General features: G+C 60.3%; 107 protein-coding genes and 4 pseudogenes (1 of these 111 running past the window's edge). 42 read left to right on the top strand and 69 right to left on the bottom strand.

The annotated features are described in order from the left end of the window. The 7 genes from HX898_RS19540 to HX898_RS19510 all read right to left on the bottom strand — a co-directional run. Positions 1-346: the start of a glycerol-3-phosphate dehydrogenase/oxidase gene (locus tag HX898_RS19540; protein ID WP_180195447.1), read on the bottom strand. It extends 1,400 nt beyond the left edge of the window; the window shows 346 of its 1,746 coding nt (coding positions 1-346); its start codon is at positions 344-346; the stop codon falls past the left edge of the window. A 43-nt stretch (positions 347-389) separates the two neighbouring features. Continuing rightward, a complete protein-coding gene (locus tag HX898_RS19535; protein ID WP_171597945.1) occupies positions 390-1,919 on the bottom strand; it encodes an FGGY-family carbohydrate kinase in 1,530 nt (509 codons plus the stop codon). A gap of 38 nt (positions 1,920-1,957) precedes the next feature. Next, a complete protein-coding gene (locus HX898_RS19530; RefSeq protein ID WP_138332981.1) occupies positions 1,958-2,800 on the bottom strand; it encodes a DeoR/GlpR family DNA-binding transcription regulator in 843 nt (280 codons plus the stop codon). Between the two features lie 148 nt (positions 2,801-2,948). Next, a complete protein-coding gene (locus HX898_RS19525) occupies positions 2,949-3,896 on the bottom strand; it encodes a D-ribose ABC transporter substrate-binding protein (protein ID WP_003550839.1) in 948 nt (315 codons plus the stop codon). A gap of 112 nt (positions 3,897-4,008) precedes the next feature. Next, positions 4,009-5,061 (bottom strand): ABC transporter permease, encoded by a 1,053-nt coding sequence (locus tag HX898_RS19520; protein ID WP_138388934.1) that lies wholly within the window; start codon positions 5,059-5,061, stop codon positions 4,009-4,011. A 22-nt stretch (positions 5,062-5,083) separates the two neighbouring features. Then, positions 5,084-6,628 (bottom strand): sugar ABC transporter ATP-binding protein, encoded by a 1,545-nt coding sequence (locus HX898_RS19515; protein ID WP_180195446.1) that lies wholly within the window; start codon positions 6,626-6,628, stop codon positions 5,084-5,086. Then, positions 6,625-7,281, bottom strand: coding sequence for a DUF2291 domain-containing protein (locus HX898_RS19510; RefSeq protein ID WP_138332986.1), 657 nt, complete (start codon positions 7,279-7,281; stop codon positions 6,625-6,627). Before HX898_RS19510 ends, HX898_RS19515 begins: the two co-directional genes overlap by 4 nt. A 312-nt stretch (positions 7,282-7,593) precedes the next feature. On the opposite strand from HX898_RS19510, the gene HX898_RS19505 reads away from it, so the two are divergent. The 9 genes from HX898_RS19505 to ligD (HX898_RS19465) all read left to right on the top strand — a co-directional run bounded on the left by HX898_RS19505 (position 7,594) and on the right by ligD (HX898_RS19465) (position 16,601). After that, positions 7,594-8,016, top strand: coding sequence for a hypothetical protein (locus HX898_RS19505; protein ID WP_180195445.1), 423 nt, complete (start codon positions 7,594-7,596; stop codon positions 8,014-8,016). 57 nt (positions 8,017-8,073) lie between these two features. After that, positions 8,074-9,648 (top strand): FGGY-family carbohydrate kinase, encoded by a 1,575-nt coding sequence (locus HX898_RS19500; protein ID WP_246413284.1) that lies wholly within the window; start codon positions 8,074-8,076, stop codon positions 9,646-9,648. 32 nt (positions 9,649-9,680) lie between these two features. After that, a complete protein-coding gene (locus tag HX898_RS19495) occupies positions 9,681-11,192 on the top strand; it encodes a glycerol-3-phosphate dehydrogenase (protein WP_180195444.1) in 1,512 nt (503 codons plus the stop codon). A gap of 11 nt (positions 11,193-11,203) precedes the next feature. Continuing rightward, the gene (locus HX898_RS19490; RefSeq protein WP_180195443.1) at positions 11,204-12,136 is read left to right on the top strand and encodes a TIM barrel protein; all 933 of its coding nucleotides are present in this window, start codon (positions 11,204-11,206) and stop codon (positions 12,134-12,136) included. Positions 12,137-12,206: 70 nt separating this feature from the next. Next, the gene (locus HX898_RS19485; protein ID WP_065282691.1) at positions 12,207-13,142 is read left to right on the top strand and encodes a sugar-binding transcriptional regulator; all 936 of its coding nucleotides are present in this window, start codon (positions 12,207-12,209) and stop codon (positions 13,140-13,142) included. Positions 13,143-13,242: 100 nt separating this feature from the next. After that, the gene (locus HX898_RS19480; RefSeq protein WP_017991649.1) at positions 13,243-14,019 is read left to right on the top strand and encodes a DeoR/GlpR family DNA-binding transcription regulator; all 777 of its coding nucleotides are present in this window, start codon (positions 13,243-13,245) and stop codon (positions 14,017-14,019) included. After that, entirely contained in the window at positions 14,016-14,786 is a 771-nt protein-coding gene (locus tag HX898_RS19475; protein ID WP_171597942.1) for a triose-phosphate isomerase, read from the top strand. Before HX898_RS19480 ends, HX898_RS19475 begins: the two co-directional genes overlap by 4 nt. 11 nt (positions 14,787-14,797) lie before the next feature. Next, positions 14,798-15,253, top strand: coding sequence for an RpiB/LacA/LacB family sugar-phosphate isomerase (locus HX898_RS19470; protein ID WP_017996196.1), 456 nt, complete (start codon positions 14,798-14,800; stop codon positions 15,251-15,253). 298 nt (positions 15,254-15,551) lie between these two features. Then, positions 15,552-16,601 (top strand): non-homologous end-joining DNA ligase, encoded by a 1,050-nt coding sequence (ligD, locus tag HX898_RS19465; RefSeq protein ID WP_180195442.1) that lies wholly within the window; start codon positions 15,552-15,554, stop codon positions 16,599-16,601. Between the two features lie 25 nt (positions 16,602-16,626). Here ligD (HX898_RS19465) and HX898_RS19460 read toward each other — a convergent pair whose 3' ends face one another. From HX898_RS19460 to HX898_RS19435, 6 genes are read right to left on the bottom strand one after another with little or no spacing between them, the layout of a single operon-like run. Beyond that, positions 16,627-16,923: a YciI family protein gene (locus HX898_RS19460; RefSeq protein ID WP_129417489.1), complete on the bottom strand. Its 297-nt coding sequence runs from the start codon at positions 16,921-16,923 to the stop codon at positions 16,627-16,629. Continuing rightward, a complete protein-coding gene (locus HX898_RS19455; RefSeq protein ID WP_180195441.1) occupies positions 16,920-17,768 on the bottom strand; it encodes an intradiol ring-cleavage dioxygenase in 849 nt (282 codons plus the stop codon). The genes HX898_RS19460 and HX898_RS19455 overlap by 4 nt, the downstream gene beginning before the upstream one ends. 19 nt (positions 17,769-17,787) lie before the next feature. Beyond that, a complete protein-coding gene (locus tag HX898_RS19450; protein ID WP_180195440.1) occupies positions 17,788-18,846 on the bottom strand; it encodes a maleylacetate reductase in 1,059 nt (352 codons plus the stop codon). A 1-nt stretch (position 18,847) separates the two neighbouring features. Further along, positions 18,848-19,828 (bottom strand): gamma-resorcylate decarboxylase, encoded by a 981-nt coding sequence (gene tsdA / locus HX898_RS19445; protein WP_180195439.1) that lies wholly within the window; start codon positions 19,826-19,828, stop codon positions 18,848-18,850. 49 nt (positions 19,829-19,877) lie between these two features. After that, complete coding sequence (locus HX898_RS19440) at positions 19,878-21,110, bottom strand: flavin-dependent monooxygenase (protein WP_180195438.1); 1,233 nt, start codon at positions 21,108-21,110, stop codon at positions 19,878-19,880. 10 nt (positions 21,111-21,120) lie between these two features. Then, entirely contained in the window at positions 21,121-21,660 is a 540-nt protein-coding gene (locus HX898_RS19435) for a flavin reductase family protein (RefSeq protein WP_180195437.1), read from the bottom strand. Positions 21,661-21,862: 202 nt separating this feature from the next. Here HX898_RS19435 and HX898_RS19430 point away from each other — a divergent pair, with 202 nt between their 5' ends. The 4 genes from HX898_RS19430 to HX898_RS19415 all read left to right on the top strand — a co-directional run bounded on the left by HX898_RS19430 (position 21,863) and on the right by HX898_RS19415 (position 24,739). Then, positions 21,863-22,315: a MarR family transcriptional regulator gene (locus HX898_RS19430; RefSeq protein ID WP_003562469.1), complete on the top strand. Its 453-nt coding sequence runs from the start codon at positions 21,863-21,865 to the stop codon at positions 22,313-22,315. Positions 22,316-22,497: 182 nt separating this feature from the next. Further along, the gene (locus tag HX898_RS19425) at positions 22,498-23,799 is read left to right on the top strand and encodes an aromatic acid/H+ symport family MFS transporter (RefSeq protein WP_171597935.1); all 1,302 of its coding nucleotides are present in this window, start codon (positions 22,498-22,500) and stop codon (positions 23,797-23,799) included. Positions 23,800-24,070: 271 nt separating this feature from the next. Beyond that, the gene (locus tag HX898_RS19420; RefSeq protein WP_029871604.1) at positions 24,071-24,304 is read left to right on the top strand and encodes a BrnA antitoxin family protein; all 234 of its coding nucleotides are present in this window, start codon (positions 24,071-24,073) and stop codon (positions 24,302-24,304) included. Between the two features lie 27 nt (positions 24,305-24,331). Beyond that, on the top strand, positions 24,332-24,739 hold the full coding sequence (locus tag HX898_RS19415; RefSeq protein ID WP_171597933.1) for a hypothetical protein: 408 nt from the start codon (positions 24,332-24,334) through the stop codon (positions 24,737-24,739). Positions 24,740-24,841: 102 nt separating this feature from the next. On the opposite strand, the gene HX898_RS19410 is transcribed toward HX898_RS19415, so the two are convergent. From HX898_RS19410 to HX898_RS19385, 6 genes are all read right to left on the bottom strand, one after another. Further along, on the bottom strand, positions 24,842-25,741 hold the full coding sequence (locus HX898_RS19410) for a carbohydrate ABC transporter permease (protein WP_003550790.1): 900 nt from the start codon (positions 25,739-25,741) through the stop codon (positions 24,842-24,844). A gap of 40 nt (positions 25,742-25,781) precedes the next feature. Next, on the bottom strand, positions 25,782-26,714 hold the full coding sequence (locus HX898_RS19405; protein WP_171597931.1) for a sugar ABC transporter permease: 933 nt from the start codon (positions 26,712-26,714) through the stop codon (positions 25,782-25,784). Between the two features lie 83 nt (positions 26,715-26,797). Further along, positions 26,798-28,102 carry an ABC transporter substrate-binding protein gene (locus HX898_RS19400; RefSeq protein ID WP_171597930.1) on the bottom strand — a complete coding sequence of 435 codons (1,305 nt, stop codon included), beginning with the start codon at positions 28,100-28,102 and terminating at the stop codon, positions 26,798-26,800. Positions 28,103-28,250: 148 nt separating this feature from the next. Further along, entirely contained in the window at positions 28,251-29,318 is a 1,068-nt protein-coding gene (ugpC, locus tag HX898_RS19395; RefSeq protein WP_138333013.1) for a sn-glycerol-3-phosphate ABC transporter ATP-binding protein UgpC, read from the bottom strand. Between the two features lie 166 nt (positions 29,319-29,484). Then, positions 29,485-30,471, bottom strand: a complete 987-nt coding sequence (gene denD / locus HX898_RS19390) for a D-erythronate dehydrogenase (RefSeq protein WP_138388947.1) — start codon at positions 30,469-30,471, stop codon at positions 29,485-29,487. 21 nt (positions 30,472-30,492) lie between these two features. Next, complete coding sequence (locus HX898_RS19385; RefSeq protein ID WP_180195436.1) at positions 30,493-31,221, bottom strand: FCD domain-containing protein; 729 nt, start codon at positions 31,219-31,221, stop codon at positions 30,493-30,495. A gap of 309 nt (positions 31,222-31,530) precedes the next feature. On the opposite strand from HX898_RS19385, the pseudogene HX898_RS19380 reads away from it, so the two are divergent. Together HX898_RS19380 and HX898_RS19375 are read left to right on the top strand one after the other, a co-directional pair. Continuing rightward, positions 31,531-31,704: pseudogene (locus HX898_RS19380) on the top strand (PRC-barrel domain containing protein); the annotation flags it as partial. A gap of 73 nt (positions 31,705-31,777) precedes the next feature. Beyond that, positions 31,778-32,413, top strand: coding sequence for a hypothetical protein (locus tag HX898_RS19375; RefSeq protein WP_138333122.1), 636 nt, complete (start codon positions 31,778-31,780; stop codon positions 32,411-32,413). 183 nt (positions 32,414-32,596) lie between these two features. Here the strand turns inward: HX898_RS19375 and HX898_RS19370 are convergent, their stop codons facing one another. Both HX898_RS19370 and HX898_RS19365 read right to left on the bottom strand, forming a co-directional pair. After that, positions 32,597-33,076, bottom strand: coding sequence for a hypothetical protein (locus HX898_RS19370; protein ID WP_138333019.1), 480 nt, complete (start codon positions 33,074-33,076; stop codon positions 32,597-32,599). Positions 33,077-33,397: 321 nt separating this feature from the next. Next, complete coding sequence (locus HX898_RS19365) at positions 33,398-34,276, bottom strand: alpha/beta hydrolase (protein ID WP_138333021.1); 879 nt, start codon at positions 34,274-34,276, stop codon at positions 33,398-33,400. A 213-nt stretch (positions 34,277-34,489) separates the two neighbouring features. Here HX898_RS19365 and HX898_RS19360 point away from each other — a divergent pair, with 213 nt between their 5' ends. After that, positions 34,490-35,044, top strand: a complete 555-nt coding sequence (locus HX898_RS19360; protein ID WP_138333022.1) for an isoprenylcysteine carboxylmethyltransferase family protein — start codon at positions 34,490-34,492, stop codon at positions 35,042-35,044. 345 nt (positions 35,045-35,389) lie between these two features. Here the strand turns inward: HX898_RS19360 and ligD (HX898_RS19355) are convergent, their stop codons facing one another. After that, positions 35,390-38,035, bottom strand: a complete 2,646-nt coding sequence (gene ligD, locus HX898_RS19355; protein ID WP_180195435.1) for a DNA ligase D — start codon at positions 38,033-38,035, stop codon at positions 35,390-35,392. A gap of 177 nt (positions 38,036-38,212) precedes the next feature. On the opposite strand from ligD (HX898_RS19355), the gene HX898_RS19350 reads away from it, so the two are divergent. Continuing rightward, complete coding sequence (locus HX898_RS19350; protein WP_028742472.1) at positions 38,213-39,979, top strand: SLC13 family permease; 1,767 nt, start codon at positions 38,213-38,215, stop codon at positions 39,977-39,979. A gap of 59 nt (positions 39,980-40,038) precedes the next feature. Here HX898_RS19350 and HX898_RS19345 read toward each other — a convergent pair whose 3' ends face one another. The 7 genes from HX898_RS19345 to araD form a co-directional block, all read right to left on the bottom strand. Then, positions 40,039-41,100: an Ldh family oxidoreductase gene (locus HX898_RS19345; RefSeq protein WP_180195434.1), complete on the bottom strand. Its 1,062-nt coding sequence runs from the start codon at positions 41,098-41,100 to the stop codon at positions 40,039-40,041. A gap of 70 nt (positions 41,101-41,170) precedes the next feature. Next, the gene (locus HX898_RS19340) at positions 41,171-42,691 is read right to left on the bottom strand and encodes an ABC transporter substrate-binding protein (RefSeq protein ID WP_012755645.1); all 1,521 of its coding nucleotides are present in this window, start codon (positions 42,689-42,691) and stop codon (positions 41,171-41,173) included. A gap of 186 nt (positions 42,692-42,877) precedes the next feature. Next, on the bottom strand, positions 42,878-43,783 hold the full coding sequence (locus HX898_RS19335) for a 5-dehydro-4-deoxyglucarate dehydratase (RefSeq protein ID WP_024321445.1): 906 nt from the start codon (positions 43,781-43,783) through the stop codon (positions 42,878-42,880). Between the two features lie 17 nt (positions 43,784-43,800). After that, entirely contained in the window at positions 43,801-45,318 is a 1,518-nt protein-coding gene (locus HX898_RS19330; RefSeq protein WP_138333029.1) for an aldehyde dehydrogenase (NADP(+)), read from the bottom strand. Positions 45,319-45,378: 60 nt separating this feature from the next. Beyond that, the gene (locus HX898_RS19325; protein WP_018245656.1) at positions 45,379-46,089 is read right to left on the bottom strand and encodes a ribonuclease activity regulator RraA; all 711 of its coding nucleotides are present in this window, start codon (positions 46,087-46,089) and stop codon (positions 45,379-45,381) included. A gap of 20 nt (positions 46,090-46,109) precedes the next feature. Beyond that, positions 46,110-47,300: a mandelate racemase/muconate lactonizing enzyme family protein gene (locus HX898_RS19320; RefSeq protein WP_180195433.1), complete on the bottom strand. Its 1,191-nt coding sequence runs from the start codon at positions 47,298-47,300 to the stop codon at positions 46,110-46,112. 9 nt (positions 47,301-47,309) lie between these two features. Then, positions 47,310-49,046: an L-arabinonate dehydratase gene (araD, locus tag HX898_RS19315; RefSeq protein WP_138333034.1), complete on the bottom strand. Its 1,737-nt coding sequence runs from the start codon at positions 49,044-49,046 to the stop codon at positions 47,310-47,312. Between the two features lie 143 nt (positions 49,047-49,189). Here araD and HX898_RS19310 point away from each other — a divergent pair, with 143 nt between their 5' ends. After that, complete coding sequence (locus HX898_RS19310; protein ID WP_138388954.1) at positions 49,190-49,909, top strand: GntR family transcriptional regulator; 720 nt, start codon at positions 49,190-49,192, stop codon at positions 49,907-49,909. Positions 49,910-49,938: 29 nt separating this feature from the next. Here HX898_RS19310 and HX898_RS19305 read toward each other — a convergent pair whose 3' ends face one another. The 8 genes from HX898_RS19305 to HX898_RS19270 all read right to left on the bottom strand — a co-directional run bounded on the left by HX898_RS19305 (position 49,939) and on the right by HX898_RS19270 (position 56,772). After that, positions 49,939-50,886 carry a 2-hydroxyacid dehydrogenase gene (locus HX898_RS19305; protein ID WP_138333038.1) on the bottom strand — a complete coding sequence of 316 codons (948 nt, stop codon included), beginning with the start codon at positions 50,884-50,886 and terminating at the stop codon, positions 49,939-49,941. Beyond that, positions 50,883-52,517, bottom strand: coding sequence for an ABC transporter ATP-binding protein (locus HX898_RS19300; RefSeq protein WP_138388956.1), 1,635 nt, complete (start codon positions 52,515-52,517; stop codon positions 50,883-50,885). The genes HX898_RS19305 and HX898_RS19300 overlap by 4 nt, the downstream gene beginning before the upstream one ends. Then, the gene (locus tag HX898_RS19295; RefSeq protein ID WP_171597921.1) at positions 52,510-53,436 is read right to left on the bottom strand and encodes an ABC transporter permease; all 927 of its coding nucleotides are present in this window, start codon (positions 53,434-53,436) and stop codon (positions 52,510-52,512) included. Before HX898_RS19295 ends, HX898_RS19300 begins: the two co-directional genes overlap by 8 nt. A 3-nt stretch (positions 53,437-53,439) precedes the next feature. Beyond that, positions 53,440-54,354, bottom strand: a complete 915-nt coding sequence (locus HX898_RS19290) for an ABC transporter permease (RefSeq protein WP_129417459.1) — start codon at positions 54,352-54,354, stop codon at positions 53,440-53,442. 159 nt (positions 54,355-54,513) lie between these two features. After that, complete coding sequence (locus HX898_RS19285; protein WP_180195432.1) at positions 54,514-55,389, bottom strand: DMT family transporter; 876 nt, start codon at positions 55,387-55,389, stop codon at positions 54,514-54,516. Between the two features lie 271 nt (positions 55,390-55,660). Then, positions 55,661-56,119, bottom strand: a complete 459-nt coding sequence (locus tag HX898_RS19280) for a hypothetical protein (RefSeq protein WP_173863068.1) — start codon at positions 56,117-56,119, stop codon at positions 55,661-55,663. After that, a complete protein-coding gene (locus HX898_RS19275) occupies positions 56,116-56,580 on the bottom strand; it encodes an NUDIX domain-containing protein (protein WP_180195431.1) in 465 nt (154 codons plus the stop codon). The genes HX898_RS19280 and HX898_RS19275 overlap by 4 nt, the downstream gene beginning before the upstream one ends. Before the next feature lie 24 nt (positions 56,581-56,604). Beyond that, complete coding sequence (locus HX898_RS19270) at positions 56,605-56,772, bottom strand: hypothetical protein (RefSeq protein WP_171597916.1); 168 nt, start codon at positions 56,770-56,772, stop codon at positions 56,605-56,607. A 199-nt stretch (positions 56,773-56,971) separates the two neighbouring features. On the opposite strand from HX898_RS19270, the gene HX898_RS19265 reads away from it, so the two are divergent. Then, positions 56,972-57,652 (top strand): redoxin domain-containing protein, encoded by a 681-nt coding sequence (locus tag HX898_RS19265; protein WP_138333046.1) that lies wholly within the window; start codon positions 56,972-56,974, stop codon positions 57,650-57,652. Between the two features lie 53 nt (positions 57,653-57,705). On the opposite strand, the gene ugpC (HX898_RS19260) is transcribed toward HX898_RS19265, so the two are convergent. The 9 genes from ugpC (HX898_RS19260) to HX898_RS19220 all read right to left on the bottom strand — a co-directional run bounded on the left by ugpC (HX898_RS19260) (position 57,706) and on the right by HX898_RS19220 (position 67,420). Then, complete coding sequence (ugpC, locus tag HX898_RS19260) at positions 57,706-58,776, bottom strand: sn-glycerol-3-phosphate ABC transporter ATP-binding protein UgpC (protein ID WP_138333125.1); 1,071 nt, start codon at positions 58,774-58,776, stop codon at positions 57,706-57,708. Between the two features lie 67 nt (positions 58,777-58,843). Further along, on the bottom strand, positions 58,844-60,142 hold the full coding sequence (locus HX898_RS19255; protein ID WP_180195430.1) for a D-tagatose-bisphosphate aldolase, class II, non-catalytic subunit: 1,299 nt from the start codon (positions 60,140-60,142) through the stop codon (positions 58,844-58,846). Continuing rightward, entirely contained in the window at positions 60,139-61,092 is a 954-nt protein-coding gene (locus HX898_RS19250) for an SIS domain-containing protein (RefSeq protein WP_138333050.1), read from the bottom strand. The genes HX898_RS19255 and HX898_RS19250 overlap by 4 nt, the downstream gene beginning before the upstream one ends. An 11-nt stretch (positions 61,093-61,103) precedes the next feature. Beyond that, positions 61,104-61,937, bottom strand: coding sequence for a carbohydrate ABC transporter permease (locus tag HX898_RS19245; RefSeq protein WP_020486869.1), 834 nt, complete (start codon positions 61,935-61,937; stop codon positions 61,104-61,106). A 23-nt stretch (positions 61,938-61,960) separates the two neighbouring features. Next, positions 61,961-62,878 carry a sugar ABC transporter permease gene (locus HX898_RS19240; protein ID WP_180195429.1) on the bottom strand — a complete coding sequence of 306 codons (918 nt, stop codon included), beginning with the start codon at positions 62,876-62,878 and terminating at the stop codon, positions 61,961-61,963. Further along, the gene (locus HX898_RS19235; RefSeq protein ID WP_128459253.1) at positions 62,875-64,131 is read right to left on the bottom strand and encodes a sugar ABC transporter substrate-binding protein; all 1,257 of its coding nucleotides are present in this window, start codon (positions 64,129-64,131) and stop codon (positions 62,875-62,877) included. The genes HX898_RS19240 and HX898_RS19235 overlap by 4 nt, the downstream gene beginning before the upstream one ends. 31 nt (positions 64,132-64,162) lie before the next feature. Then, positions 64,163-65,122 carry a BadF/BadG/BcrA/BcrD ATPase family protein gene (locus tag HX898_RS19230; RefSeq protein WP_180195428.1) on the bottom strand — a complete coding sequence of 320 codons (960 nt, stop codon included), beginning with the start codon at positions 65,120-65,122 and terminating at the stop codon, positions 64,163-64,165. Next, entirely contained in the window at positions 65,119-65,913 is a 795-nt protein-coding gene (locus HX898_RS19225) for a DeoR/GlpR family DNA-binding transcription regulator (protein ID WP_180195427.1), read from the bottom strand. Before HX898_RS19225 ends, HX898_RS19230 begins: the two co-directional genes overlap by 4 nt. Positions 65,914-66,103: 190 nt before the next feature. Further along, a complete protein-coding gene (locus HX898_RS19220; RefSeq protein WP_180195426.1) occupies positions 66,104-67,420 on the bottom strand; it encodes an alpha-glucosidase/alpha-galactosidase in 1,317 nt (438 codons plus the stop codon). A gap of 99 nt (positions 67,421-67,519) precedes the next feature. Here HX898_RS19220 and HX898_RS19215 point away from each other — a divergent pair, with 99 nt between their 5' ends. Then, positions 67,520-68,386 carry a helix-turn-helix domain-containing protein gene (locus HX898_RS19215; protein ID WP_180195425.1) on the top strand — a complete coding sequence of 289 codons (867 nt, stop codon included), beginning with the start codon at positions 67,520-67,522 and terminating at the stop codon, positions 68,384-68,386. Between the two features lie 190 nt (positions 68,387-68,576). Here HX898_RS19215 and HX898_RS19210 read toward each other — a convergent pair whose 3' ends face one another. The 9 genes from HX898_RS19210 to HX898_RS19170 all read right to left on the bottom strand — a co-directional run bounded on the left by HX898_RS19210 (position 68,577) and on the right by HX898_RS19170 (position 74,884). Beyond that, positions 68,577-69,065: a DUF417 family protein gene (locus HX898_RS19210; RefSeq protein WP_180195424.1), complete on the bottom strand. Its 489-nt coding sequence runs from the start codon at positions 69,063-69,065 to the stop codon at positions 68,577-68,579. Positions 69,066-69,209: 144 nt separating this feature from the next. After that, positions 69,210-69,659: a hypothetical protein gene (locus HX898_RS19205; RefSeq protein ID WP_180195423.1), complete on the bottom strand. Its 450-nt coding sequence runs from the start codon at positions 69,657-69,659 to the stop codon at positions 69,210-69,212. A gap of 90 nt (positions 69,660-69,749) precedes the next feature. Further along, a complete protein-coding gene (locus tag HX898_RS19200) occupies positions 69,750-70,355 on the bottom strand; it encodes a hypothetical protein (protein WP_348649472.1) in 606 nt (201 codons plus the stop codon). Between the two features lie 61 nt (positions 70,356-70,416). Then, complete coding sequence (locus tag HX898_RS19195) at positions 70,417-71,385, bottom strand: magnesium and cobalt transport protein CorA (protein ID WP_180195422.1); 969 nt, start codon at positions 71,383-71,385, stop codon at positions 70,417-70,419. Further along, complete coding sequence (locus HX898_RS19190) at positions 71,382-72,086, bottom strand: glutathione S-transferase N-terminal domain-containing protein (protein ID WP_180195592.1); 705 nt, start codon at positions 72,084-72,086, stop codon at positions 71,382-71,384. Before HX898_RS19190 ends, HX898_RS19195 begins: the two co-directional genes overlap by 4 nt. Before the next feature lie 140 nt (positions 72,087-72,226). Continuing rightward, positions 72,227-72,766 (bottom strand): peptide-methionine (S)-S-oxide reductase MsrA, encoded by a 540-nt coding sequence (msrA, locus tag HX898_RS19185; protein WP_180195421.1) that lies wholly within the window; start codon positions 72,764-72,766, stop codon positions 72,227-72,229. 1 nt (position 72,767) lies between these two features. Then, a complete protein-coding gene (msrB, locus tag HX898_RS19180) occupies positions 72,768-73,211 on the bottom strand; it encodes a peptide-methionine (R)-S-oxide reductase MsrB (RefSeq protein ID WP_180195591.1) in 444 nt (147 codons plus the stop codon). Positions 73,212-73,356: 145 nt separating this feature from the next. Further along, positions 73,357-74,232 carry a LysR family transcriptional regulator gene (locus tag HX898_RS19175; RefSeq protein WP_180195420.1) on the bottom strand — a complete coding sequence of 292 codons (876 nt, stop codon included), beginning with the start codon at positions 74,230-74,232 and terminating at the stop codon, positions 73,357-73,359. A gap of 370 nt (positions 74,233-74,602) precedes the next feature. Beyond that, positions 74,603-74,884, bottom strand: a complete 282-nt coding sequence (locus HX898_RS19170; RefSeq protein WP_180195419.1) for a hypothetical protein — start codon at positions 74,882-74,884, stop codon at positions 74,603-74,605. 244 nt (positions 74,885-75,128) lie between these two features. Between HX898_RS19170 and msrA (HX898_RS19165) the strand changes: the two genes are divergently transcribed. Then, positions 75,129-75,662 (top strand): peptide-methionine (S)-S-oxide reductase MsrA, encoded by a 534-nt coding sequence (msrA, locus tag HX898_RS19165; RefSeq protein WP_180195418.1) that lies wholly within the window; start codon positions 75,129-75,131, stop codon positions 75,660-75,662. A 266-nt stretch (positions 75,663-75,928) separates the two neighbouring features. Here msrA (HX898_RS19165) and HX898_RS19160 read toward each other — a convergent pair whose 3' ends face one another. After that, a complete protein-coding gene (locus HX898_RS19160; RefSeq protein WP_210273170.1) occupies positions 75,929-76,423 on the bottom strand; it encodes a MarR family transcriptional regulator in 495 nt (164 codons plus the stop codon). Positions 76,424-77,073: 650 nt separating this feature from the next. Beyond that, positions 77,074-77,544 (bottom strand): TlpA family protein disulfide reductase, encoded by a 471-nt coding sequence (locus tag HX898_RS33255; protein WP_180195417.1) that lies wholly within the window; start codon positions 77,542-77,544, stop codon positions 77,074-77,076. 599 nt (positions 77,545-78,143) lie between these two features. Here HX898_RS33255 and HX898_RS19150 point away from each other — a divergent pair. The 8 genes and pseudogenes from HX898_RS19150 to HX898_RS19115 all read left to right on the top strand — a co-directional run bounded on the left by HX898_RS19150 (position 78,144) and on the right by HX898_RS19115 (position 84,376). Beyond that, positions 78,144-78,749, top strand: coding sequence for a sulfite oxidase-like oxidoreductase (locus HX898_RS19150; protein ID WP_180195416.1), 606 nt, complete (start codon positions 78,144-78,146; stop codon positions 78,747-78,749). Beyond that, positions 78,742-79,485: a ferredoxin reductase gene (locus HX898_RS19145; RefSeq protein WP_180195415.1), complete on the top strand. Its 744-nt coding sequence runs from the start codon at positions 78,742-78,744 to the stop codon at positions 79,483-79,485. Before HX898_RS19150 ends, HX898_RS19145 begins: the two co-directional genes overlap by 8 nt. 60 nt (positions 79,486-79,545) lie before the next feature. Next, positions 79,546-79,812 carry a hypothetical protein gene (locus tag HX898_RS19140; protein ID WP_180195414.1) on the top strand — a complete coding sequence of 89 codons (267 nt, stop codon included), beginning with the start codon at positions 79,546-79,548 and terminating at the stop codon, positions 79,810-79,812. Positions 79,813-80,009: 197 nt separating this feature from the next. Then, positions 80,010-80,503, top strand: a pseudogene (locus HX898_RS19135) (DNA starvation/stationary phase protection protein). Between the two features lie 190 nt (positions 80,504-80,693). Next, positions 80,694-81,113, top strand: coding sequence for a heme-binding protein (locus HX898_RS19130; protein ID WP_180195413.1), 420 nt, complete (start codon positions 80,694-80,696; stop codon positions 81,111-81,113). A 28-nt stretch (positions 81,114-81,141) separates the two neighbouring features. Next, positions 81,142-82,162, top strand: a pseudogene (locus HX898_RS19125) (zinc-binding alcohol dehydrogenase family protein). 118 nt (positions 82,163-82,280) lie between these two features. Beyond that, a complete protein-coding gene (locus tag HX898_RS19120; protein ID WP_180195412.1) occupies positions 82,281-82,574 on the top strand; it encodes a DUF1330 domain-containing protein in 294 nt (97 codons plus the stop codon). Positions 82,575-82,993: 419 nt separating this feature from the next. Further along, positions 82,994-84,376 (top strand): FAD-dependent oxidoreductase, encoded by a 1,383-nt coding sequence (locus HX898_RS19115; protein WP_180195411.1) that lies wholly within the window; start codon positions 82,994-82,996, stop codon positions 84,374-84,376. A 393-nt stretch (positions 84,377-84,769) separates the two neighbouring features. Here HX898_RS19115 and HX898_RS19110 read toward each other — a convergent pair whose 3' ends face one another. From HX898_RS19110 to HX898_RS19080, 7 genes are all read right to left on the bottom strand, one after another. Then, positions 84,770-86,470, bottom strand: a complete 1,701-nt coding sequence (locus tag HX898_RS19110; protein WP_180195410.1) for a glycoside hydrolase family 32 protein — start codon at positions 86,468-86,470, stop codon at positions 84,770-84,772. 2 nt (positions 86,471-86,472) lie between these two features. After that, on the bottom strand, positions 86,473-87,366 hold the full coding sequence (locus HX898_RS19105) for a carbohydrate ABC transporter permease (protein WP_180195409.1): 894 nt from the start codon (positions 87,364-87,366) through the stop codon (positions 86,473-86,475). Then, complete coding sequence (locus tag HX898_RS19100; protein ID WP_180195408.1) at positions 87,359-88,291, bottom strand: sugar ABC transporter permease; 933 nt, start codon at positions 88,289-88,291, stop codon at positions 87,359-87,361. The genes HX898_RS19105 and HX898_RS19100 overlap by 8 nt, the downstream gene beginning before the upstream one ends. 71 nt (positions 88,292-88,362) lie before the next feature. Further along, positions 88,363-89,655 (bottom strand): sugar ABC transporter substrate-binding protein, encoded by a 1,293-nt coding sequence (locus HX898_RS19095; protein ID WP_180195407.1) that lies wholly within the window; start codon positions 89,653-89,655, stop codon positions 88,363-88,365. Positions 89,656-89,702: 47 nt separating this feature from the next. Then, entirely contained in the window at positions 89,703-90,713 is a 1,011-nt protein-coding gene (locus HX898_RS19090) for a LacI family DNA-binding transcriptional regulator (protein ID WP_138388968.1), read from the bottom strand. A 273-nt stretch (positions 90,714-90,986) separates the two neighbouring features. Next, positions 90,987-91,946 (bottom strand): HD-GYP domain-containing protein, encoded by a 960-nt coding sequence (locus HX898_RS19085; RefSeq protein WP_171597976.1) that lies wholly within the window; start codon positions 91,944-91,946, stop codon positions 90,987-90,989. An 84-nt stretch (positions 91,947-92,030) separates the two neighbouring features. Continuing rightward, positions 92,031-93,845, bottom strand: coding sequence for an EAL domain-containing protein (locus HX898_RS19080; protein WP_180195406.1), 1,815 nt, complete (start codon positions 93,843-93,845; stop codon positions 92,031-92,033). Positions 93,846-94,211: 366 nt separating this feature from the next. On the opposite strand from HX898_RS19080, the gene HX898_RS19075 reads away from it, so the two are divergent. The 8 genes from HX898_RS19075 to HX898_RS19040 all read left to right on the top strand — a co-directional run bounded on the left by HX898_RS19075 (position 94,212) and on the right by HX898_RS19040 (position 101,540). Continuing rightward, entirely contained in the window at positions 94,212-94,535 is a 324-nt protein-coding gene (locus HX898_RS19075) for a hypothetical protein (RefSeq protein ID WP_138333073.1), read from the top strand. Positions 94,536-94,681: 146 nt separating this feature from the next. After that, positions 94,682-95,692 (top strand): substrate-binding domain-containing protein, encoded by a 1,011-nt coding sequence (locus tag HX898_RS19070; protein ID WP_180195405.1) that lies wholly within the window; start codon positions 94,682-94,684, stop codon positions 95,690-95,692. Between the two features lie 42 nt (positions 95,693-95,734). Beyond that, a complete protein-coding gene (locus HX898_RS19065) occupies positions 95,735-97,009 on the top strand; it encodes an ABC transporter substrate-binding protein (RefSeq protein ID WP_180195404.1) in 1,275 nt (424 codons plus the stop codon). 72 nt (positions 97,010-97,081) lie between these two features. After that, on the top strand, positions 97,082-97,933 hold the full coding sequence (locus HX898_RS19060) for a sugar ABC transporter permease (protein WP_180195403.1): 852 nt from the start codon (positions 97,082-97,084) through the stop codon (positions 97,931-97,933). Beyond that, on the top strand, positions 97,930-98,787 hold the full coding sequence (locus HX898_RS19055; RefSeq protein WP_171597903.1) for a carbohydrate ABC transporter permease: 858 nt from the start codon (positions 97,930-97,932) through the stop codon (positions 98,785-98,787). The genes HX898_RS19060 and HX898_RS19055 overlap by 4 nt, the downstream gene beginning before the upstream one ends. Positions 98,788-98,800: 13 nt before the next feature. Further along, positions 98,801-99,859: an ABC transporter ATP-binding protein gene (locus tag HX898_RS19050; RefSeq protein ID WP_180195402.1), complete on the top strand. Its 1,059-nt coding sequence runs from the start codon at positions 98,801-98,803 to the stop codon at positions 99,857-99,859. Between the two features lie 19 nt (positions 99,860-99,878). Further along, positions 99,879-101,147, top strand: a complete 1,269-nt coding sequence (locus HX898_RS19045; RefSeq protein WP_180195401.1) for a trehalase family glycosidase — start codon at positions 99,879-99,881, stop codon at positions 101,145-101,147. A 117-nt stretch (positions 101,148-101,264) separates the two neighbouring features. Next, on the top strand, positions 101,265-101,540 hold the full coding sequence (locus tag HX898_RS19040; protein ID WP_180195400.1) for a type II toxin-antitoxin system ParD family antitoxin: 276 nt from the start codon (positions 101,265-101,267) through the stop codon (positions 101,538-101,540). Positions 101,541-101,656: 116 nt separating this feature from the next. On the opposite strand, the gene HX898_RS19035 is transcribed toward HX898_RS19040, so the two are convergent. The 5 genes from HX898_RS19035 to HX898_RS19015 all read right to left on the bottom strand — a co-directional run bounded on the left by HX898_RS19035 (position 101,657) and on the right by HX898_RS19015 (position 109,486). Further along, positions 101,657-104,284 (bottom strand): AAA family ATPase, encoded by a 2,628-nt coding sequence (locus HX898_RS19035; protein WP_180195399.1) that lies wholly within the window; start codon positions 104,282-104,284, stop codon positions 101,657-101,659. Beyond that, positions 104,281-105,405: a DNA repair exonuclease gene (locus HX898_RS19030; protein ID WP_180195398.1), complete on the bottom strand. Its 1,125-nt coding sequence runs from the start codon at positions 105,403-105,405 to the stop codon at positions 104,281-104,283. Before HX898_RS19030 ends, HX898_RS19035 begins: the two co-directional genes overlap by 4 nt. 390 nt (positions 105,406-105,795) lie before the next feature. Further along, a complete protein-coding gene (locus tag HX898_RS19025; RefSeq protein ID WP_180195397.1) occupies positions 105,796-107,442 on the bottom strand; it encodes an acetolactate synthase large subunit in 1,647 nt (548 codons plus the stop codon). Positions 107,443-107,862: 420 nt separating this feature from the next. Beyond that, positions 107,863-109,215: a C4-dicarboxylate transporter DctA gene (gene dctA, locus HX898_RS19020; protein ID WP_246697939.1), complete on the bottom strand. Its 1,353-nt coding sequence runs from the start codon at positions 109,213-109,215 to the stop codon at positions 107,863-107,865. A 55-nt stretch (positions 109,216-109,270) separates the two neighbouring features. Beyond that, entirely contained in the window at positions 109,271-109,486 is a 216-nt protein-coding gene (locus HX898_RS19015) for a hypothetical protein (RefSeq protein WP_180195396.1), read from the bottom strand. A gap of 102 nt (positions 109,487-109,588) precedes the next feature. Here HX898_RS19015 and HX898_RS19010 point away from each other — a divergent pair, with 102 nt between their 5' ends. From HX898_RS19010 to HX898_RS18990, 5 genes and pseudogenes are all read left to right on the top strand, one after another. Further along, complete coding sequence (locus HX898_RS19010) at positions 109,589-110,842, top strand: LysR family transcriptional regulator (protein WP_246697938.1); 1,254 nt, start codon at positions 109,589-109,591, stop codon at positions 110,840-110,842. A gap of 242 nt (positions 110,843-111,084) precedes the next feature. Then, positions 111,085-112,107 (top strand): amidohydrolase family protein, encoded by a 1,023-nt coding sequence (locus HX898_RS19005; protein WP_180195395.1) that lies wholly within the window; start codon positions 111,085-111,087, stop codon positions 112,105-112,107. Beyond that, entirely contained in the window at positions 112,107-112,994 is an 888-nt protein-coding gene (locus tag HX898_RS19000; protein ID WP_180195394.1) for an amidohydrolase family protein, read from the top strand. Before HX898_RS19005 ends, HX898_RS19000 begins: the two co-directional genes overlap by 1 nt. After that, the gene (locus tag HX898_RS18995) at positions 112,985-114,148 is read left to right on the top strand and encodes a tripartite tricarboxylate transporter substrate binding protein (RefSeq protein WP_246413282.1); all 1,164 of its coding nucleotides are present in this window, start codon (positions 112,985-112,987) and stop codon (positions 114,146-114,148) included. The genes HX898_RS19000 and HX898_RS18995 overlap by 10 nt, the downstream gene beginning before the upstream one ends. 174 nt (positions 114,149-114,322) lie before the next feature. Continuing rightward, positions 114,323-114,437: pseudogene (locus HX898_RS18990) on the top strand (tripartite tricarboxylate transporter TctB family protein); the annotation flags it as partial.

Genomic DNA, 114,437 nt, shown 5'->3' with positions numbered 1-114,437 from the left:
GGATCGCTGCCCAGATGCCGCGCGTCCAGGAAAAGACCGGAATGAAGGTCGGCAGCGGTTCGACGCAATGCGGCGCATTCTTGAGCAGGAGGTTGCGCTCAAGCGTCGACTGCGCAACCAGTCCGAACTCGCCCGTTTCCAGATATTTCAGGCCGCCGTGAATGAGCCGCGATGGTGCGGCGCTCGTGCCGGAGCCAAAGTCGGCCTTGTCGACGATCAGGCAGTTGACACCCTGTAGCGAGAGGTCGCGGAACAGGCCGGCGCCGTTGATGCCCGCCCCGATGATCAAAACGTCGATATCGTTCTCGCCGAGGTTCGAGAAGCGCTGCTGCAAATCGGGGGTCATGCTCGTCGTCCTAAATCGCCCGCCGCAGCAGGCATCTGTCTTTTCAGTTTGCCGGTTGCTCCGGCGCAAGCGCGGAAATCTTCGGCCAAAGGGGGATCATCACGTCGGCAATGTCGCGGAACACCTGGTAACGCTTTTCATAATCCGTGCTGCGCGCCGCATCCGGCCGGAAAGTCTTCGCGATGGAAGCGGTGTCGCGCGGATCGCTCTGCGGATCGGCGAAGATACCGGCGCCCGACCCGGCACAAAGCGCAGCACCCCAGGCGGCCGCCTCATCCGTCTCTGTTACCGTGACCGGCATGCCAAGCACATCGGCAAACATCTGCACGACGGCAGGATTGCGCGAGACGCCACCGGCGAGCCGCGCCTGATCGAAGGCAAAGCCGTCGCGAAGCGCGTCGACATGGATGCGATGATTGAAAGCGATACCCTCTAGCACGGCGCGCAGCATGTCACCGCGGTCGTGCCATCCACCGAGCCCGAAGAAGCCGGCGCTCGCCGTCGCGCCATAAGGCGAGCCGAACAGATAGGGATGGAAGAGCGCGGTCGAGGGGCGCTCGAAGGCGGCCGCGATCTCGGGCGCCAGCAGGGCGTGGATCGAGTTACCTTGCACGTCGCCATTCTTCCGTTCGGCAGCGCAGAGCGTGTCCAGAAACCAGTCATAATTCGCTGTCGATGCCGGGGAGATCGACATGCTGTTCCAGATGCCGGGTGCAATCCCGTTGCGGCAGAACCAGCGCCGGTCGACACGCGGTTCCGACGAAAGCGTCTCGTTGATCGAATAGGTCCCGGCAATGACCGCGACAACGCCTTTGGCATAACCCCCTGCCCCGAGCGCCGAGGCCGTGACGTCGTGCAGACCGGCAACGACAGGCGTTCCTTCGGTAAGGCCCGTCAGCTGCGCGGCTTCACGAGTCACGCGTCCGACGATCTGGTCGGAGCGCGAGGCCGGCGGCAGGGCGTGGACGAGATCCTGCAAGCCAAATAGCTGCAGGGCATCCTCACTGTAGTTCTGCGTTTTGACATTGGTGAAGGAGGTGCTGGCTTCGGTGTGGTCCGTACCGATGATCCCGGTCAGGCAGAACCGCAGCCAGTCCTTGCAGCTGCAGAAATGGCCAATGCGCTTGTAGCGCTCAGGCTCCACTTCGCGGATCCAGGCAAGCAATGCCGATGGCGCGGAGACATGCGGGATCTGCCCCGTCAGTTCGATCGCCAGGTCGGCGACATCGCTCTCCATCCACCGGTCGACGATTGCCCCTGCCCGGCTGTCCAGCGAGAGAATGGCCCGGCCGAGCGGCTTTTGGGTGTGATCGAGCAGGTAGATGCCGTCTCCATGCGCGGTAGCGGCAATGCCCTCTATGTCGCTTGCCGGCCGTCCGCTGAGTGAAATCGCTTCGCGGATGGCATCGGCCGTCGCGTTCCACAATTCATCCATGTCGCGCTCGATATGGCGGGCCTTCGGAATGAACTGCGTGACACGGCGACGCGCGGCTGCAAGCGGCGTGCCGTCGATATCGAAGATGACCGCCTTGGTGACTGTCAAACCACTATCGATCCCGAGCAGTGTCGGCATTTTAAATTTACCTCACGAGGAGCAACGGGCCGGCGCCGTCAGGAGCGCCCTCCGGCGCCCTTGGCGATGACCACGTTGATATCTCTGGACCGCATGCGGTCGATGTGCACCGGCTGGGTCTTGTCGTCGACGATGACGACGTCGAACTCATCCAGTGCTGCGAAACTGTGGAGCGCACGCCGTTCGAACTTGGTATGATCGGCAAGCAGGATGCGTTTTACGGAACAATCGAACATGGCGCGCTTGGTATCGACTGTCTCAGGAGACTGGTGCAGCACCGTGCCCTCGCTGATCGCCGACATCGAGATGAACGCGACATCGGCCCTGAGAGCCTTGATCTCGTTGATGGTCATGCGACCCATGAAGGCATTGCACCAATTGTAATACTGGCCGCCGAGGGCGAGTAGCGTCACGTCGTGCAGGCCCGTCAGCGCATTCATCAGGGTCAGGGAATTGGTAATTGCGGTGACCGGCGCCTTCGAAGGCAGATGTGCCGCCATCTGAAGAACCGTGGTCGAGTCGTCGAAAAAAATTGCCTGCCCCGGTTCGACGAATTGCATTGCCGCCTCGGCGATCAGCTTCTTTTCGGTTGACTGACGGTTCGAGCGGTAGACGTCGCTGGATTCGATGAGATTGGTCGCCGCCGCAGTGACGATACCGCGCGTCTTCCTGAAGAGGCCGCGGCTGACGAGTTCATCGACATCGCGGTGAGCCGTCATCAGGCTGATCCCAAAGCGGTCGGTCAGGTCTTCAATCCGCATCGAGCCTTCACCCATCACGGCCTCTGCAATCATGCGGCGGCGCGCGATCTGGCGCGTCTGCCGGCTGTCGCTGGTGAGCTGGTCCAACAGATCGTCGTCCCGGCTGGTCTTCTGTGTCACGGGTCACCCCTGTCGCTGAATTATGGATCCCAGCTTCGTACAGTGATTGCCGCGCCAAGGCAAAAAGGGGAGGCGCAACCGGCGGTTGATCGTCGGCCATCGCTTCCAGCATGAAAATGAGGGCGCTCTTGCGAGCGCCCTTTACCGTTTACTGCGCCAGAACGAACGGGCCGGTGTACTTGTCGATGTTGTCCTTGGTGATCAACAGGCAATCGAAGAGCTGTTTTTCGCTCTTGGCGCCTGTGTTACCCGTCTTGATCAGGTTGTCGGCCTGCTTGACGGCTTCTTCGGAGAAGACGGCAACCGGTTGGAGGACGGTGTATTGGAGTTCGCCCGCCTTGATGGCGGCAACGGCATCCGGCGAACCGTCGAAGCCGCCGACCTTCACATTGGCGAGCTTGCCGGCTTCCTTGAGCGCGGCGATCGCACCGAGCGCCATTTCGTCATTGCCCGAGATGACGCCGACGATATCCGGGTTGGCCTGCAGCATGGACTGCATCTTGTTGTGGCCCTGGGTGCGGTCCCAGTTGGCAACTTCCTTGGCGACCTTCTTCAGATCCGGATACTGCGAAAGGACAGTCTCGTAGCCATTCGACCGCGTTGCCGCGTTGTTGTCGGACGGAGCGCCGAAGAGTTCGGCATAGTTGCCCTTGTCGCCGATCGCTTCGACCCATTGTTGCGCGCCGAGGGCGGCACCCTGTGCGTTGTTGGAAACAAGCTGCGCCTTGGCCAGGCCTTCCTGGTTGATTTCGGCATTGACGAGGATGACCGGGATGCCGGCAGCAACGGCCTTCTTGACCGCACCGACGGAACCGTCGGCGTTTGCCGGGTCGAGGATGATCGCCACCGACTTGTTGGTGATCGCCGTGTCGATCAGGTTGCTTTCGGTATTGGTGTCACCCTTGTGGGCGTTGACCGAGGCCGTGTAGCCCAGCTTTTCGGCGGTTGCCTTTGCGACATTGCCTTCCGTCAGCCAGTATGGATTCGACGGATCGTTGACGATGATCGTCATCATGCCCGCTGCCCAAGCCGAGCTTGCAAGAAGCGGTGCTACGGCCGCGGCGGCCAGAAGTATGCGCATGCCTTTCTTAAACATAGTCTCTCTCCCATTCGTGAGCTCAGTTATTGCCGGTGATCCGGCGTTGCTTTCCCCAATCGGCTTTCCTGGAGTCCAGCCTGCCGTCGTGGATAAGTTTCGGTCGCAGCCGTCAGGACGATTTGACCCGGCGGCCGTATTGGATGCTGTTCATGAGGACGGCGAGAACGATCACAGCGCCGGTGAATACGGTCTGCCAGTAGGCCGAGACGCCGATGATCACGAGGCCGTCCGAAAGGAAGCCGATAACGAAGGCGCCGAGCATGGTGCCGCGGACCGTACCGCGGCCGCCGGTCAGCGCCGCACCGCCGATGACCACGGCTGCGATCGCCGTCAGTTCGTAGGTTGTGCCTGCCGTCGGACCGGCTGAGGTCAGCTGCGAGGAGAGGACCAGGCCGGCAATCGCAGCGCAGACGCCCGAAAGCACATAGACGATGATCTTCACGCGCTTGACCGGGACGCCGGAGAGGTCGGCGGCTCGCTCGTTACCGCCTGAGGCGTAGAGCCAGCGGCCGAAGGCGGTGCGGCTCAGCACGATGCCGCAAATGATCGCGAGAACCGCAAGCACGATGACGCCGATCGGAATGCCTGCGAGCCGGTTGAAGCCGAGCCAGTCGAAGCCGGTATTGCCGAGTTCCGGACGGCCACCAAGATTGTTGTAGGTCAGGCCGTTGGTCATCAAGAGCGCGATACCGCGGGCCACGTAGAGCACGCCGAGCGAGGCGACGAAGGCCGGCACCTTGAGATAGGCGATCAGCACGCCATTGACCGCACCGACCAGCGCACCGAGCGCACATGTGATGACGACGACGGCCCAGACCGGCGGATAGAGGATGACGCCGAAATAAGTGAGCGTGACGCCCTGCATCAGGAAACCGGCGATGCAGCCTGCAAGCCCAAGCGTCGAGCCGACCGACAGATCGATGCCGCCATTCAGGATGACGAGCAGCATGCCGATCGCCAGAATGCCGAAGATCGCGACGTGCGACGCCATGATCAGGAAGTTGTTCAGGGTGAAGTAATAGGGCGACAGGAACGAGAAGACCGCGATGATGACGATCAGCGCGAAGAAGGCCCGGCCCTCCAGAATGAGACGCACGATATTGGTATTGCGCTTCTGCCCACTGGAAACTGATTTCTTTTCGGTGATGTTCGTGACTGACATAATCAGTGCTCCATAATCCAGGCTAGTGCGCGACCACGGCTTCGCCGGAGGCGGCCATGATCTTTTCCTTGGTGACATCCGAGCCGAACTCGGCCGATATCCTGCCGCGATGCATGACGATGATGCGGTGCGCGATGCTCAGGCATTCATTGACTTCGGACGTCGAATAGATGACCGCCAATCCCTGCTTGGCGCGCTCCGCGAGCAATTTGAAAACTTCCGCCTTGGCGCCGATGTCGATGCCGCGGCTTGGCTCATCGAGCAGGATGACCTTCGGCTGGGTTGCCAGCATCTTGCCGATGACGACCTTCTGCTGGTTGCCGCCGGAGAGCGAGCCGATCGAAGCTGCACCGCCATCGGTTTTCACATGCACCCGCCGGATCGCGTCATTGACGAGATCGCGCTCGCGATGGCCGGAGGTGAAAAGCCCTTTGGTGAAGGCGCGGATACTCGCAAGCGACAGATTGGAGCCGACCGTCATCGTCTGGACGAGACCGTCGCGCTGGCGATCTTCGGGCACGAGCACGAGACCGCTGGCAATGCGCCCGGCGATGCTGAGCCCACTGACGTCCTGTCCTTCGAGCAGAACCTGTCCGCCACTTGCGCGCAGACGTCCGGCAATACACTCGAGCAGTTCCGTGCGCCCGGCGCCCATCAGACCGTAGATGCAGACGATCTCGCCGGCACGCACCTTGAGAGACAGACGATCGACTGCATTATAGGCAGCGCCGGAGGGACCGGGGACACTGAGATTTTCGATGGAAAGCGAGACGTTTCCGAACTGGTGAGCTTGCGGCGGGCTGCCGAGGTCGAAATTCTCGCCGACCATGTTGCGGACGATCCACTCGAGATCGATATCCTTGCGCTCGGCATAGGCTGTCATGTTTCCGTCGCGCAGAACGACGGCGTGATTGGTGATCTGCAGCGCCTCTTCCAGATGATGCGAGATGTAGACGATCGACACGCCGCGACTCGTCAGATCGTGGATGACCTTGAAGAGCACTTCCACCTCGGTCGCGCTCAGCGCCGAGGTCGGCTCGTCCATGATCAGGATGCGCGAATTGACGGAGAGCGCCCGGGCAATTTCGACGATCTGCTGCTGGCCGAGGCGAAGATCCTCGACGCGCGTCAGTGGATCGATGTCTTCCTCGAGCTCCTCCATCAGCGCGCGGGTCTGACGCGCCTCTTCCGCGAAATCGACAACACCGCCCTTGATGATCTCCCGGCCCATGAAAATATTGTCGCGCACACTGAGATTGGGCGCGAGGCTGAGCTCCTGGTGAATGATGGAGATCCCGCACTCGCGGGCATGGGTCGACGAGGTAAAGCTGATCGGCGAGCCATCGAGAGTGATCTCGCCGGAGCTTGGCTGCGCGACACCGGAAAGGATCTTCATCAAGGTCGACTTGCCCGCGCCATTCTCCCCGAACAGGGTTGTGACCTGGCCGCGATGGATGTCGAAGTTCACTCCCTTGAGGGCGTGAACGTTGCCGTAGGATTTTGCGATATTGCGGGCAGCGAGGACGACCTCGCCTATCGCCCCGTTGCTGCGTTGCGGCTGGCTCATTTGAGCTCGACCTTCACCGGCGTGACCAGCCAGTTCTTCGGGTTGATGAGCTTGAAGACGCCGACGACGGTCGCCTGCTTTCCGTCCAGGGCATCAGCATCCAGGCCCGCGAAAACCGCCTTCTTCATCTCGTTATTGATGGCCGAGCCGGCATCCTGATACTGGATCTGGTTGGTAAACTGGCCGAATTCGATGGTGCCGGTTGCATCGCGGAGGTCCGTGCCGTTGACCGCAGGGCCGGTCTGGACACGGACCACCGTCTCGGGAGGCAACCCATCGATCTTCATTTCGTTGGTGTTCGACTTGCGGGCGCCGAAAACGCCGGTCAGCGTGACGGGAATAACCGGGCCGGTGCTCGTTGCGGTGCCGTATTTCTCGGCCGCCGCCTTCTTGTCGGCGGCAATGGCGGCCGCGAGATCGGCGGCCGCAACGGCCCGCTCTTCGACATTCGCCTTGATCTTCGGGAACTGCTCGGCGCCGAAGGTTTCCGGAGAGAATACCTGCTGCCGGACATCGTTTTCGGAGCCGATCCTGACGACCGTCGTATCGAACGCGATCGCTGCAACGACGATGACCGCCAACGCCGCGCTGACAAGGAGCGTGCGATTGCCGCTGCTCGGCTTTGATGCTGGATAATCGGGCGAAGTACTCATGTCCGGACGGCCTTGGCTTGGAATGGCGAGATGGAGAGGGTTAGCGCGATGATGATCGCTGGTGTGCTGAAGCATTGCGTCGCACCGGAACAGATGCCGGCGGGCCGCCCGCAAGAGCGCAACTCTGGACGAAAATTCGCATCGGAAGCCTCCTCAACAAGACCGGCGCTTGTCTCCTCCAACCGCCTGGATCTGTAAATTCTCCATCAGGAAGAGCGCTTCCGTGATAGAAGTATGTTATTTATGCCGTAAATGATGTTATATATTTTATCAGCTGTCAACGGCACTTTCGCGGCAATTCGACTGAAATGCATGACTTCACATCTTGTTTATCACGCTGCGATGCAGCAAAAAGTGACAGCAAATGCAGACGCTTTCACACTTGTAATTCAACCGCATACCGGCGCCATCCGTCTGTTTTTAATGCAATATATCACAGATGGAACACAGCGAACGCTGCGGCTTTTGATGCCGCCCGCTGATGGCGCGGCGGCGCGGAAGCAAACTCCTTACTCTTCTATTTTAGATGAAAAAAATTACATCGCTAGAAAAATCTTACTGGCATTATGGTATCTTTATGTTATGTTTTCGAGTGAAGCTAGGGAGGTTTCGGCTGCGCGCCAGATCTGGGATTTGCCAACGGCGGCGCGCTTGCCGTTACCCCTGAAAGGGCCGACGTTGGCAGCCGGATGCATCATCCCAGACGAGTTGAGGGATCGGGAGGATTGCAGATGAATTTGATGCGCGTATTGCCCGCCGTGACACTTGCTAGGATGGCGAGATAAGCCTGCAATGACATCGACCGAGAAGATCATCATTGGGATAGATGCCGGCACCTCGGTCATCAAGGCGGTCGCCTTCGATCTGTCCGGCCGCCAGCTCGCCACGGCCTCCGTTCGCAACCGATACGCGACCGGAGACGATGGTTCGGCAACGCAGTCGCTGGATCGGACCTGGCTCGATTGCGCCAGCGCGTTGCGTGGCCTTGGCGAAAAAGTCCCCGACCTCGCATCACGCACCGCAGCCATCGCCGTCACCGGACAGGGCGACGGCACATGGCTCGTCGGCCGCGGCAACAGGCCGGTTGCCGATGCTTGGCTGTGGCTCGACGCGCGCGCCGCGCCGACAGTGACGTCGCTGGCCGGCGGGGCGCAGAACCGTGCCCGCTTCGAGGCAACGGGCACCGGCCTCAACACGTGCCAGCAGGGCGCGCAACTCGCCCATATGGACCGCTTCACGCCGGACCTTCTCGATCGAGCGGAGACGGCGCTGCACTGCAAGGACTGGCTCTATCTCAACCTCACAGGCGTGCGGGCAACCGATCCATCGGAGGCGAGTTTCACCTTCGGCAATTTCAGAACGCGCCAGTATGATGCGGTCGTGATCGACGCGCTCGGCCTTGACCACCGACGGGGGCTCCTGCCCGAAATCATCGACGGCAGCGAGATCAGCCACCCGCTGACATCGGAGGCGGCGAAGGCCTGCGGGCTTCTTGCCGGAACGCCGGTCTGCCTCGGCTATGTCGACATGGTGATGACGGCGCTTGGTGCAGGCGTGCGCAGCGGCGCTCGCAACGCCGCCTGCTCGACGATCGGCTCGACCGGCGTGCATTTGCGCGCCAAGTCCGTTGCCGACGTTCAGCTCAATCGGGAGGGCACCGGCTATGTGATCGCCCTGCCCATTCCCGGCATCGTCACTCAGGTCCAGACGAATATGGGCGCCACGATCAACATCGACTGGATCCTCGATGTCGCCGCCTATCTCATGGCCGAGGCGGGCAAGCCTGCTTCGCATGCAGACCTCATTGCGCGCATCGACGGCTGGTTTGCAGAAAGCCGACCGGGGTCGGTGCTTTACCATCCCTACATTTCCGAAGCGGGCGAACGTGGTCCTTTCGTCAACGCCAATGCGCGCGCGGGCTTCACCGGGCTTTCGATGCGTCACGGCTTCCCCGACCTGCTGCGCAGCGTGATCGAAGGGTTGGGGCTTGCCACCCGCGACTGCTACTCGGCGATGGGCGCGATGCCCGAAGAGCTGCGGGTCACCGGCGGGGCAACACGCTCCGTCGCCCTTCGCCACTCACTTTCGGCCGCCGTCAACGCACCGATCCGCCAGTCGCGCCGCGAGGAGACAGGGGCGGCCGGCGTGGCGATGATGGCCGCGGTGGCTGTCGGCGTCTATTCCAGCATGGACGATTGCATTGACGACTGGGTGACGCCGCTGCTCGGCGATCCGGAGATACCGGATGCCAGCGAGGCCCACCGGTTCGACCGGCTTTTTTCTGCCTACACCGATGTACGCCAGGCAATGGCGCCCGCCTGGGACAAGCTTGCCGAAGCCGCAACGACGTCGCCGGTGGGCGCGTAATTCTGATGCAGCAGGCATCGAAGGAGCATGACATGACCGAACCCGAACTCCTGGATCTCTTCGTCATCGGCGGAGGCATCAACGGCGCGGGGATAGCACGCGATGCTGCCGGCCGCGGCCTGAAGGTCGTGCTGTGCGAAAAGGACGACCTGGCCCAGGGAACCTCGTCGCGCTCGGGCAAGCTGGTGCATGGAGGTCTGCGTTACCTCGAATATTACGAATTCCGCCTGGTGCGTGAGGCGCTGATCGAGCGTGAAGTGCTGCTCAACGCCGCGCCGCATATCATCTGGCCGATGCGCTTCGTCCTGCCGCACAGCCCTGAGGATCGCCCCGCATGGCTCGTGCGGCTCGGCCTCTTCCTCTACGATCATCTCGGCGGCCGCAAGAAGTTGCCGGGGACGCGCACGCTCAACCTGCTCCGCGACCCGGAAGGCACGCCGATCCTCGATCAATATACACGCGGCTTTGAATATTCCGATTGCTGGGTCGACGACGCCCGCCTCGTGACCTTGAATGCGGTCAGCGCAGCGGAAAACGGCGCTCTGGTGCTGACCCGCTCGCCGGCCGTGTCGGCCCGTCGCGAGAACGGCGGTTGGACCGTAGTCACGAAAAGCAACGCCACGGGAGAGACGCGAACCTTCCGCGCCAAATGTCTGGTGAACTGCGCCGGCCCCTGGGTGATGGACATCATCAATCGCGTCGCCGGTTCGAACTCCGGCCGCAACGTCCGCCTCGTCAAGGGCAGCCATATCATCGTGCCGAAGTTCTGGACAGGCGCCAATGCCTATCTGGTGCAGAACCACGACAAACGCGTCATTTTCATCAATCCCTACGAGGGCGACAAGGCGCTGATCGGGACGACCGATATCGCTTACGAAGGCCGGGCCGAGGATGTTGCCGCCGACGAGACGGAGATCGAGTATCTGCTCCAGGCGGTCAATCGCTATTTCAAGGAAAAGCTGCGTCGCCACGACGTGCTGCACAGCTTCTCCGGCGTGCGCCCGCTGTTTGACGATGGAAAGGGCAACCCGTCCGCCGTTACCCGCGACTATGTCTTCGATCTCGATGAGACAGGCGGCGCTCCGCTGCTCAACGTCTTCGGCGGCAAGATCACCACATTCCGCGAGCTCGCCGAACGCGGCATGCAGCGCCTGAAGCATATCTTCCCGAACATGGGAGGCGACTGGACGGAGAAGGCGCCACTGCCCGGCGGCGAAATTCCGAATGCCGATTACGAGACCTTCGCCAACAGCCTGCGCGATATCTATCCCTGGATGCCGCGCAAACTCGTGCATCACTACGGCCGTCTCTATGGCGCCCGTGCGAAGAACGTGGTTGCCGGCGCGACAGGTATGGAAGGGCTTGGGCGGCATTTCGGCGGTCAGCTCTATGAGGCCGAGGCCAGCTATCTCGTCGCTACGGAATGGGCCGAAACGGCCGAGGACATCCTCTATCGCCGCACCAAACACTACCTCCATCTGAACGAAGCGGAGCGCGCGGCCTTTGGCGAGTGGTTTGCTTCCACCCGCCTTGCCGCCGCCTGAAGGATGCCGCCATGCCGCTGACCCTTTCGCTGAATACCAATCCGCTGGTGAACCGCTTCGCCGACCCAGACGATCTGATCGACACGGTTGCGCATGACTTGCGGATCCGCGACCTCCAACTGACCCATGAGTTCATCAATCCGAGCTGGCAAGCGCCGGTGATCCGCCGCCTGACGCGCACGATGAGCGCTGCGCTGAAGCGCACGGGGGTGCGGGTTACCTCGGGAATGACGGGCCCCTATGGGCGCCTCAACCATTTCGGACATCCGGATGCCGATGTGCGCCGCTACTACGTCGACTGGTTCAAGACCTTTGCCGACATCACCGCCGATCTTGGCGGCCATTCGGTCGGCACGCAATTTGCGATCTTCACCTATAAGGACTTCGACGATCCGGCCAGACGCGAGGAACTGATCAAGACCGCCATCGATTGTTGGGCCGATGTCGCCGAGCATGCGCGCGCCGCAGGCCTCTCCTACATGTTCTGGGAGCCGATGAGCATCGGCCGCGAGTTCGGCGAGACGATCGGCGCCTGCCTGTCGCTGCAGGAGCGGCTGACATCGGCCGGAATGGCCATCCCGATGTGGATGATGGCCGACATCGATCATGGCGACATCACCTCTGCCAACCCCGACGACTATAACCCCTATGCCTGGGCACGCGCCGTCCCGCCGGTATCTCCGATCATCCACATCAAACAGAGCTTGATGGACAAGGGCGGGCACCGGCCCTTTACCGCCGAATTCAACGCCAAGGGCCGCATACAGCCGGCACCTCTGCTGCAAGCGCTGGCCGAAGGTGGGGCGAAGGACAATGAAATCTGCCTGGAACTCTCCTTCAAGGAACGCGAGCCGAACGATCGCCAGGTCATCCCGCAGATCGCCGAAAGCGTCGCCTTCTGGGCGCCGCATATCGACACCGGCGTCGCTGACTTGAACATCTGAGGCGGAGATCTTTAAAAGGCAGCACTGCGATACGGCGGAATCGCCGCATGACCTTCGAAAAGGAGCCGTGATGACGGACGCCGATGATACGCTTGCCGTGCGTGCTGCCTGGCTTCATTATGCCGGTGGCCTGACGCAGTCCGACGTTGCGCGCCGCCTCGGCGTGCCGTCGGTAAAGGCCCATCGCCTGATCGCCAGAGCGGTCGCCGATGGCGTCGTCAAAGTTACCATCGACGGGGATATCGTCGAATGCGTCGAGCTGGAGATGCGGCTTTCGGAACGGTTCGGGCTTCAATATTGCGAGGTCGCACCCGATCTCGGCGAGGAAGGCTTGCCGCTCCGCGCACTCGGCCATGCCGGTGCCGGCTATCTCAAGCGCGAGATCGAGCGCGGCGACAATACGGTGATCGGCCTTGGTCATGGCCGCACGCTTTCCGCCGCCGTGCAATATATGCCGAGGGTGAGCGCGAAGAACCTGCGCTTCGTCTCCTTGCTTGGCGGGCTGACGCGAAACTACGGCGCCAATCCCTATGACGTGATGCATCGCATCGCCGAAAAGACCGGCGCCCATGCCTATGTCATGCCGGTTCCCTTTTTCGCCAATACCGGCGAAGACCGCGAAGTGCTGAAGGCGCAGCGTGCCGTCAAGGAGGTCTTCGATCTTGCCAACAATGCCGATCTGAAGCTCGTCGGCCTGGGAACTGTCGATGCAGAGGCGCAGCTGGTTTTGTCCGGCATGGTTGAACCCGGTGAAATCGACGACATCGCTGCCGCAGGCGGCGTCGGCGAAATCCTCGGACATTTTTTCGACGCCGACGGCCATATCCTCGAGACCGCGCTGACGGCGCGCACGCTCTCTGCATCTTTTCCCAAAACCAAGAAAGAGCGGCTCGTGGCGCTGGCGGGCGGACAGTCGAAAGTGGCGGCCATCCGGGCAATTCTGAACAGCCGCCGCCTTTTCGGGCTGATCACCGACGAACGAACCGCGCAGGCGCTGCTGAAGTAGCTACGGAAACACAACAATATTTGATCGCAAAATAACATAATAAATGTTGATTATCACGCATACTCCGTTATCTTAACATCAAACGAGGGTGGAGATCGGGATGAGGCGGGAAGAGCGGCAGCAGTTGATCGTCAACCTGCTCGTCGAAAACAAGACAGTCGATCTCGACGATCTTGCCGATCGCTTCACCGTGTCAAAGATGACGATCCATCGCGATCTCGACGATCTCGAGCAGGCGGGCGTCCTGCGCAAGGTTCGCGGTGGCGCGACCATTGATGCTGGAACGCAGTTCGAAAGCGACTTCCGCATTCGCGAGCGCCAAGGCAGCGAGGCAAAGCTGGCAATGGCTGAGACCGCGCTGGAACTGGTCGAGCCGGGGATGACGGTGATGGTAAACGACGGCTCGATGGCGGCCGTGCTCGGCGAAATGCTGCTGCAGAAGCGGCCGCTGACGTTGATCACCAACAATGCGGCGATCATGGAGCGGCTGAAAGGTGAAACAGGCATCACGCTGATCGCGCTCGGCGGCATCTACTCGGCCAAATTCAACGCCTATCTCGGCGTTGTTACCGAGGAGGCACTGTCGCGGCTGAGAGCCGACATCGCCTTCATTTCGACGCCGGCCGTCAGCGGCGGGCGCGCCTATCACATGGACGATAACGTCGTGCGCGCCAAACGGGCGATGATCGCGTCATCGACCAGGACCTGCCTTCTGGTCAACCATCAGCGCATCGGCCACACCGCCCTGCATGTCATGGCGGATCTGGCCGACTTCGACGCGATTATCACCGACAGCGCACCGGATGCTGCTGTCCTGGAGGAATTCGAGCAGGCGGGCATTACGCTCACCATCGCATCAACGCAGGATCCGACATGACCGAAAAGCCGCGCTTCTGGATTGGCACCAGCTGGAAGATGAACAAGACGCTTGCTGAAGCCGGGCATTTCGCCCGCGGCCTCGAGGCTGCCGATGCCGCGCGCGAGCCGCGTATCCAGCGCTTTGTGATTCCGCCCTTCACAGCGGTGCGCGAGGTCAAGTCGCTGCTTGCCAAGACCTCGGTGAAGGTCGGCGCCCAGAACATGCATTGGGCCGACCAGGGCGCCTGGACCGGCGAAGTCTCGCCGGTAATGCTGAAGGACTGCAATCTCGATCTCGTGGAGCTCGGCCATTCCGAGCGGCGCGAACATTTTGGAGAGACCGACGAGACTGTGGGTCTGAAGACCGAAGCGGCCGTTCGCCACGGTCTCATTCCTCTGATCTGCATTGGCGAGACGCTTTCCGACCGCGAAAGTGGAAAGGCTGCCGACATCCTGGCAACCCAGGTGCGCGGCGCGCTTTCGAAACTTTCGGGCGCCCAGAAAGGCGCCGAAATCCTGCTGGCCTACGAGCCGGTCTGGGCGATCGGCGAGAAGGGCATCCCGGCGACCGCGGATTATGCGGATGCCCGCCAGTCTGAAATCATCGCCGTTGCCGAAACTGTGCTGGGCCGGAAGATCCCCTGCCTTTATGGCGGGTCGGTTAACCCGCAGAACTGCGAAGAACTGATTTCGAGCCCGCATATCGACGGGCTCTTCATCGGCCGTTCGGCCTGGAATGTCGAAGGCTACCTCGACATCCTGGCCAAATGCGCCGCCAAACTCTGAGGAGAAAGACAATGAAGCTTGCCATTGCAGGAGACAGCGCCGGCGAAGGCCTCGCCAAGATCCTGGCCGACCATTTGAAAGAGCGCTTCGACGTCTACGAAGTCTCGCGCACGAGCGCCGGTGCCGATCCTTTCTACGCCAACCTCTCGGATCGCGTTGCCTCGGGCGTCATCGACGGCACCTACGACAAGGCGATCCTCGTTTGCGGCACCGGCATCGGCGTCTGCATCTCGGCCAACAAGGTTCCGGGCATCCGCGCCGCCCTGACGCACGACACCTATTCTGCCGAGCGTGCCGCGCTTTCCAACAATGCGCAGATCATCACCATGGGAGCCCGCGTCATCGGAACCGAGCTTGCAAAGTCGATCGCTGACGCGTTTCTTGCCCAGACCTTCGACGAGAACGGCCGCTCTGCCGGTAACGTCAAGGCCATGGATGATCTCGACGCGAAGTACAGCGCCCGTTGAAGAATGGGACGACTGCTCGGCCCGATCCAGATCCGGCAGCGATTTCGGGCCGGAGGCACCGATACGTTAAGTCGTTGAATTGAGATTCGTTTCGACTCGGAACAATCGGCCGAATGATTCGGTTGAGTCGCGTTGTTGCCATCGAAGCGAAGAAGAAGCAGATGAAAAGGCCGTACAGGGCAAAGCCCAAGAGCAGGGAAAAGCAAGGGCCGGCACCGAGCAATGTCATCAGAACCATGAATGTTCTGCGCAACTCGGTCGACGCCGAAATCCAGCCGGGGAGGCGTCGGACATACTCATGAAGCGCCCGCGCCGCCCCATTCTGCCCTTGCTCGACGAATCTCGCTCAACGCTGCAGTCTCGTCCGATCCGCAAGCGCGACCCCGACCAGCCCAGTCTGCCCTTCGATCCAATGCCGTCGCGCGTCGAGCCCTGCCTTGCGCTGCTGAAGCCGACCGTGCCCGTGGGACCGGACTGGCTCTACGAGGTGAAGCTGGATGGCTATCGTTTGGCAATCCACGTTGAGCCGAAAGGGGTGCGGGTCCTCACCCGCGGTGGCCATGACTGGACCCACCGCTTCCCCACCATCGCCGCCGCAGCGAAAAAGCTTGGCGTGACGACCGCCATTCTCGATGGCGAGGCGGTTGTACTCGATGATCATGGCCGATCGGATTTTGGCGCCCTGCAGCGCTCGCTCGGCGGGCGGGGCGGCAGGCGTGTCTCGACCGAGTCGATCCTCGTCGCCTTCGACCTTCTTTATCTCGATGGACACGATCTGACCGGCACCGAGCTTGAGGTACGCCGGCACCTGCTTGAAGACCTGATACCGGAAGGCGATGATAAAGCGATCCGCCTCTCCGAGGAGATAGAGCTGCCGGCCGAAGAACTCCTCGAGCACGCCTGCCATCGACATCTGGAAGGCATCATCGCCAAGCATCGCGACCGGCCCTACGGCAGTGGCCGCACGGGCGACTGGCTGAAGATCAAATGCGTCCGGAGCGAGAGCTTCATGATCGTCGGTTATGAGCAGTCCGCATCCGCCCGCGGCGGGATCGGCAGGCTGCTGTTGGCCGGCAGACGAGGCCTCGACTGGATTTACGTTGGCTCCGTCGGAACCGGTTTCGGTACGAGCGATGCTGAATACCTGAAAAAGACGCTGGACCGGTTGAAGACGAGCCGGCCCGTTGTTCCCCTGAAGGGCAAGCGCCTCGTCCTCGTGCAGCCGACGCTGATCGCCGAGATCGAGTTTCGCGGCTGGACGGATGATGGCAATCTCCGCCATGCCTCGTACAAGGGGCTGCGCGAGGTTCAAGACAACGCCGCTGTCTTCGATATGACCTACATCTGATCGCTTTCAGCAGGTAAAACGCCGATCAGAGACTCTCCAGAAGAAGCCCAAAACTGGGCCGCCATTCGAATATATCGACGCTCGCGTAAACGCCGGAGCGGACGAAGGGGTCTCCTGCGCTGAACGCCTCGAACTCGGCGAGCGTTTCGACTTGCGCGATCACGATTGCGGTGGAACCCTTGCCCTCCGCCGGCGGTGCGGAAGGTCCGGACAGCAGGATGCGGATCGCCGCGCCATGCAGATAGGCCTTGTGCTCATCGAGCAATCGGGAGCGTTCGGCAGCCTTGCCGGGGTCGGATATCGCGTAGCGGGCTACGATCATTGTCTATTCTCCACCGGCGTCAGCACGAAATCGAAATCGGAGCGCCAGATCGTCGGATGATCGACACGCTGGAAAGGCGCGATCAGGCTGTTTTTCACCCCAAACACCGTATCGGATTCCAGATAGGGATCGTCGCCGACAAACGTGTGGGTTACGAGCTTCTCATAACCTGAAGCCGTGATCAGGTAATGGGTATGGGCAGGACGATAGGGATGGCGGCCGAGGGACGTCAACATCTGGCCGACCGGGCCATCATCCGGGATCGGATAGGAAACCGGCTTTATGCCGACGAAGCTATAGGTGCCATCTGCGCCGGTGATGAAAATGCCCCGGTTGTTCCACTTCGGCTGGATATCCGGCTGCTGGACGTCGTAGAAGCCATCGGAATTATCCGACCATACATCGATCCGGGCTCCCTCGATCGGATTGCCGTCAAGATCCAGCACCCGGCCGATGAAGAGACAGCTCTCGCCCTTGCCGTCGAGCGAGATGTTTTCACCCATCTGCCGTACGGGCGCCCCTTCGACATGGAATGGTCCGAACACCGTATTTTCCGTGGCGCCTGTCGGGCGCCGGTTGTTGATCGCATCCACCAGCATCGACAGACCCAGCGTATCGCTGAGCAGGATGAACTCCTGTCGCTCGTCATGACAGAGATGGCCGGTACGGGTCAGGAAGCCGATGACCAGCTCCCATTCCTCCTGGGTCAGGCTGATATCCTTGGCAAAGGCATGCAGGTGCTTGACCAGCGACGCCATGACTTCGGCAAGGCGCGGATTAATGCCCTGCCCCATCCGCGAGTTGACGGCTTCCACGGATCTCTCTTCGCTGAAATATTCAGGCACGTGGCCATCCTCCTAAACATTAACGCGGCCGCGCGCCTTCCCAGGCGCTCTGCAACAAAGCCCGGATCGCATCCCGTTCGATCGGGCGCGGGTTCCAGTAGGGGTTCTGGGCGGCGAGTTCCGCCGCACGGTCCAGATCGGCTTCCTTCATACCCAGATCGCGCAGCGCCAAGGGCGCGCCGATCGAAGCGGCAAAATCATAAAGACCGCTGCCCAGCGAGCCGCCGAAAAGATCGGCAGCCGGTTTTAGCGCATCCGCTGCGGCTACGGCGTTATAGGCAGCAGAATGGGGAAGAATGACAGCATGGGTTTCCGCATGCGGCAGATCGAAGCTACCGCCCAGCGTATGGCAGAGTTTGTGATGCAGCGCCATGCCAACTGCTCCGAGCACCGTGCCGCACAGCCAGGAACCGTAAAGCGCTTCGCTTCGCGGCTCGATGTCCCCAGGGGCATTGACAATTTGAGGTAAAGCCTGCTTCAGCGCGCGCAGGCCCTCGACCGCCATCATTGATGAAATGGGATTGCGATCCTGCGCATAGAGACCTTCGAGCGCATGCGCCATTGCATTGAGCCCGCTGCTGACGCTGATGTTGACCGGCAATCCCAATGTCAATTCAGGGTCGTAGATCACCACTTCGGGCAGGATGCCGGGTCCGCGGACCGCCGTCTTCTGCCCATTTTCTGTCTGGCCGAGGATCGGTGTAACCTCCGATCCCGCATAGGTCGTCGCCACCACAATTTGTGGCGCGTCGTTGCGATAGGCGATCGCCTTGCCGAGACCGATCGTCGATCCACCGCCGATGGCGACGACGCAATCGGCGCCGGCTGCGTTGTATGCCGCCATCGCGCGCTCGGTCACATCGACCGGCGTATGCATCGTCGCATCGTGGAATAGTCCCGCCGCAAGCGGACCGAGGGAAGCAGCGATCCGTTCCACCTCCGCTTTCTGGTGCGGGGTCGAAAGGATCAGGGCGCGTTTGCCGCCCTGTCCTGCAATCGCCTCGGCGAGACGGTTCAACGAGCCACTCCCGAAGAAGACCTGGGCCGCGCTGGCCGTGTATCTGAAAGGTGTAACCATGCTATCGATCGAGTTTGAAGAGTGAAACCGCGTTGGTGCGACCGATCTTCAGACGGTCGGCTTCGGAGATGGTCGTGCTGTCGAACCAGTTTGCAGCATGATCGATGTTCTCGAATGGCCAGTCCGTCGAGAACAGAATTCGGTCCGCGCCGATTTCCAGCATAGCATCGATAAGCGATTGCGTGCGGAAGTTCCCCGACGTCGTGATGTAGAAATTCTCGTTGAAATAATCGGCAATCGGGCGTTTGGCCGGATAGCTCTTTTCCACCTTGACCCACGCATTCCGGTTGTCGATGCGCCACATCATGTATGGCAGTCCCTCGCCCATGTGGCCAACGATGATCCGCAAAGCCGGATGTTCGTCAAACAGGCCGGACCCCATCAACCGCAGGGCATGAACAGCGGTCTCCTGCGCGAACGCCCATGTCGGCCCCATCAGCCAGGAATGGCCAGCATAGATCCGGCTATCCTGCGGCAGCGGGTTACGCGGATGCAGATAAAAGGGAACGTTGAGTTTTTCGACTTCGGCCCAGAACGGACGGTATTGCGGCAGGTCGTAGTAGAGCGGTGTCGTTCCGTCGCCTTCCTGCGAGAAGCCGTTGACCAGTGCGCCGACGAAACCCAGCGTCGTCACGCAGCGCTGCAATTCCTGTGTTGCGGCATCCGGATCCTGCAGGGGCAAAGCTGCAAATCCCAGGAAACGGTTCGGGTTCTTGACGCATTGCTCCGCCAGAAAGTCGTTGGCGCGTCGGGAAATATCCAGGGCCTTTGCCTTATCCGGGATCGCCTGCACGGCCGGAGCGTTGAGCGACAGGATCATTTTCTCGATGCCGTGGGCATCCATCAGCCGCAAACGCTTGTCCTGGATATCCCGAAGACGGGCGGACAGTTCCGTCCAGTAGTCGCCCGGCACGAATCCAGCCGAATCCTGCAGCGTCTCGGGAATGGCGAAATGTTCTTCAAGCGCGATCTTGCCTTGCACGATATGCTCTCTCTTTCCTGTCTTGAATCGAAATAATGCGGATGACGGATCAGAATTGTCCCTTGGGCGGAAGACCGAGCAGTTGCTGGCCGGCCATGGTGCCGACGGCATCCCAGTTCATGGAAATGTGGCGCCCGACAGCATTTGCATCGCGCCATGCCCGCTGGACGGGGTTGGACATCTGGAGGCCGAGGCCGCCTGTCGATGCATTGAGTGCTTCGACGGCCCGAAGCGCCAGGCTGACCGCAAAGGACTGGCTGCGACGGGCGAGAATCCGATCGTCCTCGGTGATCTCGCCGGTGCCATCCTCGCGGGCCTGGGCTAGTTGCTGCGCCCGGGCAATATCGCGCAGAATGATTTCGCGGGCAGCATCCACGGATGCCGAGGCTTCCGCCACGCGAAGCTGGATCGTCGGAAATTCCGCGATCTTGTTGTTGCCGCCGGCCACGGCACCACGTGTCACACGGGTCCCGATCTGGTCGATATAGCTATCCAGTGCGCCCTTCGCCGCACCGACGGCTGTGCTGCCGAGGCAGAACGGAACCCCCATGAGAAGCGGAATGTTGAAAAGGCCGATACCCTTGTAGCCACGTCCACCCGGCGTTCTGCCGGAGGTCGCATCCGGAAAGCTCAATATGCGGTATTCCGGCACGAAGACATCCTTGAGGATCAGGCTTTTTGAGCCGGTGCCCGCGAGGCCGACCACGTCCCAGGTCTCGGCGATGGTATAGTCGCTGGCGGGAACCAGAAGGAACGCTGGCACAGGACGCTCACCCTCGCCGTTTGGCGGAATGATCGCCGCACAGAGCGCCCATTGGGCATTTTCGCATCCGCTCGCAAAGGCCCAATCGCCGGATAGCCGGAAGCCACTCTCGACGCGTTCCGCCATTCGGACCGGCGCATAGGAACCGCAGAGCAGCGCATCCGGATCGCTGCCCCACACCTCCTGCTGAACCCTTTCATCGAACATGGCGAGGAGCCATTGATGCGCGGAAAGGAGGCCGGCAACCCAGCCGGTGGAGGCGCAGGCCGACGACAGTTCGATATTTGCATCGACGAGCTCGGCAAAGGATCCTTCGTCGCCGCCGAAACGGGCAGGCTTGACGATATCGAAATAGCCGGCGGAGCGCAGCAGATCGATGGAGCGCGCCGGCACACGGCCGGATTTTTCGGTATCGCGCGCGCCGGCACGGATTTCGTCCAGCACCGGGGCGATGCGATCTGCAAGACATGCGGTCTTGACCCGCGCCGAGGCGGGAAACAGGGCGGCTGTATTGTTCATGGAACTACCTTCAGTTCTGGGATGCCGGAAGCGCGTGTTGTGGCGCGCAATATTTCGAATTCTCGTACATCAGCGCGGTCGTGTCGTCGGAATGGCGTGTATCCACCACCTGCCCGATGAAGATCGTGTGCGTTCCATAGGGAACTGCGCCCATACGGCGGCAGACAACCGAGGCATGAGCGGAGCCCAGCACCATCATGCCGCGCTCATGGCGAACCCAATCGGCAGCGTCGAACCGACGCTCAGGCGCAATCTTGCCGCTGAAACCTTCCGATACGGCTGCCTGCCTGTCGGTCAGAATGCTGACTGCGAATTCCGGCACCTCAAGCAGCATGTCATGCAGGTAGGTGCGATTGTTCAGGCAGATGATAAGAGATGGCGGATCCATCGAAAGTGATGTGACGGCGGTGGCCGTCATTCCATGATCCGCACCGTTGCGACAAGCAGAAATGACCGTCACCGTCGCCGGGAAACGGCGCATGGTCGATCGAAACGCATCGCTGATGGGTGCAGGGGCCGGCGCTATGCCGAGGGCAGCAGTGGCAGACATGATTTCCTCCCGTGTCTCCTCGGCATCTAGATTATTGCATTTGCAACTATTGTCAATGCAAGTTTATAAAATTGAGCGGGAAAATGCTTGCCTTACTCAGCCTTTCTCGACGGCTGAAAGCCAATCGTGTTGTCATTCCGGTAATTTAGGTGCATGTCGGAGAGAGCCCTCAGCAAGCGAAATCCCGCCAGCAGACAGAGACATGTACAAACTTACCGATTCCGTTCCGTATCTTCTCAATCGCGCCGGCGTGCGGATAGCCGAGGTATTCGCGCAGAGAATCGCCGAAGACAATCTCAGCGTGGCGATGTACCGGGTTCTGGCCATGCTCAAGGAGCGCCGGGAAAGCACCCTTGGAGATCTCGCCGACGTTGTCTCTGTCGAGATTTCGACGCTTTCGCGCCTCGTCGGCACACTGGCCAAGCGCAAGCTGGTGTCGAGAACACGTCCGGAAGATAATGGCCGTATCGTCATCGTAAGGCTGACCCCGCAGGGAGAGGCGCTGACGGAAAGGCTCATGCCGCTTGCCGTCGAGCTTGAACGCACCGCGGTTCAGGACATGTCGGACGAGGAGGTCGCAGCACTGAAGAAGGCGCTGCGCCGCATGCACAGCAACCTGCCGGCAATGTCCGGAAAGGGAAAAGTTGCGAGCTGAAAAGTTTGCAGTTGCAAATATTTTATTCGCAAGTATTTAATAGCGTGTCATCGTTGTCTTGACATAGCCCGTTTGCGGGTGAGTCTGGCGCTGGGAGGAACCACGCCGGCAACGATCCAGGAGGGTTTGTACACGGATCGACGCGGACCTGCCGCTGGCAGGAGCGTACTTCCTGTACGCAAATGTATGGGGAGGGAAAATTGGCCATACAAGATCTCGCTATTATCAACGAACGCGTTCGCAGCCCGAATATCATCATCGCCCTTTGCGGTCTGCTGATCCTGTTCGACGGCTACGACCTGATCGTTTACGGCGCAGTCGCGCCGGCGTTGCTCGGTGAAGCCAGTTGGGGCCTGACTCCGGGCATGGTCGGACGGGCTGCCTCCATCACCCTGTTCGGTATGCTGCTGGGCGCTCTCGTTGCCGGAACACTTGCTGACAGGATAGGTCGTCGCAAGGTCATCATCGGCAGTCTGCTGAGCTTTTCCGTGATGATGATCGGCAGCGGTCTTGCGCCGAACTTTCTCGCTTTCGAGGGAACACGCTTTCTCGCCGGCCTGGGGCTTGGAGCTCTTTTTCCGACGGTAACCGCTTTGATCATCGAGTTTTCTCCGCCGAAGCGGAAGGCAATGGCCTATTCGATTGCTCTTCTCGGTTACCTGGCCGGCGGCATCATCTCGGGTATCCTCGGAATGCTGCTGATACAGAAATACGGATGGCGCCCACTGATGATTATTGGCGGTGCACCGATCCTGCTTCTGCCTTTCTTCATCCGCCTCATCCCCGAGTCTCCCGAATGGCTGGCAACAAAGAACCGCCAGACCGAAGCCAACCAGATCGCAAACCAGTACGGGCTGCCCAATCCCGTAGCCAGGCCCGTTGCGTCACGCCAGGTGGGCATCCGCTCGCTGTTTTCCGAAGGTCGCCTGCTGCCGACGTTGAACGCATGGGGCATTCACTTCTGTTCGCTTCTGCTCACATTCGGCATGGTCAATTGGCTTCCGACCATCATGAACAAGATGGGCTATGACCTCGGTTCTGCCCTCCTTTTCTCCGTAACGCTCAATCTCGGAGCGGCCGTCGGCCTCCTGATCGGCGCAAGGATTGCCGACCGCGGAAACGTCAAAATAGTCGTGGCAGGCATGTTCCTTCTCGGAGCCTGCTCGATCTGGTTGCTGACGCAAGTGGATCAGGGCCTCCAGGTTTATGGTCTCGTCGCACTTGCCGGTACGGGAACGATCGGCACGCAGATCCTCGCCAACGTTCTCGTTGGAAACCTCTATCCGGTCGAAATCCGTGGAACCGGCCTTGGCTTCTCGCTCGGCATCGGCCGTATCGGCGGCATGATAGGACCGGCCATCGGCGGTGCGGTTCTGGGTGCGGGCCTGGCTCCGCAGTGGAACTTCTACATCTTCGCATCGGTCGGAGTCTTGGGATGTGTCCTCGCGCTCATGACGTTGCTGTATCGCAAAAAGGCTGATTGACGGCCAGATTGTCGGCAGGTCTTACATCCAGAACCTGCCGGCAATGCAAACCTTGTGAAGCTGATTCCCGATCATAGCCGACGGCTTTACGCGGTCACCGAGGCGAAAGACCGGAAGCGCAAGGACAAGTGGTTTCTGCCGCCGCCACGCTGGCGATCGAGCAGGTCGGCTAAATTCCCGTGTCGTAAAACAAGCTAAATAGTCGACGAAGCAGCCGAGATCCCGTATGCCGCTCATATGTCGATCCGACAGGCAATAGAAAGTCATAACGATGGCAAACTCGCCCCGCAGACCTGTCAATCCAATGGATGCTGCCGAAGCGTTGTTCAAACCCGCGAAGAAGAAGGCGGAGCCAGCGGTTGAGCGGCCGACGCTGCCGAATACAAAGGAGCTTGTTTCGCTCAAGATCGACAGCGATGTGCTTTCCTTTTTCCAGGAAGATGGCCCCGGCTGGCAGGATCGGATCAACGATATATTGCGCGCCGCGATGAAGAACAGGCTCTGACCTGTTGCACCATCTTGTCCGCTACGGGTGGTTGTTGTGATACCGAATGCACTGCAGCGGCTTCTCCGCAGCGGCGTTGTCCATGTTCTCTTCGCCTTTTTGGCAATGGGCAGCTGGGCGGTTTTCGCCAATCGCGCGCACGCCATGCCATTGCCGCTCTATGCCGGCCTTGTGCAGGGTACGATATCCGCCTGCCTGACGCTTTTCCTGAAATCTGTGATCGACTGGCTTTCGAAGCGCTTCGTCGGATCTGCGCGATTTTGGGCGCCGCCTCTCATTGCTTGTCTCGGCTCAGCCAGCATTCTCGTGGCAATTCATGCGGTGACCGGCACACCGGAAATACTCAAGACCATCGCACTTCCGCTGCTCGTATCGACGAGCTACGCGGCAATTTACAATTATTCGATCTCGGCACGACGAGGTTTCGATACATGATGGGAAGGCAGCTGATCCCATTTTGCGGACACTCCTCCTCCGGTGCGCGGTAACAAGCAGTCGCAACTGCTGCAGAAGCAGGGGCGTGTCCGCGCTAGACTGTCACTCCTTCACCGCCCCGGTCATCGATGAGACGTAGTAGTCCACGAAGAACGAGTAGAGGATCACCACCGGGAGCGAGCCGAACAATGCGCCCGCCATCAGTGCTCCCCATTCGAAGACGTCGCCGCGCACCAGTTCGGTCAGCACGCCGACCGGGATGGTTTTGTTTTCCGAGGACTGGATGAAAGTCAGCGCATAGATGAATTCGTTCCAGGACAGTGTGAAGGCGAAGATGCCAGCCGAAATCAGCCCTGGTACTGCGAGCGGCAGAATGATCTTGGTGAGAATCTGCCATCTGTTGGCGCCGTCCACCAGCGCGCTTTCCTCTAGCTCGAATGGGATCGAGCGGAAATAGCCCATCAGCAGCCAGGTGCAGAAGGGAATGAGGAAGGTCGGATAGGTGAAGATCAGCGCCAGCCGCGAGTCGTAGATCCCGAGCTTGAAGACGATGAAGGCAAGCGGGATGAAAAGGATCGACGGTGGCACGAGATAGGCGAGGAAGATGACGAGGCCGACCGAACGGGACCCTGTAAAGCGGACCCGCTCGATGGCATAGGCGCCGAAGACTGACGCCACCAACGAGAGGAAGGTGGAGCAGACCGCGACCAGCATCGTGTTCCACAGCCAGCCCGGATAGGATGTCTCAAGGAACAGGTATTTGATGTGATCGAGCGTTGCTCCCACCACCCAGAAGGGGCTGTAGTTGCTGTAGTCGGTCAGCTGATCGTTCGGCTTCACCGCGGTGATCGCCATCCAGTAGAACGGGAAGAGCAGCACGACGACGAAGACGGCCATCGGCAGGTAGAGCATTACGATCCGCCGCGGCAGGCGGTTCAGATAGCTCATGCCTTCGGCATTGTCGGTCACGACCTGATCGGCGGCGTTTGAATTTATCGACATCATCACTCTCCCTAACCCCAATTTGGCTCTAACCCTGGCCTTAATCCTGGCCGCCCTGTTGCCATTTGCGCCGTTGCAGGCCGAAGAAGCTGAACATGATGGCGCCGAGCAGGAAGGGCACCATGGCGACTGCGATGGCCGCACCTTCACCGAGCTGACCGCCTGGAATGCCGCGCTGGAACGATAGCGTCGCCATCAGATGCGTCGCGTTGACCGGTCCACCCTTGGTCAGCACGTAGATGAGCTGGAAATCCGTAAAGGTGAAGAGCACCGAGAAGGTCATCACCACGGCGATGATCGGCGTCAGCATCGGCAGCGTCACATAGCGGAAACGCTGCCAGCTCGTGGCGCCGTCGAGCGAGGCGGCCTCCTGCAGCGACGCCGGAATGGTCTGCAGGCCCGCGAGCAGCGAGATCGCCACGAAGGGAATGCCGCGCCAGACATTGGCGACGATGACGGATATGCGCGCATTGATGGGATCGCCGAGGAAGTTGATCGGCCCGCTGATCAGCCCGAGCTTCATCAGCGACCAGGAGATGATCGAGAACTGGGAATCGTAGATCCACCAGAAGGCCAGCGCCGAAAGCACCGTCGGCACGACCCAGGGAAGCAGTACGATTGCCCGGAAGAAGGACTTGAACGGCAGGTGCTGATTGAGCAGCATCGCCAGCCAGAGGCCGAGCGCGAATTTCAGCACCGAGGCAACGGAGGTATAGAGAATGGTGTTGAAGACCGACAGCCAGAAGACGCTGTCGTCCATCAGGAACTGGTAGTTCTCCAACCCGATGAAGACGCCGTCGCGGCCGATCCTCGTATCGGTGAAGCCGAGCCAGACACCAAGCCCCAGCGGATAGGTCAGAAAGCAGACGAGGAACACCGCCGCCGGCAGCATGAACAGGAAGCCGAGCACATTGTTGTTCTGCAGGAGCGAGGAGATCGGCCCGCGTCTATCCTCCGGATTCACCATCGACATTGCTTATCTCCCAGATTGCACTGAACTCCCAGAGGACTTTGCGGCATGCCGAAGCCGGCATGCCGCTTGTTTTGAAGCGCGGCTCAGACGCGATAGTAGCGGTTTGCCCGCCGTTCAGCTTCCTTCATCGCATCCTCGGGCGACATCTGGCCGGTGACGGCGGCCGCATACATGTCGACCAGAACGTAATCGGCCATGGTCGCTGCCGAGGCATAACCGAGTGGGCCGGCATAGCCGTTCGGACGCAGCTTTTCCGAAGCACGTGCATAAGGCGCGTGGATCGGATCGGATGTCCAGATCGGGTTCTTGGCGAAAGCCTTGAGCGGCTGGCAGCAATAGGCGCTTGAGCCCTGGATCCAGGCATTCATCTGGTCGGCTTCCATCATGAACTTGATGTAGGCCTTCGCCGCCTCCGGATACTTCGTATGCTTGAAGAGAAGCAGTGAGCTCGTCTGGAAAAGCTCGACGCTCTGGCCAACCGGGCCGACGGGGAAATTCGTCGTGCGGATGTCCTTGGCGATCTCGGCGAGCTTCGGGTCGTTCTTGGCCGTGTAATAGACCGAGACGCCGTTGGCGATCAGCGACACCTGGCCCGCGAGGAAGGCGCGGTTGTTGTTGACGTCCTGCCAGCTTTCCGTGCCTGGAATGAAGGTCGCATAGAGCTCCTTGGCGTAGTTGATCGACGCCAGCGTTTCCGGGCTGGTGATCGTCACCTTGCCGCCTTCGTCGACCATCTTGCCGCCATGGCTCCAAAGCAGCCAATGGGCGTAGTTGTTGCCGTCGCCGACGGCCTTGCCGTGCGGGAAGCCGGCCGGCGTGCCCTTGGCTTTCATCGCCTTGCAAAGCTCGAGGAAGCCTGCCGTGTCTTTGGGGAACTCGCTGAAGCCGGCTGCTTTCACGTGAGTGTCGCGATAGACCACCGCATTGCCGATTGCCGCCAGCGGCATGGCGATGAAGGTGTCGCCGCGCGCGGCATAGCCCTTCACACCGTCATACCAGCCGTCATATTTGTTGCCGAGATAGTTGGCGAGTTCGGTCAGGTCGACCAGCTTGTCGGGATACTGGTGAGCGTCATCGAACCAGCACATGATGAGGTCCGGGCCGGAGCCGACATTGGCCGCGACGGCAGCCTTCGGGCGGATATCTTCCCAGCTTTCCTTGTCGATGCGCACCTCGACGCCGGTCGCTTCGGTGAACTTCTTTGTGTTGGCAAGCCATGCCTCCTCGTCGCCCTTGACGAAAGGTGTCCAGCGCAGCAGCCGCAGGCTGGCGCCGCTTTCCGGCGTGTAGGTCGGTTCAGCCTGCGCGAGGGATGGCCGAATGCCGAGGCCAGCGGCGCCGGCAACGGCAGCCGAGGCGGCAAGAAAGTCACGTCTCTTAAACCTCATGATATTCCTCCTCTTCAAAAAAGCGGGCGCGAACTCCCCGCCATTCACCTCCCGCTTGGTGAACGACGGTCCTTGCATCCCCGAAACGGGGTGCTGCCGGCCTGCGGGCGACGGGGGCTCCTCCGCCCCGCGCAGCCGCCGGACGGCGTCAGTCGGTCAATCTCCGGCCGCTCTCGGCATCGAAGAGATGAACATGCGCGGCGTCGATCGCAACGCGCAGGGTCTCGCCCGGCCGCGCGCTGACGCGTTCGCGGAAGACGCAGCTGAGATCGCTGCCGCCGAGCCTGAGAATAAGATGCGTCTCGTAGCCGGTCGGCTCGATCACCACGATTTCACCGGGCAGGCCATTGGCATCGAGCAGGATGTATTCCGGGCGAAGCCCGTAGACGAGGTCGCGCCCCAGGGCGTCGGCAGGCGGATTGGCAACCGGCAGCGCCGTGCCGTCCGGCGCCTTGAAACTTGTCGGGTTTTCGGGGTCGAGCCTGCCCTTGATCATGTTCATCGCCGGCGAGCCGATGAACCCGCCAACGAAGAGATTGGCCGGCTTATCGTAAAGCTCGAGCGGCGTGCCGATCTGCTCGACAACGCCGTCATGCATGACCACGATCTTGTCGGCCATGGTCATGGCCTCGATCTGGTCATGGGTGACGTAGACCGTCGTCGTTTTCAGCCGCTGGTGCAGTTCCTTGATTTCGGCGCGCATGGCGACGCGCAGCTTCGCATCGAGGTTGGATAGCGGTTCGTCGAACAGGAAGACTTCCGGATCGCGGACGATCGCCCGCCCCATGGCGACACGCTGGCGCTGGCCGCCGGAAAGCTGGCGCGGATAGCGGTCGAGCAATTTGTCGAGACCGAGGATGCCGGCGGCATATTTCACCCGCTTCTCGGCTTCCGCCTTCGGCGCCTTGTTCAGCATCAGCGAGAAACCCATGTTCTCCTGTACCGTCATATGCGGATAGAGCGCATAGTTCTGGAACACCATGGCGATGTCGCGGTCCTTGGGCGGCAGCGTGTTGACCACGCGCCCGCCGATCTTGATCTCGCCGCCGGAAATATTCTCAAGTCCCGCCAGCATCCGCAGAAGAGTGGATTTTCCACAACCCGACGGGCCGACCAGGATCACGAACTCCCCGTCGGCAATGTCGATATCCACGCCTTTGATCACCGGAAATGCTCCGAATGATTTCCGCACATCCGCGAATTGAACGCCTGCCATACCCACTCCTCCCAGAAATCGAGCGCTACATGCTATGTATTCGTATTTTCGTATATCTTGCCGGCGGCCCTATCTTCTCAAGTCCTTCTGCCGCCGCAATCCCGCATATGCGGGTGTGCCCGGGCGGTACTCTCCTCCTATGGGGCGGTTTCAGCCCAGCTCAACCTCATCCGGACGCACCCGGAGCGTCTTCGGCGAGGTAGACCTCGATCAACTCGTCCACCGTGGTTTCGGCGACGAAACCCAGTTGCGTCGCGCGTTCGGGCGTAAAGGACTTCGGCCATCCGGCGACGATCCCCTCAATGACCTCGTCGCGGCGACGATCGATCAACTCCGCCGCCTCGGAACCGGCAGCACGCCGCAAGGCGGCAATCTGGTCGGCAACGGTAGCGGCGACGCCCGGCATGGTGAGCGTGCGCCGGACACCCAGCGCCGCCGTGTCGAGCGTCGCAGCATGGATCAGGAACTTGATGGCGGAACGCGGGCTTGCCAACCAGTGCTTGACCGTTTCCTCGACCGGAAGAACGGCCCGCTGGCCTGCAAGCGGTTCACGCAGGATTCCGGAAAAGAATCCCGATGCGGCGGCATTCGGCGCACCCGGCCGGATCACGATGGTCGGCAACCGAATTCCGACGCCGTCGATAAAGCCGCGCCGCGAATAGTCGGCAAGCAGAAGCTCGGAAATCGCCTTCTGGACTCCGTAGCTGGTGAGAGGTGCGAGCACATAATCATCGGGAATCGGATCGGGAAACGGCGAGCCATAGACCGCGATCGACGAGGAGAATACGAACCGGGGAACATAGGCTTGGCGGCTTCCTTCCCGGCGGATCGCTTCCAACAGCAATCGCGTGCCGTCGAGATTGACCTTGTAGCCGAGGTCGAAATTGCGCTCGGCTTCACCGGAAACGATCGCGGCGAGATGGAAGATCACGTCGGCCCGGCGAGCCGCCAGGGCTTCCGCTGCGCCGCTTTCGGAAATATCGGCAGCCAGCGCTTCCGCCGGCACGGAGACGTCGGCGGGCACAGGCGGAGGCGTTACATCCACAAGCGTCATGCGCGTGATTGTATCGCCGCCGAGTGACCCGCTGCGCCCCAGTGTGGCGGCGAGCTTCCGGCCGATCATTCCTCCCGCCCCGATAATGAGAATATGCATCGTGTTTCGCCTCCCTGCGAACTACGAGAAGAGTAACTTGGTCGTCGTATAAATACGGGTTTCGTGGATTGCGAAGGCCGCGGCCGCGGCATCCGGGTCCCGCGTCTCCAAACCAGCGAGGATCAACCGGTGATCGGCGATGCTCGTGGCGATACTCCCGGGCTGCGATACGACGCGCCTTCGCTGGCTCAGAAGATAGGAATAGAGGTCGGCGGCCATATCAGCCAGCACCGCGTTGCCGCTGGAACGGTAGATAGCGGTGTGAAATTCCCGGTCACATATCAAAAAACGAACAGGATCGTCACAGGCGGCCTCCTGCGCTGCGATCGACTTGCGGAGATAATCAAAAGTTGAAGGCTCCATCTTGAGCGCGGCAGCCCTGACGACCTGTGCTTCGATAAGAAGCCGGGCCTCATGAACATTGTCGAGACTGTAGGCCGCGATGTCGCGATACCGCGCAGCCTGGACGGCCAATTCGCCGACGTCCTCCGATGCCACCACCGTGCGCGTTCCGTGCACAACCGAGAGAATCCCATGGGTGGAAAGGATCAGGATCGCCCCACGGACGGTCTCGCGGCTGACCGAGAGTGCGGAGGCGAGCTCCCGTTCGCTGGGCAGCGGGTCGCCGGCTTTGAGGATGCCGGTGGCGATGAAGGTCGCAATCTTCTGGACGACGAAGTCTTTTATCGACTTCTTCGGCGCTCCACCGAGCGCCGCAACGTCGTCTTCGAGCATCGCTCGAACGTCCATTGCTTTTTCCTCCCCACGCTCAGGTCTACTGGTCCGGTAAGTGGACCAGTAGACCTGAGCAAAAGAGGATTGTCAACGGATGATGGCACGCGATCTACCCAACCGTTATTTGGAGCAGTTTTGTGAATGGCAATATCAGCACGCCGAGAAAACCAGCTGATCACAGTGCCGGACGGACTGTAGTCCGATAACGCTCAAGCCACTTTGGAGACTTTCCCGAGGAGCTTGATCGCCTGTTCCAGCGGACGCTTGCCGTCACTGTAATCTTCCCAGGCGGAAGATTTTGACAGCAGGCCGGAACGGTGCGCGGGCGCCGGCGGCTCCGCGGTCATCGACGTCGGAGGCTTTCTGGGTATCGGCGCGAAGCCTGTTGCAGTTCCGATCTTGGATCTTGAGTTCATGCGCGATGAAGACGGCGACGTTCATGCCTTTACGAGCTGGACCAAGGACGAGCTCAAGCAGATGCCCGTGTACCGCGACTGAGCGTAATCATATGATGCCTTCCGTCTTGGCGTAGTCGTTGACGCTGCAGAGCGGAAGGCCCATCTACTCGTACATGGCAAAACCCAAGACCACCGACGATGCGGAGCTGATCAAGGAGTGGCCCCTATCGACCGCAGCCACGCTCGGATCATCCGTTCGCGCGAAGGGGATTCTGCTGGAAATTCGCGCACGTCTGCCTTTAGCGGTGAGAAAGTCGCTCGAAATCGAGTCGGGTGCTCTGACATTGGCGATGGCTGAAACGGCGAAGAGTGCGTTCCGTGCTGCTTCGTCGGTCGTTTCCAACGCGCTCGAAGACATCGAAAGCCTGCCTGTGATCCCCCGTGAAATCCAGGATATCCTGACGATCTCTACTACCGAGAGACATCGCTGGCTCAGCGACGGGCGCTTGCCCAGTGCAGGAACCCGCACGGTGAAGCTGCGTGGGCGGGCGAGGAAAATTACCTTCCACGTATTCGACCCGCGCGTGGTGGAGGACATCCTCGACCGAGACCTGGTGACAGTCTGGCGCGAAGAGGATGCTGAAGCTACGGCCGAGAAACGACGACGGGCAGCCTTGAAAGCGAAGTTGACGCGTTCGCTGAAGACCACGGCCAAGACCCCTTCGAAACCTGATGCCGACCCCGACGATGCGTCACGTTCGAAACCTCTCGGCTGGGAAGAGTTCAGTCGCGATGGGTTGCTCCGCTAAGGCGGCGAAACCTCTGCAACGCAGTCTTCGATCCCTTCCCAATAGTCGCCGAAGGCATTTCGGCGACCGGGCACACAATGCGTGACTCCATCCCTCGTCTCACCGATGTCCTTTGTCCTAAGGCTGGAGACAGTTTTTGGCGGCGTCAATCCGCAACTCTGTCTAACGGTGTCGATCCGCTGATCAATTCTCGCAAAGCTTGGCCAAGTTCTTCTCCAGACTTCGCCGGAGGGCGCCAGAGATTTCAGTCTCAAGTCCTTTGACGATGTCGCCGAACCGGCCACCGGTCTTCACGATCTCGATGGAGGTCTTGGTCATCTTGCAGGTCGTAAGGTCGACCTTCAGCCGAACCTCAGCGGTCGCTGAAAACCCTCCTTCTACCAGCGCTTCGTCCGAGGTCTTGCAAGCAAGCGTGCCGCGGGCGCTCGCCTCCGCGGTGTTGCCATTCACCGACAATTGCAGGTTTTCGATCTTCACGGAATCGAGCTTGTCGACGCCTACTTCCACGCTGATGCCGAAGCTCGATACCTTGGTCTTCAACGACCTGCATGGCTGCGCATCTCCGATGGCCCTCTCCAGGGCATTCGGTGCCTGTGCGTTGGCGAAGGAGCATGGCTGGAGGAGAAAGACTCCTGCAGCTAGCAGGCCTAAACAATTCCGCATCGCTCTCCCATCTCCCTGGATTTCATGCAGGTGCCTCTGAATGATAGGGCGGGATCGGTCTGCGGGAAAGGCAATGACGGTTGCCCGACCATGACCGTCGCACAATGAACTTAGACGTCAAATATTGTCTAACGACCGATGGAAACTACGTCGTTTGCAGTACGAGCTCGTGGCCGCGGCGAATGGCGAGCCACATCCCTCGCATTCAGATCCGATTATCTGCCCTGAAAGATCCTGTGTCGTCTTTCGAGCCACTCGTCGATCTTCCCGCGACTGTTTCGGAAACTGTAAGCACAGGAACCGCATCTCTGCGGATCGCTCTTAGAACACTGATCTGTTCGAAAGAAAGTGATGATCTTTCAGACCGGTATTGGCTTCATGAGCGGCGACTGTGTTCAGGAACCGGTCGAGCATCGAGTTGAAGCTCTCCGGCTTTTCCCAGAAAGGCGCGTGACCAGCACCTTCCACTACATGCGCTTTGCCTTCGAAGAGCAACTGGATGTTCAGGCCCGAAAAATAGCTGAGTTTGACAAAGGGGTCATAAAATCCATTCACAAAAGCAATGGGTATATCTGCCTGTTCGACGGTGCGGCGCTGATCCACCCCCTGCCCCCGCAACATTGCGCGAGAAAAAACGCTCCTTAGTCTCCCGTCTGCGCGCGCTATAGCATCGCGAAAGGAGGGGTTGCTCGTGTCTCCAAAGCAAAGAGACTGAAACCGCTCCACGTCACGCGACGTAAAGTTCTCTTTTGATGCCAGAAGAACATCAAATGATGGATGGAATCCCCGCAGCATTCCGAGGAGACCGCTGGGGACCGGTGGCGTGCCGCACAACATCAGGCCCGAAATGCCGTTGCCGCTGCCCGCCATCTCAATCGCGACGTGACCGCCAAGCGACCATCCGAGCACGGGAAAGCGATGAAGCCCCAGGCGGGCTGCCACCTCTCCTATGCAGTCGGCAAGACCGGTGACAGTGTAAGTTGACTGCGGATCTCGAGCGTCGCTCGATTCGCCATGTCCCGGAAGATCGAGCGCAATCAGACGCCAATTCCGGGACAAATGGCTGTGTAGTTGCCGTGAAAAGACCGTCCGTGAGCTGCCGGAACCGTGTATCATAACCAGTGGTGCAGCGCCATCGATAGTGTCACTGATGCGTACAGCGCCGTGGCTGGTGTCGATTGTACAGTGAAATACGTCCATAAGCTGCGACCCCTAAAGCGCAGCCAAAATCTTGCACAAAAATATCTACGGCAGGTGCATGATCATCGTAAACCAGATCTAAACCAGGCCGTGCAATCACGACACGTTTCGGTGCGGTTACGTATCATACATCAATCATTTGCCTTGGCGTTTTATACGGGTTAGGTCTGTCGCAGCAGCAATTGTAACCAACCTTTCAAGCTGGGTATCGAGATGCAATTTCTTCTGGACTTCATTATTTCGATCACCAGCCTGACTATCGTCGGGTCCTACGCGTGGTCGTTGCGAGGCCACTTCAACTCACCGAAGATGGAAGCCGGAGCAAAGCTGATCACCGTCGGCGTCATCGCGACGACGGCGTTTTTCCTGTACCTGGTTTGGTCCGAGACGCAGATGCTATGGGTACAGGTAGTAGGACTGGGATTTGAAATCGGGTCGGCGGGCTTGTTCTGGTGGGCGGTGTCGGCGTCGCGAGAGGCCAGGTTGCGCTTTGTGTTCACCCTCGATCATCCAGATAGTCTTGTCACCGACGGTCCCTATCGCTACCTGCGGCACCCTTTTTACACGTCCTACCTGCTCTTCTGGTCGGGGTGGGCGCTGGCATCTTGGTCGATATGGTCGATCCTGCCGGTCTTATTTTTTACGGTTGTCTACGTGATTGCAGCCCGCAATGAGGAGAGGAAGTTCTCCCTATCACCGCTGGCATCCGAATATGAAGCCTATCGGCGCAAGACGGGCTTGCTGACACCGTGGTTCGATTGGCGGTAAACCCGCCTCCGAGGGAGGGTACGCATGGTGGAACCGCGTCAGACGCGATGAAGTAGTACCACGAGGCAGCGGCCCGATAGGCGACTGACCTCTCGACGATGCGATACAGCAATCAGCGTCGAAAGCCTCCGATCGATGGACTTTTCGGACTGCTCCACGGAAACTGTCGATCGTGGCCAGGCGAGTGTCGTTGCCTGCAACAAATCCAACTTCAACACCACGGCATTAATCCGACGCCTGGCCCGGCTGTCGCCACGGTGGATCGCCGGGCGGGACCCGAACTCCCAAAGCAATTCCGGTTTGGGCTAACTATCACCTCGAACCGGTCCGCGGTAAGCCCCTCAATCAAGCCGTCACCCGAGCCTTGGCAAGGCGCTTGATCGCCTGTTCCAGTGGCCGTTGGCCGTCGCAATAGTCTTCCCAGGCCGACGATTTCGCCAGAAGCGCAGGAACGGTGCGGATGGTGAAGCGCTTGGGGTCCAGATCTGATTTGACCTGCGTCCAGCTGAGCGGCATTGAGACGGTGGCTCCCGATCGGGCGCGCGGCGACAAAGGTGCAACCGCCGTCGCCATGCGGTCATTGCGCAGATAGTCGAGGAAGATCCGGCCGTTCCGCAGGCTCTTCGTCATCTTGATGAGATAGAGATCGGGATTGTCGCGCGCCATCTGCTGGCAGACATCGTGCGCAAAACCCTTCGCTTCGGCCCACGAAAGCGGCTTGCGCTTGTTGACCGCAAGCGGAGTGACGACGTGCAGACCCTTGCCGCCAGTCGTCTTGCAAAAGCTGATCAGACCCAGCGCGTCGAGACGGTCCCGCATTTCGCGGGCTGCCGAAACGACCGCGGAGAATGGCACGTCCGGACCTGGATCAAGGTCGAAGACGAGCCGGCCGGGCACCTCAGGCTGACGCGGTTCGCAATTCCAGGGATGCAGCTCGACGGCGCCGATCTGCGCGACGGCAGCCAAGCCTTCGACCCGGTCGATTTGCAGGTAGGGCTTTTTATCGCCGAAGACCTTGACCAGTTCGAGAAGGTTCGAGGTGCCGGGCATCGCATGACGCTGAAAAAACTGCTCGCCGCCGATCCCGTCGGGCGTACGGATGATCGAACATGGCCGTCCCTTGATGTGCTCGATCAGCCAGGAGCCGACGGCTTCGTAATAGCGGGCCAGTTCCTCCTTGGTGACGGGTTTGCGGTCATTGGCATCCGGCCATAGCGGCTTGTCCGGGTTGGAGATCAGCACCCCCATGACCTCGGCCTTGGCGCTTTTTCGGCGGACGGGTTTGGCCTTCGCCTCCACCGCCGGCTGCGGCACGTCAGTTTGCGAGGGCTTTGCCGGCCGTTCGGCCTTGACCTCTTTGGCCGGCTTGTCTTCCCGCAGTCCCTTGAAGGCCGCCTGCCGGACAATGCCGTCGGCGGTCCAGCCCGCGAATTCGATTTCCGCCACGAGCTCGGGCTTCAGCCAGGTGACCTCGGCCTCCTTCTTCGGCGCACCAATGCCGGTGAATGGTGATTTTGCCGTCTCGAGCGCTTTCAACTTCGGCAGCAGCGTTTCCACTTTCTTTACGCCATATCCCGTACCGACGCGGCCGACATAGACGAAGTGGTCACCGTGATAGACGCCGACCAGCAGGGATCGGAACTTCCCGTTGGTCTTGGCATAAGCGCCGATCACCACCTCGTGGCCGGCGCGGCATTTCGACTTCGCCCAGCTTTCGGTACGGCCGGATTGATAGGGTGCATCCGCCTCTTTCGAGACGATGCCTTCCAGTGAGAGTTTGCAGGCAGACCGGAGAACTGCATCACCGCCGGTGTCGAAATGCTCGACGAAGCGGATGCGCGGATCATTGCCGGCGTCGGAGAGAAGGCTTTGAAGCCGCGTCTTGCGCTCGATGAGCGGCAGAGATCGCAAGTCCTCGCCACCCTCATAGAGAAGATCGAAGGCGAAATAGACGAGCTCGCCGGTCTTGCCTTCCGAAAGGGCCGCCTGCAGGGCAGCGAAATCAGGAACGCCATTATCGTCCAGGGCGCAGATCTCGCCGTCGATGATCGCATCGGGCAGCGTCGATGCCGCCTCGGCGATCTCGGGATATTTTGCCGTCCAGTCGAGTCCTTTCCTGGTCTTCAGCGTCGCCTCGCTATCCAGCACTCGCATCTGGATCCGGTAACCGTCGAACTTGATCTCGTGAAGCCAGCCGGTGCCGGCCGGAGGGCGTTCCAGTGTCCGGCAGAGCTGCGGCGCAATGAAATCCGGCAGATCGACCTTTGTGACTGGTTTCGATTTCCGACCGCCTCCGACGTTCTCTTTTCGCTCTTCGGCAGCCAGTCCGTGGTTGCTGTCCCAGACGGCATCAGCCTGAACGTCGCCATCCTCGATCATGAAAGGCTTGGGCTTTCGTCCCTTGCCGGCGGCAATCATCTCCATGGTTCGGCCGGAGGCCACAGAGGTGTTGTTCTCCTCGAGGATCGCTTCGCCATTGTTTTCGACGGAGAACTCATCATGGTGTTTGATGAGCAGCCAATTTGTCCGGTTGCCGTCGTTGCGATCATTGCGCATGCGCACCAGCACGAAGCTGCCGTGCAGGCGTTTGCCTTCCAAGGTGAACTTGAAGTCACCCTTGGCGAGTGCCTGCTCGGGGCTCTTATTTCCTTCCGGTTCCCAATAGCCCCGATCCCAGAGCATGACCGTCCCGCCGCCATACTGACCTTTAGGAATAGTGCCTTCGAAGTCGCCATAGTCGAGCGGATGATCCTCGACCTCAACTGCCAGCCGCTTGTCGTGCGGGTCGTGAGACGGGCCTTTGGTGACCGCCCAGGATTTGAAGACGCCATCCAACTCGAGCCGCAGATCGTAGTGCAGCCGGGTGGCATCATGTTTCTGGATCACGAAGCGACGGCGATTGCTGCGCGCGAGGCGTTTTTCGCCGCTTGGCTCATCCGTTTTTTTAAAGTCGCGCTTCGACCGATAGGTCGATAGTTTGTCACTGGCCATGGTCGTTCCCGAAAGCAACCCCGACAGCGAAATGCCGCCTGGCGGCTGGAAGTTCCATCAGAGTACTCCTCCAGCCGTCAGCGGACAAAACGGCTGGGATAGACGAGAAAAAATTTCACCACCTTGTCGCATCGTTCTCTTGCTTGAAACGTTAATTGCCACCACCGGGATGCAAACATGCGCGCTGATCAATGGCTTTCTCTTCTCATCATCGCGCTGATGATGGGCGCGTTCCTGTGGGGGCGTTATCGATACGATATAGTCGCCGTAAGCTCCCTTCTCGCTGCAATCATTGTCGGCATCGTCCCTGCCAAAAATGCTTTTTCCGGCTTTTCCGATGACATTGTTATCATCGTTGGCAGCGCGCTCATCGTCAGTGCGGCGATATCCAGATCGGGGATTATGGATGTCGCCTTGCGCAGATTTTCTCCCGAACGACGCGGGCCACGGATGCAGCTGATCATTCTGGTTGCCATTGTCGCAGCCCTGTCGGCTTTCATTAAAAACATTGGTGCGCTGGCGATCATGATCCCGGTCGCTGTGCAAATGGCCCGGAAATCACGCGTATCACCGTCGATGTTCCTGATGCCGATGTCTTTCGCCTCTCTGCTCGGAGGGCTTATGACGCAGATCGGCACATCGCCAAACATCATCGTTTCCCGGGTGCGCGAGGAGATCACCGGGCAGCCGTTCATGATGTTTGACTATACGCCTGTCGGCCTGGCGCTCTCGGTCGCCGGCGTTGTCTTTCTGGCGCTGTTCTACAAGCTGCTGCCTGAAAGATCACGGGTCGAAACGTCGATGGATGAGGCGGTGGCGATCAAAAACTACACGACCGAGGCCAAGGTCACCACGCCATCAGGGGCAATCGGGCGGTCCGTCAGCTGGCTACAGAAGCCGGCGGGCGGCGATGCGATGGTGACTGCGATTATCGGTGGCAACGGCCAAAGACGAACGCCCCTTCCCGACACGGTGCTTAAGGATGGCGACCTTCTTATTATAGAGGGGGAGCAGAGCGCCCTCGACAAGATCGTCAGTGAAGCCAAGCTTCAACTGTCCGACCGTAAACACGAGCCTGAGACACGCCAAGACATCAGTTCTGTTGAAGCTATCGTTGGCGAACATTCCCGATTGATCGGCGTCAGCGCAAAAGACGTTTCTCTCTTCCACAATACCGGGCTCAACCTTCTTGCCGTCAGCCGCCGCGACAGGCGCTTCACCGAGCGCCTGGGCGAGATCAAGATCCGCAATGGCGACGTCGTGGTCTTACAGGGCGACTTGCAGAAACTACCGGATCTTCTACGCGAATGGGGATGTTTGCCGCTGGTCGAACGAGATATGAAGCTCGGCAACGCCCGCAATGGCATGATCCCCGTCATTATACTGATGGCAACGATGGGGGCGACAGCTTTCGGGGGCATTCCCGTCGCGACAGCGTTTTTCGCCGCCGCTTTTCTGATGGTGGTCACCGGATCCGTTCCTTTGCGGGAAGTTTATCAGCATCTCGATGCGCCCATTCTGATCATGCTGGCCGCTCTCATTCCGATCAGCGACTCGCTCAGGACCACAGGAACCACCGACATCATCGCGGACCTCCTCTCGCGAACCGCCGAAATGCTCCCGCCCTTCGGTGCCTTGGCTCTGATCCTGGTTGCGGCCATGGCCGTAACCCCGTTTTTGAACAACGCAGCGACGGTTCTGGTCATGGCCCCGATCGCCGCGACCTTTGCCGAGAAGCTGGGCTTCAGGCCCGATGCCTTTCTGATGGCGGTGGCAATTGGAGCCGGCTGCGACTTCCTCACGCCCATCGGACACCAATGCAACACGCTCGTGATGGGACCGGGCGGATATCGATTTGGTGACTACGCCCGACTGGGTCTGCCGCTCTCGCTCATTGTGGTGATCGTCAGTGTGCCGATCCTGTTGCTGGTTTGGCCGATTTGATTACAACTGACACCGGGCATTGCGGCGACCGACAAGAAGGTTTGAAGCAGATGTGTTCCTCACGCGGCGACGTCGGGAATAGGCAAGCCTAGGATCTCGGCATGTTTGCAAAGCTTCGCCCAAGTTGCATCGCCGACCGGCACGCCCTCTTCCAACGCCGCGCGGCGCCTTCGCGCCGCATTGTCGCCCGGCATGCGAACGGGGCCATTGTTCCAGGGCGCCGGAGGATTGCTGCGGCATGCAGCGGCGAGAAAATCAGACTGCGCCGTAAAGGCGTCCAGCCCGGCGAAAAAGGCGGGATCGATGACCTGAAGGAAAGCGCTTTGCGAAAACACACCGGACGGCGTGTTGGCCCGTCCTTTGCCGGAAAGCCCCTGCCCCAGCAATTCGACGATCAGCCCGAGCCCAAAACCCTTGTGTCCCTTCAGCTGACCGCCAAGAGGCATCATTGTCCCGCCCCGTTCCGTCACCTCGCGCGGATCATCGGTCGGCTCGCCTGCGGCGGTGAAAGCCCAGGCCTCAGGAAATTTCTTGCCGGCCTTCGCCAGGTTTTGCGTCATGGTCGTGGTAGTGATCGAGGCCGAGACGTCGACCAGGATCGGATCCGCAGATGTCGGGAATCCGGCCGCCATCGGGTTGGGCGTCAGAAGCGGCTTTGTGCCGCCATAGGGCGCAACGCGGCTCGCCGCGGGATGCGAGACCGACAGCTGTACGATGAGGCCCCGTTCGGTCACCTGCCGCATGAAGGCTGAAAGCGCGCAGGTATGGTGGCAGTTGCGGATCGCGGCGGTGACGACGCCATGATCGCCGACCCGTTCGCAGGCCTGCTCGATCGCCTTTGTCAGCAGCCATGCGCCCGGCAGGGATTTGCCGTCCCAAACAAAGGCTGCGCCGCGGTCATTGACGACCTCATAGCTGCCGGACTTTGCCAGCGAGCCGTCTTCCAACGCCTCGACATACCAGTTCAAAAGACTGACGCCATGGGTTTCGTGGCCGATCATGTCGCCTTCCACCAGGACGGTGGCAGTCGTTTCGGCCTTGTCGGCCTCCATGCCGGCGCGGGTCAATATCTGCTTTGCGAATTGAGTCAGGGCAATGCGTTCAATCAGGGGCATCGGCATTTCTCCCTCACGTCATGGAAAGCACGGGCCGCTGTTCGCGGCGGCCCGTGGTTAAGTGCAGCATACCGGCTTACTTGAAGCGGATCTGCGACAGCTGCAGTTCGGAATTCGTCGCGATCGTCGGCTTGAAGTCGAGACGCGGCGAGACGCGGGTGAAACCGACCATGTGAAACATCGGGATGTCGGCGATGATTTCGGTGTTCACCTTGGCGAAAAGCTCCTTCCAGAGTTTTGTGCGCTCGTCGCCGGTGGCAGACGTCGCCTTGGCGATCAGCGCGTCGACGGCGGGATCGCGAACCATGGAGTGGGAACCGTCGGTCGCGTATTTCACGAATGCGGTGAAGACGGGGTCGCCGGTCGCGTTGTCGTGCTGCGATTGGGTCAGCGTCGGACCAGAATCGGCGACAAAGGGTGCAACGAAGTAGCCGTTCCACACGGACACGTCATACATGTCGAGCTTTACGTTCAAGCCGACTTCCTGAAGCATCGCCATCATCGCTTCCATCGCTTCGGTGGCATTGGGATATTGCCCATTGCGACCGATGATGCGGATCTCACGATCGACCGGGACGCCGTCCGCTTTCGCTGCTGCGACCAGTTCCTTTGCTTTTTCGGGATCATAGGGCCAAGCGGGGATATCGGCATTGTAGCCGATCGTGGTCGGCACGACGAGCTGTGTCGCGATCTTCGCCTGTTCGGGGAACAACGTTCCGAGCATCGCCTGACGATCGATAGCGAGGTTCATCGCTTCGCGGATGCGCCGGTCGTTAAGGGGTGCTGCGCGCGTATCGATGCGCAGCGATGTCGTCTCCGAATTCGGGTAGGCGAAATCGGTTTCCTTGTTGGTGGCATCCTGTACGGATACCGCCGGAACGATATCGGCTTCGCCGGCATCGACCATGGCGGCAGCAACGGCGCTGTCGGAGCGGAACAGATAGGTCGCCTGTTCCACCTGGGGTTTCTCCCCCCAATATTCCGGATTGCGTTTCAGCACGATTGACTGGCCGATTTCCCATTTGTCGAACGTATAAGGGCCGGTGCCAATCGGCTTGCGGGTGAATTCGTCGGCTGGTGTCGCCTCGGCCGATTCCACAGCCATCACCGTCATCAGAAGCGGAAGAATCGGCTGCGCCGGTTTTGTCGTAATCCGGATCGTGTTGGCATCGGGCGTTTCGAAGCTGAACTCCGTGCCGCCGAAATATTTGCCGCCGGTCTCACAGCTGAGCTTCTTATTCTTGTTGCGCTCGATGGTGAATTGGACATCCTTGGCGGTGAACGGCTTGCCATCGTGCCATTTGACATTCGGACGCAGCTTAAACTCCCAGGTGTCGTCATCGATCTTCGACCATTCCGTCGCCAGGCGGGGCTTGAGGCCGCCATTGACGTAGTCGAATTCCACCAGCATCTCGTTGACGTTTTCGGAAATGACCCGGCCGACGTCCTGGCGCGCTGCCATACAGGGTTCGACGACATCGACGGTTTCGGCAAGCACAACAGTGACGTTGCTCTTGGCATCCTGAGCGTGCGCCGTACCGCCGCTCAGCGCGAGCACCGTTGTTGAAAAGCAGGCAGCTAACAAATGCAGTTTCATTTCGTTCTCCTCCCATGCGCCTTTGGCGCTCCTCACAGTGAATCTGCGTCCCGTTTCCGGTGCTCCGGCATCCATCTCCTCATGGTTTTACAAAGCACAAGTGCACTAATATACTAGTTAACGACGACCTTCAACTCAGGCGCTCCGAAGCACGGAGCCCTCAACCGTGTCTGGAACCCTTCATTTTTACCGGGCAGAGGCAATCAGTTCGCGCATCATCTCGACTTCCTCGTCGGTGAGATCCGTCAGCGGCGCCCGCACCGGTCCCGCCTCAAAGCCGCGCAAGCGCACGCCTGCCTTGACCGCGGATACCGCATAACCGGCTTTGCGATCGCGAATACGGGCAAAGGGATAGTAGAAATCGCGCAGCATCTGTTCACAGGCTGCGTCGTCACCGGCAAGGAATGCCTTGTGGAATTTCAATGCCGTTTCAGGCACGAAATTGAAGACTGCGGAGGAATAGGTCGGCATGCCGGCTCCGCGATAGGCCTGGGCAAACAGTTCGTGTGTCGGCATGCCGCCGATATAGGAAAGGCGGTCGCCGAGCGCGATCGTGACACGGCGCACCGTATCGATGTCACCGGTTCCATCCTTGAAGCCGATCAGATTCGGGCATTCGTCGGCAAGCTGAGCAAGCTGCTCGGCCGAAACCCGCGCCTGGCCACGATTATAAACGATAACGCCCATATTGGTGGCCTTGCAAACGGCCCGTACACGCGCGGCAATGCCATCGGCCGGCGCCTCGGTCAGGTAATGCGGCAGCAGAAGAATGCCGTCGCCACCGGCCGCCTCGATCTCGCGCGCCATGTCGCAGGCAATACGCGTGCCGTAGCCGCATCCGGCAATAACAGGTGCATCGCCGGACACGGCGCGGGCGGCCTTTACCACCTCAACCACCTCACCCGGCGTCAGCGAGAACAGCTCACCGGTGCCGCCGGCAACGATCAGGCCGGCAACGGGGTAGGATGACAGCCATTCCAGATGCGCTGAAAACGGCTTGGCGGCAAACCGGTCCTCGGCATCGAAAGGAGTGACGGGAAAAGACAGCAGGCCGTTGCGAATGATCTCGCGAAGTTCCGTCGGGGCAATCAATTTGGCACTCCTCGGTTTCAGTTGCGCAGGTCTTGCGGCAACAGGTCGGCGGGGAAATTCTGGTAGGCAACGGGGCGCAAAAACCTGCGGATCGACATGGTCCCGACGCTGGTCGCGCCGAAGTTGGTCGAGGCCGGGTAGGGTCCGCCATGCACCATGGAATCGACAACCTCGACGCCGGTTGGGAAGCCGTTGACCAGCACTCTGCCCGCCTTCCGTTCGAGGATTGGCAGCAGGTCGCGGGCAAGGCCCAGATCGGCGTCGTCCATATGGATCGTTGCAGTCAGCTGTCCCTGAAAGCTTTCGGCAAGGGTGAGCAACTTTTCAGGTGAGCCGACGCGCACGACGAGGCCGAGAGGACCGAATACTTCTTCGCTGAGCGAGTGATCGGCAAGCCAGGCCGAGCCGTTGGTCTCGAACAGGTTTGGCGTTGCTTCGCGGCCGTCGCTCTGTGCCGCGAGAACCGGCGCGACGGCATTGCTTGCCCGCATGCGCTCGACACCTTCGTGATAGGCCGTGGCGATGCCTTTGGTCAGCATCGTCTGCGGCGCCACCTTTTCAAGAGCCGCCTTGGCGGCACTGGTGAACTTGTCTGCCTCCGGCCCGTCGACGACGACGGCGATACCGGGTTTGGTGCAGAACTGGCCGGCACCAAGCGTCAGGGAACCAGCCCAGCCTGAACCGATCGCCTCTGCCCGGGCAGCGGTGGCGGCCGGCAGCAGGAACATCGGATTAACGCTGCCGAGTTCCCCGAAAAAGGGGATCGGCTCAGGGCGCTGGGCGCAAAGGTCGAAGAGCGCCCTTCCGCCGGCAAGCGAGCCGGTAAAGCCAACGGCTTTGATGGCCGGATGCGTCACCAGCGCCGTTCCGACATCACGACGGCCACCCTGGATCAGGCTGAAGACGCCGGCCGGCATTCCGGTGCGCTCGATAGCGGCTGCAATCGCCTCGGCAATGATCTCACCTGTGCCGGGATGGGCTGAATGTCCCTTCACCACGACCGGGCAGCCCGCGGCAAGCGCGGCTGCCGTATCGCCGCCGGCCGTCGAGAATGCCAGCGGAAAATTCGAAGCGCCGAAGACGGCGACCGGGCCGATCGGCCGCTGCACCAGACGGATCTCGGGCCGCGGCGCCGGCTGCCGATCGGGTTGGGCCGCATCGATCCGAGCGTCGAGATGCGCGCCCTTGCGGATATGGTCGGCAAACAGTTTGAGTTGGCCGGTGGTGCGAGCGCGTTCGCCGTTGAGCCGGCCCTCCGGAAGCCCGGTTTCCTGCGTTCCGATGAGGGTGACGGCCTCGCCGCGCTTGTCGATCTCCTCGGCGATTGCCTCGAGGAAAGTGGCGCGCTCCTCGCGTGTCGTTGCCGAAAATGCTGCAAAAGCAGCTTCGGCGGCGCGGCAGGCGCGGTCGACCAGTTCCGTTGTGCCGACAGCGAAGTCACGTGCCTGCCCATGCGCCGGCTCTGACCGAAATGTCGTCGTTCCGGCAATCCATTCGCCGGCGATGAAATGCTTGCCTGAAGGGGTCCAGCTCATTGTTATTCTCCTCGGCGGAGCCTTGCTCCGTCCTGATTCCGTTGTTCAAGATGCGCCGCCTTAGCGGCCATTCACCTTCCGCCATTCGGCAAAAAGCGTCAGATTGCTTTCGTCGGTGGCCGGGTATAGGCCAATGATCGTGTGACCTTGCTTGACGCGTTCCGTCACGAAATCCTCGTAAGCGGTCATCTCCACCGCTTCATCGGCGATCTCGTCGGCAATCTCAGCTGGGATGACGATCACGCTATCGTCGTCGCCAACCATGATGTCGCCCGGGAAGACCGCCACATCGCCACAGCCTATCGGCACATTGATGTCGATTGCCTCGTGCAGCGTCAGGTTCGTCGGGCTGGAGGGACGGTTGTGATAGGCGGGGATATCAAGGCCACCGATCGTCATGGCGTCCCGGAAGCCGCCATCGGTGACGACGCCGGCGCCGCCGCGCATCATCAGGCGGGTAATCAGGATGTCGCCGGCAGAGGCTGCACGCGGATCCTTGCGGCTGTCCATCACCAGAACAGAGCCTTCCGGGCAAGTCTCGATGGCAAGCCGTTGCGGATGTTTCGGGTTGCGAAAGACGTTCATCGCGTTGCGGTCCTCGCGCGCCGGCATGTAGCGCAGCGTGAAGGCCGGTCCGACCATATTGCGGCCCTTCGGCTGCACCGGCCGAACATCCTGGACCGTCTGGTTTCTCAGGCCACGCTTGAACAGCGCTGAACAGAGCGTCGCGACGGAGACACCCATCAGCTTTTCACGGGTTGCGGGGTTCATGTTTCTCTCCTCGTTCTCATTCAGACGCCGAAACTGCGGGTTTCCACGGTCCAGTCGCGGGCTTTGCCCGCCAGGCTGCAACCAAGCCCCGGACGAGCCGGCACGATCATCCGGCCGTCCTTGATTTCGAGTTGTTCGTTGAACAGCGGCGCCAGCCAATCGAAATGCTCTACCCACGGCTCATGCGCATAGGCAGCCGCCAGGTGCAGATGGATTTCCATGGCGAAATGCGGCGCCAGGCGCATGTGTTTCGCCTCGGCGTGTGTGCAGATGCGCAAAAAGGGTGTGATGCCGCCGACACGCGGCGCATCCGGCTGAATGAAGTCGACAGCATCGGCCCGGATCAGCGCCATGTGCTCGTCGGCGCTTGCCAGCATTTCGCCGGTGGCGATCGGCGTGGCAAGTTCGCGCGCCAGCGCCGCATGGCCCTCGGCGTCATAGGCATCGAGCGGCTCTTCGATCCATTCGAGGTTGAGCGGTTCGACCAGCCGGCCGAAACGCAAGGCCGTGGTGCGGTCCCATTGCTGGTTTGCATCGACCATCAGCGGGACACGGCCATCGATATGGCTGGTCACCGCATCGAGCCGGCGAAGGTCGATCATCGGGTCCGGCTGCCCGACCTTGATCTTGATGCCGCCGATACCGGAGGCGATCGAGTGATCGATGGCATCGCGGATTTCCTCGACAGTCGATGACAGGAAGCCGCCGGAGGTGTTGTAGCAGGCGACACTGTCGCGATGGGCGCCAAGCAGTTTTGCGAGCGGCAGGCCGGCGCGTTTCGCCTTCAGGTCCCAGAGGCAGATGTCGATGGCGGCGATTGCCTGGGTTGCAATGCCGGAGCGGCCGACCGAGGCCCCGGCCCAGCAGAGCTTGTCCCAAATGCGCGCGGTATCGTTGGGATCTTCGCCAATCAGGTTGTCGGCAAGCTCGCAGGCATGTGCATAAAGGGCAGGTCCGCCTGCCCGCTTCGAGTAACTGAAACCGAGCCCATTATGGCCAGCCTCGGAGACGATCTCGCAAAACAGAAAGGCCACCTGCGTCAGCGGCTTCTGCCGGCCCGTCAACACCTTGGCATCGCTGATCGGCCGCGCCAACGGCAGGTAAACGAGCGACAGGGTGACCGATCGGATAGCGTCCAGCTTGGACGGACCGGCAGCGAAGCCAGCCTTCGGAGGCTGTGCGGGAATCGTACGTCGATCGGGATCAAACATCGTGGTGCCTCAGTTGATTGCCGGTTCCGGCGTCTTGCCACCGAATTCCGTGGTCAGGAAATCAAAGTCGCAGCCTTTGTCGGCCTGCTCGATATGGCCGGAGAACATGAAGCCGTAACCGCGCTCGTAATGCCGCGTCGGCGCCACCCAGGCGGCCCGCCGCGCTGTGATCTCTTCTTCGGAAACCAGCATATTGAGGCTGCGTGCCGGAATATCAAGCTCGACCATGTCCCCTGTTCTCAGCAGCGCCAGAGGCCCGCCAACATAAGATTCCGGTGCGACATGCAGCACGCAGGCACCGAAACTGGTTCCGGACATGCGGGCGTCCGAGATGCGTACCATGTCGCGCAAGCCGAGCTTCAACAGCGCCTTCGGCATCGGGATCATGCCCCATTCCGGCATGCCCGGCCCACCCTGGGGGCCGGCGTTGCGGAGCACGAGAACCGTGTCCGGCGTTAATGGATAGTCGGGATCATCGATGATCTTCTTCATCTCCGCATAACTGTCGGCGACCAGCGCCGGGCCGCAATGGCGATGGAATTTCGGGTCGCAGGCCGCTGGTTTGATAACCGCGCCATCGGGACAGAGGTTCCCCTTGAGCACGGCCAGCGAACCTTCGTGATAGACCGGGTTCGACAATGGCCGGATAACGTCGTCATTGTAGATCTTCACCTGGTCGAGACCATCCAACAAGGGTTTTCCCGTCACGGTAATCGCGGTGGGATCCAGTTTGTCGCCGAGCTGCTTCATCAGGGCGCGCAGGCCCCCTGCATAAAAGAAATCCTCCATCAGATAGGTCGAACCAGAAGGCCGGATGTTGGCGAGAACCGGCGTCGTGCGACCGATGCGATCGAGATCATCGAGCTCCAACGGGACACCGGCGCGGCGGGCCATGGCAATCAGGTGAATGATGGCATTGGTGGAGCAGCCGGTCGCCATGGCGACCGTGACCGCGTTGTCGACGGCCGCCGGAGTGATGATCTGATCCGGCGTCAGATCCTCCCACACCATGTCGACGATGCGGCGGCCACAGGCCGCCGACATGCGCTGATGGTTGGCGTCGGCCGCGGGGATCGAGGATGCGCCCGGCAGCGTCAACCCCATAGCCTCGGCGATCGCCGTCATCGTCGACGCCGTGCCCATGGTCATGCAATGGCCGTAACTGCGGGCGATCCCGCCTTCTATGCCCTGCCACTCCTCCTGGGTGATCGTGCCGGCACGCCGCTCGTCCCAGTATTTGAAGCCGTCGGTACCGGAGCCTAGCGTCTTGCCGGCATAGTTGCCGCGCAGCATCGGGCCGGCAGGGAGATAGACGAAGGGAATGCCCATGCTGACTGCGCCCATGACCAGGCCCGGTGTCGTCTTGTCGCAGCCACCCATCAGAACGGCGCCATCGACAGGATGGCTCCGCAGCAGTTCCTCGGTCTCCATCGCCAGCATATTGCGATAGAGCATCGTGGTCGGCTTGACGAAGTTTTCGGAAAGGGAAAGAGCAGGCAGTTCCATGGGGAACCCGCCCGACTGAAGAATTCCGCGCTTCACCCATTCGGCGCGTTCGCGGAAATGCATGTGGCACGGCTGCGCATCGGACCAGGTGTTGATCACGGCAATGATCGGCTTCCCCTGCCAATCCTCCGGCGCGTAACCCATCTGCATCGTCCGCGATCGGTGGCCGAACGAGCGCTGATCATCCGGCAGCATCCATCGGGCGGACCGCAATTGCTCGTAGGTTTTCTTCGCGGTCACGGCTTTCTCCCACCTTTTCGCTTGCTTATCTCAGCGTTTGCACCAACTGATATTTTAGTTTGACATATATATCAATGGAAAGTTTGCATTCTTGTGCATTAGGTCGTGCAAAGCTATGAATGGAATCGAAAAGGACGCCTCACATGAATTCCCAGTTCGCCTCCACATTCGGCCTGACTGCACCCGGCTTTCCGGTCGTCGCCGGCAGTACGGTCCAGCGGGTCTATGATGATCTGCGAAAGCGCATCATCACCATTCAGCTGCCGCCAGACACCACGCTGTCGCGCACCGAGCTCACCGAGACTTATGAAGTCAGCCAGACTCCCATTCGTGACGCATTGCAGCTTCTCAAACAGGAGGGTCTGGTTCGCATTTATCCGCAGTCCCGCACTGTGGTGACCAGGATCGACGTGCTGCAAATTTACGAGGCGCATTTCCTTCGCGTCGCGCTGGAATCGGAAGTCTGCCGCCGCCTCGCGACCGATCCGGATCCGGATCCAAGCGTCATCACCCGCGCCCGCTCGATCATCAAAATGCAGTCGGCGGTCGCCGACGACGCCGATCAGATCGCGATCTTCCAGGAGCTCGACGAGCTCTTTCACCAGACATTGTTCGCAGGCGCCAAGCGCAGCAGCCTGCATCAGCTGGTTCGCGAGCGGTCCGGCCATCTCGAGCGCATTCGTCGTCTGCATCTGCCCGAAAAGGGCAAGATCATGAGCATCCTCGAGGGTCACCACGCCATCATCGACGCAATTGCCGCCCGCGACGAACAGGGTGCCGTCGACGCGATCCGTGAGCATCTCAGCCAGACCGTCGCAAAAGTCGAAGAGCTCAGGAAGGAGTTCCCGGATTACTTCGTCTGAACCTGCCGCGTCGCGGGTTTCAGTCGGGGTCAATTGACCGGCGTCAGCAGCGGCCTGCCTGCGAAGAAGGCGGCAAGGTTGTCGACCGTCAATTGCGCCATCCTGTCGCGCGTTTCCTCGGTACCGCTGGCATGATGGGGATAGAGCACGACGTTGTCGAGCGCTGCGAAGCGCGGATCGGGATTGGGTTCGTTGAGGTAGACATCGATGCCGGCCGAGGCGATCCGCCTTTCCTGCAAGGCCTTAATCAAGGCCGGCTCGTCGACCACGGTGCCGCGGGCAATGTTGATGAAGCTGCCCGTCGGTCCGAGCGCATTCAGCACGTCTGCCGAAATCAACCCTTCGGTCGAGGGCCCGCCAGGGGTTGCGACGATCAGGATATCGGCCCAGTCCGCCAGTTTGACCGGTGTGTCGAAATAGGTAAAATCGTTGCCGGCTTTCTTCGTCCTTCCATAATAGCCGACCGTCAGCCCGACAGCTTCGCATCGCTTGGCAATCGCCATCCCTATGCGGCCGAGGCCGACGATCCCGGCCTTCTTGCCCGACGTCGACGTCGTCAGCGGCATCATGCCCTTCTGCCCCCAGTCGCCGGAGCGCACATAGCGATCGCCTTCCGGCAGGCGCCGTCGTGCCGCCAGCATCAGAAGCAGTGCCATGTCGGCAACGTCGTCGCAAAGCACCTCCGATGTGTTGGTGAGCTTGATGCCGCGCCGTGTCATCGCCTCGACATCCATCTGGTCGTAGCCAGCCGAGGAACAGGCGGCGAGCTTTAATGCCGGCAATTTCGAAAGCAGGGCTTCGTCGATCGTCACATGGCCGTTGCAGACCAGTGCGGAAGAGATCGGGCCGGCTTGCTGCAAGAGAGCATCCCGCTCTTCGCCTTTGACAAGATCGAGCCGGTGCAGCGTATAGGTCTCCTCCAGCATTGCCATCTGATGGGGCCGGAGCGGATAGGCGACGATGACATCGGGCTTCATGCGGAAACGAGTCCTTCCTGTAGTTGGCGGGCGGCGCGTCGGGTGGCCTGGATTTCCGGATCGGGATCGAGGCTCGCGGCAAGAAGCGCCTGCGTGTAGGGGTGGGAGGGCGCGTTGAAGATCTGTTCCACCGGCCCCTCCTCGACAATCTCGCCGGCCTTCATGACAATGACGCGATCGGCGAAATCGCGAACCACCGGCAGGTCGTGTGCGATGAAGAGGTAAGACAGGCCGAATTCGCGGCGCAGGCCCTCAAGCAGGGCAATCACCTGTGCCTGGATCGACACGTCGAGCGCGGAAACCGCCTCGTCGCAGATGATCAGTTTCGGCTCCATAGCCAGCGCCCGGGCAATCGCGATGCGCTGGCGCTGGCCGCCGGAAAACTGATGTGGATACCGATCGGCCATATCCGGTTTCAGGCCAACCTTGACCAGCAACTCGGCCACTCTCTCCTTCCACCTCGCTTTCGGCAGGATATCCGGGTGAATGACCCAGGCCTCCGAAATCAACCGGAACACGCTCATCCGCGGGTTCAGTGACTGGGTGGGGTCCTGAAAGACCATCTGCAAATCGCGACGCAGCCCGAATATTTCTCTCGGGGTCATCGCAAGCAGATCGTTGCCGCGGTAGAGAACCTGGCCCTCCTGCGGATCATCGAGCCGAACGATCGCCCGGGCAAGGGTTGACTTGCCGGAACCGCTCTCGCCGACAACGGCAACCGTTTCGCCGGGCATGATGACGAAATCCACGCCCTTCAGCGCCTGGAATGCGCCAAAACTCTTTTTCAAGCCAATGGCGCGCAGCAGCGGTTCGCCCTGCCGGTCACGCTCCTGGGCCATCGCACCCTTCCCCGGTGCGGCAGCAATCAGCTTCTTCGTATAGGCGTTCTGCGGGTTGCGATAGACTTCGGCCGCATTGCCGGTTTCGACGACACAGCCGGAATTCATCACCACGACCCGGTCGGCGATCTCGGCAACGACGCCCAAATCGTGGGTGATCAGCAACAGGCCCATGCCGGTTTCCTGCTGCAACTCCTGCAGAAGTTCGAGCACCTGCGCCTGCACGGTAACATCAAGCGCGGTGGTGGGTTCATCCGCGATCAGGATATCGGGCTTGCAGGCAATTGCCATGGCGATCATCAGGCGCTGCCGCTGGCCGCCGGAGAACTGGAACGGATATTTTCGCATCGCCGCCTGCGGATCGCTTATGCCGACGCGCCCGATCAATTCGAGCGCCCTCGCGCCAGCGCGTTCCGCCGACTGACCATGCGTCGTCATCATCTCGGTGATTTGCCAGCCGACCGGATAGACCGGATTGAGGTGGGCGAGAGGGTCCTGAAAGATCATGGCGATCTTGGCGCCGTTGATCGAGCGCCGCTCCTCGGGCGTCATTTTCAGCATGTCGCGGCCGTTGAGGAGAATGGTGCCGCTGGTGATCTTGCCAGGTGGCATGTCGATCAGGTTCATGATCGCCGAGGCCGACACGGACTTGCCCGAACCGCTTTCCCCAAGGATCGCCAGCGTCTCGCCGCGATCGAGATGCCAGCTGACATCCTGCACCGCCTTGACGGTCCCGCTGGCGGTGTGGAACTCGACCGAGAGGTCACGCACTTCCAAAAGATGTTCAGCCATTTTTCCTGCCCCTCATTTCAAGGCGCCAGCGTTGCGTCGGATCGAGTGCGATACGCAGCCAATTCGACAGAAGGTTCAGCGACAGCGTCGTCAGAATGATTGCAAGGCCCGGCCAGAAGGAAAGCCACCAGGCATTGGTGAGATAGGGTCGTCCTTGAGCAACCATAAGACCCCAGGTGATCTCAGGCGCCTGAATGCCGATCCCAAGGAATGACAGGGAGGATTCCGCCAGCATGACGAAGGCGAAATCCAGCGTCGCGATGGTCACCAGCGTGGGGAAGATCACCGGCAGGATGTGATGGAAGATAATGCGCCAGTACGATGCTCCCATGACCTTCGCCGCCTGCACGAACATCCGCTCGCGCACTTCCAGCACTTCGGCGCGCGTGGTGCGCAGATAGATGGGAATGCGGGTGATCGCCAGGACGAGGACGATATTGGTGACCGAGGGCTCGAGCATGTAGAGCACGATCACCGCCAGAAGCAGCGACGGAAAGGACATGATGACGTCGCCGAGGCGCATGATCCATTGAGCCGCGGAGGAGCGGCTGTAACCCGCCACCAGACCGAGCGCCGTACCGACGACGGATGATGCGAGCACGGCTGCCGCGGCAACCAGGATGGTATTTTGCGCCGCCACGATGACGCGGGCAAGAAGCGGCCTGCCCAGCGCATCGGCGCCGAGGACATAGAGCAATCCGCGGGTGATATCGAACGGCGGCGCGTTCCGGCCCCGCAGGTTCTGCTTGGTGGCGATGGCCTCCAGCAGGAACGGGCCAAACAGCGCGCAGAGCAGAACGATCAAAAGGAACAGAGCCGCGAAAAAAGCGAGCTTGTCCGCCCACAGCATCGTCAGCCAGCGCCCGATCGGGCTGTTTGGTTTTTTCTCGGCGAGGATTTGTGTGTCGGCCATCGTCATCGCTCAATACCGGATGCGCGGATCGAGCAGCGCATAGGCGATGTCGATCAACAGGTTCATGATGAAGATCGCGAGTGCCGAGACCATGATGACGGCCAGCACGACGGCGAAATCGCGAAGCAAAATGGAATCGATCATCAGCTTGCCGATTCCAGGAAAACCAAACACCGTCTCGACGACAACGGCGCCGTTCAAGATGGCTGCCGCCTGGTCGCCGATGACTGTGATCACCGGCAGCATGGCGTTGCGCAGTCCATGAATGAAGATGATCGAGTTCGAGCGGACCCCCTTGGCGCGGGCCGTCTTCACATAGGCGGAAGACAGAACACTGATCATCGAGCCGCGGACCACCTGCAGGATCAGGCCGAAAGGCCGGATGAACAGCACGCTGACCGGCAGGACCCAGTGCCAGAAAGTTCCCGTTCCCGATGTCGGCAGGACATGCAGTTTGACGGCGAAAATGACGATCGCCACGATGGCCAGCCAGAAATCCGGCGCCGCAGCGCCGATCAGCGAGAAGAAAGTGGCAAGACGGTCGAAGACGCCGCCGACACGAAAGGCCGCCAGAGAACCGATGACGATCGCGGCGACCGTGACCAGCGCCATGGTGATGGCAGCCAGCCAGAAGGTCCAGACGAAGGCCTCCAGCACGACATTCATGGCCGGACGGGCCTGTCGCAGTGACTGACCGAAATTGCCTTGGGCAAGATCCGAGACATAACGGCCGAACTGGATGATCAACGGATCGTTGAAACCGTTCATCTCACGGAATTGCTGGCGCATTTCCGTGGTCGCATCGATCGGCAGATAGAGGTCGGTCGGATCGCCCGTCAGCCGGGAAAGGAAGAACACGATGACGATAAGCACCACGAGTGATACGCCACTGGCGATCGCGCGCTTGCCGATGAAACTCTTCATGCCACTCCTCCCGAGTGAACCCCATAGGGGCCGTGATGTCCGGTTTCGTCTTCGTCTACGCTGCCTGTCATACCCCTCCGGCAATAGGCACGGCTCGACGACCAGTCGCTACAACTGAAATATTAGTGCATCTAAAATTTTTGTGAACCCCAAAAATGATCAGGGCTTATCAACCGGCGGGTTGCGTCGCCATGTCATGCCGCGGGTTCCAATAATGGCCGCGCCGATGATCACCGCCGCGCCGATCCAAGTCTCTGCGGCCGGAACTTCCGCGAAAAATGAGAAGGCCATGAGGGCCACGACGGGCAGTCGGAGAAAGTCGAGCGGTGCCAGAACGCTTGCGGCCGCCATACCGAAGGCGCGTGTGATCAGCGTCATGTTGAGTGCGCCGAGTGCCCCTTGCATGGCAAGCAGTCCGAGTTGGCTCCAGCTTGGCATTGACCAGACCGGCAGCATGACGATCAGGCCAAGCGGCACCGTCGCTATCAGATTCCATGCAACCAGCCGGTCGGCGCTATCCCTCAATGCCATGCGCCGCAGCATCAATTGGCTGGCTGCCGTCAAGACCGCTCCTGCCAGCGCAAAAAGCAGCCATTGGTCGAAACCGGACGCTCCAGGGCGAATGATGATCATGACGCCGATAAAACCTGCGACAATGCCGGCCAAGCTGGAGATGCCGACATGTTCCTTGAGCACCAGCCACGCACCGAGAACGAGAAACATGGGCATGGTGAAATTGATCGCCGTCGCATCGGCGAGTGGCGCGTGCGCAAAGGCGACGAACAAAGCAACCAGTGAGGCAAGCTTCAGACCCGCACGCACGACATGCAGGACACGATAGGGAGAGGCTTTCAGGTCGACCCGTGACACGATCCAGGGCGTGACGACAAGAAGTCCGAAAAACGACCGGAAAAAGCCGATCATCAATGGATGCACGTCACCGGCCAGCAAACGCACAATGACTGCGTCGAGACTATTTAAAAAAGCGGCGGCCACCATTAAGCAGACGGCAAGGCCTGTGCGACCAGGCTGCATCACACTTCTCCTGATCGAACAAGGGTGAACCCTGCTATATCGACCATTCGATACAGCTGCGCGTTGAACCGGCAATCCATTGGAAATAAAGCCTTCCTGGCGTGTCTGCTTATCTCCCGCTCCCACGGTTTGCCGCGGCTGAGACCACTCGTTCTCACCAGGGGCCGGCAGCATCCGTTATCTCCGGCGCGGATTAACGGCTTTATCTCAATCCATCAGCCGCCGTCCACACGGACAGAGCGCATTGCCTACAGGGCCGCCCTCGCCCCCGCTAGTGGATCACTCCGTTCGTTTTCGCCCGGTTCGAGAACTGGTGGACGAGCATGATCCCCTGCTCAAGGAGCAACTCGGCCGCCTGCAGATCGCGTGGCGTCAGGTCTCCGGATAGACCGCGAATCGTATTGGCGACGCAGATGGAGTTGGCGACGAAGCGGGCGTCGCCCTCACCTTCAGCCTCCTCGGCCGTTGCTTCCAAGGCGTCGGCGACGGTGTCGAGCAGGCTCGAGCGTTCGACGAGCGTCATGTCGTTCAGGGTTTTGGAAATGCCGTTCATAATTGTCTCCTCGCGTGTGCTCAAGGCGGATCGCAGCTCCGTTTTCTCGATTTCAGTGACGTGGCGGTGACTGTCAGATAGGATGGCTGTTTTCAGAAGCAACTCATGGCTGCCGCGCACCTGACGCATGAGTGAAGCGAGATCGGACGGCTCAATCAATAATTTCGGGCCGATCATTCCAGATGCGTCAGGAGGTCGGCAATCATCGGCCGCTGCCCTTTCAACAGCTTTATGGCTGCGTTGGGCGGGGAAAACCACCCCGCGCGATCGACTTCCGGAAAGCTCTTTACCTGGCCCGACCGTGGTGGCCATTCCATTTCAAATTCGGAACTCTGTATCGAATTCACGTCCAGTACCGGATCGGCTTCGATCGACCACGCAACAACCATCTTTCCGCCAGGTTGTCGGTATTCGCCCAACGGCGTGAACCTGCCATCGACTGCTACACCCAGCTCTTCGGCAGTTTCCCTTATTGCCGCCGCGAGCTCATCTTCTCCAGGTTCGATCAACCCCTTCGGGATCGACCACGCAGCCTCGTCTTTCCTGGCCCAGAAAGGGCCGCCCGGATGGACGAGAAGCACTTCGATGTCCCTGGAAACACGCCGGTATAGCAGAAGTCCGGCGCTACGGATTGCCATCGCCTTGTGCCCTTGTTGTGTCGATCACGAGGCCAGGCATTCCTCACAGATGCCGCAGCCGTCATCGTCCATCCACTGACGCCGGCGCTTACAGCAAAGGCAAGCACGACTATCGGGTTGTTCCTTCGTGTCTTCCGGTGGAATGATCTCGATCGTCGTGTCGATTAGAGTGTCGGCCACAAGTTCCGCCATCTCGTTGCTCCATCAGTCTATTCTAAATAAGATAGGAGCGGCGATCGATACCGGCAAGCTCTCGACGCCGGTCGGAGCGGCAAATGGCATTCCGAACCACATTTGGCGATCTCAACATCGAACGCTGGGCCTTCTTGCGACAAGTGGTATAGTTAAATTTCGGTCGTCTACCTAGACGATACGACAAAGGAATTGTTCCATGGGAGACCAGAAGCGCCCGCTGCAACCAGGAGAAACCGCCCCGGCCTTCGCACTGGCCACGGCCAACTTCGACGGAACGGTCTCTTTCGCCGACTTGAGCGGTCGCCCGTTCGTGATCGGGTTCTTTCGCGGGCTGCACTGCCCGTTCTGCCGGCGCCAGCTAGAGCAGCTTGCCGGCGTACAGCCGACCCTGCGCTCCGCCGGGGTGGAGACTGTTGCCGTGATCAACACGCCGGTGGAACGTGCCCGCCTGTATTTCCGCCACCGGCCGACGCCGATAACGCTTCTGTGTGACCCGGATTGCCGCACGCACCGGGCCTACGGTGTGCCGCATGGCGAGTTCCTGCCCGAAGGAAGCTGCGAGCAGCCCGAATGGCCCTATGGCGCAACGATGGCGCAATTCCAGGCGGCACGCATCAACCCCACGGGCGAGCTGCCGGAACCGCTGCACCCGATGGAAGCCAACACCGTACTCAACGCCAAGGACGGCTTCGAGCTTGACGAAGTCGATAATGCGATCTTCGCGAACCACGCTACCCAGCTCGTCGGGCACTTCCTGGTCAATGCGAACGGCACCATCGGCTGGGCACAAATCGAGGCGCTCGACGGACCGAACAGCCTCTCCATCTTCCCGACCGCGGCGGAGATCATCGCCGCCGCTGGCAGCCTTGGACGCTGACCTGCAGCGAACCATCTGCCAGCGTTGGCGAACTGTCCGGAAAAATTGGCACGTTACACGGACCTTAACCGTTTTTCGGTTTTTGCGTCGAACAGATGCAGTTTACTGAGATCCGGGGTAATGACGATCTGGTCGCCGGCGCGGAGATCAAGGCGCTCTCTTACCGTTGCAACGAGGTGATCGGCGCCAAACTTCGTGGTTATCTGGATCTCAGCACCGGTAGGCTCGACGAGAACGACCTCAGCGGCAACAGGGCCTTGTCCGATTGCGAGATGTTCAGGGCGAATGCCGTAGATAAGCTGCGCGCCGCGTTCCAGTGACGCTGCTTCCGGCAGCGGCAACCTGCCTCCGCCGTCCGCGATCAACTCCAGCGGCCCCGAAGTGCTGACCTGGCCTCGAATAAGGTTCATCGCCGGCGAACCGATGAAGCCCGCCACGAAAAGGTTTGCCGGCCGGTCGTAGAGATCGAGCGGCGAGCCTATCTGCTCGACGAAGCCGTCCCGCATCACAACAATCCGATCGGCCATCGTCATGGCCTCGATCTGGTCGTGGGTGACGTAAATGGTCGTTGTCTTCAGTCGCTGATGCAGTTGCTTGATTTCCGAACGCATCTGGACACGCAGCTTTGCGTCTAGGTTCGACAATGGTTCGTCAAACAGGAAGACCTGCGGATTTCTGACGATGGCACGGCCCATCGCCACACGTTGGCGTTGGCCACCCGACAGATTTTTCGGATATCTATCGAGCAGATGCTCGAGCCCCAGAATTTCAGCGGCCTCTCGAACACGTTGCCTGGTCTGTTCCTTGGGTGCTTTCGCCAGCTTGAGCGAAAAACCCATATTCGCCTCGACTGTCAGATGGGGGTAGAGCGCATAGGACTGGAAAACCATCGCAATATCGCGTTCTTTTGGCGCGACATTGTTCACGACCTTGCTGCCGATCGATATCCGGCCAGCTGAAATCTCTTCGAGGCCGGCGATCATTCGCAACAATGTCGACTTCCCGCACCCGGACGGACCGACCAGGATCACGAATTCGCCATCTTGGATATCAATATCCACCCCATGCAGAACTTCGAAGTGACCGTAGCTCTTGCGGGCATTCGCCACACTTACTGACGCCATAACTTTCTCCGGCTGAATGTTGATATCTTCGGGACGCAGCCGCTCGTCTGACACGGCTGTCGATTGCTTATCGGATTGCCGTGGCGGCTGAATAAGGCGCCAATGCCGCGTCGATCGCAGCAAGGCAGAGTTCGCGGGCCTTCGGAGCGACCCGCTTTGACACCACGTCGGAATATAGTCGGCCGAGATATTGGCTGATCAGAGTTTCGGGGATTTCATCGGGGAGCCGGCTGAACAATTCGCCGACCGCGGCGGATGCGCGAGGATCCGGCCAGTAATAGCGAATTCGATCACTATAGCTGAAATGCCGTTGCAGTCGCTCCTCATCGGGACTGCCGCCATAGTGGCCCGCCCAGCTTGCCGGTTGTTCGACCATGATTTTTTCCATGGTCGCCACCAGTCCGGTTCGTGGCGTCTTCCCGGCAAGCACGTCAGCGATCGCATCGAGACCGTACAGCGCTTCGCGCAGCGCGAAAGTCAGCCCTGGTCCGACCTTGAGGATTGCAAAGCCGCCGTCAACGAGAGCAGACAAGGCTTCGGCCGGTTGGTAGTCGGTGGAATGTGCTTCGAAAACCAAGCCGGGCATGTCGTCCAGCGAACGAATGAGGCTCTTGGCCCGTTCAGGCTTGTAGAGCGCCACGTCCGTGTTACCAAATTCCACGCCCGGCTGAACCACGATCCCAATGACCCGCTCCATTGCCGACGCCAAACCTGCTTCGGCAAACGACGCCCGGTGAACCGCCAGCGTTTTCATCGCCGCATCGGCCCGGGTAATTTCGATTTCTTCGAGTGCGTGCGTTGCACCACCTGGAGGCGGCACCTCGGTTCCGATGATATAGACCGGCGGACGGCGGCCTGAACGAAGAGCGGCCTCTTCAGCGGCCTTTGCCAATCGAGCGGCCCGCGCCGCGGTCAATTCGTCATCGAGCGCCGTGGGTTCACCGGCACAGCCCATCGACGTGTCCAGGTGAATCTTTTCAAACCCTGCCTCGACATAGGCCGTCACCATAGCCGCGGCGCGCAGCATTGCCTCCTCGGCCGCCAACTTTCTCCAGGGGTTGGGACCGAGGTGATCGCCTCCGAGGATGATGCGTTCGGCTGGAAAGTCAGTCGCTGCGGCGATGTCCTCGATGAACCTGCGAAAGTCCGCCGGCGTCATCGCGGTATAGCCGCCCTCCTGATTGACCTGATTGCAGGTGGCTTCGATGAGGACCGCCCGGTGCTCCATGCCGGCACGCCGAAGCGCTGCCTCGATGACCAGCGGATGCGCCGAGCAGACCGAAGTGACGCCATGGGGAAAAGGCAGGCTTCGGGCACCGAAAAGCTTTCGCAGCGCGATCTGCCGGTTCTCTTCGATCGACGTCATGCGAGCGTTACAACCTTCGTCAGGTGACGGGGAGAGACCGTGTCGATTTGCCGAGCCTGCGCGGCGCGTTCGCCGAGGACCTGCAGCGCCGGAAGGACAACGAGACCCGCAAGCGACAGATCGACATCGACGGCCAGTTCCAGATCGCCTGGACCACCCACACCGATGACGACCGCGCCTTTTTCTCTCAGTTCTCCCACCAGTTTCGTCTCCGCCTCCCGTTGGTCGGAGCTGTACAGCATGACCGCAACCGTCTTCCCGTCAACGAGGCTGATCGGCCCATGCCGGTATTCCAGCGGATGGAAAGCCTGGGTCATGATCTGGCTCATTTCCATGAGCTTGAGCGCTCCCTCCAGGGCGACACCGAAGAGGGGGCCTCCACCGAGAAAGACGAAGTGCGACCGGTCGGCGATAATTCCAGGAAGTGCGGCATCGAGAGCGCTCGCCAGCTGGCGGGCGGAATTCACGACAGAGGCGGGAACCTTCTGCCCGATCATCTGCAAACCGAGAAGGACCATGAGACTCGCGGATACCGTCATGACGATCCCTTCGTCCGGATGGGTTTCGGCCGCGACCATCCGATCGCAATTTTTCGCCAGAGAGCTTTCCGGTTCGACGGTTATCGCCGTCACAAAGGCGCCGGCGGCGCGGCTTGCCTTTGCTGCGGCGACTGTCTCTGTCGTCTCACCGCTCCGGGAAAGTGCGACGACGTGCGTGTTGCGCCACTCCGGCCAGAAGGCCGAGGGGCGGTTTTGCCATTCGGCACCGGGCACCGCGATTGCCTTGCGTCCGGCCATATTGGCATAGGCTGCTAGCGCAAGCGCCAGATTGAAGGACGTGCCGCAGCCGACGAAGACGAGCAGCTCCGCCCTATCGGCAGCTGAATTCGAGCCGATCGCCTTCTCCCAGTAGGGAAATTGCTCGAAAATGACTTTTTCGGTCGTGTTCATGAAGTCTCCGATTATTTGACTGAACCAGCCAACAGGCCGCTGACGAGGTAACGGTTGAGGAAAATGACGACGAGGGCGGGGATGACGATGGCGATCGAGCCGCTCGCTGTGATGAGCCCGTAGTCGATGAAGTTCTTCGTTACGAATTCCGGGATCAGAACCGTTAGCGGCTTCGTTGCCTGCGGCGAAAAAATGAGCGGCACGAGATACTGTCCCCAGGCACCAAGAAAGGTGAGGATCGCCGCGGCCGTCAGACCCGGTCCGGCCAGCGGCAGGACGATATTGAAGAAGATGTAGAGCCGGCCGGCTCCGTCGAGTTGTGCCGCCTCTTCCAGTGCGATCGGAAGAGCTTCGAACACGCTCCGCAGCAGCCATAACGACAGGGGCAGGAAGGCCGAGACATAGATCAGCGAGACGCCCAGATAGGTATCGACGAGATGCAGCTTGATCATGATCTGATAGAGCGGGATCAAGACAGCGTAGGCAGGAATGGCCAGGGTCGCGACGACAGCGACAAAAAGCGCTTTGCGGCCGGGAAACTGGAGCCTGGTGAATGCGTAAGCCCCAAGAGAGGATATCGCGACGCAAAGCAGCGTAGCGGCGATTGATGTCACCACGCTATTGAGCAATGCGGCACGGAACTGTTTGAACACCTCCACACCCCCGATCCGGGCGATATTGATGCCGAGCAGCCGGGAGTAGTGATCGAGCGTAAAGTGCTGCGGAAAGAAGTTGATCGGTCGGGTCGAAAAGTCTTCGCTTGGAGTAACCGAACTCGCGATGGTCCAGTAGATTGGCCCCAGAGACCAGATCAACAGGACGACGACACCGGTCCAAATCATCATTCGATAGGCAATAGTGGATCTCATCAGTCGAACCGTGTGTTGCGATAGACACGAAGGACGTAGACGAGCGAAATCAGCAGAGACACGAGAGTGATCACGACCGATAGCGCCATGCCATACGAGAAGCGGAGGTTCTGGAAGGTTTCGAGGTAGATCTGGACGAGCACCGGTCGGGTCTCGAGGCTGGCACCCGCCAGAACCCAGGCCTCGTCGAAGAGATTGAAAGCGTTCACGGTTGCGTTGGTCATGGCGACAGCGATCGCACTGCGAACCAGCGGCAGGGTTACCCATCCGAACATCTGAATGCGCGTGGCTCCATCGATCCGCGCAGCCTCGTAGAGATGCGCAGGGATGCTCTGCATCGCGGCAAGGACGATAACGATCGTCAAAGGCATCATGCGCCAGACGTGGACCACCGTTACGGCGACGATGGCGCTGGCGCGATCGTTGAACCAGACGTGATTTTCGAAAGGGAGCCCGAGCGCCGAAAGAATGCCGTTCAACAGACCCGCGCCCGGTTGATAAATCCAAAGCCATATGACCGAGTTCACAACGCCGGGCAGCGCCCAGGGCAAGATCACTGCTGCGAGCACCCATTGCCGCCCGACCTTGATCTGATTGATGAGAGCGGCGGCAAGAACGCCGAACACGGTTTCGGCGGTGACGGCCAGAACAACGTACATGAGCGTGTTGCTCCAGGTCGTCGCGAGCTGGCCATCCGACAGCATTCGGCTGTAGTTTTCCAGGCCGATGAATGGCGTGCCGGCCTGCATGGGGTTGACCCTGTGCAGGCTGTCCCAGACGGTTCTTCCCATCGGGTAGAAGACCAAAGCTGCCATCGTGAGAACGATGGGCGACACCAACAGCAAGCCGAGTGTGGCGTCGGCGTTGAAGCCGACCCCACGCTTGCTCGTGGCCTCTTCGGACGCCAAAGCTGTCATTGCGCCATTGCCTGCTTGGCGGCGGAAGCAATAGCCTCCATCGCCTGGTCGACGCTCATCTGTCCCTTGGCAGCGCTATTGATTGCCGTGTTTACACCGCTGGAAAATTGCGGATACCAAGGCGGCGTGCCCTGCGGGAACAGCGGCTCAACCGTCTTCGACTGCGCCACGAGAGCGTCGCCGCTGTTCAGCTTTCCGGACTCGTTCAGTTCGGAAAGCGCCGACGTGCGTGTCGGCAGGAAGCCGTTCACGGCATTCTTCTTCTGGAAGTCCTTGCTGGTAAACCATTTGACGAAGGCGATCGCCGCCTCCTTGTTGGGAGAGACATTTGGAATAGCCAGCGCTTCCGGAAGGCCGAAACTGCGCGTTTCACCGCTTGCCGTCGGCACGAGGATCGCCTCTACCTGGCCGGCGACTTTCGACTGCTTGGGATCGTTCATCTGGCCAAGACGACCAGGCTCACCGGAGATCATGATGCTGGTGATGCCCTGCGCGAACATGCTCTCATTGATCTGGCTGTCCTTCAAGCCGGTAGACGCCGGATCGACCAGCCCTTCCTTGAGGAGCATCAACTCGAAAGCAAGCGCCTTGTAACCAGCTGAATCCGGCGAGGTGAAGAGCGGATTGAAGTCCTTGTCGAAGAGTTCGCCACCGAAGGCTTTGGTCAGCAAGTACCAGCTCGTTGACGCGCCTTCCGTCGCTGAAACCGGTAGGCCGATCGGATACTCGACAATGCCCTTTTCCTTGATTTTCTTGGCTGCAGCGACCAGGGCGTCCAATGTTTTCGGCATTTCGGTGATGCCTGCATCCGCAAAATGCTTCTTGTTGACGAGCATAACCCGGAAGTCGTTGGTGTAGGGAATTCCCAATAACTTGCCGTCGACCGTGAAGATCTTGGCAACGCCGATATCTTTCACCGTATCGGCGTCGATCACGTCGTTGAGCGGCATATACCAACCGGCCGCGCTGAACTGACCGGTCCAGGACCAATCGAATTCGGTCACATCCGCTGGCGCTGTCCCGGCAACCAAGGCTGTCACCAGCTTCGGGCGGATGTCGTCCCACGACAGCGTCTGCAGGTCGACGTGAATACCGGTTTCGGCTTCGAAGTCAGAGGCGATGTTCGGTCCCTGCGGCGATGGCATGAGCACCGTGATCGACTGACCGGCAAGCGGCTTGGCGTCCTGGCCAAGAGCCGGTGCGGCGATTGCCAAGGCCGCCGATGCAAGTAGAGGCAAGATCAATTTATGCATGTTCCCATCCTTCATTATTCTTGAGCTCAATTCACTGGGATGTGCGGTCACCGCCTTCGGCCGTGGCCACGATTTGCCCGAACCAGCCGTCGTCCAACGGCCAGTCGAGAAGTTGGGCGGCAGCCAGGAGCGCGCCGCCAATCGGGGGAAGTTTCGGCAAAACCGTAGGCCTGCCGATTCGCCGTTCAAGCGCCTCCAAAAGAAGCCGGCTCGAAAAAGTACCGCCGGCATAGGTCCAGTCGGCATCCGGATCACAGTGGCAGGCAATTGCCTTATGGTGCTTCGCGAGTTCATCGGCGGCCTGCTCGATCAAGCCGACCGCTCCTTTGTCGCCGCCAAGTGCGATCTGATCGACGAGGGTCGAAATTGCTGCAATGTCCGCCCGTGCATTCGCCAGGGAGCTGGCCCAATCGCCGAGCCCATTCATGGGATTGCTCAAGTCGATGCCAAGGTGGTCAAACAGAGCCTTTGCGAGAGCTGTTGCCGGAGCGCGCCCGTCCAAGCTTTGGCTGACGAGATTGAGCGCCCTCTGCCCGATCCAATGGCTGCTGCCCTCGTCACCGAGGAGATCTCCCCAGCCGCCGGTCCGCGCCGACTGGCCTTTGGAATTGCGCGCCCATGCCATTGAACCCGTGCCGGAAAGAATGAGGATACCCGGCTCGCCCGCAAAAGCACCGAGGTGCGCCGCGTCGACGTCGTTGAGGACGCGCCGGTGGACGTTTGGGAATAGGCGCTCGATCGCATCCCGCTGTAGAGCCGAAAGGCGTTCGACCTCCCCGTAGGCGGGCAGTGCTGCGACGACGGCCGCCAGATTTCCTTCATCGCGAAAGGGAAGGAGATGCTGCTCCAGCTCCTGGAGCCAATTCGGATTGTCCATGGGATTGACCCCATGGCCGCGGGAACGCCGCAATATCCGCCCACGCTTGTCCGCGAGGGCAACCAGCACCTTGCTTCCGCCACCGTCGATGCCGAGGATCAGCGCGTCGCTCACTCTTTCGCCCTCACATCCGCGATTGTTGCGTCGACGCCGAAGTTGACGAGTTCCTCGCGCCAATGGCGCGAAAGCCCGGAATCGGTAATGACTTTCGCGGTGTCCAGCGGCGCGACCTTGTAAGTCGCCATGGTTCCGAATTTCGAGGAATCGGCCAGGACGAAACGATTGGCCGACCGAGCCAGCATGCGCCGGTTGAGGCTCGCTTCCGCACTGTCCACGCTGTAGATCGCACCGTCGGAGCTGATGGCGCTGGCGCCAAGAAAGAGCTGGTCGAACCATAATGTTTCCAGCATTGCCTCCGCCTGAGGTCCGACAAGCGACGCATTCTCGCTGCGCAGCTGACCGCCGAGAAGCACCACTTCCAAATTGGGAATATTCAGGAATTCCTGCGCTACCGTCAGGCCGTTGGTGAATATCCTAAGCGGCATGGGGTTGATGCGAACGAGGCGCGCAAGCTGCAGGACGGTGGTTCCCGCGTCGAGAAAGATTGCCGTACGCGGATGAAGCAGGTCGTAGGCCGCGGTGGCAATCGCCCGTTTGGCCGATAAATGGCGCTTTTCGCGCTCCTGAAATGCAACCTCAACCGACGATCCTTCGGCAATGCGCGCTCCACCATGCACTCGATCAATGGCGCCCTCCTGCTCAAGGATCTGCAGGTCTCTACGAACCGTGGCAAGCGATGCTCCGATCGCATCGGCAAGCGCCTGAATGGTCGAAAAGCCGTTCGCGTAGAGGTGGCTGCGAATGGCATCCAGTCGATCGACCTTCATTCCAACTGCCTGGCTCAAAGAAAACTCCCTCAGGATCGATCCCCAACTTCGATCACATTTTCATTTCAAATGATCAGTGTCAATCAATTTTATGACGTTTTTTGACTTATTGAAATGAAGGCTGGAATGAAAAAGACGCGCCGTGAATTCACGGCGCGCCTAAACGAATGAACTGCCATGCGCTTGTGGCTGGCTTATCCGCGGGATCTCACTGATATCTCGGCAACAAATCGCCGTGTGCATCGATCAGGTCGTCGACAAGGTTCCAGATTTGATCTGGAGACAATTCCGCAGACGTATGCGGATCGAGCAGAGCGGCTTGGTAGATGCGCTCGCGGTTTTTTGTCAGAGCCGCCTCGACCGTCAACTGCTGAACGGAAACGCTCAAGTTCATGACGGCGGAAAGCTGAGAGGGGATCCGACCGACCCGGACCGGCTGAATTCCGTTTCTGTCGACATGGCAAGGCACTTCCACAATGCATTCATCGGGCAGATTCTCGATCAGGCCGTTGTTTGGAACATTGCCGTATATCAGCGCCGGGTTGCCAGTGACCGCGGCATGAATGATGCCGGCCGCGTATTCGTTGCTGCGGCACACCTCGATCGGCTTGTCGCCTTCCAGTTCTTTGCGCAGGGCATGCCACTCTTCGATCTGCACTTCGCAGCGCCGGATGTATTCGTCCAGCGGAATATTGAGCTGATCGATCAGATCCCCTCGTCCCTCCTTGATGTACCAGGAGGTATATTCGGAAAAATGCTCGCTGGATTCGGTGACGAAGTGGCCGAGCCGTTTGAGCACATCGAACCGCACCCGATCGTCCGACGGGACGCGGCCATCGGCGGCGAGAGCCTTCAGTCTCGGATAAAGGTCTTCCCGCCGTCCGTCGCTGTGAACTTTCTCATATTTCAGGAAGAAGGCGACGTGATTGATCCCAGCCGAAACATAGTTCACGTCGGCAATGTCCTCGCCGAGGCATTGCGCGAGATGCCCGGCTGTGTGCTGCACACTGTGACACAGGCCGACGGTGCGGATTTCCGGGGCCAGATCCTTGATCGCCCAGCAGTTGATGGCCATCGGGTTGACGTACTGCATCAGAAGAGCCCGCGGGCAGACCTCCTGCATGTCTCGGCAGATCGCCTCAAGGACTGGTATCGTCCGCAAACCGCGGAAAATGCCGCCGATGCCAAGGGTGTCGGCGATCGTCTGACGCAGGCCGTATTTTTTTGGAATGTCGAAGTCCGTGACGGTAGCCGGTTTGTAGCCACCGACCTGCATCATGAGGATGACGAAATCAGACCCGCGCAGCGCTTCTCGCCGGTCGAGCGTGGCGTCGATCCTGACGTTTGAAAGCTTAAGTGACTCGCAGATCCGGCGAGCGACGATCTCTGACGTCTTCAGTCGCTCTGGATCGATATCGAAGAGGCTGATGACGTAATCGCCGCCTCTCTGCGAGGATAGGACATCTCCCAGAATGTTCTGTGCAAAAACGGTGCTACCAGCGCCTACCAGGCAAATCTTCGGCATTGCAATCTCCCTATCGGTTGTGATTGCTTATTGCTCCTTCTGGATCAGAATTTCTTCCTGACATCGGCCTATTAATTCCGGAATTCGAGTCTCAGACACATGAAACATCCCCAAAGCCGTGGCGAATGGATTGGATCGCGAGGGGAGTTCCTGATCGAGCGTCACATCGCTGATGCGATGGCCGCACCGCATTGGCACGACCACGTTGAAATAAACCTGCTCATGGCAGGCCAGATGACCTACCTTTTTAATGGAAGGCAGGAACAGGTGGAGGCCGGCCGCCTGGTTTTATTCTGGGCGGCAATTCCGCATCAGACGATCGCTGTTAGCGAAAACGCCCCGCTGGTATGCGTCTACCTTCCCCTTATCGATTTCCTAGGTCTGCCGGTGGACAGGAAAGCAAGGCAGTCGATCATGCAGGGGAGATTTCTGGCGCAGGCAAATCAGGAAACGATGGATGCGTTGACCCTCCCACGATGGGAAAAGGAATGGCAGTGCGGCAGTGCGGCAAGACGGAAATTGGTCGTGGAGGAAGCACGACTGCGAATACGACGTCTGATCCTGGACAATGCTGAAAGCGACAATTCGCCAACCCATGTCTCTCCGACATCGTTGGCCGGCCAGGCAGTGCGACACGTCGAGTTGCTGATCGACCTCATCAATTCCCGCTACGCAGATCCGGTAAGCGTAGCCGATCTCGCAAAACTCGCTGGCATGCATCCAAGCACCGCCAACAGCGCTTTCCGAAAGATTTTGGGAATATCAGTCAACGAATACCTGACCCGACATCGGATTGCCCGAGCGATGCAGCTTCTGACCGACACGGAGGATCCTGTGCTCCAGATCGGTTTTGACTGCGGGTTTGGTTCCAGCAGTCGCTTCTACGAGATTTTCAAGGAGCGAACGGGGACGACCCCCCGTCATTTCCGAGAAGCGGTGAACTCCAAGAACACTCCGGCGCCTTGAACCAATTCGAACCGGGAACCCATATCCATTTTTCGTGAGATAATAGGGATTTACGGAACCAAGCACTTTTCCGCTATGGCACGTCACTATGCGGCTGCAGCAGGATCGCGCCTTTCCGTAGCAAATCTCAGCCGGGGCACGAACGACGCTGGAGCGTAGCACCATAAGGTAACAACATGATCACCCGCCGTCATGAGGGCACAAGCGCCCCTCTGTGGCGGAACGAAGCACGTAGCAGCACGAGGGAGGCCGCTAGCAGAACTGCGTCTTTCAGTAGAAACTGCCCTGGTGCAGCCGAAATCGCGGGAAAGCCGCCGGCAGTCGGCTCCGCGACACCAGGGGTGGTGATAAAAAAGGTCAGCGTAATCAGGTACGTTGCGGCTGACATTAGTGCGCCGAGCGTAGAGAATAGTGGACGAAATGCACCAAGGATCAGAACAATAGCGGTTGATAGCTCGATAACGCCGATGAAATAGCTCTGCCCCTGCGTCCCGAACATGCCCAGCCAGCTCATGATAGGGCTGTGTCCGATAAACGGGGCGATACCATCAGCCTCGTATGCTGTGAACTTCATCCCGCCGAACCACAGAAATACGATCACAAGAGCCCACCTAAGTAGGGCGAGTTCCTTCCGGTCCTGCTCGGGCACAAGAAATTCGTAACGGTCAAAAATGCTCATCTAAAACTCCTCAATAGTAGTTGGTCTGGTAGCACGTCACGAGCGAGTATATGCGCCGATCATACACCGTTAGGCGAGAGATGCGATTGGCTGTTGTTTCGCGGTGCTAACCGCTGCATCTGCGGCGGCTGAGGCAGAGGCGCCTTATGCAACGTCTTCCACAGTGATGTCCCGGCCGTTGAACTGCACGGTCTCCCCTGTTCGGGCGCCTTCGATCGCCTCGAAGATCGGCGCCATCGTGGAGATGCCCATGAGCTCACGCCCCTGGCATGTGAACTTGCTCGTTGACACTGCGATCACGAAGTAGCGGCCGGACAGCTTGACGACAGCGCCTTCGTTGACGGCTGACTTGGGGCCGAAATCGATCGTCCTGAGCTTTTCGAGTTTATCGCCGTAGTCTTCCAGAGTGTCATCAAGCGCCTCGGCAAAGTCGCTCGCGACCTCGGCCTGAGCCAGTTCGTCGTTCTCGATCGGTTCGCTCCGGTCGACCCGAGCGGTGGAGACGTAATCCAGATAATTGTCGCGAGCGCTATGTAAGGCTGCGGTCTCCAGCGAAAGCATAGTTTCTCGAATGTGGTCTTTATTCCAATCCATCATAACCTCGTTGTGTTCGGTAGTCCAAAATGCTCTCAAGGCTGGTCCGTGACCGCGTCGGCTGATGACCGCATACGCTCGTCGACACCGCTATTCATCGCTGATGACGTCTTCTCCCTGGTAGGGGATTCTAATCAGCCGAGAATCTCGGATGATGCTTGTGACGAGCCAGACATATGACTGCTCGGCGGTATCGAAGCCGAGGATGCTGAAGGCTCCGCCGAACGGGCATGGTGGGAAGTCTGGAAAGCCCTCCCGCAGAACGTAGCGCTCTGGATCATGCTCAAACTCGTTCTTGTAGACTTTGCGCAATCCATGCTTGCTCGGCACATCCTGGTCACCGGTCGGCGCTGTTTCCCGATGCGCTACAAGCCTTTCGGAAAGGTCGCGGTGGCATATTCCGTCGAACACGTCGAATGCGTCGATCAACAGGCCCTTGTGCCCGGTTGCTGGATCGGTGATTGCATAGATGTTGGAAGCATCTTCGGCATCACTCCCGCTCTCGAGGCGCAACGCTGCATTGACGTGAATGGCGCACGGATCGAAGGTCGATCCTAGTTCGAGATCGACGAGATTGCCATCCTTGATGCGGTATTCGCGGTCATAGCCCTTGGCGATGAACGACTGGACTGCTTCTAGAACGTCGGTCACTTGGGATGTCATACATGCACCTTCATCTCGAGTTGGATTGGACACGCTCCCGCATGAGGCGCGCTGTGATCCGTCAGATGACGGCGAAGAAAGCGAAGCGCGGTATTCATAGCCATTTGGCCTTCTTGAAGCGCACGAACAGGAGAAGGCAGAGCACCGCTATCAGCCCGAGGACGACGAAGTATCCATAGCTAGTGTCCAGTTCCGGCATGTGCTTGAAGTTCATGCCGTATATTCCCGCGATCGCCGTCGGAACTGCCAGTATTGCAGCCCACGCGGCGAGCTGGCGGGTGATCACTCCCGTCCTTTGCGCTTCCAGAAGGCTGCTTGCCTCAAAGACCGTGGACAGAACCTGAAGGAGGCCGTCGACCATGGACTGCACGCGGTGGACATGGTCCGCGACGTCGCTGAAGTATGGCCTCACTTCAACGCTGATGCAGGGAAAGTGGCCGCGAACGAGCTTTCGCACCAGTTCGGCCATGGCCCCGAGTGTGCGCTGGAAGCGCGTGAGTTCAGACCTTAGTTCGAAGATGCGGGCGACCTCCTCTCGTCCGAGGAAGTCGTCAAGCGACCGTCTCTCCATCGCCAGTACATCATCCTCGATCATTTCAAAGATGGGCAGATATTGGTCGACGATGCGGTGCAAGATCGCGTGCAGCACGTAGTCGACACCCTTTCCAAAGAGCGCCGGCGAAGCCTCAAGTTGCTCCCGAAGGTTGCCTAGCGCTCCGGCGTTGCCATGCCGGACGCTGATGAGATGATTGTGACCAGTGAATATCGCGGTCTTGCCATAGCTGATCCGGTCGCCGACCAGTTCGGCGGTCTGCGCGACGATGTATAGCTCGCCGTTGTAGACTTCGAGCTTGGGCGGGCAGAGCGGGTGCATCGCGTTATCGATTGCCAACGGATGGAGGTGATACGTCGCTTGCAGCGCGTCGAGTTCGGCGGCGGTGGGCTCGAGAAGCTCGATCCAGCAGAAGCCCGAGCGACCCTTATCCAGATCGACGTGCTCGTCGATCGCGATTTCCCGGATTCGCTTGCCTTCGTTGTAATAGTAGGCGGCGATGACGCTCATGCCGGTCTCGCAGGGATGTGCAGGCCACGCTGTACCGCAGGTCGAGCTAGTCCGCGTCCGAGCCATGCTTGGATGTTCGAATAGGTGCTGAGGCCAAGTATGTCGCCCGCAGCGTACGATTCAACCAGCGCATTTACCCAGCCGAGTGTCGCGATGTCCGCGATCGAATAATCGTCGACGATCCAGTCGCGGCCTTCTAGCTGGCGATTCAGGACTCCCAGAAGACGCTTGGATTCGTCGGCAAAGCGCTGTCGAGGCCGCTTGTCTTCATAGTCCCTACCGCCCGACCGCAGAAAAAAGCCAAGCTGACCGAAGATCGGCCCGATGGCCGACATCTGGAACAATACCCAGGTCAGAGTTTCGTAACGTTGGGCGGGTGCACTCGAAATTAGCTGGCCCGTCTTTTCGGCCAGGTAGAGGAGGATCGCACCGGATTCCCAGACGGCAATGGGGTTGCCGTTTGGCCCTGACGGATCGATGATCGCCGGTATGCGGCCGTTCGGGTTTAACGACACGAACGCCGGGTCCTTCGACTCGTTTTTTGAGATGTCGATCAGGTGGGGCTCGTAAGCCAAGCCAGTCTCCTCCAGCATGATCGAGATCTTGACGCCATTGGGCGTGGGAGCCGCGTAAAGTTGCAGGCGATCCGGATGAGATGCCGGCCAGCGCTGAGTGATCGGAAAGGACGAGAGGTCATGCATAATGCTGCGATCCTGGTGCTGCGAGGGCGGCGAACTGGAATTACCAACCTCATCAAGGCAGGGTTCGGTGACCGCATCGTTAAACGACGCGGCCATCAATAATTGCGAACCGGACCGGCGCGGCGGAATGGTAGTGAAGCCTATTCCGCTGCAGTCCTGGCTGCGGGCTGCACATCAGCAGCGTCTTGGCGCTTCGGAAGGACCCAGCCGACACGGGGGAAGTGACAGGTATAGCCGCCCGGCCGCTTCTCAAGATAATCCTGGTGCTCCGGTTCGGCCTCCCAGAAATCGCTGATCGGCTCGACCTCGGTGACCACTTTGCCCTTCCACAGACCGGAGGCATCCACATCGGCAATCGTCTCCTCTGCGACGCGCTTCTGCTCCTTGTCGACGTAATAGATGCCCGACCGGTAGGACAACCCACGATCATTGCCCTGGCGATTCAGCGTCGTCGGATCGTGGATCTGGAAGAAGTATTCCAGGATGTTCCGATAGCTCGTCACGGTCGGGTCGAAGACGATCTCGATCCCCTCGGCATGCGTGCCGTGATTGCGATAAGTGGCGTTCGGAACATCGCCTCCGGTGTAACCCACACGAGTCGAGACGATGCCGGGCTGCTTGCGGACTAGGTCCTGCATGCCCCAAAAGCATCCCCCTGCGAGAACAGCGCGCTGATGCATGTTAAGCCTCCTCTACCTGATTGAGATATTCGCCGTATCCCTCGCTTTCCATCTCATCGCGCGGGATGAAACGAAGGGAGGCTGAGTTGATGCAGTAGCGCAGACCGCCGCGGTCGGAAGGACCATCCGGGAACACGTGGCCGAGATGACTGTCGGCGTGTACCGACCTGACTTCCGTCCGGACCATGCCGTGCGCGCTGTCCCGGACCTCGTTGACGTTTGCCGGAACGATCGGCTTGGTAAAGCTGGGCCAGCCAGTACCCGAATCGAACTTGTCCGTCGAAGCGAACAGCGGCTCTCCGGATACTACGTCCACATAGATACCCGGTTCCTTGTTGTCATTGTACTTCCCGGTGAAGGGCCTTTCGGTGCCTGACTCTTGGGTAATCCGGCGTTGCTCGGGGGTCAGGCGGTCAACTGCTGTCTGTGACTTTTCAAACTTCATCATAGTCTCCAATAGTTATCTAGAGGGTCAGACGCACAGCGGTTTATTTTCTCAGTCATTGCATCGACTATCGCAGTACGCCTTAGATTTATCCAATACGCTGGGCGTATAGTTTCTATAGCGCCGAAGCTGTTCCCTTCGTGATTCAGTTCCACTCATATCGGGCTGCCAACTGCGCGATCTTCCGTATCTCGACCGTCGCCGTGGAACCGGATACCGTCGCGATCACGACTTCGCGCTCCAAGACAAATCCTTCGATCGGCCGAGTGGTGAGGCCGTGCGCCGTGGCGGATCGTTCTGGGAGAATGCATATGGCGTAGCCGTCGGCGACGACCCGTTGCACCCAGTCCTCGCGATCTGATCGAAAGCGGGGTTGCATGAGCAAGTCCCGTCGAACGAAGTGATCAATGATCTGATCGCGAAACTCGCATTTCAGGCGATCAACAAAAGGAAATTTGAGCAGGTCTTCGCAGCGGACGACGTCACTGGCTGCTAAAGGATGGTTTGCAGAACAGCCAAGTACGAAGCGCTCCCGAAAGAGAGGACGCACATCCAGCTTGCGTTCCAGTCTTGTTTCACGCGGCAGGATACACGCGTGGTATTTTCCTGACAGCACTTCCGATGTGTCCTCGTTCGACTGGAGCGAGTGCAGCTTGATTTCGATGGATGGCATCTCCGCTAACGCGCTCTCAAAAAACGCCGTAAACTGCTTTGGTCCGACGGAGGGCGCGACGGCGATATCCAGCACGCGGTGCCTCCCCATCGCCCAGTTCTCAGAGTGATTGCGGACGCTCTTCATCGCGACCACCATGCGCCGAAATTCTGCCTCGACGTCCTGGCCAAGGCCGGTAAGGCGGCTGTTCTTCCCATCGCGATAGATCAGTGGCCCGCCAAGTTCCTCCTCCAAGCGGCGGATGGCCCGGGTCAGACTTGGCTGTGACACACCACTCAAGCGAGCCGCCGCTGTGAAGTTCAGCGTCTCGGACAAGTTGATGAAATAGCTGATCTGATTGAGTTCCATTAGCTCTTCGACCCGTGCGCCTGACTGATGCTTCTTCGAGGGGTCACCTCATGAAGGCTGGCACAGAAGTATGCGCCACGCATATAAGCATGGTTTAGGGGCTTGTCTATATGCGCCGTGCATATAAATGATACCTTGAGATAACGATTACTAGAATCTGTGCGCGCCGCTCAGTTCCGACGAAGGTTCTGGAGCGCAACCACCAAACCGTTTGCTGAAGGTTCGACGGACATGGCAGAACAACATTTACGTTTGCTAGTGGAACTGGCGCTCAGCTTTCAGGGCACCTCGAACCGCCAGAGGGGACGCCGCGGGGCTGGGCGATTTTCGCCCACTGCTTCGCCTGCGGGAAAGACAATCGCGCCGCCGTTCACATCTCGCGCGCGCCGTCGTGTGCGGGCATCGGGGTGGTGAGGTTCGATTTCGCCGGAGCCGGGATCGGCGGTGGGACGGGCGTACCTTTGAGCATCGCATCGGACGTCGAGACCTTCGTGCTGCCGCAAAGGCGATCGCGGATATAGTGGCTGCATGGGCGAGCTGCTTTCTCCCACCGTTCACTACGGATCTTCCGCAGGTCGAGGTTGCCAAGGGCGTCGTCGCCACTGAAACTCTTGCGGGGACGTTCCGGCTCAATGTCCGCAGTGGCGAGCACACTCTCTTCGCCGATCAGCCAGCATCGATCGGGGGTCTTGGAACCGGCCTATCCCCTTACGAACTGGTATCTGCCGGCCTCGCAGCCTGCACTGTGTTGACGATGCGTCTCTACGCGGACCGCAGGACTTTCCGCTGGAACGGGCGAGCCCGACCGTGCAGCGCGAGCTCTCAGGCCTCAGTCAGATTGAGAATTCCATGGGGCTGGGTTGACCTTGGAGCAAACTGAGAAAGGCGAACGGACTATGAGCCAATCAGCTACTGAAAATAGCACGACTGCAACAGAGCGAGCGATTCTCGCAGGCGGCTGCTTTTGGGGCATGGAGGATTTGCTGCGCCGAGCGAAAGGAGTCGTATCAACACGTGTCGGTTTCATAGGCGGAGAGACGCTCGATCCCACCTATGCGAGACATTACGGCCATGCGGAAGCGGTGGAAGTGACCTTTGATCCATCCGTTCTCAGCTATCGCTCTCTCCTGGAGCTGTTCCTCCAGATCCACGACCCCACGACGTACGAGCAACAGGGCAGCGATGTTGGTCCGAGCTATAGATCGGCAATTTTTTATACCAACGAGCTGCAAAAGGAAGTCGCCCTGGCGACCATCGACGAGATCGAAGCATCAGGTCGCTGGCCTGACCAGGTCGTGTCGGAAATCAATCCGGAAGAACCGTTTTGGGAGGCGGAGCCAGAGCACCAAAAATACCTGGTGCGCTATCCTGGGGGATATAGCTGCCACTTCGCCCGCCCGACCTGGCGTTTGGAACGATCAGGTCGATGAGCTAGTCGTAGCCACCCTCTCGATTCGTGAGGGATGGGTTAGCAAGTGCCACGCGTCGCTACAGGCGGGACTACTGCAATGATGCCTGAGTCGATGATTGCTGGCCTTTGGGGTCTGTTGTCGGGCAGCGGACTACTGGTTGGAGCAATTAAAGCGGACGCGATTGCGGCGGTAAGGCGCGGCCGCTCATTGGCCTGACGAAGGTTGTGGGCTTACTTGCGCCTTATCTTATCGCTCAGCTTCGAGCGGCCGCAATTGCAAGCCTCCTACGCGTCGTCGTTCCTCTCTCCGTTTACATCTCGCTCATGTAATTCGGCATCGATGGGGCAGTTCGTGCAGCCCGCGTAGCAGCACAGGCGGCAGATGCGGTATGAATGCTCCAGGCTTTCCAACCGATTGCGCAGAACGCGTTCCGCGATGTCGCATAAGATTTTCAGTTCGTCCGGAGTAAGAATCGATAGCCCTTCGGCAATCACATGATCGCGCGAGACCAGCACCTCGTCGCTCGCGACCTTCCCGGCTGGAGTAAGATAGAGGGATCGCGTGCGCCCGTCTGTCGAATGCTCCCTACGCTCGATCAATCCCTCGGTCGCCAATCGATCTACCAGGCGAACGGTCCCTGCATGTGAAAGGCCCACACCGACCGCAAGCATACGGATCGAGAGCCCGGGCTTGTGCGCGAGCAACGCCAGCGCTGAGGCGGCGGGTCCAGCTTCCGGCGCCCGCGATGAACTAGCGCGAACGATGTCGTCGCTAACCATGAGTGCGAACGCTCCGAAAATATTGCGATCTCGAGGTCCATCCATTGCCACATCTATATGTGCGCGAAGCATAGACAGCAAGTCATACCCTGCTCCTCTTCATCGCGTGCGGATGAATAAAGCTCTGTTTTGAAGGGGTTTGAGAGGTTTCGACTGATCTGGCCCGCCCAAAAAAAGGATCCGGCCCATCAAGGCGGGGAACGGATCGATACCTTGCGGCTATAAAGCAGGCTTCTCTGCTTGGAATCACGGTAGGAATCACCGCGCGTCAGGGCCCCTATCCAAGCCGCGCAGGTGTAGATCAGCGAGATCTCAAACTTGCCTCCCGGTGTCACCCTTCGGCCGTGTCACCGGGCGCGATCACGACTGCATCAATCTCATTGAGGAACACCCGGGGCGAGACGCCCTATATGTGCGATCCGATTGCGTGAGACTCGAACTTCGCCTTCGCCCCAATGAAGCAGGTCGCTGCCTTTGAGACTGCGCAGGAGGCGCCCTGAGTAGAGCGCTTCAGTCGCGATCATCTGAAGCGCTGCTGTGCCCGGCCCCCGCGGCGCTGTTAGGATTGGCAGTGTATAGATGCCGCCTGCAAAGCCTATAGCGAGCATCACGAGATGGGTAATAATCAGGATGGCCCAACGGCGCACTGGTTACGCTAGCTCCAGTTCCTTCACGAGTTGGTCCGCGTCGAGATGGAAGTCCGAGAAAACGATGCGGCCGCCAGCGTCGATAACCGTGAACCAGGGCGTTCCCCGTGTGCGGTAGTCTTCCATGAAGATGGGAAGCGTCGCGCCGGCCGGTGGCTCGTCATGTCCGAAAGCGACAGGAAGCTCATATTTGAGCTGGTTCACGCGCAATTTCCCGAAGGTGTTCTCATGCGCTCCCTCAAAGACGGTCTGGATCACTGCAAACCCCACGCCCTTGGAGCTCAATGCACCATGCAATTTCCGCAAAGTCGGAAACCCATGCAAATGGCAGCCGTGGCACCAGTGTTGGAAGGCGAACAAGATCCTTGGGCCGATCCCGAGATCCGACAGTTTGAGCGGCGCGATGCTTCCTCCATCTTCGCCAATCCATTTCTTCACCCGCAGCTCAGGCGCTCGTTGTTCGGTCACCCTCATCTCATCCTTCAACCCCGATGCAGACGCTTGCTGGATGGCCGAGCGTCGCGACAGCAGGCGAACTTCCGACCTTGTTTGCGCCCTGTATTTTGAAGTCTTGACCGATCAGATCGGCATTCCTTCCGAACTACTCAGGATTTAAAGGTCTCGCGTGTTAGACTATGAAGGTATGCGCGTAGCATTTCCAATAGCGGCGCGACATAGTTTCCATACCTCGCCGCCGTCAGTCCGATCGCAGTAATGATCTCAGTTTGCACAGGCATGTCGACCTCTCGGCAGTAGCGTTGGTAGGGGCGATATCGCCCCCCGATCTTACGGCAAGCGACAGCGTCCGCTTGAAATTCGCCGGCATGGATGCTGATGTGAAGCTATCAAAACTATAGCCACAAGGTATTGGGAAATCATGCTAGCCTGGCGCTATAGTCACCACACAATAATCACGACCTAAAGTGGTCCAACACATTTCCATACTGATAGAGCATCCGGCATTTTGATTTTCAGTCAATTAGCCCGTTCGGCGGTTGTGCGTGCAAAGGTCTTGTACAGAATTCTGAAATGAAGCCGGCTCCACTCTGTCGCGACGAGCAAGGGGGTTCGCTATGCTCACAAAAGGTTTCACCGGCCGCGGTTCAGGCGGCGACCAGTCCGATCGAATTCCGAAAGGTCAGCATCTCGTGGAGAATTTCCCTGTTCTGACAGCCGGGCCAACGCCAAACGTGGAGCCCTCGGATTGGAAATTCACAGTCAAAATCGGTCCTAAGCCCGTCAAAGTGTGGAATTGGGCGGAGTTTAACAGGCTTCCGAAGACCAAGGTCACCAGAGACATTCACTGCGTCACCTCCTGGTCCAAGTTGGATACCGTTTGGGAGGGAGTACTCATCGAAGACATCCTTGCAGATGCAGGACTCGATCGGCCCACCGATTTCGTCTTGGCGCACTGCTACGATAATTATTCGACAAACGTCCCGCTGGCGGACCTGCTCTCCGGTAAGGCGATGGTCGCCCTCAACTATGCGGGCAAGCCGCTTCCGCGCGATCATGGAGGGCCGGCGCGTCTTCTGGTTCCGCACCTTTACTTCTGGAAGTCCGCCAAGTGGGTGAATGGGCTGCAATTCACAACGCGTGACGAGGCCGGCTTTTGGGAGCTGCGCGGCTATCACATTTACGGCGATCCGTGGCGCGAGCAACGATACACCCATGACTGAAAGCGGCGCGCAAATCGCGTGGCAGTCATGCGTGATCGACGAAATCGTCCAACAAACCCCGAGTATTAAAAGCTTCTTCCTTCGGTTGAGCAAACCGTTTGCGCACATCGCAGGTCAGCACGTTGATGTCCGGCTGACCGCGCCTGATGGCTACAGTGCGATGCGCAGTTACTCGATCGCTTCCTCGGCAATCTCGTCACCGACCATCGAGCTCGCTATCGAGCGCCTGCCGGATGGCGAGGTTTCGCAGTTCTTTCACGACGTCGCGACGATCGGCGACGAAATCGAGCTGCGTGGTCCGCTCGGCGGCCATTTCCTATGGCCTGAACCTGCCATAGACCCAGTGCTGTTGATCGGGGCAGGCTCTGGCCTCGTGCCGTTGATGGCAATGATCCGGCAGCGCCGCGCAGTGGCCCAGGCAGTGCCGACAGCGCTGCTCCTGTCCGCGCGAACCGCTGAGGACGTTCTGTTTTCAGAAGAGCTTCATTCCATCGAAATCAGCGATCCGGCGTTCGTCCTGGCACTGGCGATCACGCGCGAGCAACCGATTCGCGCATCAGACTTTGCGCGACGGATCGACGGCATGATGATCCAGGAAACTCTAGCGCGGCTTCATAGAAAGCCTACGCACGTATTTGTTTGCGGGTCCAACGGTTTCGTCAACATAGCGACCGAAGGCGCGCTGCTGGCCGGCGTGGACCCCTCCATTATCAAAACCGAGCGCTACGGTGGCTAGCGGCATGTTCTACCAGCATGACGGCGCGCTTCGCAGTTGGATCAATACGGATGGAATAAGATGGAGGATGCCGAGTTCGACGCAGCTTTCGAAAAGCTTCCGGAGGGATACAGCGAAGGCGCTTACGACGGCCGGCGTTTCGGCTTGATCGTTCGGCGATCCGAGGACGGACGTCGCAACAGTATGTTCGCCAGGGAGTTGGCCGGGACCGACATTATCAGCTTCAACCTGTATCGCGTTACATCAGGTAAAACATCGCTCAAGCCGTGCGAGATGTCTGCCGAAAAGGTCGTGGCATTCGTGCTGGATTTCCGAGCGGACTTATGACTGGCAGAAGGATGTCGCGGGAGAACGCTTCGCCTGCGATGCCCACCCTACCACTACGCATGTCGCTCAAAGGTATCGAAACTATAGCCGCTGATCATTGGACTTCGGCTGGCGATGAATTCATCTTCTATCCATCGCCATCCGTGGGGAGATCGGTGCTGGCTACCGTGTAAGTCATGATTGAGAAAGTCTCGCCGATGACGAAAACCAGGGCTGCCGGCGTTCCGACACCTTCTGATCTCGACCAAAGTGCGGCGATGACCGTCGCTGAGGCTCTCAAGATCATCCTGTCGAACAGCTATGCGATCTATATTAAGACAAAAATTTCCATTGGCACGTCTCTGGACCCTACTTTAGGGACTATCACCTGCTCTTCGACGAGCAGGCCACAGAGATCCTCGCCGCCACCGATGCGATCGCCGAGCGCGCCCGAAAGACGGGCAACACAACTATTCGATCGATCGGCGATATCGCGCGCCACCAGACCATCAAGGATAATGAGGCTGAGTTCGTGACGCCGCAGGACATGCTTGGCGAGCTCCGCGCAGACAATCTCCATATGGTTGAAACGCTTCGCCGCGCCAAGGAAGTTGCGGACGAGGCGAAGGATAATGCGACGTCCGGCCTGATCGATACCTGGACGGACGAGGCGGAACGCCGTGCGTGCTTCCTCTTCGAAATCAGCCGCTAGGTATGCGCCTGGCAACCCACGTTAGGAATTACACCTAGGCGTGGAAAATCGGCCATGTCCGCCGTGCCCCCGTCGGATACGCCTGGGTCGCTCTCAACTACACCAACCGCGGTCTTGGGGAGAGGTAGGCCGAACTTTCGGCCTTCCATCAGCCAGACCCTGGATCGTAACAGCGCAAGAGGACCAATCCATGTCTGTAAACAGTTTCACTTCACATTCCATAACCAAAGAGGCCGCGGCGCGCCTCATCGCCCTGACGATAGCCGCATCCGAGCGCGTCGGCTTCGAGCCTGTCGTTGCAGTCGTTGATGCCTCAGGCAACCTCAAAGCGTTCGAAAGGAGCGACCGCAGTTCGTATCTCGCCGTCAATATCGCCATCGATAAGGCGTATACTGCGGCTTCTTTCGGCCTATCGACCGCCCAGTGGGTCGATCTCCTGGAAGACCGCGGCGCTTCAAACCTCAGGCACGTTCCCCGCGTCATGGCGGCGGCTGGCGGTTTTCCGATCATGGAAGACGGCGCGATCATCGGCGGGATTGGCATCTCCGGCGGAAGCTGGGCGCAAGACCAGGAAGCGGGCGAGGAAGCACTCACCAATTTCGCCAAGTGACATCTGAAAACAAGAAATGGAGACATCCATGAAAGCCGTCGGATACAAGACCCCATCGCCGATCTCAGCTCCAGAATCGCTGATCGACATCGAGCTGCCGAAGCCGACACCTGAAGGACGCGACATTCTTGTCGAAGTAAAAGCGGTCTCGGTTAACCCGGTCGACTACAAGGTCCGCGGCAGCACGCCGCCCGCTGATGGCGTCGAATGGAAAGTGATCGGCTGGGATGCCGCGGGCGTCGTCAGCGCAGTCGGGTCGGAGGTCACGAGCTTCAAGCCCGGCGATGAAGTCTGGTATGCAGGTTCCATTACTCGGCCAGGCGCGAATGCCGAATTCCATCTTGTCGATGAACGTATCGTTGGCAAGAAGCCTTCGAAGCTCGGATGGGCCGATGCCGCTGCACTTCCCCTGACAACGCTAACGGCATGGGAAGCTTTTTTCGACCGTCTCGACGTAAAGAAGACCGTACCCGGTGCCGCTCCCGCCATTTTGATCATCGGTGGAGCAGGGGGGGGTCGGCTCCATTGCCGTCCAGATCGCCCGTCAGTTCACCGACCTGACGGTCATCGCGACAGCCTCGCGTCCTGAGACCCAGGAATTCGTGAAGTCGCTCGGTGCGCATCATGTCGTCGATCATTCAAAACCGCTTGCCGGTGAGATCGCCGCACTTGGGATCGGCGCTCCCGCCTTCGTGTTCTCGACGACTCAGACCGCGAAGCATGTCGACGACATCGCCGAACTGATCGCGCCGCAGGGTCGCTTCTGCTTTATCGACGATCCCTCGGGGTTCGAAATCATGAAATTCAAGCGCAAGGCGGTCTCGGTCCACCACGAACTGATGTTCACGCGCTCCATCTTCGGGACGCCTGATATGGAAGAGCAGGGGAAGATCCTCAATCAGGTCGCCATCGCCGTCGACGACGGGCGCGTCCGCTCGACGGCAACCCAGAGGCTCGGCGCGATCAATGCGGAGAACCTGAAGAAGGCGCACGCTCAAATCGAAAGCGGATCGACCATCGGCAAGGTCGTGCTCGAGGACTTCGCCTGATCGAAAGAGGGCGGTCCCAAAGCCGGACCGCCCATCCGTCATCAAAGGGCCGCGCCGATGGTCGGAACTTGAGGCGATGTCATAAATGCTTTGTCCAAGCCCTCAGGAAGGAACCGCAATGTCAGCCTACGTCGTCTTCATAAAAGAAGAAGTCACGGACCAGTCAGAACTCGATGCCTACTCTCAGAAGGTTGGAAGCAGCTTCGAGGGACGTGATCTGAAGTTCCTTGCGACCTACGGAGCGCTTGAGACGCTGGAAGGGGAGCCGATTCAGGGGGCAGTCATCCTGGAATTTCCCGACATGGAGGCAGCTCGCACCTGGTATGGAAGTGCCGAATATCAAGCGGCAGCCGCACACCGCTTCCGGGGTGCGAAATACCGCGGATTCATACTCGAAAGCCGTGAGCCATAGGGCACCGAGATTGGCGTCTCCGGCCGTAACTTGTCTTGCCTGCTTTAGTTGACGGGCCGCAATTCTACCGAACACGGATTATCGTTGCAGACTGACAATATGACGAAAATCGATTCAATTCCAAATGATCGGGAAGTGATCATGATGCTTCGGCTGAAGTTCGAAAGGGAAGGAACAAATGTTCTGGATACATTCAAACATGCAGTAGCGCGTGACGCAGGAAATGGCACGGGACTCCCTCGAAGCGGAGAGTATTAGGTAACCACGAAACGGGCATCTACGTCGATATGTCCGGCCCAATCGGAAGCTGCCGCGTCGCGCAAACCCTCATAGGACGTCAAACCCACGTCTCATTGAATCAAGCCTTCGCGGTTGCCGAGGCGTTTGGCGGGATCTCAACAGAGAGGAATCTTCGTATCATGGAATCTTATCGCAACATCATTATCGGGTCGGGCTACGCCGGCAAAGCAATGGCTTGGCACCGCGCCCAACAAGGCGAGTCGACTATTTGCATCGAGCGCAGCCATCTCGGAGGAGCCTGCCCCAATATCGCCTGCTTGCCCACCAAAAACATCATCCGCAGTGCCAAGGCAGCGGCCTTCGTCCGGAAAGCCGCGAATTTCGGCATCTCGGTAGGAGAGATCTCCGTTCACATCACGAAGGTCGTTAAACGCAAGTCCGACATGGTCGAAGACATCGGCAAGCATCTCGCCGAAGTCTTTAAAGACAGTGGGGCCGAGGTCGCCTACGGCGAGGCTGCATTCGTTGGCCCGATGACGATCCAAATCAGTCTCAAAGCTGGCGGCTCGCGCATTCTCCAGGGCGAGCGCATCTTCATCGCAACCGGCACCAAGGCAAATATCCCCGATATTCCTGGGCTTCGGGAAAGCGATCCACTCACTCACGTCGAAGCCCTCGATATCGCCAAGCTGCCCGAGCATCTAGTCATCCTCGGCGGCGGCTATGTCGGTTTGGAACTGGCCGAGACGTTCCGCCGTTTCGGCAGCAGGGTGACACTCATCAATCGCGACCACCGCCTTCTCAAGAACGAAGACCCTGATGTTTCTGAAGCGATGGAGGAGCTGATGAAAGACGAAGGCGTCGAGATTCTCAACGACGCCAGAATCACCCGCGTCGAGGGAACGTCCGGGAAATCACTCTCGGTTCACATCACGCGTCATGGGATGACCGAAACTTTGGCCGCGACTGACCTGCTTGTGGCAGCCGGGCGAATTCCTAACACCGTCAGCCTCGCGCCCGACGTGGGCGGAATCGCCGTCGATGCTCAACGATTCATCAAGGTAAACGACCGCCTTGAAACCAATATACCCAATGTCTGGGCCATGGGGGAAGTTGCGGGCAGTCCCCAGTTCACCCACGTCGCGAGCGACGACTTCTCAATCGTGCGCGACAATCTCGCTGGGGGCAATCGTAGCACGAAGGGAAGGCTCGTCCCGGCCGTCCTTTTCACTGACCCCGAATTAGCCCGGGTCGGGCTCAACGAATTGGAAGCTAAGGCCCGAGGGATTAAATACCGGATAGCCCATACGCCTATGGCTGCGGTACTTCGGATGATAACCATCTCCGAAACACGTGGATTTGCCAAGGCTCTGATCGGCGAAGACGACCGCATCCTCGGCCTCACTGTCTTCGGCGCCGAGGCTTCTGAAATGCTGGCTGCCGTCCAGACGGCGATGCTGGCAGGAGTGCCCTACAGCATCTTCTTGAACTCCATCCTCCCCCATCCGACGGCAATGGAGGGGCTCGCCGTCCTTTTCGCCAACGTCCCCCCCAAAGCGTAGCTGCACACCAACGAACCGGGCGAAGGCTGCCGGTCTACCTCACCGACATAACGCGAGCCGCAGGCTAGAGCGGAATGACTTTAGGCGGAATCGGAATTTGGATTCACGCGGTGACAACTCTTGGGTCGTTGGGCAGAAGCGTGCAAAATAGGAAGGGCATACTAGCTGTAGCGGGAGCCGCGAAAGCCGTTCGCCTCCCGCAAGACCGGTTAAAAGGGTTGCCGCAGGAGGTTAGCATAGCGACGGCCATGCCGGAAACCGGGATCGACAGCCCCCGGCGCGCGGGTCCTATCCGACACCAGTGATCGCCGCCGTGCCGCTTCTGGGGCGCCAAATATGAACGCCTTGAAGGGATATGGACCAACGACCTGTTATGCCATTGTCTGTCCGCCCTCACAGTTTCAATTGCCAGACGCCGGCCTCGGCGACGGCGCCGGTGAGCGTTGCCGAACGTGCGGCGGCAAAGCCCGGAATGCGTTTGGACCCCGTCCAGCGGCCGTTGTCCGCGAAGACCTCGATGGAGCCGGCATCGAGGAAGATGCGCAGGCTGGACGGTTTCGCGCCGGTGGCGACGTAACGTGGCGGCGTCACACCGGTGCGAGCGTCGAAGACAATCGCCAGACCATCGGCATCGAGTTTCACGCCTAGATCGACATCAGGATGATCGAAGGTGAGATCGAAGGCGGCGCCCGGCGCGGTGAGATCAAGGACGATCTCGACGGCGCCGGTGCCGAGCGGCACGGTCTTGCCAGCGGCAAGCGCGGTGTCATCAAGCAACTGATGGCGCAGGCTTTCGACGGCGGCGACCGGCGGGGTCAGCACGGTGTCGCCGTCGAGAAGCACCCGGCGCGGCAGGGTCATGGTCGTCGGGAAATCGTCCTTCTTGGAAAAATCCGTCCAGTTGGCGAGCCAGGCGATGCCGACCGGCTCGTCGCTGTCGACGAAGGCCTGGAAGGCATAGGCATCCGAACCGAAATCCAACTCCTGCACGAACTCCGCGGTGAAGGTGCGGCCATCAAAACCGCCGACGGTGACGGAGGTGAGGTTGCGGCGGCCGGTGGCCGGGTCGCGGCTGGTGAGCAGACCGAAGATCAGCGCCCAGCGGGATTCTGCGTTTGTGCCGGAAAGCGGCACCATGCAGGGGCATTCCGCCGCCGTCATGCCGAAACCGTCCTCGCGATGGATGATGCCGAGGAAGGTCCAGCCATCGGCGCCTTGCGCGTCTGCGGTTTCATAGAGCAGTACGACGCCGCCCTGCCTGTCGCGGCTGCCGAGCAGCATCTTCCAGCGGCCGTCCGGGCCTTTGAAGACATAGGGGTCGCGGAAATCGGTGGTGAGGTTCAAGCCTTCCGGGCGCCGCGGCATCACGGTATCCGACGGGCCGGCGACGATGCCGTCGCGGCTGACGGCGGAGAGCTGGATTTGCTCTTCCGGTTGCCGGTCACGCACATGCTCGGTGTAGAAGACGCGGATTTCCTCGCTTTCCGGGCCGGTGCCGGGGATCGCCGAGCCGGAGAAGGCGCCGCCGCGGCCATCGTCCTTTTCCGACAGATGCGCCGCCGGGAAGAGGAACATGGGCAGATGTGTCCAGTGGACGAAATCCTTCGAGACGGCATGGCCCCAGTGCATAGTGTTCCAGCGCGGCTCATGAGGATAGTGCTGGTAGAAGAGGTGAGCGTTTCCGCCGAACCGTCCAAAACCGTTCGGATCGTTCATCCAGCCGAAGGGCGGGCGGAAGTGGTAGCTGTCGGGCACGTCGGGGGCGGCGGTGCGGGCATCGCTGTGCAGGACGCGGATGCCCTCCTTCATCACGGTTTCCGGCCGGAAGGCATAAGCGACGGAGAGCGCTGTGGTTGTCGCATCATAGGACAGCGTCGCACGACCGCCTTTCGCCAGCGTCACAGCGAAGAACTCAAATTCCCCCGTGCGGCGGGTCGAGGGCTCGCCGATGTCGTTGCCATCAACAGCGACGAAGAGCTTCGCCTCGCCGCCGGCATGGCGCGCCTTCAGCCAGAGATGCAGCACAGTGCCTTCGGGGAGCTCCGCTTCGATGGGTTCAGATGCTGACGTTTCGGACTTTGCCTGCAGAGACATAATCAACCTTTCACGGCGGAGCCGACGAATGAACTGACGAACCAGCGCTGGAAAGCCAGATAGAGAATGAGGACGGGGATCATCATCAGCACCGAGGCGGCCATGGCGCGGTCCCAGTAGATGCTGTCCTGTCCGAAGAAGGTGGCGATGGCGACGGCAATCGGCCGAGCATAGTCGGTCTGGGTGACCAGCGTCGGCCAGAGATACTGGTTCCAGCTTTCAATGCCCATGAGGATCGAGACCGTGGCGAGCGCCGGCAGGCTGAGCGGCATGTAGATCGACCGGTAGATGCGGAAGACCGATGCGCCATCCATTTCCGCCGCTTCATAGAGTTCCTTCGGCAGCTGCGCGAAGAACTGGTAGAAGAGGAAGACATAGAGCGGGCTTGCCACCCAGGGCAGGATCTGCACCGCGAAGGTATCCGTCAGCCCCGCCCGCGACATCATGACGACGAGCGGCATGATGATGCTTTCCTGCGGGATGACATAGAGCGCGACGATCAGCGCCAAGAGCGCCGCCTTGCCGCGCAGCGAGCCCCAGGCGAGAACGAAGCCCGCCATGGAATTGACGACCAGTCCCGAGACGACTGTGGCGACGAGGATCACCAGCGAATTGAAGAGATATCGGCCATAGGCCAGCTCGCCGGAGAAATGGGCGATCTCCTTGTAGTTCGACAGCGTCGGGTCGCTGACCCAGAAGGCGCGGAAGCTGCCCATGTCGGCGAGAATGCGGAAGCGGTCGTCCTTCAGGCTGGCGATCAGCAGCATAAACAGCGGCGAGATCATCACCAGCGCGATGACCAGGATGCAGAGGCTCTGCACGATGCGCAGGCTTCTCTTGCCGTTGCCCCTTGCGATTGCCAGCGGGACGGGCTGGGTCAAAGCGAGATCAGACATCGAAGCGCCTCAGGAGTTTGCGTTGCAGGAGCGCGATCAGAAGAACGATGACGAAGAGGATGACGGACACGGCCGATGCGTAGCCGAGTTTCTGCTCCTCGAAGCCGGCGCGCACCATATAGTGGACAACGGTTTCGGTGCTTTCGTTCGGGCCGCCCTGGGTGAGGATCGCCACCTGCGTATAGAGCTTGAAGGCCTGGATCGTGGTGATGACCAGCACGAAGACATGGGTCGGGCGAAGGCCGGGCATGGTGACGTGCCAGAAGCGGCGCAGCGCGCTTGCCCCGTCGATGCGGGCGGCATCGTATAGTTCTTCGGGAATGCCCTGCAGGCCGGCGAGATAGATGATCATCTGAAAGCCATAGGCCTGCCAGGCTGAAAGCAACACGATGGAGAACATCGCCCAGTTGGGGTCGCCGAGCCAGTCGATCGGCTGAATCGTGCCGCCGGAAAGGAAACCGACGATCTGGTTGAGCGGGCCGCTCGGGTACTGGAAAAGCGTGCCCCAGATGACGCAGACCACCACCATGGAGGTGATCGCCGGCAGGAAGAACAGGCCGCGCAGCAGGTTTTGCATCGGCAGCTTCTGATGCAAGAGTAGCGCGGTCAGGAAGGCGAGGCCGCACTGCAGCGGCAGCACCCAGACGGTGAAGCGCGTGACGTTCCACAGCGAGGTCCAGAACAGCGGATCGGTGAAGACGCGCTCGAAATTCAGGAGGCCGACGAAGCGCACCGGCGTCGGGCGCGGCACGAGCGGCTGGTTGGTCATCGCCGTCCAGAAGGACAAGAGGAACGGCGTGATCAGGAATATCGCCATAAGCAGAAAGGCAGGCGCGATCATCGCCATTTCCTGCCAGAGCCGCTGGTTGTCGCGGCGTTTCGCCGGACGTCGCAAAGCGGGCGTGGAGGTCTGTTGCAAAGTCATTGTTTCCTCCTCATCGGTCATCCTCCCGAGATAGTCCAGGGCCGGCCGGAGAGCCGGCCCCGTCAAACCCCTTACTGCTGCTCGTCGAAGGGCGGGTAGCCGGCGTTGTCCTCGATATCCTCGTCGATCTTCTTGGCGGCGGCCGTCAGCGCTTCCTGCGCGTCACCACCGTTGAAGATCTTGTCGACGGCCTGCATGAAGGCCGAGGTGATCGTCGGATAGGCCGGGTGCGGCGGACGGGCGATCGCGGTCTTGGAAGCCTGCTCAAAGGCGACGGCGAGCGGACCGCCTTCCGCATAGAGCGGGGATTCGGCGGCGAAGCTCTTCAGGCCCGGATAGGCGGACTGGGTCTTGGCGTACTCTCTGTATTCCTTGTCCTTCAGCAGGAAGCTCAGGAACTTGCCGGCGATCTCAGGGTTTTCCGAGGTCGCGGAAATGCCCCAGATCCAGGTTCCGTTCGGGCTCACGCCCTTGTCGCCGATCTTCGGCAGCGGCATGACGACGATATTGTCCTTCATCGCTGCCGATGCCTCCGCGTAGAACCAGTGGCCGCCCATGGCGAGCGCGGCCGGCTGTCCTTCGGCGTAGAACTGGTTGGTGCCCGACGAAGTCGGTACGACCCAGCCCTTCTTCACCCAGTCCTGCATCATCGTCAGCGCCTTGACGCAGGCCTCGCCATCGAGCGTGCCGCTGGCCTTCCAAGTCTTGCGGTCGATCAGGTCGCAGCCGGCGCTTTCGAGCAGGGGGCCGTAGGCATAGGTGATCCACTCGGTCTTGATGCCGTAACCTCGGAAGGTGTCGATCGGCCACTTCACGCCTTCGAGCTTGGAAAGCTTTTCGAGATAGCCTTCGAATTCCTCGCGGGTCCAGGCACCATCGACCGATTTCGGAATGCGGGCGCCAATGGCTTCAAGATATTTCTTATTGCCGTAGAGCACGACCGAGGAGTCGGTGAGGCCGATCGCATAGAGGTCCTTGTCGATCGGATAGGTGCCCTGGGCGATATTCGAATCCGTCATGTCATCGAGCAGGTCCTTGTCAATGAGCGGCTTGATGGGCTGTAGATAGCCGGACCAGACATAATTGGCGAGGAACGGAGCATCGAGTTCCATGATATCGGGCAGTTGCTTGGCCATGACGGCGGCGCTGAACTTTTCGTTATAGGCATCGTGCGGCGCGTAGATCATCTCGATGTCGACATCGGGATTGGCGGCCTCGAAGCGGGAGGCAACGTCGCCATAGGCCTTCACCCAGCCGGGATCGCCCTGGTGCATGACGTGGATGACGGTGTTCGCCTCGGCGAAACCGGCGGTCGCGACCAGGGCAGCGGACGCTAGGAGTGCGGAAAGTAAACGATTACCCATTAAAATCCTCATTTCGTATTCTCCTCCTGTTTGGCACTATTCGATGTTCAGACGGATGCCCGTTCGACCAGATGGAACGGCAGTTTATGCAGATGCGGCGGTTCGGGCTGCTCGGCCAGGAGGATCTCCATGGCAAGGCGGCCCATGGCGCGGTGCGGCAGGGCCATCGTCGTCAATGGCGGGTCCAGCCGCGAGGCCAGCTCGACCTGGTTGTCGAAGCTTGCCACCGCGATATCATCCGGAATGCGAAGGCCGGCACGGGCAAGCGCCGCATAGACTTCCATCGCCACGCGGTCATTGCCGCACAAGATGGCGTCAGGCCGTTGACCGGATTTCAGAAGCGCCTCCACATGAGAGGCAACAAGGCTTGGCGCGCGGTCGCTATAGACGCTGCGGCGCACCGCCGGCAGAACGCCGATGGGGTCGATGCCCCCCTCCTCAAGCGCCGCACGAAACCCCGTCTCGCGTAGCGTGCCGGCGAGAATGCCCGGCAGGTTGATGAAGGCGATGCGGCGGCGGCCGGCGACGAGGAGATAACGCACGATCTCCCGCGCGCCGCCCTCTTCGTCCGGCACCAGCGCGGTGACGCGGCCGGCAGCCTCGCGGCAGTTGATCATGACGCCGACGGCGCCCGCCAACCTGTCCGGCAGGGCGACATCCTTGTGGTACATGGCGGCATAAGCAACGGCGCGCGGCCGGAACTGCTGCACCTCGTCGAGCACCGAGCCGATAGACTGGCCGCTGCGGTGGTTGACCGCAAAGACCGCCATGCCGGCGCTGCGGGCCGCCCCGTCGAGGCCACGCACGATCTCGGTGGCGAAGGGCGACGTGATGAGGCCGTCGGAGACGACTCCGACCAGCGGCAGCCAGCCCTGACGCACGCCACGCGCCGCAAGGTTGGTCACGTAGCCGAGTTCTTCCGCAATGGCTTTGACCTTCTGGCGCGTATCGTCCGACATGCGGGCGGAGCCGCCGTGCAATGCGCCGGAAACCGTCTTTACCGAGACGCCCGCACGTTCCGCGATGTCAGAAAGAGATGCTGCCACGATCCTCACCATCCTCCTTGGGTGATCGATTACCCAATAGTCGTGGCGGACGCGTTTTGTCAAGCGGCTTTTTACGCGCACTGCTCAGCGTTCCGAACACCTATCTGTCAATCGGCGCACAAACTGCCCCCTATCGGCGCGCAATCTTTACCCCCTGTAGACGATCAGCGCTTGGCCTGCCCGGCGCTGGTCGGGGTTGCCTCTGCTGCCGAAATGACCGCCGATCCGAGCGGAGTTACAAGTGACGTTTGGCCGGTACGACGCGCCGTCCGGTAAATGATGGCTCTAGTGGAGCGTGCCGCTGATCACCATTTTTGACACGAATGCGGAAAGAAGCTGGCTATCGAAATGGCCCGGCGAATTCATCATCATGTTGATCGCCTCCGCTTGCGAGAAGGCGCGCTTATACGGCCTGATTGTGGTCAGCGCTTCGTAAACGTCACAAATCGCCGCAAGCCGGGCGACGTAAGGGATCTTCTTTCCGGCGAGCCGGCCAGGATAGCCCGAGCCATCGAACTTTTCATGGTGGTAGCGACAAATGTCGAGCACCGGCTTCGGGACATGCGCGACATGGGAAACCAGCTCATATCCCCGCTGAGGATGCCCGCGGACAAGATCCATTTCCTCGGCCGTCAGTTTACCGGGTTTCGTCAAAATTTCGTCCGGGAGCGCCATTTTTCCAAGATCGTGAACCAGTCCGCCGAGTCCCAATACCCGCACATCCTCTTCTCCATGACCGAGGCTGCGCCCTAGGGTGATCATCAACGCGCTTACCGCCAGCGAGTGGAGGAACGTCAGCTCATCTTTTTCCTTCAGCTTTGCGACTGCGATCAGCGCGCCGGCGTTGTCGAAGGCTGCCGACATGATCCGCTCCACAGCTGCGCTTGCCGCATCACTGGCGAAAGAAGCTTTGATCCTGGCGTGGGCAAGCATTTGGCGGATCTGCGGTCTTGTATCCTCGACGCATTCCCTCGCCTGCTTGATATCCTTCGCCGAAAACACGGCACGAAGCTGGGTGTCAAACGCAGCCCGGTCGATGTCCTGTGCCCCGCCCGGATCGACATCCGCGCCTTTTCCGACGTCGATAACAACAGTCATCAGGCGGTTTGCCATCAAACTCTCGACCTGACCGGCGGCCGAGATCAGGAACGGCTTGAACCGGCGTGTCCTGTCTTCTCCCTCAATCTCGACGTCCTCGACATACATTCCTACCCGCAATTGGCTGACATGTATCCGTTTTCGCATCTCTGATCCGTTCAAAATAATCTTGGTACTCAAGCGTTGTCTCAGGTATCCGGGGCTGGCCCGAGCGCGAAAACCTCGCTCAGGCTATAGGGCTCCGGCACGGGTCTTGTCTTGGTTGAGCCGTTGTCCATGCTGCTCTAAAATGGCCGCGGCAACCGTTCGATCGACTGCTTTCGAAAACAGATAGCCCTGTCCGAGCTTGCAGCCGAGCTGGCTCAATTGAACAGCTTGGGGTTCTGTTTCAATCCCTTCTGCGACGACCCGGATCCCCAGCTTGTGAGCTATTCCGATCAGGCCCTCAACGATGAAGGTCCCAGCGTCGCCCGGCACCATGCGGTCGATGAAGGACTTGTCGATCTTGATGATGTCGACCGGCACCGTCAGCAGATGGGTCAAAGACGCGTAGCCCGTGCCGAAGTCGTCGAGGGCAACCCGCAAGCCCTTGGACCGAAGAGCCTTTATCTCGTCCGCTACGACATAGTCCCGTTGTCCGAGATAAACCGATTCCGTCACTTCGAGGATGATGTGCTTGAGAGGAACCTCCGCGTCCCCGAAAATTCGGCACAGCCTGTCTTGCAGATTGCCGCCACGAAAATCTGCGGCGGACAGGTTGATGCCGACATGTTGGAGAGGAAGGCCCCGGGCGAGCCAGCTGCGGATGTCTTTCGCAACCCTCAGCAACATCCGTTGGGTCAGCTCAGCAGCAATATGCGCGTCTTTCGTCGCCTCATGGAAATGCGCTGCTGCTATGATTTGGCCGGAAGGGGTGGTCATTCGACACAAGGCTTCGAAACCAACAATTTCCCGCGTATCCAGGCGCAAGATCGGTTGGTAATGCGCGTCGATCCGATCGTCTTTTAGGGCGATGCCCACGTCCCGAACCGCCCTGAAGCGTCTGGTGAGGGCGGTGCCCAGGCCGGGATAGTGTTGCACGTACCGGCCACGGTTGTGTTCCTTCGCATGATAGAGCGCCACATCGGCGTTCTGGCGGGTCTGATCGGGGTTTGTTTCGGTCTCTGCCAACGCGCCGCCAATCGTCGCGGCGGGAAAGACGACATGGCCGTCGCACGTTGAAGGAGAGGACAGTGCTTCGAGGATGGCGGATGCCCTCGCATTCAGATCAAGGTCTTTGTCGTCCGATACAATGACAGCAAACTCATCTCCACCAAGCCTGAACGTGTTTTTGGCGCCTGTTGTCGCGGAGATCCGGTCTGCAACCACTTGAATCAATGCGTCGCCGGCTGCGTGCCCGAACGTGTCGTTCACCAGTTTCAAGTTGTCGATGTCCACCAGCAAGATGCCCCAGGCGCGCCGGGATCGAGGCAGATCTTCGGCGAGAAGCTGGTTGAAACGAGCACGATTCGACAGTCCCGTCATAGCGTCGCTGTATGTCAGTCGCTGACGTTCCATCACCCGTTCTTCGCGATCGATGGCGATTGTGCAAAGATGGACACAAGCCTCGACGAGGTCCCGTTCGACGGCCTTCGGAGCGCCGTGTTCTCGATAATAGAAGGCGAAGGTGCCGATCACCCGCTCGCCGCTCTTGATCGGGCTGGACCAGCAAGCCCGCAACCCTAGCGGAAGAACCAGAGACTTGAAGTCCTGCCAACGAGGATCGGTCTCGATATCGGTGACAACGACCGCTTCTCCAGAATAGGCAGCGGCACCACAGGAGCCCGCAAGAGGTCCGGCTTCAAGATTGTCGACAGCCGCTGAATAGTCAGGCGGAAGGGAGGGTCCAGCAAGTGTGTGAAGACGGCTCCCGTCGAACGTCAGCACCGAAGCGGTGATCCCAGGAACGACGGCCTCGACCCTGAGGCAAAGTTGCTCGATCGTTGTTGCCAGCGGTTCCCCTTTGGCAATCATTTCCAGAATGGCATTCTGCAACTCAAGGATCATGACGTCACTTCCCGGAAGGAGACCCTCCGTACCAAACCGACTTTCAAATCAGGTTACGCCGTTGATTAGATTTTGATCGAATGAACGCACTCGCGAGCCATCAGCGACCCAGCCCCCAAGCGGGGTAGAAGGTCCAGACCGGTCGATCGGCTCACGGAGGCCTTGAACGATCGATCGTGGGACTCATCTCCTTTGCTCGTGGAACAGACGTTCCGGGCTGTGAACGGGTGTGATGCCCGAGTGGGCGCATGCCCGGGGCGCCTCTGATCGGCGGGCTTGGCGCCCTGTTCGACGGTGCCCATGCCGTTTGAGGCAGACGCCCTCGACCGTCGGCTTGCTTCATTCAGATGTCACGGAGAGCAGAACATGACGAAAGTTCCAACTATCGCCCGTATCTGGCGCGGCCGCACGAAGCCGGAATTTGCTGATGAATACGAAGCTTACAATCGCGCTGAGGGAGTTCCGCCACTGCTAAAGACGGCGATCGGCGTCCAATTGCTGCGCGAAGATCGGAAGGATGAAACATGGTTCACGACGATCTCCTACTGGGCCGACATGCAATCGATGACGGCGTTTACGAAAGGTGATCCGGAGCAGGTTCATCATCTGGCGCGAGATGCAGAACTACTTTGCGAACTTCCCGAGCGTATCCAGATACATAAGATAGTGGTCCCGCCTAGGCTGCGCTGAGAACCCCCGCCCTTTCGCATATCTCTGTGACGTCTCTGCTCCGTCTTGAAAGATCAATGCGCGCGACATCGGCACGAATCCAAAACGTTTTGGCTTGACTCCCAAAACGTTTTGGAGAATCTTTTTCTCACCTCGGGAGGAAGATCTTGGCGAATCTCAAACAGCTCGCGCAATCGCTGGGACTGTCGATCACCACGGTGTCGCGTGCGCTCGACGGTTATGCCGATGTGTCGGCCGCCACGCGCGAACGGGTTCGAGAGGCTGCCGACAAGGTCGGCTACCGACCGAATGCTTCGGCCCGCCGCCTCCGCAGGCAGCGCGCCGAACTGGTTGCCGTCACGCTGCCGAGCGATCCCGGCCATATCGGTCCTCCGCATTTCCTCGATATGTTGTCCGGCTGTGCCGAACACCTTGCCGCCGCCGGCCTCAATCTGGTGATTGCGCCGGTGCCGCGCGGCGAGAGCGAGCTCGACATCTGCCGCCGCTTCGTCGATGGCCGCCGCGTCGACGCCATGCTTCTCGTTCGCACCAAGCGGAAAGACGAGCGCGTCGAATTCCTGCAGTCGCGCGGCATTCCCTTCGTCACCAATGGCCGCACCGAAAGCCTGCTGCCCCATCCCTATATCGACGGCGACGGTTTTGCCGGATTCCGGGCCGCGACGCTGCGCTTCCATGCCGCCGGCCACCGCCGCATCGGCCACATCGCCGGCCCGCAGGAATATTACTTTGCACATGACCGCTGCCGCGGCTGGCGGGCGGCGATGGAGGAATGCGGCCTTGCCACCGACCTTTGTGCCGAAGGCGCGCCGCTGGAACAGGGCGGTTATCTCGCAGCACTCGAACTTCTGCGCCAACCCTCGCGTCCGACCGCACTCGTTTGCGCCACCGACGAAATGGCGATCGGGGCACTCCGGGCGCTACGCGAGCTCGATGGCGGCAACCAGATCAGCATTGTCGGCCATGACGACCTGGCGATGGGCTCCTTCACCAGCCCGCCGCTCTCGACCATGCGCATGACCGGTGAAAACCTCGGCGCGAGCTTCGCCTCGCTGCTGCTGCGCGCCATTGCAGGCGAGCCTGCCGAAGAACTCCAGGAGCTTCACGCGATCGAATTCGTCGATCGCGACAGCCACCGCCGTCCGCTTAGGGCGGCATAGACAGCAGTGCATCTCAAACAAAGAACAATGAAGGAGGAGAAGATGAAACATATCATGTCATTTGGAATTCTGGCTTCCACCGTGCTGGCCTTCGCCTCGCCTGTGCTTGCCCAGACGGTTTTCGTGTCCACCCAGCTTCGTCCGATCGAGGAGGCGACCGTCGTGCGCGAGGAGCTGCTGAAGGACGTCGGCTCGGTTGATTACGTGGTCGAGGAGCCGCCGCAGTTTGCCGTCCGCATGGAGGCCGAACGTCAGGCCGGCAAACACACCGTTAGCCTCGTCGGTGCGCTGCATGGCGAGCTCTCGCCGCTTGCCGACAAGGACACGCTCGAGCCGCTCGACGATCTCGCCAACAAGCTGGCCGCGAGCGGCATGCCACAGTCGCTGCTCGACCTTGGCAAGCTCGGCAAGTCGACCCAGCAGTACATCCCCTGGATGCAGGCGACCTATGTGATGGCTGCCAAGAAGGAAGCGCTGCAATACCTGCCTGCCGGCGCCGACGTGAACGCGCTGAACTACGATCAATTGATCGAGTGGGGCAAGAATATGCAGGAGGCGACGGGCCAGCCGCAGATCGGTTTCCCGGCCGGCCCGAAGGGGCTGATGGCGCGTTATTTCCAGGGCTATTTCTACCCGTCCTTCACCGGCGGTGTCGTGCGCACCTTCCAGAGTGCCGATGCTGCCGCCGGCTGGGAAAAGCTGAAGGCGCTGTGGGCCTATGTGACACCGAACTCGACCAATTACGACTTCATGCAGGAGCCGCTCGCTGCCGGCGAAGTCATGGTCGCCTGGGATCATATCGCCCGTCTGAAGAATGCCATTTCCGCTGCACCGGATGATTATGTCGTCTTCCCCGCCCCCGCGGGTCCCAAAGGTCGCGGCTACATGCCTGTCGTCGCGGGTCTCGCCATTCCGAAGGGCGCGCCTGACAAAGCCGGCGCAGAAAAGATCATCGAACACCTGTCCATGCCGGAGACGCAGCTCCTGACCGCCTCCAAGGTCGGCTTCTTCCCGACCCTGAATGTCAAGCTGCCGCCGGATCTCGATGCCGGCGTCGCCCTGCTTGCCGGTGCGGTCACGGCCACCCAGGCTTCCAAGGACGCGGTCATCTCGCTGCTCCCAGTCGGTCTCGGCGACAAGGGCGGCGAGTTCAACAAGGTCTACATGGACAGTTTCCAGCGCATCGTGCTGCAGAACGAGCCCGTTGCAGACGTGCTGAAGACCCAGGGCGCGACGATGGCCAAGCTGATGGCCGATACGAAGGCTGCCTGCTGGGCGCCCGATGCCAAGAGCGACGGCCCCTGCCCGGTCGAATAAATCTACCTGAGAAGCGTCCGGGCGGAATGCCCGGGCGCTCTTCCGACACTCTGCTCGTCAAGGCCGGAGCCGATGACCAATAGCCGACCCTGGATCCCCTATCTGCTGATCCTGCCATCCGTCGCCTTTCTGGCGCTGCTCTTCGTCGTGCCGCTGGTGCAGACGATCTGGCTGGCGGTTTCGGACAATGGCGCGCTGTCGCTCGCGAATGCCGAGCGCATGGTAACCGACATCAATTTCACCCGCTCGGTGAAGAATACCTTCCTGCTGACGATCGCGGTCGTGCCGGTGCAGATCGCCATTGCGCTTGCCATGGGCACGATGGTCGCCAAGGTCGGCCGCGGGCGCGAGACGATCCTGTGGATCTGGACGATCCCGCTCGGCATTTCCGACCTCGCCGCCGGTCTCGTCTGGCTGTCGATCCTGCAGAATACCGGCTATCTGAATTCGCTGCTCTTCGGTCTCGGCATCATCGGCAGGCAGGCAAGCTGGCTCTCCTACCAGACGCCGGTCGCGCTCTTCATCGCCATTGCGGTTGCCGAAATCTGGCGCGGCACGGCCATCGTCATGGTCATCATCGTCGCCGGTCTCAACCAGGTGCCGAAGGAGTTCAGGGAGGCCGCCGAAATTTTCGGCGCAGGCCCGTGGACGCGCTTCTGGCGCATCACCCTGCCGCTGATCCGCCCCGCCCTGCAATCGGCTCTCATCCTGCGCACCGTGCTCGCCTTCGAAGTCTTCGCGGTGGTCTATGCGCTCGGCGGGCGCAATTTCCCGGTCCTCGTCGGCGAGGCCTACAACTGGCAGAATCAGAACCAGAACTACAGCGTTGCTGCCGCCTATGCGGTGCTGATCATGATCATCTCGCTTGCCGCCACGCTCATCTATCTGAAGGCCTTGAAAGTCGATCCGGAGCGCCTGCCATGACCACGGACACCATCAGTACGGCCAAAGACACACCCAAAGCCGCCGGCTTCATCTCTTCACGCCGCTGGCTGCTCTGGAGCGGCATTGCCGCACTCTGTGCCTGGGTGCTGGTGCCGATCTATCTGGTCGCACTCGGGGCGCTCGGCGGCCGCCAGGGCGTCTATATCTGGCCGAAGACCGGTCTTCCCACGGGCATATCGCTCGAGCCCTTCATTCTCTTTCTGAAAACCGAAGGCGTCGTCCAGTCCTTCCTCAATTCGCTGGGCGCAGCCGGCATCACGGTGGCGCTTTCAATCTTGCTCGGCGCGCCGGCAGGTTACGCGCTCGCCCGCTACGATTTTCGCGGCAAGGACAGCTACCGCCTGCTGGTGTTGCTGACCCGCGCCTTTCCGCTGGCAATCCTGGCGCTGCCGCTGACGGTCTCCTTCATCCGGCTCGGCCTCTACGATACGATCGTCGGCGTCGGCCTCATCCATACGGTCCTGGCGCTGCCCTTCGCGGCACTCGTCACGCAAGGGATTTTCCTCGGCGTGCCGAAGGAGTTGGAGGAAGCCGCCTGGGTGTTCGGCTGCACCCGCATCCAGGCCTTCTTCAAGGTGGTGGCACCCTTGGCGCTTCCCGGCATCGTCGCAACCGCGGTCTTTGCCTTCGTCATCTCATGGAACGAGGTTTTTGCTGCCTCGGTGTTGACGGTGCGCAACCGCACGCTGACCGCCTACCTGCTGACCGTGCTTTCGGAAAGCCCGATGCATTACCGCTTCGCCGGGGGCCTGATGCTCATACTTCCCTCGGTTGTCTTCATCTTCGCGGTCAGGCGCTACCTCTTCGCGATCTGGGGCATTTCCTCCAAATAACGGGACCAGAGATATGGCCAATATTGTCATCGACCGCATCCGCAAGAGTTTCGGAGCCTTCCAGGCGCTGAAAGAGGTCTCGCTGACGATCAACGACGGCGAATTCGTCTCGCTGCTCGGTCCGTCCGGCTGCGGCAAGACCACGCTGCTGCGCATCATCGCCGGCCTCGAGACGGCAACATCGGGAGATGTCCGTATCGGCGACAAGTCGGTGATCGGCTTGCCTCCCAAGGATCGCGGCCTTGCGATGGTCTTCCAGAACTACGCCGTCTTTCCGCATATGACGGTCTACGAAAACGTGGCCTTCGGGCTGCGGATGCAGAAGGCCGACGACGCCCGCGTGAAGGCGCAGGTCGAGAAGGCCGCCGGCCTCCTGCATATCGAGCAATATCTCGACCGCTACCCGAACAAGCTTTCCGGCGGCCAGCGCCAGCGCGTCGCCGTCGCTCGCGCCCTTGCCGTCGAACCGAAGGTGCTGCTGATGGACGAGCCGCTTTCGAACCTCGACGCGCTGCTCCGATTGGAAATGCGCACCGAACTCAAGACCGTGCTGCAATCGGCGGGGACCACCACCATCTACGTCACCCACGACCAGACGGAAGCGATGGGCCTTTCCGACCGCATCGCCGTCATGCATGGCGGCGTGGTCGAGCAGGTCGGCCATCCGGTCGAGATCTACAATCACCCGGCGACACGTTTCGTCGGCGGCTTCATCGGCAACCCGCCGATGAACTTCATCCAACTGCCGGTTTCGAACGGCCAGGTGGCGGCCGGTACAGAACGGCTTGTGGCGCCGCAGGAATCCGGCAATCAAATCATCCTCGGCCTGCGCGGCGAGGCCGTCGAACTCGCGCCATTGCCGCAGGGTCTCGAAATGCGGGTGCGCGTTGCCGAGCCGATGGGCTCGCACCTGCTTTTGACCGGTTCGATCCACGACCAGCCCGTCCGTGTCATCCTGCCGGCCTCGGAGACCGTGAAGAGCGGCGAGACGATCGGCCTGAAGCTCGACCAGAAACGCATTACCTGGCTTTCGCCCGAAAGCGGCAAGTCCTTTCCGGCCGTCCTGGCCTAAGAATACCGGAGTACCCCAAATGAATATGCATATCGACCAGGCGAAGCGCATCCTCGCCGTGAACGATCGAGGCGGCTATACCGTGCCGACCGACCGGCTCTATCCCTTTCAGTGGAACTGGGATTCCGCCTTCGTCGCCATGGGCTTCGCGCTCTACGATATCGATCGCGCCTATCGCGAGCTGGAACGGCTGGTCGAGGGCCAGTGGGCGGACGGGATGATCCCGCATATCGTCTTCCACGCGCCAAGCGAAACCTATTTCCCTGGGCCGAACGTCTGGCGCACGAAGCATACGATCCCGACCTCCGGCATAACCCAGCCGCCGGTCTTCGCGATCGCATTGCGCAAGCTGCATGAGGCCGCCGGCAAGGATGCCGAGGTGCGCACCCTGCCCCTCTACGAAGCGGCGTTGAAATGGCATCGCTGGTGGTATTCCGCCCGCGACCCTGAAGGCAGCGGGCTCGTAGCACTCCTGCATCCCTGGGAAAGCGGCAGCGACAACTCTCCTGCCTGGGACATCGCGCTCGCCCGTGTGCCCACCACCACCGATACGCCTGTCGTGCGCAAGGATACCGGCCATGTCGATGCCGACATGCGCCCGCGCGACGAGGATTACCGCCGCTTCATTCATCTCGTCGATACCTATGCCGCCTGTGGCTGGGATCCGGCGAAACAATGGGAAAAGGCGTCCTTCAAGGTCGCCGAGATCCAGACGACCGCCATCCTGCTCAAGGCCGGCGAAGACCTCGAGCACCTTGCCCGCCTGTTCGGCCGGACCGAGGACGCGATCGAGATCGCTGCCTTCAACAACCGCACCCGCAAGGCGATAATGGCCCAATGGCGGCCGGACCTCGCGCGCTTCGTCTCCCGAGACCTGATCTCCGGCGAAGATGTCGAAGCCGCAACGCAAGCCGGTTTCATCCCCCTCCTCTCGCTGGACCTCGACAAGCAGGTTGCCGACGCCCTGATCTCGGAAATGAAGGTCTGGTCCAAGGATCTCAAGGTTGCCTTCCCGACGACCAAACCCGGCATCGCCAGCTGGGAGCCGAAGCGCTACTGGCGCGGCCCCGCCTGGGCGATCATCAACTGGCTGCTGATCGACGGACTGAAGCGCAATGGCCATGCGGATGTCGCCGAAGAGTTGCGGAAATCCACCATCGCGGCGATCGAGACGGAAGGTTTCGCCGAATATTTCGACCCGGTTACCGGCGAAGGCTGCGGCGGCCTCGGCTTCTCCTGGACGGCTGCCGCGTATCTGTGGCTTGAGGGAGGCACAGTCCGTGCTTGAGTGTAAAGCCGCGCCCAGCTGCTACTCTCCGCGATCAGCGCTCCAGGGGTCGCCTACATATAAAGCGTATGATTTAATCATACGGTGTGTTACAAGGAGATAACCGAGGAACACACTATGCGTACAACCCAACCCCTTACCATCACCCTCCCGCTGGAAATGGCGCAGATGGTGAAGGCCAAAGTCAGCTCCGGCGAATATGCGACCGAGAGCGAAGTCATCCGCGACGGCCTGCGCACCTTAGCCGCCCGCGACGCGGCAGTTGAGAAATGGCTGCGCGACGAGGTCGTGCCGACCTATGACGAGATGAAAGCCCACCCCGAGCGCGCCCTCTCCGCCGAGGAAGTCAGCCAGCGGCTCGATGCCCGCATGGCCGCTCACGCCAAGAAATAACGTGTAGTACGAAATACAACGTTATTTTTGCGCTTAAGGCGAGCCACAACCTCGAAAACCAGCCACCGAACCTTCATCCCGCTGCGATCGGGTTTTCGGTGGCTCGGGATCTCTCCCTAATCCGGCTGCCATGGCTGCATGGTGAGCACGTTGCCGCCAAGCTTGGCGAAGGCGCGCTGGCGGCAGGAGAAGACCAGGATCTGCTGGTCGCGCGATTGGTGGTGCAGCGCATCGAACATCCGCTCGATCCGGTCGTCGTCGGAATAAACAAGCGCATCGTCGAGGATGACGGGCGCCGGCCGGCCGTCGCGGGCGAGCAGCCTTGCGAATGCGAGGCGGGTCAGCACCGAGAGCTGCTCCCGCATGCCGCCGCTCAGCCGGTCGACATCTTCGTCCAGGCCGTTGCGGCGCACGATCTGCGGCAGCAAGGTGTCGCCGTCGAAGGTGATCGAGATGTCGTCGAACAGCAAGCCGAGCAGCGGGGCGAGTTCGCTCATGACCGGCTTGAGATAGAGGTCACGCGCCGCTGCGCGCGTCGCTGTCAGCGCCTTGCGCAAGCGATCGAGCACGCCGACCTCCGTCTCGAAACGTTTCACCTGCTCACGCGCCGCTGCAAGCAAATCCCGGCTTTCCAACCAGTTTTCTTCCAGCGCACTGTCCGAGCGGGTGCGGATCTGACCGCCGAGGTCGGCAAGCTCTTCGCGAAGCCTGGCAATTTCGCGGCCTGCGGCGTCGGCGACCGAGCGCGCCCTGGCAAGGGCGGCCTCTGCGCCAGCGAGGTCCCGCCCTGTCCTGCGCAAAGGCCCGGCCCGGAGTTCGACAGCATCGAACTGCTCTTTGGCGTTGGCAAGTTTTACAACAAGGTCCTGCTGCAATTCCGTTCTGCTGGCTTCGGGGCCGATAATCGCCTCGATCGCCTCGCGTTCCTGGCCAAGCCTCGCATGCTCCGTCTGCGCCCGCAAAATCGCCTCGCCGGCCTCGGTGCGTATCACCGACACTTCCCGCGCCCGGTTCCGCGACAGTTCGATGCGCCGCGTCGCATTCGCGAGACGGGTGCTCACCTCTTCCGGGTCGGCGTCGAGTTCGACCGGACCCTGGCTGAGTTCGGCAAAGCGTGCGGCGTCGAGGTGAAGCGCGTCAATGCCATTCGGGGCGAGATCCGCGAGCCGCTGGCGCGCCCGCACCAGTTCCTCCTGCTTGTTCCGCGCGGCAATATCGCGCTGGCGTGCCGCCCGCAGACTGTCGACACCGAGCTTGGCAAGCAATGTTTGGCGCGTGGCTTCCGCGGTCTCGAGCGCCCCGTCCTGTTCTGCCTGCCGGCCGGAATGGATGGTCAGGGTGCCAACGCCTGATATTTCGAGCTTCGCCATCCCGCCAAAGCTTCTATCCTCGCCCCCGGGCAAAGGCTGGCGGTCCATGCTCACCAATCCGGAGGCGTCCTTCAGGTAATCGATCCTGAGCGTGGGAAGGCCGACCTCGGCGGCCGCGCGCAAGCCGATGATCTTGAGATCCAGCGCTTCAAGCCGTTCGATCGCATCGGCAGGAATGGCGAGCAATGCATGTGCAGCCTCGCCATTTTCGATCTGCTGGCGCGCCGCTTCGGCCTGTTCCAGACGCAGACGCACCTCGGCCAGCCGCTCTGCGGCGTGGCGTGAACGGAGCGCTGCCTCCAGCCGCGCAAGCATCTCGCGGTTCACCCGCTCTTCCTCTTCGGCTGCCTGCACCTCCGCCGTTGCGGCCTCACTTTCAACAAGCGATGCCGCGCGTTGCTCGGCTGCATTTGAAAGCTGTTTTTCCGCCACGGCGAAACGCCGCGCGAGTTCGCCGCTGCGGTTCAATGCCATGTGGAAGCGGTCGAAAGCCTGCTGCGCCTCATCGCGGCGACTGGCGGCCAAAGTAGCCTCGGCGTCGAGCGCTTTGAGCTCCCTGTCATGCAGTTTAGCGGCTTCGAGCACCGACTCGGCATTGGCAATCGCCGTCTTCCGGCCGGCCTCCTCATCAGGGTTTTCCAGCTCGCTCAGTCTCGCCTGCGCTGAGCGGCGGCGATCGAGCGCGCCGTGCAGCATCTCCACCTCCTTGGCCAGCCGCGCCTCCTCGTCCTGCAGCCGGTCACGCTCGTCGAGAGCGGCGGCAAAGCGGCCGCCGGCCTTCGGCCGGAGCGTCGCGGTGACCAGGCGATTAAGTTCTTCCTCGCAGGCTTCGAGCACCGCCGACATGCGCCGTCCGCCGGTCAGCGCTTCCACCTCGCCCTGGACCGAGGTCAGCAGGCTTTCGCGCACCCGCTTGTCGTTCTCTTCCTCGCTCTTGCTGCGATTTTCGATGCCGGTGACGCCCTGCCGCACCCAGAGCAGGCCTGCCGGGCCGGAGGTTCCGCCGGAAATGAGATCGCCGATGAAAGCCTCAGCCTCGTCGGCCTGGGCGACGATCCGGCCGCTGCCGAGATCGGTGACGCTGGCGCGCCGTCCACCATGGAACTGCTTGGTCAGGCGGTAGCGGCCGGCCTCGATCGTGATATCGGCCTCGACGATCGGATTGCCGCCGCTATAGGGGCGCAGCATCTGCACGCTCTTTGGATTGCCGCTGTGCGGCTGGAAGAACAGGGCATGCAGCGCCTCGAAACAGGTCGATTTGCCATGTTCGTTGGCAGCGCTCAGCACATTGACGCCGTCGGCGATTCCTTCGACGGATATGCCGCGGCCGGCGAAGCGTTTGACATTGTGAAGGCGAAGAGCGTTGAGTTTCATCGATCGATCGCCTCGCAATAGGAAAACAGGCGGATCAATGCCTCGCGCGCCACGCCCCTGTCATCGCCCGAGCAGGATTGATCGAGGCTTTCGGCAAGCAGCAATTCCGCAGCATCGCGCAGCGCGCCGGCTCGGTCGATGGTCTCGAGATCATCGCTCTCGCAGTCGGTCCCCAGAAGGTCGGTATCGATCTCCAGATGCGCAAATTCCGGCGCGACCTGTTGCAGCAGGCTGGTCATTGCTGTGCGCCCGTTCAATCGGGCACGGCCGGACAGCGCGACGCGCAACAGGGTTTGTCGCCGCGCGAACGGTTCCGGCAGTGCCGCCTTCAGCGCTTCAACACCGTCTTCCGATGCCAGCAGGGGAAGGTGCAATGTCTGCCAGGAAAAGCTGGCGGTCACTGCTGCCGTCGTCGTCGGCATCGCTCCCTGCCCGGCAATCGAAACGATCATCGCCTGCCCCGGCCGGTCATGCTTGAAACGGTCCGGCTCGGGCGCGCCGCTGTAATATGTTCTGGCGTCCACTGCCACCGATCCGTGCCAATCGCCGAGCGCCATATAGTCGAGGCCGGCCAGCGCCGCGCGGTTCGGCGCAATCACGTTGGTGGCCGTGGCATCCTCCGAAAATTCCTGGATAGGGCCATGGGCGAGGCCGATGCGGATAGCGCCGTCCGGCGTGGCGGCACCCGTCATCCATTCGGTCAGGTCGCGCCCCGGCCTCCTGGTCGTGCAAGGCGCCGGCAGCAGCATGATATCAGGTCCAAGCGGAAGGGGCGCCGCTTCCGTCGCCAGGATGACATTGTCGGGCACCACGCCGCGCGCAGCACTCCACAGCTGGTCCGCCAGCAGTGAATCGTGGTTGCCCGGAAGCAGAACCCATCGCAGCGGCGTATTCTGGGCCATCTCGCCAAGCGCCTGGCGAAGCACGGAAGGCGTCGGCGTCTCGGTATCGAAGGTGTCGCCCGCAAGCAGGATGACACCAGCCCCATGCTCTCGCGCCGCACCGGCAAGCCTGGCGATCACGCCATGCCGCGCCTCGCGCAGGCGCCCTCTCAAATCCTCCGGAAGATTGCCAAACCGCTTGCCAATATGAAGGTCCGAACTGTGCAGGAAGGAAAACATTAACCAGCCATGTTTGCGATGCGCCGCGAGCTTTCGAGCATGGTCTACAGCGCCCGCGTCTTTTCAGACGCGCGGCAGTAGGCCTCGTCCGCAGTCTCGTGATTCCGCTGTTCCGGGACAGACCATGCCTCCCGTCAACAGGCGAGGCAAGCCTATCCTGGCCGAACAAGCTGTTATCCAATGCTTGTCTAATTTTGAGTGATGTTTGACACCGTATCCACACCCGTTCACGGATGAGGACCGCTGCTGATACCGCCCCAGAACCTCCGGCGGAATGCCGCCTGATCCTAGATAACTCCGTTGAGTACCATCATCGTGTCGTGCCCATCTCTTCCATCGTGCCGCGTATCGCGGTCGAACGCCTATGGACCTTCATGGCGGGCGGCATCCTCAGGCCTCCAATATCGCGGGGAGCCGTTCGCGAAGCTCCTTTACCAGCACGCGTTCATTTTCCGAGTAGTCGACCGGGACGTTCACCAGATGGACGCCACCTCCTGAGAATGCCTCTTCGAGAACCTGTTTGAACTGGGCGATATCGTCGACCCTGCTTCCCCTGGCGCCGTAGGATTCCGCATATTTCACGAAGTCGGGATTGCCGAAGGTCATTCCGAAATCCGGGAACTCGTCCACCGCCTGCTTCCAGCGGATCATCCCATAAGCATTGTCCTCGATGACAAGAACGACGAGGTTGAGCTTCAGCCGGACGGCGGTCTCGAGTTCCTGGGAATTCATCATGAAGCCGCCATCACCGCAGATCGCCATGACCCGCCGCTCCGGGTAGAGCATCGAGGCAACCATGGCCGAAGGCAGCCCCGCTCCCATCGTTGCAAGAGCATTGTCGAGCAGCAGCGTGTTTGCCATCCGCGTGCGGTAGTTGCGGGCGAACCAGATCTTGTACATGCCGTTGTCGAGCGCCAGGATGCCATCATGCGGCATCACCTCTCTTATATCGTGAACCAGGCGCTGTGGCGTGAAGCGATCCTCCGTCGCCCGCGCGGCGATGCGCTCGAGAATGCGTTCCCGGAGATGAAGAAGCGCCTGCGCGTTTGGCAGCTTGCCCTCGAGGCGATCCGCCAGCGCCTTCAGCGAAGGGCCGATGTCGCCGATGACCTCGGATTGCGGGAAGTAGACCTGCTCGACGGTCGCCGGCTGATATCCGACATGGACGACCTTCGGGCCGCCCTTGCCCATGATGAACGGTGGCTTCTCGATCGTGTCGTGCCCGATCGTGATGATGAGGTCGGTCTGTTCGATGGCCTCGTGGACATAATCCCGCTCCGACAGCGCGGCGGTGCCCATATAAAGTTCGGTTCCGCCGGGAACCGTTCCCTTCCCCATCTGAGTGGTAAAGAACGGAATGCGCGTGCGGATCACGAATTGCGCGATGTCGGAGGTCGAGCGGGGACGGGAGGCGGCGGCCCCGAACATCAGAAGCGGACGTTTGGCTGCGGCGATGAGGGCGGCGGCGCGATCGAGGGCCGCATCGCTTGCCGTCGGCAGTTCGAGCTGATGCGGCGCAATCAGCGCCACCTCCTGGCATTCTTCGGCCGCAATATCTTCCGGAAGCTCCAGATGCACCGGCCCCGGCCTTTCCTCCTGGGCGATGCGGAACGCCTCCCTGACCGTCGTCGGGATCATCTGCGGTGACACGATCTGCCTTGCGAGCTTGGTCAGCGGCTTCATCGACGCGACAACGTCGACCACCTGGAAACGCGCCTGGCGGGACGAGAGGATCCCCTTCTGACCGGTGATCATCACCATCGGCATCGCACCGAGCAAGGCATAGGCGGCACCCGTCGAGAGGTTAAGAGCACCAGGCCCGAGCGTCGTCAGGCAGACGCCGGGCTTTCCTGTCAGGCGGCCATAGGTCGCCGCCATGAAAGCTGCTGCCTGCTCGTGTCGGGTGAGCACGAGCTCAATCGACGACTTGCGGATGGATTCGACGACGTCGAGGTTCTCTTCGCCTGGGATGCCGAAAATGCGGTCGACACCTTCGTTCTCAAGCGCTGCCACTAGAAGATCGGAGCCTTTGGTCATGGATGTGTGCCCGTGCTGTTTGATGCGAGACTTCCAAAAAGGAAGGTCTCTCGAAGATATGTTCTTTTCCGGGGCTGTCCATGCGTTCGGCGGCATCGGCGGTTGTCCTCAATCCCGCCGAGAATTTGTAGATAGGTTTTGCCGCGGGATTAAAAAAGCTCTCCGCAGTTCAGCCCGGCATTTCCCGCCGGCAGCACGCAGATCCGGCCTCCGGTTTTCCTTGGTGAGATTTGCCGGTGGTCGCTAGCAAAGCGCGCGCGCTATGCCGATGTGCTGTGTGTTTTGTGAATTGAAAGCCACGCTCGGCCGGATTTTACCAAAGACGACCGGGCTTTGCCCTGCACTCGCAAAGCATGGAACATGCAACACGCTGGTTTCCAATAGGATAGATCGCAGACCGGAGCTGAGTCTTTCACCGTGTCACAACGCAGCGGCGGCGATTTGGTGCCTGGCGCGCAAGCGGCCGTTGCCGATAGTGGTGGCCAGTAGCTGCTCGTCAAGCTTGCCTTCCCATTTGGCGACCACGACGGTGGCAAGCGCATTGCCGATCAGATTAACAAAAGTCAGCCCCTCGGCGAGGATGCGGTGAATTCCGAGGATCAACGCGATGCTGGCGACCGGAATGGTTCCGGTGGTATTCAGGGTTGCCGCCAGCACAACGAACGCCGCTCCGGCGATGCCCGCCGCTCCCTTCGAGGTGAGCAGCAAGACTGCGATCAGGCCGAGTTCGTGCCAGAAGGTTAGATGTGTGTTCGTCGCCTGTGCCAGGAACACCGCGACGGTGGTCAGATAGAGGCATGTGCCGTCGAGATTGAACGAATAACCGGCCGGGATGACGAAGCCGACCACGCTTTCCTCACAGCCGGCCTTACGCATCTTCTGGATGAGGCGCGGCAGCACCGTTTCGGTCGAGGTGGTCGCAGCGACGATGACGATTTCATCCCAGAGATAGCCTAGCAGCCGCCACAGGCTGACACCGCACCAATGGGCAACGCTGCCGAGGACGATTGTTGTGAACAAGGCGCAGACGACGAAGAACTCGACGATTAACTCGCCCAGCGACCAGAGCGAGGCGGTGCCGAACTGACCGACGGTAAAGGCAATTGCGCCAAAGGCCCCGAGCGGCGCGAAGTACATGATGTAGCCGATGATCTTGAAGAATCCTTGCGAGGCGCTTTCGATCACCTGGAACACGGGGCGTCCGCGTTCTCCGATGGCGGCGATGGCGATACCGAACAGGACAGAGATAAACAGCACCTGCAAAACGTGTCCTTCCGTCAGCGCGCTGGCGAAGGTGTCAGGGATGATGTCAAGGAAATAGCTTGAAATGGACTGATCGTGCGCCGTCGCGAGATAGGTCTTGATCGATGCGGTATCGATTGCGGCAGCGTCGATGTTCATGCCCTCGCCCGGACGCCACAGATCGACTGCGATCAGTCCGAAGATCAGCGCCAAGATCGTGATCGCCTCGAAATAGATGATGGATTTCAGCGCGACACGCCCGACGCTCTTCATGTCGTTCATGCCGGCGATACCATGCACAACGGTGACGAAGATGATCGGTCCGATCATCATGCGGATCATTTTGATGAAGGCGTCGCCGAAAGGTTTCATCGCCACCGCAGTGGCGGGCGCGAAATGACCCAGCAGGATGCCGAGCAGCGTCCCTGCCAGCACCTGAAACCACAACTGGCCAAAGAGGCCAAATCGGCCCGCCGGTTTTTGCGTCTCACCCACAGGTGTCATCGTTTTACTCGCCTCCAAATATGTCATGATTTATTTCCTCCCAAGCCGCCCGCCTGGCCATGATGTCCCATCTTTCAATTGTTCAATGGCAACTGCACCGTCCAATTGGCGCGCCCGGCCGCCCCGAAACGGTGACTGCGGAAGCAGCGATGCGGGCACCCGCAAAGATCGGCCGCAACCAACCGGTCAGCGGTCCCGTGCGTCCCTGCGCATCGTGGACGATGGCCACTCCGGCATCTGCCAGGCCGTGGATGATGGCGGCATCGGCGCGTTCGATCTGGGTAATCACGTCGGGCATGCTCGATCCTCATTCCTGTCTTGGCTAGGAATTAAGGGAGGGACTATTGAGCCGCAAAGCAAACTTGATTTGCGCACCGGTCATAAGCTGTGCTGAAGTGTGATGATGATTGCACACCGCGAACTCAACCTTCGCCACCTCGAGGCCGTCGCTGCCGCTGCGCGGCTGGGCAGCATCAGCAGCGCGTCTCAGACCATGAATTTGTCGCAGCCTGCTCTGACCCAGGCCGTTGCCAAGGTCGAGGCGCAGCTTGGCCATGTGCTATTCGATCGCCAGCCGAGCGGCGTTACCAGCACTGAGGCGGGGCGCTTGATCACGGCCCGCATCGAACGCGCGCTCGCCTATGTGGCGCGCGGCGGCCAAAGCGTGCGACGTGGTGCCCGCTTGCCGCCGCTGCCCCATATCGAACGGCGCATCACTTTTGGACAATTGCGCGCGCTAATCGCGGTCGATCAAGCGGGGAGCTTTGCGCTGGCATCGAAGCGAATTGGCCTGTCTGAACCGGCATTGCATCGGGCGAGCCGCGATCTGGAACAGTTGCTGGGCGTGCCGCTTCTCGTCCGTCAGGGGCGTACCGTCCAGCCGACGGCGACGGCCGCCGTGTTGCTGCGGTTCGCCCGTCTGGCGCAATCGGAGCTGGAGGCTGGGTTCGACGAATTGGAGGCACTGCGGTCGGAGGGCGCCGGACGTGTCACTGTTGGTACCATGCCGCTGGCGCGTGCAATCCTGTTGCCGCAAGCATTGGCTCGTTTCGCTCGCGCCTATCCAATGGCGTCGGTGAACGTGGTGGAGGGGCCATATGTGGAACTGTTGGCCAGACTTCGCGAAGGCGAGATGGATCTGCTGATCGGGGCAATGCGCGACCCCCCGCCGGTCAAGGACATCGCTCAGGAACCACTGTTCATCGATGATCCGGTGATCGTCGGTCGCGCCGGACATCCCCTGCTGTCCAAGCCGGGATTTGCCTTCTCGAGGCTATTGGATTTCCCATGGGTTATCGCCGCAACGGGCGCGCCGGTGCGTCATCGGTGGGAGGAGATGTTCACAGAGCACGGCCTTGAGCCGCCACGGCTACGCATCGAATGCGGTTCGGTTCTGGTGGTCCGCGGGCTGATGCTGGAGGACGATTGGTTGACGCTGATGTCGCGCGACCAGTTCCTGTTCGAGCGGCGTGCTGGCCTGCTCAGCGAAATCGCCGGCGCTGGGCTGTCGTTGCGTCGCCAGATCGGCCTCACGGTGCGCGATGACTGGCGTCCGACACAGCTGCAAACGGCATTCACGGATATCTTCCGCACGGTTTGTGCGCAGTGGACTTCAGGAAAAGCAATGGAGCGTGAACCCTTCCGATATGCCTGATCGTCGTCCGGTTCGTTAGAACGGGGCATGAGCAAACACCAAACGATCGCATTCACCGGTTTTGGAAAGCCTTCGGAGGCTTTCCGTAGGGGCTGGCGCCCGCGCCGGCTGCGACCTCGAGCGAATGCTGGTCCAGGGGCTAAGCCGCGCCACCGCCGGCTGGCTGCCCATGCCTTCCCCTTCGACCGCTGGATTCGCTGCCGAGGCGAACGCATCTTTGCCGCTACAGGAACCTCAAAGCTATGATCATCGACTGCCACGGTCACTACACCACCGCTCCGGCGCTCCATAGCGAATGGCGAGCACGACAGGAGGCTGCCATCAAATCGGGCGGCGATATCGATCCCGCCTATCCAGACATTTCCGACGATGAGATCCGCGAGACCATCGAGGCCAACCAGCTGCGCCTGCTGCGCGAGCGCGGCGCCGACATGACTATTTTCTCGCCTCGGGCTTCGGCGATGGCGCCGCATATCGGCGGAGAATTGGTGGCAAAGGTCTGGGCGCGCCGTTCCAACGATTTGATCAAGCGCGTGATCGATCTCTATCCCGAGACTTTCGTGGGCGTTTGCCAGCTGCCGCAATCCCCTGGGGTCTCGATCGCCAACGCGATCGATGAACTGGAGCGCTGCGTCAACGAGCTCGGCTTCGTCGGCTGCAATCTCAATCCCGATCCCTCCGGCGGCAAGTTCGATTCGCCGCCGCTCACCGATCGCGCCTGGTACCCCTTCTTCGAAAAGATGGTGGAACTCGACGTTCCCGCGATGATCCACGTTTCCGGCAGTTGCAATTGTGCGATGCATGCGACCGGCGCCTATTACATTGCCGCAGACACCATTGCCTTCATGCAGTTCGTCGAGGGCGACCTGTTTGGGGATTTCCCCTCGCTGCGGTTCATCATTCCGCATGGCGGCGGAGCCGTTCCCTATCACTGGGGCCGTTATCGTGGCCTCTCCGACATGCTGAAGCGGCCGCCGCTGGTCGAGCACGTGATGAAGAACGTCTATTTCGATACCTGTGTCTATCATCAGCCGGGCATCGACCTGTTGTTCGAGGTGATCGATGTGGAAAACATCCTGTTCGGATCGGAAATGGTTGGCGCAGTGCGCGGGATCGACCCGCAGACGGGTCACTATTTCGACGACACCAAGCGCTATATCGAGGCTCTGACGATATCCGATGAGGACAAGCGGAAGGTGTTCGAACTCAACGCGCGCCGCGTCTATCCGCGTCTCGATGCACAGCTCAAGGCACGGGGGCTGTGATGGCAAATTTCCAGATGGATCCCGATTGGCTCCGCTATCATCCCGACCCGAGCAAGCCGCGCTACATTCCGCCGCCGGGTGCAGTGGATGCGCATTGCCATGTCTTCGGGCCTGGGGATGTGTTTCCCTATGCGCCGGAGAGGAAATACACACCCTGCGATGCGGGCAAAGAGCAACTGTTCTCCCTGCGTGATTTTCTCGGATTCGAGCGCAACGTCATCGTCCAGGCGACATGCCACGGCGCCGACAATCGTGCCCTGGTCGATGCGCTGCATGCGGCCGGCGATCGTGCTCGCGGGATAGCGACGGTGCGCGACACGGTGACGAACGGGGAGCTCGCGGCACTGCATGACGCAGGGGTGCGCGGCGTGCGCTTCAACTTCGTTCGCCGCCTGGTCGACCCGAAACCGGATGCCTATTATCGTGCGATCATCGACCGTATCGCACCGCTTGGCTGGCAGGTGGTGATCTATTTCGAGGCGGCCGATCTCGAGGAGCGCTGGGACTTCTTCACCTCGCTACCGACGACCGTCGTCGTCGACCACATGGGCCGGCCGGATGTCTCCCAGCCTGTCGATGGCCCGCAGTTCGGCCGCTTTATCCGCTTCATGACCGAGCATGAAAATGTCGTCAGCAAGGTGAGCTGCCCGGAGCGACTGTCGCGATCAGGTCCACCGAACTACGACGACGTCGTTCCGTTTGCTCGGACGCTGGTCGAGCGCTTCCCGGACCGCGTCCTGTGGGGCACCGATTGGCCGCATCCCAATATGAAGGACCACATGCCCGACGACGGCGCGCTGGTGAACATCATCCCGCGCATCGCGCCGTCCGAGGAGCTTCAGCGCAAGCTGCTGGTTGAAAATTCCATGCGGCTCTATTGGCGGTAACCCGCCTTCGGGAATGGCCGGGCGACGCATCCCACGCAGGTGGTGGGCGGCAATCTGGATGCGCAACGCATTCATGCATCGGTTGTACGGACATCGCTGCGTGCATCGACATCTATCAAGAGGAGGAGATTAGGAACATGAGCATAGGACAACAAGTGAGCACGCCATCCCGGCGGATCGTAACATTGATGAAATCGATAATCCCGGCGATCGTTCTAATACTCGCGATGGCGGTGGAAGCACCGGCGCAGGAGAACGACTATCCGAGCCGCGAGATCAGTCTTGTCATTCCGTTCGGCCCTGGTGGAATTGCCGACATCACTGCGCGCATCGTCGCGGATTCTCTCGGCAAAAAGCTTGGGAAACAGATCGTAATCCTGAATCAGCCTGGCGCGGGAGGATCGGTTGCCGCACGGGTGGCGCTGAATGGGGAGCCAGACGGATATACGCTCGCTCTGCTGTCGAACGGAACCGCAATCAGCGTTCCGTTGTTCAAAAACCTGCAGTTCGATCCCGTCGCCGATTTCGTTCCGGTATCCAGCCTCGCCTACTTCGACTTCGTATTCGTGACCAAGGCGGATGGCAAATTCAAGTCCCTCAAGGATATTCTCGAAGCGGCCCGCGCAAACCCGGGCGCGCTCAATGTCGGGACGATTAATGTCGGGAGCAGCCAGAACCTTGCGGCCGAACTCTTCAAATCGACGGCCGGAGTGGACCTCACGATCGTTCCCTACAAGGGCACGCCGGATCTTCAAGTTGCCCTTCTCGGTGGGGAGCTTGACCTGATCATCGATAGCCAGACGGCGCTAAAGGCGGCACTCCAGCAGAACCAGGCTGCTGCGATTGCATCATCTGGCTCCACCCGTTCTATCCTCTTGCCGGACGTTCCGACGGCCCAGGAAGAAGGCGTAAAAGGGTTCGATGTCACGTCCTGGAACGGTATCTTCGCTCCCGCCGGCACACCGCAGGCCGTCGTGAACAAACTGAACACGGCGCTCGTCGAGGTTCTTGGCGACCCCGACGTCAAGAAGCGGTTTGCGGATCTCGGCGTCGAGGCCCGTTCCAGCACGCCGCAAGAAATCGGCGATCGTCTGAAGGCTGATATCGACAAGTGGTCAAAGGTCATAAAGGATGCGGGCATCGTGCGGCAATAGATCGTAACGCGTCGGCCAACTATGCCCAACCCTCATCCACGTCGCATCCTTCTCTCCTTTCCAAGGGGAGAAGTTTCGCAACGGCCTGCGCAAGGGCAGTACCGGTAGATTGTATGCGTCCCGCCTCAGAGAGGGATGTTTGATCTCGCGTCGCCTTTAACGCCAGGAGACACCATGAAATCCATCAGTTTCGATACCACCAATGCGATTTGCGGCGCGCTTTTCGTCGCGACCGGCGCTTTCTTCGCCATCCAGTCGCTGGGGCTCGACCTCGGCACGACGGTGCGCA

It is taken from the genome of Rhizobium sp. WYCCWR 11128 (genome assembly GCF_013416305.1).
GTDB classification, from domain to species: domain Bacteria; phylum Pseudomonadota; class Alphaproteobacteria; order Rhizobiales; family Rhizobiaceae; genus Rhizobium; species Rhizobium indicum.
Note: the sequence above shows the minus strand (reverse complement) of the source record. Positions and strands in the feature narration are given on the sequence as shown.

Bases quoted from the DNA above. Each gene is read 5' to 3' on its own strand.
- HX898_RS19535 (WP_171597945.1), bottom strand. From the start codon at position 1,919: ATGCCGACACTGCTCGGGATCGATAGTGGTTTGACAGTCACCAAGGCG.
- HX898_RS19525 (WP_003550839.1), bottom strand. From the start codon at position 3,896: ATGTTTAAGAAAGGCATGCGCATACTTCTGGCCGCCGCGGCCGTAGCA.
- HX898_RS19520 (WP_138388934.1), bottom strand. From the start codon at position 5,061: ATGTCAGTCACGAACATCACCGAAAAGAAATCAGTTTCCAGTGGGCAG.
- HX898_RS19515 (WP_180195446.1), bottom strand. From the start codon at position 6,628: ATGAGCCAGCCGCAACGCAGCAACGGGGCGATAGGCGAGGTCGTCCTC.
- HX898_RS19510 (WP_138332986.1), bottom strand. From the start codon at position 7,281: ATGAGTACTTCGCCCGATTATCCAGCATCAAAGCCGAGCAGCGGCAAT.
- HX898_RS19505 (WP_180195445.1), top strand. From the start codon at position 7,594: ATGACTTCACATCTTGTTTATCACGCTGCGATGCAGCAAAAAGTGACA.
- HX898_RS19500 (WP_246413284.1), top strand. From the start codon at position 8,074: ATGACATCGACCGAGAAGATCATCATTGGGATAGATGCCGGCACCTCG.
- HX898_RS19495 (WP_180195444.1), top strand. From the start codon at position 9,681: ATGACCGAACCCGAACTCCTGGATCTCTTCGTCATCGGCGGAGGCATC.
- HX898_RS19490 (WP_180195443.1), top strand. From the start codon at position 11,204: ATGCCGCTGACCCTTTCGCTGAATACCAATCCGCTGGTGAACCGCTTC.
- HX898_RS19485 (WP_065282691.1), top strand. From the start codon at position 12,207: ATGACGGACGCCGATGATACGCTTGCCGTGCGTGCTGCCTGGCTTCAT.
- HX898_RS19480 (WP_017991649.1), top strand. From the start codon at position 13,243: ATGAGGCGGGAAGAGCGGCAGCAGTTGATCGTCAACCTGCTCGTCGAA.
- HX898_RS19475 (WP_171597942.1), top strand. From the start codon at position 14,016: ATGACCGAAAAGCCGCGCTTCTGGATTGGCACCAGCTGGAAGATGAAC.
- HX898_RS19470 (WP_017996196.1), top strand. From the start codon at position 14,798: ATGAAGCTTGCCATTGCAGGAGACAGCGCCGGCGAAGGCCTCGCCAAG.
- ligD (WP_180195442.1), top strand. From the start codon at position 15,552: ATGAAGCGCCCGCGCCGCCCCATTCTGCCCTTGCTCGACGAATCTCGC.
- HX898_RS19460 (WP_129417489.1), bottom strand. From the start codon at position 16,923: ATGATCGTAGCCCGCTACGCGATATCCGACCCCGGCAAGGCTGCCGAA.
- HX898_RS19450 (WP_180195440.1), bottom strand. From the start codon at position 18,846: ATGGTTACACCTTTCAGATACACGGCCAGCGCGGCCCAGGTCTTCTTC.
- HX898_RS19440 (WP_180195438.1), bottom strand. From the start codon at position 21,110: ATGAACAATACAGCCGCCCTGTTTCCCGCCTCGGCGCGGGTCAAGACC.
- HX898_RS19435 (WP_180195437.1), bottom strand. From the start codon at position 21,660: ATGTCTGCCACTGCTGCCCTCGGCATAGCGCCGGCCCCTGCACCCATC.
- HX898_RS19430 (WP_003562469.1), top strand. From the start codon at position 21,863: ATGTACAAACTTACCGATTCCGTTCCGTATCTTCTCAATCGCGCCGGC.
- HX898_RS19425 (WP_171597935.1), top strand. From the start codon at position 22,498: ATGTATGGGGAGGGAAAATTGGCCATACAAGATCTCGCTATTATCAAC.
- HX898_RS19420 (WP_029871604.1), top strand. From the start codon at position 24,071: ATGGCAAACTCGCCCCGCAGACCTGTCAATCCAATGGATGCTGCCGAA.
- HX898_RS19410 (WP_003550790.1), bottom strand. From the start codon at position 25,741: ATGTCGATAAATTCAAACGCCGCCGATCAGGTCGTGACCGACAATGCC.
- HX898_RS19405 (WP_171597931.1), bottom strand. From the start codon at position 26,714: ATGTCGATGGTGAATCCGGAGGATAGACGCGGGCCGATCTCCTCGCTC.
- HX898_RS19400 (WP_171597930.1), bottom strand. From the start codon at position 28,102: ATGAGGTTTAAGAGACGTGACTTTCTTGCCGCCTCGGCTGCCGTTGCC.
- ugpC (WP_138333013.1), bottom strand. From the start codon at position 29,318: ATGGCAGGCGTTCAATTCGCGGATGTGCGGAAATCATTCGGAGCATTT.
- denD (WP_138388947.1), bottom strand. From the start codon at position 30,471: ATGCATATTCTCATTATCGGGGCGGGAGGAATGATCGGCCGGAAGCTC.
- HX898_RS19385 (WP_180195436.1), bottom strand. From the start codon at position 31,221: ATGGACGTTCGAGCGATGCTCGAAGACGACGTTGCGGCGCTCGGTGGA.
- HX898_RS19375 (WP_138333122.1), top strand. From the start codon at position 31,778: ATGGCAAAACCCAAGACCACCGACGATGCGGAGCTGATCAAGGAGTGG.
- HX898_RS19370 (WP_138333019.1), bottom strand. From the start codon at position 33,076: ATGCGGAATTGTTTAGGCCTGCTAGCTGCAGGAGTCTTTCTCCTCCAG.
- HX898_RS19365 (WP_138333021.1), bottom strand. From the start codon at position 34,276: ATGGACGTATTTCACTGTACAATCGACACCAGCCACGGCGCTGTACGC.
- HX898_RS19360 (WP_138333022.1), top strand. From the start codon at position 34,490: ATGCAATTTCTTCTGGACTTCATTATTTCGATCACCAGCCTGACTATC.
- ligD (WP_180195435.1), bottom strand. From the start codon at position 38,035: ATGGCCAGTGACAAACTATCGACCTATCGGTCGAAGCGCGACTTTAAA.
- HX898_RS19350 (WP_028742472.1), top strand. From the start codon at position 38,213: ATGCGCGCTGATCAATGGCTTTCTCTTCTCATCATCGCGCTGATGATG.
- HX898_RS19345 (WP_180195434.1), bottom strand. From the start codon at position 41,100: ATGCCGATGCCCCTGATTGAACGCATTGCCCTGACTCAATTCGCAAAG.
- HX898_RS19340 (WP_012755645.1), bottom strand. From the start codon at position 42,691: ATGAAACTGCATTTGTTAGCTGCCTGCTTTTCAACAACGGTGCTCGCG.
- HX898_RS19330 (WP_138333029.1), bottom strand. From the start codon at position 45,318: ATGAGCTGGACCCCTTCAGGCAAGCATTTCATCGCCGGCGAATGGATT.
- HX898_RS19325 (WP_018245656.1), bottom strand. From the start codon at position 46,089: ATGAACCCCGCAACCCGTGAAAAGCTGATGGGTGTCTCCGTCGCGACG.
- HX898_RS19320 (WP_180195433.1), bottom strand. From the start codon at position 47,300: ATGTTTGATCCCGATCGACGTACGATTCCCGCACAGCCTCCGAAGGCT.
- HX898_RS19310 (WP_138388954.1), top strand. From the start codon at position 49,190: ATGAATTCCCAGTTCGCCTCCACATTCGGCCTGACTGCACCCGGCTTT.
- HX898_RS19305 (WP_138333038.1), bottom strand. From the start codon at position 50,886: ATGAAGCCCGATGTCATCGTCGCCTATCCGCTCCGGCCCCATCAGATG.
- HX898_RS19300 (WP_138388956.1), bottom strand. From the start codon at position 52,517: ATGGCTGAACATCTTTTGGAAGTGCGTGACCTCTCGGTCGAGTTCCAC.
- HX898_RS19295 (WP_171597921.1), bottom strand. From the start codon at position 53,436: ATGACGATGGCCGACACACAAATCCTCGCCGAGAAAAAACCAAACAGC.
- HX898_RS19290 (WP_129417459.1), bottom strand. From the start codon at position 54,354: ATGAAGAGTTTCATCGGCAAGCGCGCGATCGCCAGTGGCGTATCACTC.
- HX898_RS19285 (WP_180195432.1), bottom strand. From the start codon at position 55,389: ATGCAGCCTGGTCGCACAGGCCTTGCCGTCTGCTTAATGGTGGCCGCC.
- HX898_RS19280 (WP_173863068.1), bottom strand. From the start codon at position 56,119: ATGATCGGCCCGAAATTATTGATTGAGCCGTCCGATCTCGCTTCACTC.
- HX898_RS19275 (WP_180195431.1), bottom strand. From the start codon at position 56,580: ATGGCAATCCGTAGCGCCGGACTTCTGCTATACCGGCGTGTTTCCAGG.
- HX898_RS19270 (WP_171597916.1), bottom strand. From the start codon at position 56,772: ATGGCGGAACTTGTGGCCGACACTCTAATCGACACGACGATCGAGATC.
- HX898_RS19265 (WP_138333046.1), top strand. From the start codon at position 56,972: ATGGGAGACCAGAAGCGCCCGCTGCAACCAGGAGAAACCGCCCCGGCC.
- ugpC (WP_138333125.1), bottom strand. From the start codon at position 58,776: ATGGCGTCAGTAAGTGTGGCGAATGCCCGCAAGAGCTACGGTCACTTC.
- HX898_RS19255 (WP_180195430.1), bottom strand. From the start codon at position 60,142: ATGACGTCGATCGAAGAGAACCGGCAGATCGCGCTGCGAAAGCTTTTC.
- HX898_RS19250 (WP_138333050.1), bottom strand. From the start codon at position 61,092: ATGAACACGACCGAAAAAGTCATTTTCGAGCAATTTCCCTACTGGGAG.
- HX898_RS19245 (WP_020486869.1), bottom strand. From the start codon at position 61,937: ATGATGATTTGGACCGGTGTCGTCGTCCTGTTGATCTGGTCTCTGGGG.
- HX898_RS19240 (WP_180195429.1), bottom strand. From the start codon at position 62,878: ATGACAGCTTTGGCGTCCGAAGAGGCCACGAGCAAGCGTGGGGTCGGC.
- HX898_RS19235 (WP_128459253.1), bottom strand. From the start codon at position 64,131: ATGCATAAATTGATCTTGCCTCTACTTGCATCGGCGGCCTTGGCAATC.
- HX898_RS19220 (WP_180195426.1), bottom strand. From the start codon at position 67,420: ATGCCGAAGATTTGCCTGGTAGGCGCTGGTAGCACCGTTTTTGCACAG.
- HX898_RS19215 (WP_180195425.1), top strand. From the start codon at position 67,520: ATGAAACATCCCCAAAGCCGTGGCGAATGGATTGGATCGCGAGGGGAG.
- HX898_RS19210 (WP_180195424.1), bottom strand. From the start codon at position 69,065: ATGAGCATTTTTGACCGTTACGAATTTCTTGTGCCCGAGCAGGACCGG.
- HX898_RS19205 (WP_180195423.1), bottom strand. From the start codon at position 69,659: ATGGATTGGAATAAAGACCACATTCGAGAAACTATGCTTTCGCTGGAG.
- HX898_RS19195 (WP_180195422.1), bottom strand. From the start codon at position 71,385: ATGAGCGTCATCGCCGCCTACTATTACAACGAAGGCAAGCGAATCCGG.
- HX898_RS19190 (WP_180195592.1), bottom strand. From the start codon at position 72,086: ATGCATGACCTCTCGTCCTTTCCGATCACTCAGCGCTGGCCGGCATCT.
- msrA (WP_180195421.1), bottom strand. From the start codon at position 72,766: ATGCATCAGCGCGCTGTTCTCGCAGGGGGATGCTTTTGGGGCATGCAG.
- msrB (WP_180195591.1), bottom strand. From the start codon at position 73,211: ATGAAGTTTGAAAAGTCACAGACAGCAGTTGACCGCCTGACCCCCGAG.
- HX898_RS19175 (WP_180195420.1), bottom strand. From the start codon at position 74,232: ATGGAACTCAATCAGATCAGCTATTTCATCAACTTGTCCGAGACGCTG.
- msrA (WP_180195418.1), top strand. From the start codon at position 75,129: ATGAGCCAATCAGCTACTGAAAATAGCACGACTGCAACAGAGCGAGCG.
- HX898_RS19160 (WP_210273170.1), bottom strand. From the start codon at position 76,423: ATGGTTAGCGACGACATCGTTCGCGCTAGTTCATCGCGGGCGCCGGAA.
- HX898_RS33255 (WP_180195417.1), bottom strand. From the start codon at position 77,544: ATGAGGGTGACCGAACAACGAGCGCCTGAGCTGCGGGTGAAGAAATGG.
- HX898_RS19150 (WP_180195416.1), top strand. From the start codon at position 78,144: ATGCTCACAAAAGGTTTCACCGGCCGCGGTTCAGGCGGCGACCAGTCC.
- HX898_RS19145 (WP_180195415.1), top strand. From the start codon at position 78,742: ATGACTGAAAGCGGCGCGCAAATCGCGTGGCAGTCATGCGTGATCGAC.
- HX898_RS19140 (WP_180195414.1), top strand. From the start codon at position 79,546: ATGGAGGATGCCGAGTTCGACGCAGCTTTCGAAAAGCTTCCGGAGGGA.
- HX898_RS19130 (WP_180195413.1), top strand. From the start codon at position 80,694: ATGTCTGTAAACAGTTTCACTTCACATTCCATAACCAAAGAGGCCGCG.
- HX898_RS19120 (WP_180195412.1), top strand. From the start codon at position 82,281: ATGTCAGCCTACGTCGTCTTCATAAAAGAAGAAGTCACGGACCAGTCA.
- HX898_RS19115 (WP_180195411.1), top strand. From the start codon at position 82,994: ATGGAATCTTATCGCAACATCATTATCGGGTCGGGCTACGCCGGCAAA.
- HX898_RS19110 (WP_180195410.1), bottom strand. From the start codon at position 86,470: ATGTCTCTGCAGGCAAAGTCCGAAACGTCAGCATCTGAACCCATCGAA.
- HX898_RS19105 (WP_180195409.1), bottom strand. From the start codon at position 87,366: ATGTCTGATCTCGCTTTGACCCAGCCCGTCCCGCTGGCAATCGCAAGG.
- HX898_RS19100 (WP_180195408.1), bottom strand. From the start codon at position 88,291: ATGACTTTGCAACAGACCTCCACGCCCGCTTTGCGACGTCCGGCGAAA.
- HX898_RS19095 (WP_180195407.1), bottom strand. From the start codon at position 89,655: ATGGGTAATCGTTTACTTTCCGCACTCCTAGCGTCCGCTGCCCTGGTC.
- HX898_RS19090 (WP_138388968.1), bottom strand. From the start codon at position 90,713: ATGGTGAGGATCGTGGCAGCATCTCTTTCTGACATCGCGGAACGTGCG.
- HX898_RS19085 (WP_171597976.1), bottom strand. From the start codon at position 91,946: ATGCGAAAACGGATACATGTCAGCCAATTGCGGGTAGGAATGTATGTC.
- HX898_RS19080 (WP_180195406.1), bottom strand. From the start codon at position 93,845: ATGATCCTTGAGTTGCAGAATGCCATTCTGGAAATGATTGCCAAAGGG.
- HX898_RS19075 (WP_138333073.1), top strand. From the start codon at position 94,212: ATGACGAAAGTTCCAACTATCGCCCGTATCTGGCGCGGCCGCACGAAG.
- HX898_RS19065 (WP_180195404.1), top strand. From the start codon at position 95,735: ATGAAACATATCATGTCATTTGGAATTCTGGCTTCCACCGTGCTGGCC.
- HX898_RS19060 (WP_180195403.1), top strand. From the start codon at position 97,082: ATGACCAATAGCCGACCCTGGATCCCCTATCTGCTGATCCTGCCATCC.
- HX898_RS19055 (WP_171597903.1), top strand. From the start codon at position 97,930: ATGACCACGGACACCATCAGTACGGCCAAAGACACACCCAAAGCCGCC.
- HX898_RS19050 (WP_180195402.1), top strand. From the start codon at position 98,801: ATGGCCAATATTGTCATCGACCGCATCCGCAAGAGTTTCGGAGCCTTC.
- HX898_RS19045 (WP_180195401.1), top strand. From the start codon at position 99,879: ATGAATATGCATATCGACCAGGCGAAGCGCATCCTCGCCGTGAACGAT.
- HX898_RS19040 (WP_180195400.1), top strand. From the start codon at position 101,265: ATGCGTACAACCCAACCCCTTACCATCACCCTCCCGCTGGAAATGGCG.
- HX898_RS19035 (WP_180195399.1), bottom strand. From the start codon at position 104,284: ATGAAACTCAACGCTCTTCGCCTTCACAATGTCAAACGCTTCGCCGGC.
- HX898_RS19030 (WP_180195398.1), bottom strand. From the start codon at position 105,405: ATGTTTTCCTTCCTGCACAGTTCGGACCTTCATATTGGCAAGCGGTTT.
- HX898_RS19025 (WP_180195397.1), bottom strand. From the start codon at position 107,442: ATGACCAAAGGCTCCGATCTTCTAGTGGCAGCGCTTGAGAACGAAGGT.
- dctA (WP_246697939.1), bottom strand. From the start codon at position 109,215: ATGACATATTTGGAGGCGAGTAAAACGATGACACCTGTGGGTGAGACG.
- HX898_RS19015 (WP_180195396.1), bottom strand. From the start codon at position 109,486: ATGCCCGACGTGATTACCCAGATCGAACGCGCCGATGCCGCCATCATC.
- HX898_RS19010 (WP_246697938.1), top strand. From the start codon at position 109,589: ATGATGATTGCACACCGCGAACTCAACCTTCGCCACCTCGAGGCCGTC.
- HX898_RS19005 (WP_180195395.1), top strand. From the start codon at position 111,085: ATGATCATCGACTGCCACGGTCACTACACCACCGCTCCGGCGCTCCAT.
- HX898_RS19000 (WP_180195394.1), top strand. From the start codon at position 112,107: ATGGCAAATTTCCAGATGGATCCCGATTGGCTCCGCTATCATCCCGAC.